Below are 113,736 nucleotides of genomic sequence, written 5' to 3'. Positions count from 1 at the left end.
GATCGCGTCGGCGCCGATATCGAATCCGTGCGGCACGGCATCGGCTCTGATCCGCGCATCGGCCACAGCTTCCTGTACGCCGGCTGCGGCTACGGCGGCTCCTGCTTCCCCAAGGATGTGCAGGCCCTGGAGCGTACTGCGCGTGAATATGACCAATCGCTGCTGATCCTGCGCGCGGTGGAGCAGGTCAACGACCTCCAGAAGCATGTTCTTGGCAAGAAGCTCGTCGCCCGCTTCGGTGAAGACCTCTCCGGCAAGCATTTCGCCATCTGGGGCCTGGCCTTCAAGCCCAATACCGACGACATGCGCGAAGCCTCCTCGCGCGTACTCATTGGTGAACTGGTACGCCGTGGCGCCAGCGTGGCGGTCTATGATCCGGTTGCCATGAAGGAAGCCGCACGCGTGCTGGAACTGGACTTTGCCGACGACACCGCCCGCTTGCAGCAGATCCGCTTTGCCGCCTCCCCCATGGATGCCCTGCAGGGTGCCGATGCGCTGGCCATCGTGACTGAATGGAAGGCCTTCCGCAGCCCCGATTTCGAACGCGTCAAGGCGGCCCTGAATCATCCGGTCATCTTCGATGGCCGCAACCTGTTCGATCCGCAGCTCATGGCCGACAGCGGCATCGAGTACTACGGCATCGGCCGTTCCCTGCAAGCCCGCGCGCAGTAAGCTGCCGCGTCCCTGAACATGAAGACGGACAAGATCGTGGACAAGAACATCGTGGCAGCCTGGGATGCGGCGCGCATCCTCATCGTCGGCGACGTCATGCTGGACCGCTACTGGTTTGGCGAAGTCAATCGCATCTCGCCGGAAGCCCCGGTGCCGGTGGTGCGTGTGGAGCGCAAGGAAGAGCGCCTGGGCGGCGCCGCCAACGTGGCGCGCAACACCGCCAGCCTGGGTGCGCAGACGGCGCTGCTGGGCGTGACCGGCGACGATGAACCGGCGCGCGTGATGGACAGCATGCTGGGCGAGATGGGCATCCGCAGCCATCTCAACCGTGATCCCAGCATCTCTACCATCGTCAAGCTGCGCGTGATCGGGCGCCAGCAGCAGCTGGTGCGCATCGATTTCGAGGAAGCCCCGACGGATACGGTCCTGCGCGACAAGCTCACGCAATTCAATTCACTGGTGGCCGATTACGATGTGATCATCTTTTCCGATTACGCCAAGGGCGGCCTGGTCAATGTGGCCGAGATGATCGCCACGGCCAGGAAGCTCGGCAAGCGCATCCTGGTCGATCCCAAGGGCGATGATTTCGCCCGCTATGCAGGGGCTTCCGTGCTCACGCCCAACAAGTCCGAACTGGTGCGCATCGTCGGCCAGTGGAAGAACGAGGAAGACCTCACCGCCCGCGCCCAGAAGCTGCGTGCCGAGCTCAACCTGGAAGCCCTGCTGCTGACCCGCTCGGAAGAGGGCATGAGCCTCTACCGCGACGGCGAGGTCACGCACTTCCCCACCATGGCGCGTGAAGTCTTTGACGTCTCCGGCGCCGGGGACACCGTCATCGGCACGCTGGCCGTGATGCTGGGTGCAGGTGCGTCGCTGGTCGATGCGGTGACCATGGCCAATCGTGCCGGTGGCATCGTGGTCGGCAAGCTGGGCACCGCCACCGTCACCCGGGAGGAGTTGCTGGCAGCCTGATTTGACGGCCATTTCTAGCAGGATTTCGGTCAACAGTCTGGTTCGGCCGTCGTTGAGCAAGGGCAGTCCACTTTCGGGTGGACTGCCCTTTGTTTTTCCTCCAACCGCACGTTGAAAGTCGAAAGGAAGCATCATGTTGAAGAAAACCCTGCTGTTCATCCTCAGCTTCTTCGCCGCTACCGCCCTGGCCTGGGCCGAGGTGGATGTCAACAAGGCCGACCAGGCCGCGCTGGATGGGGTGCGCGGCATCGGACCCGCGATGTCCAAACGCATCCTGGAAGAGCGCCAGAAGGGCGGCGCCTTCAAGGACTGGGACGATCTGGAAAAGCGCGTCAAGGGCATCAAGGACAAGGCTGCCGTGAAGCTTTCCGGCAACGGCCTGACCGTCAACGGCCAGGCCAAGGCGGGCGCGGCAGCGCCGGCGGCCAAGGAAGGCAAGGCAGCCAAAGCCCCGCGCGCTGAGAACAAGGCCAAGGAAGCTGAGCCCAAGCCCGCCAAGTCGGAGGACAAGATGGCAGACAAGCCGGCGGCAGGCAAGTGAGTTGAAGGCAGGCCAGGGAGCAGGGGAGCCTGCCTTTTGCAAGGCCGGAAAGACCGGGAAAGGCTTGGATTGCGCTTCACATTCCAATGCGAAATTGCGAACAACTAATTCTTGTTTCTCCAAAACTTTGGGGTTAAAGTCATCTGCAGCCTGTCGTTAACGTCGGCAACAACGTCCATTCTGCGCTGATGATCATGAGAATCGCCGAGCTACCCGCCAATGAAGCCGCCCGTATCGACGCCCTGCATTCGCTGCGCATCCTCGATACCCCCCGCGAAGAGCGATTCGACCGCCTGACACGCCTGGCGCGACGCCTGTTTGACGTTCCCATGGCGGTGGTGACGATGATCGACGTACATCGCCAGTGGTTCAAGTCCTGCGTGGGCCTGGGCGACGCCACGGAAACGACGCGCGATATTTCCTTCTGCTCGCATGCCATTTTGCATGAAGGCCTGACCATCGTGCCCGATGCCCGGCTGGATCCGCGCTTCTCCGGCAATCCGCAGGTCACCGGCGACCCTTACATCCGCTTCTATGCCGGGTGCCCCATCAAGAGCGAAAGCGGGTTCACCCTGGGCACCCTGTGCCTGGTCGATATCGTCCCGCGCGGTTTTGATGCCGACGAGCAGGCCTTGCTCAAGGACCTGGCGGCCATGGTCGAACAGGAGCTGGCGGCGGTGAAGCTGGCCACCATCGATGACCTGACCGGGATTTCCAACCGGCGCGGCTTCGAGTCCCTGGCGCGGCATGCCATGGCCACCAGCAAGCGTACCGGCCGGCCGGCCTGCATGCTGGGATTCGACCTCAATCATTTCAAGCGCATCAATGACGACTTCGGGCATGCCGCCGGTGACCTGGCGCTTGCCGATTTCGCGGGGCTGCTGCTGACCAATTTGCGCGAGTCCGATGTCGTCGGCCGCCTGGGCGGCGATGAATTCGCGGTATTCCTGACCAATACCGCCGAGCCGGATGTTCCCGTGGTGCTGGCGCATCTGCAGGAGGCCGTGCAAGCCTTCAACCAGAGCGCTGGCCGCCAGTACCAGCTCGACTATTGCGTGGGCGTGGCCCAGTATGATGCGGGCAGCCATCCTGATCTGGCGGCGCTCATGCGCAGTGCCGACGAGGCCATGTATGCGCGCAAGAAGGCGCGCAGCACCACGGCCTGAACGCGGCGCAGGACAGCGGCATGCAGGCAAAGGCGTTGGCGGCGGCGAAATAGCTTAAAATGCCCCCCTGAGCCAAAAAGCCCACAGCAGCCACTCCATGTCCTATCAAGTTCTCGCCCGTAAATACCGTCCCCGCAGCTTCGACACCCTGGTCGGCCAGGAACACGTCGTGCGCGCGCTGACGCACGCGCTCGAACAGCAGCGGCTGCATCACGCTTATCTCTTCACCGGAACGCGCGGCGTGGGCAAGACCACGCTCTCGCGCATCCTCGCCAAGTCGCTCAATTGCGTCGGCCCGGATGGCAACGGCGGCATCACCGCCGCGCCCTGCGGCGTATGCGAAGCCTGCGTGGCCATTGATGCCGGCCGCTTCGTCGACTACATCGAGATGGATGCGGCCTCCAACCGTGGCGTGGACGAGATGGCGCAATTGCTGGAGCAGGCCATTTATGCGCCGTCGAACGCGCGCTTCAAGGTCTACATGATCGACGAAGTGCACATGCTCACCAACCACGCCTTCAACGCCATGCTGAAGACGCTGGAAGAGCCGCCGGAGCACATCAAGTTCATCCTGGCGACCACCGATCCGCAAAAGATTCCCGTGACCGTGCTCTCGCGCTGCCTGCAGTTCAACCTCAAGCAGATGCCGCCCGGACACATCATCGGCCACCTCGACAACATCCTGAACCAGGAAGGCATCGAATTCGATCCGCCCGCGCTGCGCCTGCTGGCGCAGGGCGCATCCGGTTCCATGCGCGACGCGCTCTCGCTGACCGACCAGGCCATCGCCTATGCCGCCGGCAAGGTCACCCTGGAGGCCGTGCAGGGCATGCTGGGGGCGCTGGACCAGTCCTACCTGATCCGCATCCTCGATGCGCTGGCGGTGCAGGATGGCGCCGCCCTGCTGGGCGTGGCCGACGACATGGCCACCCGCAGCCTGTCGTACAACGCCGCCTTGCAGGACCTGGGCACGCTGTTGCACCAGATCGCCCTGGCCCAGGCAGTGCCGACGGCGCTGGCCGATGACCTGCCCAACCGCGAAGATATCCTGCGCCTGGCCGGCCAGTTCAGTGCGGAACATGTGCAGTTGTTCTACCAGATCGCCGTCCACGGCCGCAATGAACTGGGCCTGGCTCCCGATGAATATGCGGGTTTCAGCATGACGCTCTTGCGCATGCTGGCCTTCCGCCCGGTCAGTGCCAGTGCCAGCGGCCCGGTACCTGCGGCACCCGCACCGGTTGGCGCTCGTCCGGCTTCGCCGCGCCAGGCGGCGCCCCTGCTGGCACCGCAAGCCGCCGTGACCAGTGCACCGGTGAGCCGTGTGCAACCGGCCGCTGCAGCCGCTCCAGCGGCGGTCGCACCGGCCAAGCCAGCCGCAAGCCCGATGGCAGCGGCAGCACCCGCAACGCCAGTACCGCCGCCTGCTGCCGAATCCGCAGTGGCCGCCGCACCTGCAGCACCCGCAGCCCCGACCTCGGCCCGCGAAGCCGCGCTGATGGCCTTGCGCGGGGGCAAGGGTGGCAAGGGCGCGGCCCGGCCCGCAGCGGCTGCTCCTGCCCCGACACCCGCAGCCGCGCCAGCACCGCTGGCCAGCGCGCCAGCCGTAGCGCCCGTTGCGGCAGCAGCCCCGGCGCCCAAGGCTGGCCGCGTCGCCGCCGCGATGCCGCCGGACATGCCCGAGCCGCCGCCCTTCGATTCCATCCCGCCCTGGGAAGAGGACACCGGTGCCTCCGCCATGCCGCCGTCCGCTCCCATGCCCGGGCTTGCGGAGCAAGGCATGGAGGCGGCTCCCGCCGCGGCCCCGGCTGCCTCGTTCCCGGCAGAACCGCCCGCGCCGCAGCGCCCGGCCGCCACCCCCGCGCAGCAGCAGGAAACCGCGCGCATCGCCGCCGAACTGGGTTGGGATGGCCACTGGCCGACGCTGGCCGCCAGCCTCACCAGCCTGCGCGGTGTGGCTCACCAGATGGCCTTCCAAAGTGAACTGGTGCGCTGTGAAGCACTCAATGGCGGCAACGTCTGCTTCCACCTGCGTATTCCGCTGGAAACCCTGCTGTCCTCCGGCAGCATCGAAAAACTGGTCGCGGCCTTGGCCGAACGTTTTGGCAAGGAAATCCGCGTCGAGACCGAGATCGGTGCCGTCTCCGATACCGCCAATGCAGTGGCCGAGGCCCAGCGCGCCGAGCGCCAGCGCAAGGCCGAGCAGAAGATGAAGAGCGACCCCTTCGTGGTCAGCATGATGCGCGAGTTTGGCGCCACCATCGTCCCCGGGTCGATCCAGGCGTTGTGAGGCGTGCACGGCGCTGCCGGCGAGATTGCCGGCCACCGGAGCAAACGCGATAGAATCCCGAACATTGAAACAAGGAGCAATGAGCATGATGAAAGGTCAACTGGCAGGTCTGATGAAGCAAGCACAGGCCATGCAGGACAACATGAAGAAGGCCCAGGAACAGCTGGCCAGCATCGAAGTCGAGGGCCAGTCCGGCGCCGGCCTGGTGAAGGTGGTGATGACCTGCAAGAACGACGTCAAGCGCGTCTCCATCGACCCGTCGCTGCTGGCTGACGACAAGGACATGTTGGAAGACCTGGTCGCTGCCGCCTTCAATGACGCCGTGCGCAAGGCCGAAGCCACCGCCCAGGAAAAGATGTCGGGCGTGACCGCCGGCATGCCGCTGCCCCCGGGCTTCAAGATGCCCTTCTGATGCTGCGCCGGCCCGGTGGCTGCAATCCGCCGGGCGCAGGCAGCATCGCGCAGGATAGTCTGATTCTGATGGAATGCAGGATTGCTTAGTGGAGGCACCATGTTCATCGTCTCGATCACGTACACCAAGCCGGCAGGCGAAATCGACTCCTTGCTGACCGCGCACAAGAAATTCCTCAACCAGCAATATGCCGAGGGCGTATTCCTGATGTCCGGCCGCAAGGTGCCGCGCACCGGAGGCATCATCATTGCCGACTGTGCCGACCGCGCCGAGATCGAAGCCATCATGGAATCCGATCCCTTCTTCATCGGGGGCGTGGCCGAATACGAGATCATCGAATTCGTCCCCTCCATGACGGCCGAGGCGCTCGAAGCCTTCCGCTATTCCGTAGACCGCAATTGAAAACGCCCTCCAGTCTCACCATCCTGACCGAATCGCTGCGCCGGCTGCCCGGCATCGGCCCCAAGACCGCGCAGCGCATGGCTTTCCACCTGCTGCAGCATGACCGCGACGCGGCCGCCGACCTGAGCCAGTCGCTGGCCAAGGCACTGGACACCATTCGCCATTGCGCCCTGTGCAATACCTTCACCGAGCAGGTCGTCTGCGAGACCTGCCAGGACAGCCAGCGCGACCATACCCAGCTGTGCGTGGTGGAGTCGCCTTCGGACCAGGTCATGATCGAGCAGACCCTGACCTTCAAGGGACTGTATTTCGTGCTCATGGGCCGGCTCTCGCCGCTGGACGGCATCGGCCCGCGCGACATCCATCTCGAAAAGCTCATCACCCGCGCCACCGATGGCGTGGTCAGCGAAGTGGTGCTGGCCACCAATTTCACCAACGAAGGCGAAGCTACCGCCCACTACATCAGCGAGACCCTCAAGGCCCGGGGCCTGAAGGTCAGCCGCCTGGCGCGCGGCGTGCCGGTGGGTGGCGAACTGGAATACGTGGACGCCGGCACCATCGCCCGCGCCATGCTGGATCGCCGCGCAACCTGATTCTGCATCCCTGATCCCGCACCGGGATTATTTTCAGATGAAAAACATGCAGCCATGGCGTCGACAATGACGGTCAAAATGCGCGACATCGCACGCATGCTGCAATAGAATGTCGGCTGCCGGCTTGCACGTACGACGTCAGGCGAGGGATTGCAAGGTGTCTACCGACCCGCGCAACGTTCATCCCACCGCCCGCCGCGCAGCATCACCCGAATTCATCGCATTCAAGGACACTGGCCGCTACCCCACAAGAGCCAGGTCCGGCACCATCGACCAAGAGGAGAACACCGGAGCGCCCGCAGGCTGCGCCTGCAGGTATCCGGTGCAAGCACGATGAGCACAGCCACATCCAAGCCCGGCCCGCTGGCCGGCATCAAGGTTCTTGAACTGGGCACGCTGATTGCGGGGCCCTTCTGCTCGCGCATGCTGGCCGAGTTCGGGGCCGAGGTCATCAAGATCGAAGCCCCCGGCAATGGCGACCCGCTGCGCCAGTGGCGCGTGCTCAAGGACGGCACCTCGCTGTGGTGGTCGGTCCAGGCGCGCAACAAGAAGAGCATCACCCTGAACATGAAGGACGAGCGCGCCCAGGAGATCGCACGCCAGCTCGCCCTGGACGCCGACGTCATCATCGAGAACTACCGTCCCGGCGTGCTGGAGAAATGGAAGCTCGGCTATGAAGACCTCAAGCAACTGAACCCCGCGACCATCATGGTGCGCCTGTCCGGCTACGGCCAGACCGGCCCGCTGCGCGACCTGCCGGGTTTTGGCGCCATCGGCGAATCGATGGGCGGCATCCGCTACGTCTCCGGCCATCCGGACCGTCCGCCGGTGCGTATCGGCATTTCCATCGGGGACTCCATCGCCGCGCTGCATGGCGTGATCGGGGCCATGATGGCGCTGCGCCATCGCGATGTCACCGGTGGCCGCTGGAACGGGAAACAGGGCCCGGACTGCGTGGCAGGGCAGGGCCAGATGGTCGATGTGGCATTGTACGAAGCGGTCTTCAACATGATGGAATCGATGGTGCCCGAGTTCGATTTCGCCGGCGTGGTGCGCGAACGTACCGGCGGCGCTTTGCCCGGCATCGTTCCTTCCAACACCTACACCACCGGTGAAGGCATGAACATCGTCATCGCCGGCAATGGCGACGCCATCTTCAAGCGCCTCATGAGCGCCATCGGCCGCGACGACATGGCCAATGATCCCGGCCTGGCGCGCAACGATGGCCGCGTACCCCGTACCGAAGAAATCGATGCCGCCATCCAGCAATGGTGCAGCACGCAGACCATCGAGTCGGCACTGGCCACGCTGCAGGCGGCCGATGTTCCGGTCGGCAAGATCTATTCGGTCAAGGACATGATGAGCGATGCGCAATTCCTGGCGCGCGACATGTTCGAGCAGCATCAGTTCGCCGATGGCACGCCGGTCAAGCTGCCGGGCATCACGCCAAAGATGTCCGAGACGCCTGGCCAGACCAGGTGGCTGGGCCCTGAGCTGGGCGCCCACAGCGATGAAATCCTGCAATCGCTGGGGTATGATGGGGCCCACATCAAGAAGCTGCGGGACGACGGCGTGGTCTGAAGCCATACCGGGCAGCGCGGATTCTGCACGGAATCGTGCAGCGCATGCCGTACCGAATGCTGTACATGAAACAGCATACAAAGCAGTACATAAAGCAGCACATAAATCAGTACATAAAGCAGTACATAAAGCAGTACAGAGCAGCACCCCCATCCACACACGGAGGAGACATAATGAAATTGAGCTGGAAGCAATTGCTGATCGCCGCTGGCCTGTTCCTGGCCGGCTATTTTTCATTCAACGGCAGTGCCGGCGCGCAGGCGCTGGAAAAACCCAAGGTCTCCATCGCCGTGGGTGGCAAGAACCTGTTCTACTACCTGCCGCTGACCATTGCCGAGCAGCTCGGCTATTTCAAGGATGAAGGCCTGCAGGTCGAGATCTCCGACTTTGCCGGTGGTGCCAAGGCGCTGCAGGCCATGGTGGGCGGCAGCGCCGACGTGGTCTCGGGCGCTTATGAACACACCATCAACATGCAGGCCAAGAACCAGCCCATCGTCGCCTTCGTGCTGCAGGGCCGGGCGCCGCAGATCGTGCTGGCGGTCAACAACAAGACCATGCCCAACTACAAGACCGTGGCGGACCTCAAGGGCAAGAAGATCGGCGTGACCGCACCGGGCTCCTCCACCAGCATCATGGCCAGCTACGTGCTGGCCAAGGCGGGCCTGAAGCCCACCGATGTTTCCTTCATCGGCGTGGGTGCGGCAGCCGGTGCCATCTCGGCGATCCGCTCGGGCCAGATCGACGCGATCGCCAACCTCGATCCGGTCATCTCCATGCTGGAGCAGAACAACGAGATCAAGACCATCGCCGACACCCGGACCCTGAAGGACACCAATGATGTCTTCGGTGGCCCGATGCCGGCGGCAACCCTGTATGCACCGGCAGCCTTCGTGCAGAAGTATCCCAACACCACGCAAGCGCTGACCAATGCCATGGTGCGCGCGCTGAAGTGGATCCAGAAGGCCGGTCCCTCCGACATCATCAAGGCCGTGCCGGAAAGCTACCTGCTGGGAGACCGTTCGCTCTACATCGATGCCTTCATGAAGGTGCGCCAGGCCATCTCGCCGGACGGCTACTTCCCGCCGGGCGGTCCCGATACCGCGTTGCGCACGCTCAAGGCATTCGAGCCCTCGCTGGCGGACAAGCAGATCGACCTGTCGAAGACCTTCACCAATTCCTTCGTGCAGAAGGCCAACGCCAAGTACAAGTAAGCGCAGGCACGGCGTTCCCGGCCCGTGCGAAGCGACCGCAAATGCCCGGCAACGGGCATTTGCGCATCTTGGGCCGGGGCACGCCCCTTTCTTCAGTTTCCTCCACCGGGCTTCAGCAGCCCGCACCACCATGACGCCAGCACTCCAGTTCGACAACATCACCTGCACCTTCGTCTCCAAGGACGACCGCTCCCAGCGCTACACCGCCGTGGCCAATACCGATCTCTCGATTGCGCCGGGCGAATTCGTTTCCGTGGTCGGCCCCACCGGCTGCGGCAAGTCCACCTTGCTCAATGTCGGGGCCGGACTGCTGCAACCGTCCTCGGGCAGCGTCAAGGTATTCGGCGAGGAACTCAAAGGCATCAACCGCCGCGCCGGCTACATGTTCCAGGCCGAGGCACTGATGCCCTGGCGCAGCGCGCTGCAGAACGTGATCGCCGGCCTGCAATATCGCGGCCATGATGAAAAGGCGGCAGCAGAACTGGGCGAACAATGGCTGGCGCGCGTGGGCCTGCAAGGCTTCGGCGACCGCTATCCGCACCAGCTCTCGGGCGGCATGCGCAAGCGCGTGGCGCTGGCGCAGACGCTGATCCTGGACCCGGACATCATCCTCATGGACGAACCCTTTTCCGCGCTCGATATCCAGACCCGCCAGCTGATGGAAAACGAAGTGCTGGACCTGTGGAATGCCAAGAAAAAAGCCGTGCTCTTCATCACCCATGATCTGGACGAAGCCATCGCCATGTCCGATCGCGTGATCGTGCTGGCGGCCGGCCCCGGCACGCATCCCATCGGAGAATTCAGGATCGACCTGCCGCGCCCGCGCGATGTCGCCGAGATCCGCATGCATCCGCGTTTCGTCGAACTGCACCAGCAGATCTGGGACGTGCTGCGCGATGAAGTGCTCAAGGGCTATCAACAACAAAAGCGCGCAGCGTAAGCCGTACCGAACAGATCAGGGAAGAGAATCAGCATCATGTGGAAATTATTTAAACCGAATCACAAGAACATCCGTTTCTGGCAATTGATGGTGTTGGCCGTCGTGCTGCTGGTCTGGCATGTGGCCACGCGCAATCCGCAGACCGCCTTCTTCTTCGGCGAACCGTTGAAGGTGGCGCAGCGCATCTGGGAGTGGTTCACCGTCGGCAGCGGCTCGCTGGAGGTGGGCGTGGGCGATACCACCTTCTTCACGCTCAGCTTCCCGGCAGAAATCTATTCACACCTGCTGGTTACGCTGACCGAAACCGTGCTGGCCTTCATCATCGGCACCGTCTTCGGCCTGGCCATCGGCCTGTGGCTGGCACTCTCGCCCACCGCCTCGGCCATCCTCGATCCCTATGTGAAGGCGGCCAACTCCATGCCGCGCGTGATCCTGGCGCCCATCTTCGCGATGTGGTTCGGCCTGGGCATCTGGTCCAAGGTGGCGCTGGCGGTGACGCTGGTGTTCTTCATCGTCTTCTTCAACGTCTACCAGGGCGTCAAGGAAGTCAGCCCGGTGGTGCTGGCCAATGCCCGCATGCTGGGCGCCAATGCACGCCAGCTGCTGCGTACGGTCTACCTGCCCTCGGCCACTTCGTGGGTGTTTTCCAGCCTGCACACGTCCATCGGCCTGGCTTTCGTCGGTGCGGTGGTCGGTGAATACCTGGGCTCGGCGCGCGGCGTGGGCTACCTCATCCTGCAGGCCGAAGGCAGCTTCGACATCAACACCGTCTTTGCCGGCATCGTCGTGCTGACCGTCTTTGCCCTGGTGCTGGACCTGGCCGTGGGCGTGATCGAGAAACGGCTCATGAAGTGGCAGCCCAAGAGCGGGGAGACCGAGAAGCTCTGAGGCAATGGCGATGAGGCACGGGTTTGGGGCGAGATGAAGCTTCAGGCGCGAGACCTGGCGCAAAAGGGCAACGGGTTTGAACCCGTTGCCCTCTTTATTTTCAAATAGTGACGTTTTGTCTCAAAAAGCGGTAGAAATCCCGGCCATTGTCAGCATTGGGGAGTAGCATGACGGCCTATTGCAGGTTTCACACACATAAAGGTCAGCGAAGTGGACGAACAACAGTCGGAATTCAGCTGGCTCTCCGGCGGTGGCGAGATGGGCAAACTGATCCGCGCGATGGACTGGTCGTCCACCCCGCTGGGTCCGCTCGATACCTGGCCACAAAGCCTGCGCACGGCGGTCAGCCTGTGCCTGTCTTCCACCTTCCCCATCCTGATCGCCTGGGGCCCGCACGACATCCAGATCTACAACGACGCCTACCGCCCCATCTGCGGCGCCAAGCATCCCGAATCGATGGGCCAGGATTTCCGCATCTGCTGGGCCACCGCCTTGCCGGTGGTGGGCGATGCTTTCGACCGCGCACACCAGGGGGAGGGCACCTACATCCGTGACCAGCGCATGTTCCTGGATCGTTACGGCTACCTGGAAGAGGCCTTCATGACCTTCTCCTTCTCGCCGATCCGGGTCGAGTCGGGCGAGGTTGGCGGCGTGTTCCACCCGATCTCCGAATCCACCGACAAGGTGCTGGGCGCGCGCCGTACCGCCGCCTTGCGTGAGCTGGCGACCGCACTCGGCAAGTGCCTGTCCATTGACGACCTGTGCCAGGGGCTGGAACAGCGCCATGCCGCCATGGAACTGGACCTGCCTTTCATGCTCTTCTACCAGCTCGAAGGCGATGTCCTGCAGCGCCGTGGCGTGGCCGGCATCGCTGCCGACAGTGCGCTGGCCCCGGCCAGCGTGCGCCTGGACGATGCGCAAGCCTGGCCCTTCGCCCAGGCTCTGGCCGAACAGCGCATGGTGCAGGTCGATGACCTGGCCGTGCGCTTCGGCCCCTTCGTCGCCGGGCCGTATGAAGAAGCGCCGGTTCAGGCCGTGATCCTGCCGGTCACCGTGGCCGGGATGGAACAGCCCTTCGGCTTCGTGGTGGCGGGCGTGAGTGCGCGCCGTGCGCTGGACGCCGAGTACCAGGATTTCTATGCCCTGCTGGGCGGAGCACTCAGCACCGCTGTCTCCAACGTGCTGGTCTACCTGCATGAACAGCGCAAGGCTGAGGAGCTGGCCCAGATCGACCGCGCCAAGACCGCCTTCTTCTCCAACATCTCGCACGAATTCCGTACGCCCCTCACGCTCATGGTCGGCCCGCTGGATGATGCCCTGGCCGACCAGGCCGAGCCGCTGGGACCGGCGCAGCGCAAGCGGCTGGAAGTCACGCACCGCAATTCGCTGCGCCTGCTCAAGCTGGTCAATGCGCTGCTGGATTTCTCGCGCATCGAGGCCGGACGTGCCAAGGCCAGCTTCGTCGCCACCGACCTGGCCGGTCTCACCGAAGACCTGGCCAGCGTATTTCGCTCCACCATCGAGAAGGCCGGACTGCGCTACGAGGTCCAGGCCCTCCCGCTGCCCGAAGCGGTCCATGTGGACCGGGACATGTGGGAGAAGATCATCTTCAACCTGCTCTCCAACGCCTTCAAATTCACCTTCGAGGGCAGCATCACGGTGCGGCTGGAACCGCTCGAAGGGCGCGTACGCCTGTCGGTGACCGACACCGGTTCCGGCATCGCGCTGGACCAGCAGGCACGCGTCTTCGAGCGCTTCCATCGCATCGACAATGCGCATGGCCGCACCTATGAGGGTACCGGCATCGGCCTGGCGCTGATCCAGGAACTGGTCAAGCTGCATCACGGCCAGATCGGCGTGCACAGCGTGCCGGGTGCGGGGTCGACTTTCTTCGTCGAGATTCCCTTTGGCACCGCCCACTTGCAGGCCGATGACGTCATCCGTGCCGATGCGGTAGCGATCAGCCAGGACCGCCAGCCCGGCCAGGCCTTCGTCGAGGAGGCGCAGGCCTGGCTGCCCGCTGCCACCACCGCGCTGCTCTCCGGGACGGTCGCCGATGCGCCCACCGGCGCGGCCCCCAGCGCGCCGCTGCCTGATGAAGGGACGCAGGCCGTGCGCATCGTCATCGCCGATGACAACCGCGACATGCGTGAATACCTGCAGCGCCTGCTCGGCGGCTACGCCGAAGTGCAGGTCTGCGCCGACGGTGAAGCTGCATGGAAGGCGGTGCATGCGTCACCGCCCGACCTGGTGTTGAGCGACGTGATGATGCCGGTACTCGACGGCTTCGGCTTGCTGGCGCGGATCAAGAATGATGCGCACACGCGCGAGGTGCCGGTGATCCTGCTCTCTGCGCGTGCCGGTGAAGAAGCTCGCATTGAGGGCATCGCTGCCGGTGCCGATGATTACCTGGTCAAGCCCTTTGCGGCCACCGAGCTGATGATTCGCGTCAAGAGCCAGGTCGATGCCGCGCGCCGCCGGAAAGCAGCGCGCCAGGCGCTGCTCGCCAGCGAGCGCTATTTCCGTTCGCTGGTCGATGCGTCCACGGCCATCATCTGGACTACCGGCCCGGACGGCCGCACCAATTATTTCAGCCGCCACTGGCACGACTTTACGGGCCTGCCGGCCAGTGCCATTGCCGAGGGTGGCCACATCGCTTGCATCCATCCTGAGGACCGCGAGGCCGCCGTGGCCGAGTTCGTCCGCTGCCAGCAGACGCGCAGCGCGTTTCACGTCGTCTATCGACTGCGCCATGCCGATGGCGGCTATCGCTGGGTGATCGATTCGGGCACGCCCTTGCCGACCGGGGACGACCTGCCGGGCGGCTTCGTCGGTGCCATCGTGGACGTGCATGAGGAACGCGAAGCCAAGCGCAACCTGGAGTTGCTGGCACAGGACCTGACCACCATCAACCGCCGCCAACGCGAGTTCCTGGTGACCCTGGCGCACGAGCTGCGCAATCCGCTGGCCCCGATCCGCAACGGGCTGGAAGTCATGAAGCTCATCGGCGCCGGCAGCGAACGCCAGCACAACATCCACCAGATGATGGATCGCCAGATCCGCCACCTGGCGCACCTGATCGAAGACCTGCTCGACATCTCCCGCATCACCGAGGGCAAGATCAAGTTGAGGAAGCAGCACATGTCGGTCAAGTCGGCGCTGGCCAGCGCTGTCGAAATCAGCATGCCGTTGATCGAGAAGAACCGTCACAAGCTGGAGCTGGAGGCCCCCGAAAGCGACCTCTACCTGCAAGCCGATACCCATCGCGTGGTGCAGGTGGTGAGCAACATCCTCAACAATGCGGCCAAGTACACGCCAGCTGGCGGGCTCATCCGCGTCACTGCACGCATGGATGGCGAGGATGTCCTCATCAGCGTCAGCGACAATGGCGTGGGGCTGGCCGCCGAGGATATCGGTACGGTATTCGACATGTTCACCCAGATCCAGTCGGAAGTGGACCGTGCCCAGGGTGGGCTGGGCATCGGCCTGCATCTGGTCAAGCGCCTGGTGGACCTGCATGAAGGCAGCGTCTCGGTGACCAGCCCTGGCCCGGGCCAGGGCGCCACGTTCATGGTGCGCCTGCCGCAGACGACGGCGGCGCAGCGCACCGAGTCGATGGATGAACCGTCCCAGGCCGAGGGGGGCCGGGGACTGGAGATCCTCATCGTGGACGACAACGCCGACAATGCCGACATGCTGGCCATGCTGCTCAACTATCGCGGGCACGCCACGCATGTGGCCGCCAACGGCGCCGAGGCCTTGCGGCTGATGCAGGAGGTCAAGCCCGATGCCGGCTTCATCGACATCGGCCTGCCCGACATGTCCGGGTACGCACTGGCGCGGCAACTGCGCGACCATGAACAGGGCGCGGCCATGCAGCTCATTGCCCTCACCGGACGCGGTTCGGAAGCCGACCGCCAGGAGGCCGCTGCGGCCGGTTTCGATCATCACCTCACCAAACCGGCACCGCTGGAACGGCTGGTGGAAATCCTCGCAGGCGCAGGGCAGGGACGCTGAACGGCGCGTGCGTACCGCGTATCGCCAGGCAAAAAAAATGCTCCTCATCGAGGAGCATTTTTTCATGCGCGGGCGTTGCAACTTTCGGGTTAACGCCAGCGCATCGCTGAGGCGAGGTGATGCGCAGATGCATCGCACGTTCAAACCGCGATGCATCCTTGCATCACTGCATCAGCGCTTCAATGCAGGCTGCGAACCTTTGCCCAGCAGCAGGTTGGCCACGACGGCGACCACCACGTTCAGGGCCAGCGCGATGAGGCCGGTATAGAGCGTGTAGGTCTCGCCGCCGATCAGGAAGCTGTGCACCGGCTTGATGCCATCCGTGAAGGCCAGCCAGCTGCCGCCGACGATGCCCACGGCCCAGCCGCACAGCAGCGCACGGGCACCGAACCAGCCCACGAAGAGGCCGAACACCAGCGCCGGGAAGGTCTGCAGGATCCACACGCCGCCCAGCAATTGCAGGTCCAGCGCAAACTTGGTCGGCAGGAACAGGATGAACACCAGCGCGCCGAACTTGACCACCAGCGACACCACCTTGGCCACCTTGGCTTCGCCCTCATGGCTGATGCCAGGATTGACGTAAGGCTTCCAGAAGTTGCGGGTGAAGAGGTTGGAGGCGCCGATGGACATCACCGCCGCCGGCACCAGTGCACCGATGGCAATGGCGGCAAAGGCAAAGCCCGCGAACCAGCCCGGGAACAGGCCATTGAACAGCGCCGGCACGACGTCGTTGTTGGCCTGCACCTTGATGCCCGCCGCGTAGGCCATGTAGCCCAGCAGCGCGATCAGGCCCAGCAGTACGGTGTAGGCCGGCAGGAACACCGCGTTCTTGCGGATGGTATTGGCATCCTTGGCCGCAAAGATCCCGGTCAGGGTGTGCGGATACATGAAGGCCGCCAGTGCCGAACCCAATGCCAGCGAAGCGAAGGGCAGGAACTGCGTGGGCTTCAAGGTCAGGCCGGTGGCACCGCCCTTGAGCGCGAAGGCCTCGCGCGCCGAGCTGAACACCGCACCGTAGCCGCCCAGCTTGGCCGGCACCACCACCACCGCCACCAGCACCACGATGTAGATCATGATGTCCTTGACGAAGGCGATCAGGGCCGGTGCCCGCAGGCCGGCCGAGTAGGTGTACAGGGCCAGGATCACGAAGGCGGCCAGCAGCGGCAATTCACCGGTCAGGCCCAGGGCCTTGATGACCACTTCCATGCCGATGAGCTGCAGGGCGATGTAGGGCATGGTGGCCACCACGCCGGTCAGGGCAATGGCGAATTCCAGCGGACGCGACTGATAGCGCCCCCACACCACATCGGCCGCCGTGACGTGGCCGGCCTTGTGGGCCGCATGCCACAGCTTGGGCATGATCACGAACACGATCGGGTAGACCAGGATGGTATAGGGCAGGGCGAAGAAGCCGTAGGCGCCGACCGCATAGACCAGCGCGGGCACGGCGATGACGGTATAGGCGGTATAGAAGTCGCCGCCGACCAGGAACCAGGTGATCCAGGTGCCGAAGTTGCGGCCGCCCAGGCCCCACTCATCGAGGTGGGCGCCCTTGTTGCTGGGGCCGGCCATCCATTTGGAGGCCAGGAAGCCCATCACGGTGACCAGGGCGAAGAAGAACAGGAAGACCCACAGCGCGGTCCAGTGGATGTTGGCGGTCTCCATTATTCGACTCCCTTTTTCAGGCCATCACGATAGACCAGCCAGATGATGAGCGAGGTCAGCGGGACCCAGGCGAACTGGTACCAGTAGAAGAAGGGGAAACCGAACAGGCTGGGCAATTCGGCGTTGTAGAAGGGGACCCAGAGCAGGCCGATGAAAGGCAGCAGAAGTAATAGCCGCATGATTGATGCTCCTCGAACTTTTGGCGGAAGAATTTTTATATCGACGCTGGCTCAGCCTTGCGGGCCGAGGGCGCCGTGAAAGTTGCAGGCGAATTATAGGGAGAATCGGCCAACCGCGTTCGGCGCTGCCCGCCGCTCAGGCAAATCCCGAAAGATGGCCCGATCCGCCCGGCGTACAATGGCAGCTTCAACAGCATGGCCGGGTCCACTGGACGGAACACTGCTTGCGGTGGCCCCAGCACCGCAAGTCCGGCAAGCGCCCTTGGGAGAGGCCGACATGATCCAGCAAGATGACCTGACCGAATACAGTTCCGCGAACGCTTACCGCCTGCTGGTACAGCGCATCAAGGATTACGCCATCTACCTGCTGCGTCCGGATGGCGTGGTGGCCAGCTGGAACGCCGGTGCCCGGCGCTTCAAGGGTTATGCCGACGAGGAAATCATCGGCCAGCATTACTCGCTCTTCTATGAGGTCGCCGATCGCCTGGCCGGCCTGCCCGAGACCAACCTGGCCATCGCCCTGCGCGAGGGCAAGTTCGAGGACGAGGGCTGGCGCGTACGCAAGGATGGTTCGCGCTTCTGGGCCCACGTGGTGATCGATCCCATCTATCGCGAAGATGGCCGCCTGCTGGGCTTCGCCAAGATCACCCGCGACCGTACCGAACAGCTGGAAACCAGCGAGAAGATCCTCTTCATGGCGCGCCACGATGCCATGACCGGCCTGCCCAACCGCGTCCATTTCCTGGAGCGGCTCGATGAGGTCATGTCCGCCCTGCATCCGGGCCAGCAGCAGGTGGCCGTGGTCAGCATCGACCTCGACGGGTTCAAGGAAGTCAACGATGCCTTCGGCCACGGGGTCGGCGACCAGCTGCTGTCCGAACTGGGCCGCCGCCTCAAGGCCAGTGTCGGCGAGAACGAAATGGTGGCGCGCTTCGGCGGCGATGAATTCGTGGCCTTCAAGCTGATCCGCCACCAGCGCCAGTTGAGTGACTTCATCACCCGCCTGCAACGCGCGCTGACTGGCATGCTGCGTCTGGCGCAGACCGACATCGTGCCCGGTGCCAGTCTCGGCGTGGCCCTGTTTCCGGGCGACGCCATCGACCGCGCGCAGCTGCTCAACAATGCCGACCTCGCCATGTATCGCGCCAAGAAGAGCCTGGACGAGAAGATCTGCTACTACGAAGCCAACATGGACGAGGCCTCGCGCGCGCGCCGGGCCATGGCGCGCGACCTGTGGGTGGCGCTGGAGCAGGGGCAGTTCTTCCTCAACTTCCAGATCCAGCGGGCCGTCAGCAGCGACGAGATCACCGGCTACGAAGTGCTGCTGCGCTGGCAGCATCCGACCCAAGGCCTGATCCCGCCGGCAACCTTCATCCCGGTGGCCGAAGAATGCGGTGCCATCAGCGCCATCGGCGACTGGGTGCTGGAGCACGCCTGCCGCGAAGCCGTGCTGTGGAACCTGCAGCCGCGCATTGCCGTCAATCTGTCGGCCTTGCAATTGTCCAACGCCGGCCTGGTGGAAAAGGTGCGCGCCGTGCTGGCCGCCACCGGCTTGCCTGCGCACCGGCTGGAACTGGAAGTGACCGAGACCGCCCTCATTGCCGACCGCGACCGGGCGCTGCACTTGCTGCAGCAACTCAAGGCCATGGGCGTGACCATTGCCATGGATGATTTCGGCAGTGGCTATTCCTCGCTGGAAACCTTGCGCAGCTTTCCCTTCGACAAGATCAAGCTGGACCGCAGCTTCATCAATGAACTGGAAACCAGCCAGCAGGCCAAGGCCTTCGTGCGCGCCATCCTGGCGCTGGGCCACAGCCTGAACGTGGCGGTGCTGGCCGAGGGCGTGGAGACCGAAGCCCAGCGTGCCATCCTTGAAGAAGAAGGCTGCCAGGAGGGCCAAGGCTACCTGTTCGGCTATCCGGCGCTGTTGAGCCGCCTGGGCGAGCTGGACCAGGCCGTGCCGCCCCACGAGGTCCAGCGCCGCGCCTGAGCGCTGCAGGCGCGTGCGATTTCGCGTAGGCTGGCGGCTGTCGTGATTCTCCAGCGAGTTCGTCCATGAGCCAGAGCCTGTCCGCTGCTGCGGATGCCGCCCCCCTTGCCCCTGCAGAAGAAGCGGCCGAGACCGGCCTGCTGGCCGCGCTGGCGCAGTTGCTCCAGTCGCGCCGCCAGGTGCTGGTCCTGACCGGGGCCGGCATCAGTACCGCTTCCGGCATTCCCGATTACCGCGACGACAGCGGCGTGCGGCGTGGCCGCCTGCCGATCCAGGGCAGCGAGTTCCGCCAGTCCGAAGCGGCGCGCAAACGCTATTGGGCGCGCAGCATGCTGGGCTGGCCACGCCTGGCGCAGGCCGTACCCAATGCGGCGCACCGCGCGCTGGCGCAACTGCAGCAGGCCGGCCACCTGGGCGGCATCCTGACCCAGAATGTCGATGGCCTGCACCAGCAGGCGGGCAGCCGCAACGTGATCGAACTGCATGGCAGCATCCATGCGGTGCGCTGCCTGGCTTGCGATACCGTCTACCCGCGCGCGCAGATCCAGCAGGAGCTGGCGCGCTGCAATCCCTCCTTCGTCCACCTGCAGGCCGAGGCCTTGCCCGATGGCGATGCCCGCCTGGAGCCGGAAGCCGATGCCGCATTTCACGTGCCGGCCTGTGTGGCCTGTGGCGGCATGCTGCAACCGGATGTGGTGTTCTTCGGCGACGGCGTGCCGCCTGCGCGCACGGCCCAGGCTGAAGCGGCGGCCCGGGCCTGTGATGCCATGCTGGTGATCGGCTCTTCGCTGATGGTGTTGTCGGGCTTTCGCTTCCCGCGCACGGTGGCCGCAGCCGGCAAGCCGGTGGTGGCGATCAATCGCGGCGTGACCCGCGCCGATGACTTGCTGGCCTTCAAGCTGCGCGAGGATGCCGAAGCGGTGTTGCCGCGCCTGGCGGCGCTGCTGGGGGCAGACGGGCACTGAGCCAAGTTCTGCGCTTGCCTCGGCTAGCAACTGTCGGGCCCTGCCGGGTCTCCGATTGTGGAACCTGGGCGCCCCGGCGGCCACGAATGCTTTCGCATGAACTTATGCGTTCCGGGCCACAGCCTGCCGGCTCGCCACGCGCCGCATCGACCACAGCACCAGCAGCGTGGTGGCCGCCGCCAGCAGGGCCGCCACTGCGAAGGCATGCGCAAAGCCCTGGGCATAGGCCTGCCGCGCCAGCAGCATGGCCTGCGGTCCATGCTGCGGCAGCAGGGCCGCAGCCTGAGCCAGGTCGCCTGCCAGCACGCGGTCGATGAAGGCCGGTGCCGCAGCACTGGTATCGAGGGTGGCCAGTGCTGCCGTCATGGCATGGCGTGCGGTCTCTGCCAGCACCGCGCCCAGCCCCGCGAAACCAGCCAGCACGCCCGTGAAGCGAGCCGTCGTGCTGATGCCCGAGGCCATGCCGGCACGCTCGCGCGGCACATTGCCCATGATGGCCTTCTGCGTCTGTCCGTTGAGCAGCCCGCCGCCGCTGCCCAGCACAGCCATGCCGAGCACGGTCCAGCCGTGCGCCTCGGCGTGTGCCGCCAGCATCATCAAGAGGTTGCCCAGGGCGGTCACGCCCAGCCCCAGTGCCAGCATCTGTGGCGAAGACAGCCAGCGTCCCAGGACCCGTCCGACCTGCGGCAGCAGCAGCATGGCCAGCGCAAACGGCAGCATCGCCAGGCCCGCCTGGCCCGCGCCCAGGCCGCGCGCATTCTGCAGGAACAGCGGCAGCAGCGACGCCATCACCTGGGCCGAGGCCGCATAGGCGAACATGGCGGCGACGGCCGCGACGAAGCCGGTATGACGAAACAGGGAGAGCTCCAGCATCGGATGGGCGCAGCGGCGCTCCCAGGCGATGAAGAGCGTGAATAAAAGAGCGCCACCCACAGCGCGGGTGACGCAAGCAACGCTGGTCCACCCGTGTTCCGGCCCGGTGATCAGGGTCCAGGTCAACAGGAAGACCGCGCTGGAGGAACTGAGGATGCCCAAGGGGTCCAGCGGTCGTGGCAGCGGATTGCGCGACTCCGGAACATGGCGCCAGACCGCTGCAGCCAGCAGCAGGCAGGCCGGCAGGTTCACCGCAAACGCCCAGCGCCAGCCCAGCAGGGTGTTGACTGCGCCGCCGATGAGCGGGGCCAGCACCATGGTCAGTCCCATGATGCCGCCCCACAGGGCCCAGGCGCGTTCGCGCTGGCTTTCGTCATGGAAGGCGTGGCCGATCACCGCCAGTGCCGGTGCCAGCAGGAAGGCGGCGCCCACGCCCTGCAAGGCACGCGCCGCATACAGGGCTGGCGCCGTGGGTGCCAGGGCGCAGGCCAGCGAGGTCAGCGCGAACAGGGCGATGCCCACCAGCAGCACGCGCTTGCGGCCGTAGCGGTCGGCGATGGCGCCCGCCGGCAGCAGCAGGGCGGCAAAGCAGAGCACGTAGCTGCTGACCACCCATTCGATCTGGCTGAAGGTGGCGCCAAGCTCGCGCGCCACCGTGGGCAGGATGATGCCCACCACGTTGGTATCGAGCACCGTCATGGCACAGCCGAAGGATCCGGTCAGCAGGATGCGGCCGGCGGGAGAGGACAGGCGCAGGGACATGGTGGGCAGGCAAGGGAAATCGGACCCCTATTGAAGCAAGATCGATGATTCGCTTCAATCATGGATTTCCAGCTTTTAATTAGGTATAAGCTAATTATCTTCAACCGATTCCACCAGCGCCCAGGAGCCCGTTACGATGGATCTGCGACACCTGCGATACTTCCTCACCGTGGCCGACGAACTGCATTTCGCCCGTGCCGCCGAGTTGCTGGGCATTGCGCCGCCCACGCTGAGCGTACAGATCCAGCAACTGGAACGGCAACTGCAGTGCCAGCTGTTCGTGCGCAGCAAGCGCTCGGTGGCGCTGACCTCGGCGGGGCAGGATTTCGTGATCCAGGCGCGTGCCGCACTGGCCCGCTTCGACCAGGCCATCGATGCCGGCCGCCGCGCAGGACGCGGCGAACTGGGGCGGGTGGAAGTGGGCTATGTCGGCTCGGCCGTCTTCGGCGGCATCCTGCAGCAGCAGCTCAGTGCCTTTCGCCAGCGCTGGCCGCAGGTGCTGGTGCATGCGTGCGAGTGGCCGATGCTGCAGATGGGTGCCGCCCTGGAGGAGGGCAAGCTCGATATTGCCTTCGTGCGCCTGCCGGTGCCGCTGGGGCAGACGCTGCAGTCACACGTGCTGCTGCGCGATCGCTTTTGCCTGGCGCTGCCCTCGGATCATCCGCTGGCTGCCGGTGGAGGCGCGATCCGCTCGCGCGCCCTGGCCGGTGACGCCTTCATCCTGCCCGAGCAGGAACTGGGCAGCCGCGAGGTGTGGAGGCGCGGCGGCCTGGTCCCGCGCAGCGTGAGCCGGCCCGGCGGCCTGCTGGCAGTGCTGGCCGAAGTGGCCGTGGGTGCGGGCGTGGCCGTGGTGCCGGGCGTGCTGGCCTCGGTGGTGAATTTGCCCAATGTCAGCTACCGCACGCTGGCCGGCGCCCCCATCGTCTCCGAAGTAGCTGCCGTCTATCGCCGCTTTGAACGGGCGCCGGCGGTGCGCAACATGATCGCCGCATTGCGTGCCAGCAAGCCGGTGCAGGTCCACGCCGCTACAATGGCCTGAGCCGGCCGCTTCGCTTTCCCCTTCATCCGACCAGAAAATGTACCGATGTTCTTTCTCCAAGTAGCGCTGTTGATCGTGTTGGGTTTCTTGACGCTGGGCCTGGCGGTGTGGGGCGGGTTTGCGCTGTGGTTCCAGCTGCCGGTGGCGGCCTGGCTGCGCATCGCCGCCATCGTGCTGTGGAGCCTGCCGCCGGCCGCAACGCTGGCGCTGGTGGCGGGTGTGCCGAGCCTGCCAGGCCTGCCGGGTCTCTCCTGGCGCTGGGGCCCGCTGGCCTTCGTGCTGGCCGGCATGGCCATGGCGCTGTGGTGGAGCAGCATCCGCCCCAGCCACGAGCGCGACTGGGCTGATGACGTGGCGCGCCTGCTGGTGCCGCAGGTGCAAGGCGACATCGTGCAACTGGACAACGTGCGCAACTTCACCTGGCGCAGCGAAACCGACTACGACATCCGCTGGGAATCGCGCCGCTACGATCTCTCGCAGCTGGTCTCGGCGGATCTGGTGCTGTCCTACTGGATGGGGCCGGCCATTGCCCATACGCTGGTGTCCTTCGGCTTTGCCGATGGTCGGCGCCTGGTGTTCTCGCTGGAAATCCGGCGCGAGCGCGATGAAGCCTTTTCCGCCCTGGGCGGCTTCTTCCGCCAGTTCGAGACGGTCATCGTCGCCGCCGACGAAACCGACATCATCCGTACCCGCACCAATGCCCGTGGGGAGGATGTGTATCTCTATCGCCTGCAATTGCGCCCCGATCAGTTGCGCCGCGTCTTCCTCGGCTACCTGGAACGTGCGGCGCAATTGCGGGACAGCCCGCGCTTCTACAACACCCTCACCAGCAACTGCACCACCATCGTCTTTGAGCTGGCGCGCCGTCTCTCGCCTTCGCTGCCGCTGGATTATCGGCTGCTGCTCTCCGGCTACTTCGCCAACTACGTCTTCGACCAGGGCGTGTTGACGCCGGGCTACAGCTTTGCCCAGCTGCACGCGGCCGGGCGTATCACCGGGCGCGCCTTGCAGGACGGCCCCCAGCAAGACTACAGCAAGCGCATCCGGCAAGGTGTGCCGGGAGTGTCCGCTGCCGAGCTGCGCTGAGCCCTAATCCGTTTACCGGATATCCAAAGACAAAATCATTCGTATTCCCTCGCCGCGAAGCTGATTACGATTTCCTTCTCTGCACGACCCGGCGTTTGGCCGGGTGCGTCCTCGCCATCACCGAGAAGGAAACGCCATGCCCGAAGCGGTCAATCATTTTCCCTTGCCAGCGGCGGGAGCTGACCCCGCCTCCGCTGCGAGTCACACTGGCCCACGCCCCCCGCGCGTGCTGACTGCACGCAGTCTCTTCTTCATTTCATGGACCGCACCGCTGGTGCTGCTGCTGGCCTGGGAAGCGCTGGCCCGTGCCGGCGTGCTCTCGCCGCAGGTGTTGCCCGCGCCCAGCAAGGTGCTGCAGACGGCATTGAACCTGATTGCCCAAGGCCGCTTGCTGTCGGACCTCGGGGCCAGCCTCCTGCGGGCCGCCGCCGGGTTTGCCATCGGCGGCAGCATCGGCTTCGTGCTCGGTACGCTGGTGGGCTTCTCGCGCCTGGCCGAGGCGCTGGTGGACCGCAGCGTGCAGATGGTGCGCGCCGTGCCTTTCCTGGCGGCGCTGCCACTGGTGATCGTGTGGTTCGGCGTGGGCGAGGGCGGCAAGGTGTTCCTGGTCTCGCTGGGCGTGCTGTTCCCCATTTACATCAACACCGTGCTGGGCATCCGCCAGGTCGATCCCAAACTGCTGGAGCTGGGCCGTGTGACCGGCTTGTCCAACTGGACCCTGATCCGCCGCATCGTCCTGCCGGGCGCCTTGCCCTCGATCCTGGCCGGGGTGCGCTATGCACTGGCCGTCGCCTGGCTGGCGCTGGTGATCGCCGAGACCATCGCGGCCAATACCGGCATCGGCTCGCTGGCGATGGATGCGCGCGAATTCCTGCAGACCGACGTGATCGTGCTGACCATCGTCATCTATGCCGGCATCGGCGTGGTGTCCGACGGCATCGCACGCCTGCTGGAGCGCCGCCTGCTGGCCTGGCATCCCAACTACGCCGCCAAGGGGAAATGATGAGCGACAGCTTGTACGACCGCCATACCGCGCACCCCGCCACGGCCGATGAACTCGCGGTGAGCGTGGCCGGATTGAAGCGACGTTACGGATCGCGCACCGTGATCCAGGGCCTGAACCTGCGCATTGCACGCGGCGAATTCGTGGCCCTGCTGGGCGAGAGCGGTTGCGGCAAGACCACCTTGCTGCGCGCGCTGGCCGGGCTGGACCCCATCGACGGCGGCCGCATCGACGGACCGGCGCAGCCCGCCGTGGTGTTCCAGGAACCGCGCCTGATCCCGTGGGATCGGCTGTGGCGCAATGTCTCACTGGGCCTCGATGACCGCCACGGCAAGCCGCTGGCGCAAGCCGCCCTGGAAGAGGTGGGCCTGGGTGACCGGCTCGACGACTGGCCGCGCAATCTCTCCGGTGGCCAGGCCCAGCGCGTGGCGCTGGCACGCGCCCTGGTGCGTGAGCCGCGGCTGTTGCTGCTGGATGAACCCTTTGCTGCGCTCGATGCGCTCACCCGCATCCGCATGCATGTCCTGGTGCGCCAACTGCTGGCGCGGCATCGCCCCGGGGTGCTGCTGGTGACGCACGATGTGGATGAAGCCATCGTCCTGGCCGATCGCATCCTGGTCATGCGCGACGGGGCCATTGCCAACGATGTTCGCGTCGCCCCCGAAGCGGCCCATGACCGCAGCCATCCTGCCGCCCAGGCCCTGCGTGCGCAGTTGCTGGCCGAGCTGGGTGTAGTGGCTGCCCAGGCGGCGTAGCGGTGGCATTAAGTTTTCCTGAATGCTGTTTTTCTTCTCATTAATTCCTGCTTAATGCTCATGTCCCACGATTCCAAGCCTGCCAATCTCCATCGTCGTCAACTCTTGCAAGCCGCGCTGGGTAGCGCGGCCCTCGGCGCCAGCGGCCTGCCGCTGCTGGCGCGCGCCGCCGGCAAGTCGCGCAATACCGATACGGTGCGCCTGGCCTGGGGCAAGGGTGGTTTGCCCGGCATCGCCCGCACGCGCGGCGAGTTCGAGAAGACGCTGGCCCGCGATGGCATCAAGGTACAGTGGATCGGTCCTTTCCCCAACCATGCGCCCTCCTTGCAGGCCGTCACCGGTGGCAGCGCCGACTTCGGTTTCGGTGGCAGCACCACTCCCGCGCTGGCCGCGATGATCGCCGGTTCGCCGCTGGTCTTCACTCAGTTCGCCGTGGTCGAACCGCGCAGCACGGCCATCATCGCCAAGGATGGCTCGGGCATCAACAAGGTCGCTGACTTGGTGGGCAAGACGGTGGCGGTCAATCGTTCCGGGCTCGGGGAATTCCTGCTGGTGGCCGCGCTGGAAAAGCACGGCATCGCGCGCGACAAGGTCAATTTCGTCTACCTCAATCCACCGGATGCCGGCCCCGCCTTTTCGCAGGGCAAGGTCGATGCATGGTCCATGTGGAGTCCCGGCGTGGACATCGCGCGGGTGGAATACAAGGCGCATGACGTGTTCTTTGAGGGACGCGACCTGGATTTCCTGATCGACTTCAACTCCTACGTCACGCACCGCAAGTTTGCCGAAGAAAACGCCGACATCGTGCGCGCCGTCAACGCCGCCTATCGTGCCGAGGGCGAGTGGATCAGCAAGAATCCGCGCGAGGCTGAAGGGCTGGTGCAGAAGGATGCCGGCTATTCCGATGCGGTGCGCGATTCGCTCATCAAGCTGGCGCGCCGCTGGGAATTCCACGGTACTGACGACGCCAAGTTCATCGCCACCTTCCAGGGTGCAGCGGACTGGCTGGCCGCGCGCAAGATCCTGCCGCAGAAGGTGCAGGTTTCCGATTACATCGTCAAGGTCTGACTCATTTACCGCCTGCCTTGCAGGCCCTCAGGAGAGCAAGCATGAGCATCAATTTCATCGGCATGGTCACCACCCACAAGAACTCCGAGATCCACCCCTCGGTCGGGCCGGCCATCGATACCGACTACCTGCTGCGCTTTGCACGCGCGCACGAAGAGGCCGGCTTCGACCGGATACTGGTGCCGTACCACTCCAACGGCCCGGATGCCATCCTCACCATCGCGCAAGTGGCTGCCGCCACCCGGCGCATCCAGCTGATGCTGGCGCATCGCCCCGGCTTCGTGGCGCCCACGCTGGCGGCCCGCCAGCTGGCGACGCTGGATCATTTCAGCGGTGGCCGGCTGGGCGTGCACATCATCTCGGGCGGCTCCGACATCGAACAGCGCCGTGATGGCGACTATCTCGATCACGACCAGCGCTATGCCCGTACCGATGAATACCTGCAGATCCTGCGCCAGGTGTGGACTGCCGACAAGCCCTTCGATCACCAGGGCGCGCACTACCGTTTCGAGCAGGCGTACTCTGAAGTCAAGCCGCTGCAGCAGCCGCAACTCCCGATCTTCTTCGGTGGAGCCTCCGAGGCTGCCATTCCGGTGGCCGGCCGTCATGCCGATGTCTACGCACTCTGGGGTGAATCGCTTGAGCAGGTGCGCGAGCTGACCGGACGCGTGCGCGCCGAGGCAGCACGGCATGGACGTGAAATCAGCTTCTCAGTGTCCTTCCGCCCCATCCTGGCAGCTACTGAAGAGCAGGCCTGGGCGCGTGCCGAACGCATCCTCGATGAAACGCGCCGCCTGCGCTCGGGCAATGGCACGCGCCATCCGGCCTACACCGGACCGCAGGAGAGCGAAGGTGCGCGCCGCTTGCTGGCTGCGGCCGAGAAGGGCGACCGTGTCGACAAGCGCCTGTGGACGGCCATTGCCAAGGAGACCGGTGCGCGCTACAACTCCACCGCGCTGGTCGGTACGCCCGAACAGGTGGCCGAGGCACTGCTGGATTACTACGATCTGGGCGTGACTACTTTCCTCATCCGTGGCTTCGATCCGCTGGAAGATGCCATCGACTATGGCCGCGAACTGATCCCGCGCACACGTGAACTGGTGGCGCAACGCTTGCAGCAACGGACAGCACAAAAGCAGGCCGCCTGATTTATCCACTGCCTGATACGAAAATGGCTCCGCATGCGGAGCCATTTTTTTGGGGAGGCGATCAGGTCACGCCGACTGCAATGCCTGTTCCAGGTCGGCCAGCAGGTCATCGATATGCTCGATGCCGATGGACAGGCGCACGGTATCTTCCGTCACGCCCGCCTTCTCCAGTTCGGCCGGCGACAACTGGCGATGCGTGGTGGAAGCGGGATGCGTGGCCAGCGACTTGGCGTCACCGATGTTGACCAGCCGCGTGAACAGTTGCAGCGCATCCTGGAAGCGCGCACCGCCGTCGCGGCCATTGGCCACGCCGAAAGTCAGCACGCCCGAGGCGCGGCCCTTGAAATACTTTTGCGCCAGCGCATGGTCGGGATGATCTTCCAGCCCCGCATAGTTGACCCAGCGCACTTTCGGATGGCGCTTCAGGTATTGCGCCACGGCCAGCGCATTGGCGGTGATGCGGTCCAGTCGCAGGGACAGGGTTTCGATGCCCTGCAGGATCTGGAAGGCATTGAACGGGGAGAGCGCCGCGCCGGTGTTGCGCAGCGGGACCACGCGCGCGCGTCCGATATAGGCAGCCTCGCCCAGCGCTTCGGTATAGACCACGCCGTGATAGCTGACATCCGGTTCGTTGAGGCGCTTGAAGCGTTCCTTGTGCTTGGCCCAGGGGAACTTGCCCGAATCGACGATGGCCCCGCCCAGGGTCGTGCCATGGCCGCCGAGATACTTGGTCAGCGAATGCACGACGATGTCGGCGCCGTGTTCGAAGGGACGCAGCAGGTAAGGCGTGGCCACGGTGTTGTCGACGATCAGCGGGACGCCATGGCGATGGGCGATTTCGGCTACGGCGGCGATGTCGGTGACGTTGCCCAGCGGGTTGCCGATGGACTCGATGAAGATGGCCTTGGTGCGCTCATCGATCAGCGGTGCAAAGGACTCCGGCTGGCGCGGATCGGCGAAGCGGGTCTGGATGCCGAACTGCGGCAGCGTATGGGCGAAGAGGTTGTAGGTGCCGCCATACAGGGTAGAGGCCGAGACGATGTTGTCGCCCGCTTCGGCAATGGTCTGGATCGCGTAGGTCACGGCGGCTTGCCCCGAGGCCAGGGCGAGCGCGGCGATACCGCCTTCGAGCGCGGCCAGGCGCTTTTCCAGCACGTCCTGGGTCGGGTTCATGATGCGCGAATAGATGTTGCCCTGGACCTTCAGGTCGAACAGGTCGGCTCCGTGCTGGGTATCGTCGAAGGCGAAGGCCACGGTCTGGTAGATCGGCACGGCCACAGCGCGCGTGGTCGGGTCGGGATCATAGCCGCCGTGGACGGAGATGGTTTCGAATTTCCATTGCGGATTGTCTGGCATGTCGTCTCTCTTCTTCTCGTGGATGGGATGCGGGAACACTGTCGCATCCGAGACGCTAGCGCGAGTGGGCAGGGTGCGCCAAGAAATGATTTCTCATAAGCATATGCACCCCATGCCGGTGAGGTCGTATTGATGCCAAGCCAATCTGCTTCCGTGTTCGCACCGGCCGCGCACCTCACTGCACCTTGACGATCACATAGGCGGTCGCGAACACCCGTCCCGGTGCCACCGTCTTTCCCGGCAGCTTCTGCAGCGTGGCGGTCAATCGCTTTTCCACCGTGAACTGATACGCGGGCGCAGCCGGTGCTGGCGGCAGGCAGCGTGATGCATTGCTGGTGTCGAGCCGATACCAGCCGGCGTTGCGACCCGCAGGCAGCGGTCTGGACATCCCTTGGCCGGCCAGCGGCGAGCTGAGGAATTGCATCGGCTGCTGGCTGTCGCTGTCGCTCAGGCTGATGCCCACGCCCTTGGCCAGCGAAGGATCAAGGCCGTAATTGTCCGAGAGCAGGTACCGTACGCCCTGGTCCTGGTTCACATACCCCAGCTGCCGCGCCGCCGCCAGTGCGCCTGCTGATACCTGGATGCCAAAGGCGGTCTGGTTGTCGTCAGTGCCGGCGGTGGACGGCGGGCGGGTATTGACGCCCTCGTCACAGCGAAAGGCCAGCGTGAACTCCACCTGCCGTGTTTCGCCCTGTTTGAGTTCTTCTTCCGAGATCGTCGGAAAAACCACTTCCGGTGTCACGTTCTGTACCACGCATGATGGCAGCACGCTCAGGCTGGCCGCCTGGCGCATGCCGAAGGCGATACCGTTGGCGGCACCGAAGAAGAGGAAGCGCGTCGCGTGGTCTTCACCATCATCATCCATGTCGCCGCTGGCGCGGTTGTAGCCTGGCCCCCGCAGCATCAGGTAGCCATTGGGCTGCAGGCAGCGGTAGGGAACGGCAGCCTGCAGCCGGTTGTCCGGGCGGTCGCCGCACCAGTTGCTGGTGCCTGTCCCGGGACTGAGATCGGAGACACGGGCGATCTCGGCCTTGACCGGACTGAGATGCTTGGCGCGGATCAGGATCTTCTTGCGGGCTTCATCGACGTCATAGTTCTCCAGGCGGGCGGACTGGTAATAGCGCGAAAACACCTTCCCTGAGCGCAAATGCGTGAGCCGGATCGCCACACCGGGAAACCAGGTGCGGTAGAAACCCGGCAATCCGTCCTGGGTGCCGATCTCGGCAAAGCCGCCGACGCGGTCATCGCCATTGGTGGAAAACACTTCGGAGACCTGCCCGGCATCGGCCAGGTCACACGTCCACAGCAGCGTATCGCCGCTGATGCCGGAGGCCTCGGCGGCCGTGGCCACCGTACTGCCCAGGAGCGTGCCGGCCGGCTGCAACGCGGTGCTGGCGAGATTGATGCGGCCGAACCAGAACTGGGCCGAACCGCCATCGCTCAAGGGCGTGAAGGGATAGTCGATGCGATTGTTGCGCTTGCAGATGGCCGCCGCAGGAAGCGACAGCAGGCACAACGCCAGCATCGCAAAGAGCAGGCGCAAAGGGCGTGGCAGGGCCCAGGGGACAGGCACGCCTGGCCTGGCGTGATCGGGCGGGCGAGCAGACAAGGAACAACTCCGGCAGGAAGGGAAAGCCCTGCATGTTCGCGCAGCACGCCTGTGCGCAACATGGGCCGCTGCCGCAATGCGCATGGGCCAAATCCCATTGGGCTGCGGTGCCCGTGTTTGGGATTTGGCCCATGTGCGAATCAGGGATTGCCAACCGCTGCTTTGGGGGGTGGCCGATTCTGCTGGATGGCCGGTCTGCCTATGATTCACCTGGTGCCGGACGTATCGGTTGGCGTCGGCATTCTTCGTGGATCGACCGAATTCTCCTTGGGGGTAAAAATGAAAAAGCATCTTGCAATCCTGTTGCTGGTCTCGCCGTCGCTGGTGCTGGCGGCGGGCAGCACCATCAATTTCCGCGGCCAGGTCAACAGCCAGACCTGCCAGGTGATGGTCGATGGCGCGGCCAATCCGGTCGTGCTGCTGCCCACGGTGGCGACGGGCGACCTGGCGGCGGCAGGCACTTCGGCGGGCGAAACGCCCTTCGTGGTCAGCGTCAGTGGCTGCACGGCGTCGGCCGTCGACAAACCGAAGGACAAGCTGAAGATCAAGACCCAATTCCTGGCCAGCGCGGCGACCAGCGGCAACAACATTCCCAACCTGGGCACAGCCAAGAACGTGGCGCTGCAATTGCGCAAGAGCGTGGGCGGCGATCCGATCAGTCTGGTGGGAGGGAGCGCCGTGTCGGTCGAGGGGCTGGAGGTTGCCGCCGGCAGCACCAGTGCTTCGCATATCTTTGCCGTGCGCTACGTCGCCGAAGGCGGCGCGGCCGAAGCCGGCTCCGTGATTGGTTCGGTGCAGTACGCTCTCGACTACTTCTGATGCGCCTGTCCGGGCGCGGACTTCCGTTTCCCCGCTGGTCCCACCCCTGTCGCTGCCGGGATATCTCCCGGCGGCGCATCCCCGTTTTTGCCATGAACAGAACAAGCTTGCGCGCAGGTCTCCTCATGCTGCTGGTCTTCCTGCTGGGTGCGCACGCCAGCGCCAGCGTGACCATGCTCGGTACGCGCGTCATCTATCCGGCCGATGCCGGTGAGCAGGCACTGCGTTTCAGCAATCCTGACGATCATCCCAACCTGGTCCAGCTGTGGCTGGATGATGGACACGCCGGCCGGCCCGATGGGCAGGCCTCGCCCTTCCTGGTCATTCCGCCGGTGTTCCGCATCGAGCCGCGTGGCGGTCAGGTGGTGCGGCTCTCCTACGCAGGCGCGCCGCTGCCGCAGGACCGCGAGTCGCTGTTCTTCCTGAATTTCCTGCAGGTGCCGGCCCTCAAGGCCGATTCGGTCAACGACAACCAGCTGGTGCTGACTGTGCGCAGCCGAATGAAAGTCTTCTATCGTCCCCCCGCCCTTGCCGGCGAGACAGATGCCGCACGCGCTCCCGAGGCGCTCTCTTTCGCCATCGACAGCAGTGATGGCACGCCCGGCATGGTGGTGCGCAACGGCAGTGGCTATCACCTGATGGTGCAACAGGCCGACCTGGTGCTGGGCGGCCAGGCGCAGACGCTGGCCAGGACGACCGTGATCCAGCCTTTCCAGGAACTGCGCTGGCCGCTGGAACACCTGCCGGCCGACCGCGCCGGCATGCGCATGCGGCTGCGTCTGCTCAACGATGTGGGTGTGGAAGTGCCGCGCGACTATCCTGTGCAGTGAGGGGCTACGGTGAGCGTGCATCCCCCGCCCCTGCGGCGCGTAGCCCGGTCCGTCCTGTCGCTGGGGGCCGGGCTGCTGGCCTGGCCGGTCGCCGTGGCCGGCCCGCCGGAGACCAGCTATCGGTTCCTGGAGTCGCTGGAGATGGCCTCGCCCATCAACAAGGGCAGCCTGTCGCGCTTCAATCGCGTGGGCAATGTCGAGCCCGGTATCTACAGCGTTGATGTGGTTGTCAATGGCAGCTTCAGCCATCGCCGTGCATTGCGCTTCGACCTGGTCGAAGGGATGGGGGCGGTGCCCTGCTTCAAGGCCGAGGATGCCGTTTTGCTCGACCTGCGGCAGGACCTGGTCGCGCAGCTCGGCCAGCGCGATTGCGCTCGCATCGATGAACTGGCACCCGGCGCACAGGCCGTGTTCGATCTCTCGCGCCTGCGGCTGGACGTCAGCCTGCCCCAGGCGCAACGCAACCATGTCGCGCGTGGCTACATCGATCCCGCACTCTACGATGCCGGCGACAGCATGGGTTTCCTCAACTACAGCATCAGCCAGTATTACGCCCATACCGCCCAGGGCAGCAGCAGTTCGGTCTACGGTTTTACCAACAGCGGAATCAACCTCGGCCTGTGGCGTTTGCGCCAGCAAGGCAGCCTGGGCTACGACAGCCGTAGCGGACTTCGCTGGAATCCGGTGCGTACCTATGCCCGCCGCGCCTTGCCCGGCTGGACCAGCGAACTGACGGTGGGCCAGAGCTACACCTCCGGCAAGCTGCTGTCGGGACTGGCCTACCAGGGACTGGAACTGAGTTCGGACGAGCGCATGCTGCCCGATTCGCAGCGCGGCTATGCCCCCGTCATTCGCGGCAGTGCGCGCAGCAACGCGCAGGTCATCGTCAGCCAGAAAGGACGCGACATCTACCGCACCACGGTCGCTGCGGGCAGTTTCGTGATCGACGATCTGTATCCGACCAGCTACAACGGCGATCTCGATGTCACCGTCATCGAGGCCGATGGCACGCGCTCGCGCTTCAGCGTGCCCTACTCGGCGCTGCCGGAGTCGATGCGGCCCGGCAGCACGCGTTACAGCGTCACGCTGGGGCGCACCCGCGATACCGATAGCAGTTTGCCGTTCGTGGATGCCCTGGTCCAACGCGGACTGAGCAACAGCATGACCGGCAGCCTCGGGCTGCGCGTGGCTCCGGCGTACCAGTCGGCGGTGCTGGGCACTACCTTGGCCGGCACGCTGGGTTCGCTCGGCCTGTCGCTCAACTATTCGCATGCCGATACCGGTGGCAGCGCGCGCGGAGGGTGGATGGTGGGCCTGTCGTATTCCCGGGCCTTCGATGTCACCGGTACGCAGTTCTCCCTCGCCAGCTATCGCTATTCCACTTCCGGCTACCGCGAACTGGCCGACGTGATCAGCGAGCGCCAGGTGCAGCGCAGCCGGTGGTCTTCGCTGGCCAGTTCCACCAGCTATCAGCAGCACTCGCGCATCGATTTCTCGCTCAGCCAGCAACTGGGGAGCCTGGGCTCGCTGTATCTCTCCGGCCTGACCCAGACCTTCCACCATGACCGCAGCCGCATTACGCAATTGCAGTTCGGGTATTCGACCCTGTGGCGCAATGGCGTGAGTCTGAACCTCGCTTTCCAGCGACAGCAGGTCAGCAGTGTGGCGCGGCGCCCCGATGAGCTGGACGGGCGGCTGCCGGCGGTGGCGCAAACGGGCTCCTCGCTGATGCTGTCGCTGTCCATCCCGCTGGGGCGCGCAGGCGGCGAGCGGCCCATCGCGAGTGCGTCGGTGGTCCGGGCGGCGGACCAGGACCTTTATCAGACGCAAGTGTCCGGCATGCTGGCCGGCGAGCGCCATCTCAGCTACAGCGTGGGGGCCAGCCATGCGCCCGGTGGCCAGCAGGACAGCATCAACGGCAACCTCGGCGCGCGCCTGCCCAAAGCCAACCTCAATCTCAATCTCACCCACGGGCGCCAATACTGGCAGGTGGCCGGCAATGTGCGCGGTGCGCTCGCGGTGCATGCCGGTGGCATCACGCTGGGTCCCTACCTGGGCGATACCTTTGCATTGATCGAAGCCAAGGGGGCCGAAGGTGCGCGTCTCTTCAACGGCCAGGGGGCGGTGATCGACAGTCACGGTTATGCCTTGTTGCCTTCGCTTTCGCCCTATCATCGCAACGTGGTCGAATTGGCGGCCAGCGGCAAGAGCCACAAGACCGAACTGCTGGAGAGCCAGCGCACCGTGATTCCCTATGCCGGTGCGACGCTCAAGCTCAGTTTCAGGACCCGCACCGGACATGCCCTGCTGATCCGCCTGCAGCGGGACGGGGCCTCGCCCTTGCCGATGGGAGCCGACGTGCTCGATGCACAAGGCAGCGTGATCGGCATGGTCGGGCAGGGCAGCCAGGCTTATCTGCGCACGGACCAGGTGCAGGGTGAGCTGCTGGTGCGCTGGGGCGACGGCCAGCAGGAACGCTGCGCCGCGCGCTACGACCTGCACGGGCAGGATCTGGCGCAGGAGCTGATCCGGCTGGAGGCGGCCTGTGCGGCCGCTCCCCGCCGTGCCGAGTTCCTGCCGGCAGAGGCCGCGCAACCGCATGCGCCGGGAGCGTCGCAATGAGCCGCTACCGGATCGGTCGGCTGGCACGTTGGCTGCTGCTGTCCGTGATGCTCTGCTGCAGCCGTGCCGAGGCCGGGCTCATGCCCGAGCGCACGCGGCTGGTCTTCAGCCAGGGCGAGCGCGAACTCAGCCTGCGCCTGGCCAATACCAACCCGCATGCCGTGGTGGTGCAGAGCTGGGTAGACCAGGGCGAGGGTAGCCAGGCACCGGACACGGTCCAGTCTGCCTTGTTCGTCCTGCCTGCCGTACAGCGGCTGTCGCCGCAGGCCATCAGCCAGGTCAGGGTGCTGTACACCGGCGAGCCGCTGCCGGTCGACCGCGAATCGGTGTTCTGGCTCAATCTCTACGAGATCCCCCTGCTGCCGGACGCGCCGGGAAGCGCACCGCGCCTGCTGCTCGGGCTCAATACCCAGATCAAGGTATTCCATCGTCCCGCCGGCCTTGCCGGTCCTGGACCGCAGTGGAGCGATGCGCTGCACTTCCGGCTGCAATGGCAGGCCGGGCAATGGATCCTGGTCTGCCGCAACGACAGCCCTTACTTTGCTTCCCTTGCCAACCTGCGCGTCAGCGACGGTCGCCGCGAACTGGTGCCGCGCGCGGCCCCCGACCAGATGGCACCGCCCTATGGCGAACAGGTTTTCGTGCTGCCCGTGGACGATGCCACCCTGCCGTGGCAGCAGCCGCGGCTGAGCTTCCAGCTCATCGATGACGACGGGCGATTTAGCGATCACGCAAGGTCCCTGATGCCGCCCAACCTGCCATGAAGGAAATTCCCATGCATGCCGCCGCTCTTTGCGCCCACTCTGCCGCCGTCCCGCCCATGGATCGCAGGCACTTGCTGCTGGCCTTGCGGCGACGCCAGTTCCAGCCCTTCCTGCAACCCATCGTCGGTGCCGACGGCGACTGGCAGGGCGCCGAAATCCTGATGCGCTGGCAGCATCCGCACGCCGGGGTGCTGGCACCGGCGGTCTTCCTGGAGCGCTTGTCCGAGGAGGGACTGCTGGCCGCCACCACGCGCCAGATGCTGCAGCAGGTGCGCACGGCGTGGCGCAGCGCACCTGCCTGCCTGCGGCAGCCCTTCGTGCTGTCCTTCAATGCCTGTGGTGAACAATTGGCCGGGGAGAAGCTGGTGGCGCAATGCCAGGCCCTGCTGCGCCGCCTGCCATGGCCGCAGTTGCAGCTGATGATCGAGATGCCCGAGCGTGGTGCCGACCTCGGGCCGGAGCGTTGCCGCCGCCTGTTCGCCCAGTGCGAGCGGGCCGATATCGCCATCGCCCTGGATGATTTCGGCATCGGCGACGCACGCCTGCATCAGCTGGCCTGTGGACGCATCAGCAGCCTCAAGCTTGATCGGTCATTTGTTGCTGCCATGCAGGACAATTCCCTGTACAGTCGCCTCATCGAAACCATCGTCGGCCTGGCTGCCGAGTTCGATGCTACCGTCACCGCCGAAGGTATCGAGACCCGGGGACAGTGGCAGCGCTTGCGCCGGATGGGGGTGCGGCGCTTCCAGGGATATTATTTCGCCAGGCCACTGGCGATGCCGGAGTTCTTCCGGCAGATGCAGCGCCACCGGGACCAGGCGGCGACCACCGAAACAGCGCAGGAAAGGGAATGCCAATATGGCGACTAAGGGGACAATGATACGGGTCGGGATCGCCGATGATTATCCGGTCGTCTTGCGGGGCATCGAAGCCATCCTGGCCACGTGTCCCGACCTGGTGCTGGCCTTCTCGGCCGAGAGCATCACGCAACTGATGAGCTGCCTGGAGCGTGATCCGGTGGACGTGCTGCTGTGCGACTATGCCTTTGATGACGACCCCCAGGCTGACGGCCTGGACCTGCTCAAGCGTCTGCGCCGCCAGCATCCGGCGATGAAGGTGATCTTCCTCAGTGCCCATGCCCAGCCGCAGATCATTTCCAGTGCACTGGAGCTGGGAGCGGCCGGCTTCATCGGCAAGAACCGCAGTGATTTCGTGAACCTGCCGCAGGCCGTCTGCAGCGTCCACCACGGCCACGTCTATCTGCCGCAGTCGCTATCCTCGGCCTTGCTGGGCAGCCTGTTCAATGTCAACGCACGCCAGACCGGGTTGGCCCAGTTGTCCGAGCGCGAGCTGGTGGTGGCGCGCATGATCTGCCAGGGCATGTCCATCAGCGCCATCGCCGAGCGCCTCAACCGCAGTCCCAAGACCATCAGCAACCAGAAGGTGGCGGCCATGAAGAAGCTCGGGGTGAGCAATGACGTCGAACTGAGCCGGATCTTCCAGAACCTGGGCCACTGAGAGCAGCGATGCCGCGCCAGATCCTTGCCCTGTCGGAGCGCTACTATCGCCGGCTCCTGTATGGCTGTGCCACGCTGTTGTCGGTGGCCATCGTCTGCGCCGTGATGTTTCTGGGCTACAGCGCCTTCACGCAATTCCGCGAACGACAGATCGGCAGCTTCACCAGCAAGCGCGAGCAGATCAAGTCCGAGGTCGATCGCCTCACCGCGCGGGTGGTGCAGTTCGCCGAGATGTATGCCCGCCTGCAGCATCTCTACAAGAAGGAACTGATGGTGCTCGATACCTACAGCGAGCGCGTCGATCCTGGCGAGATCACCCGCAGTCCCGAAAGTCTGACGGTGGTTCCCTTTTCCCTGGTGATACGGGGTGACACTGCCGCCGACCGCCTGCGCCTGGCCACGCTGCTGCTCCTGCTGCGTCAGGCCTCGGCCTTGCCGATGTTCAATCCGGCCGAACCCGGTGTCACGCTGGACGGCTTCATCTATACCGCCGACGCCGGCTTCCTGGCGGTCTCGCCGCCGCTGTCCGGCGCCGAAGAGCAGGAGGTACGCCGGCTCGGCATCTCGCCCTACATCAGCGCCATCAGTGCGCCGGTCGATGCTGCCTTCGCCGGCGAGCGCGAACGGGCGGCCCGCGCCCAGGGCAGCACCGGGCAGCGCGTGCTGTGGATGAGTCCGGCCTTGAGCGCGCCGCTGCAGCGCTCGGCCGTGACCCGGCTGGCCGTGCGCATTGCGCTGGACAAGGGGGATCAGGCAACGGCCGTGTTTTCGGTGCCGGCCAGCCAGTTCCGCCAGTTTTTCATGAAAGACGAAGAGATGCCCGGCCTGATGGTGTTTGAAGGGCAGGGCAGCACACGTTTGCTGAGCGCTCCCGACCCGCACGTCAATGCGCTGCTGATGCGCCACATCCAGGAGCATGTGCGGCATGCCACCGATCCGCACGACCACGTCGGCCATTTCCACGATGACGGCAGCTTCTTCATTGCCCAGACCATCGAGGGACCGGAGTGGGTGGTGGTGCTCACCTTCACCTGGCGCGACGTGCTGGCCGGCTTGCAGGGCGACTTCACCACGGGTGCCGTCTGGGGAATGTTTGCGCTGATTTTCGTGTGGGTTGCGACCCTCTATTTCGACCGCTGCGTGATCGGGCCGCTGCAGAAAAAGGCGCTGGCCATGGTGGAGAGTCGCCAGTTCAGCCAGACCATCATCGATACCCTGCCGGTCGGCATTGCCGTCTATGCGCCCGGTTCGGGCGAGGTGGTGCTGCGCAATGCGGTGGCCGCGCGCATGCTGGAGCACTCGGCACTGCCCAGCGCGGCATTCTATGCACAGATCCTCACCGCAGTGCGGGTCGGCGACAATCTGCGCCAGGCCATGATCGAAGCCGAACTGCCGCTGCGTGATGGCGGCATCAGCCATCTGGGCGCGGTGTGGTCGCGCACGCGCTTTTCGGGGCAGGATGTGCTGCTGCTGGGCATGATCGATCTCAACATGCAGAAGGCCCACGAAGCCCTCATGCGCGAAGCCAAAAGCATGGCCGACCGCGCCAGCCAGGCCAAGTCCATGTTCCTGGCCCAGGTCAGCCACGAGATCCGCACGCCCCTGCACGGGGCCATCGGGCATATGGAGCTGCTGGCGCGGGAAGAGCTGTCGTTGCCGCAGCGGCAGCGCATCGAGCTGATCCGCCGTGCCTTCGACATGCTCATGGGGCTGGTCAACGACATCCTCGACATCACCAAGATCGAATCGCAATCCATCACGCTGGCCTCGGAAACATTGCAGCTCAACGACTTGCTGGAAGCGTGCGCACAGCTGTTCGCACCGCTGGCGCTGGACAAGGGACTGGACTTCTCCTGCCTCCCCGCCGTGGCGCTGGAAGCGCCGGTGCTGGGCGATCCGCAGCGGCTGATGCAGATCCTGCACAACCTGGTCGGCAATGCCGTCAAGTTCACGGCGCAGGGGCGCATCCGGCTGGCGGTGCGGCTCGTGCGTCGCGAGCCGGCACGCGTGGTGGTGCGCTTCGAAGTCAGTGATACCGGCATCGGCGTCTCGCCCAGTGCCCGCCAACGGATCTTCAAGTCGCTGCAGCAGGCCGATGACAGCATCAGCCAGCGCTTCGGTGGCACGGGTCTTGGTTTGGCGCTGTGCCGTCGCCTGGCCGAGCTGATGGGAGGCGATATCACCCTCGACAGTGAGCCGGGCCAGGGCAGCGTCTTCGGTGCGCAGATCACGCTGGCGTTGCTTGAGGGAGATGCCGCGCTGCCGGTCTCGCGCCCCTTGGCGGGCAAGACCGTGGTGGTGCATTGCCAGGATGCGGAGATGACAGCGACGCTCTGCGATTATCTCGCCGCGTGGGGCGCGGCGCAGAGCGACGGCGCCAGCGCCAGCGCCTCCGAGGCCGCGATCCATCTGGTCGCACCGGATTGCGTGGATGATTTCATCGCCTGCGCGCAACACCAGTCCTTGCAGGCCGTGCTGATCTGTCCTGACGTGGTCCGTCGCGGCAGCCTAGCGTCTGGCTGGCAGCAGGTCAGCGCTTTCGACCGGCAGGGCTGGCTGTGCGCGCTAAGCAACCAGCCTGCTGCGGTAGAGTTGCAGCCCGCCGTGGAACTCCTGCGTGTGGCCAGCGGGCTCGATGTGCTGGTGGTGGAGGATGACCATGTGAATCTGACCTTGATGCAGCAACAATTGCAGGCGCTGGGTTGCGCTCGCCCGCGGCTGGCCCGCGACGGTCTGGACGCGCTGGCGCAGTGGCAGGCGCACCCGGCCGATGTGCTCATCACCGATCTCGGCATACCCGGCCTGGATGGCGTGGCGTTGGCCACGCGCGTGCGCGCGCTGCAGCCGCACGCCCGCATCATCGCCACGACGGCGGCAGGTCCGGGCAGCCTGGCGCAACTGCCGCAAGCGCTGTTTGATGCCTTGCTGACCAAGCCAGCCTCGCTGCTGCAGATGCAGGAGATCCTCACGCGCCTGGTCCGCACGGCGCCTGCGCCAGCGGTGCCGGCAGTGCAGGCGGCGCCGGTCGATCCGTTTGAACGGGTAGTGCGGGAGGCTTTCCGGCAGAGCTGGCCGGTGGAAAAAGACAAGCTGCAGCAGGCCATCGATAACGGCGAGCATGACCGCGTGCTGCGCATCCTGCATCGCCTGCAGGGCGGGCTGCAGGCGATGGGACTGGATGAGCTGGCAGCGCGCAGCGTCGAACTCCAGCACGCCATCGCGGCGGCTGAGGGCACGGCGCTGGCGGCCTGCAGGGAATGGATGCAGGCCGTGGAGTCGGCCAGCTGAGTCAAGGCAGGGTTTCGCGGTCCCGCCCTCGTGCAGCGGGACCGCGCCACCTCCGGCCGACTCAGAAGGTGTGCCGCACTCCCGTCATCACCCCCAGCTGATTCATGCCGGCACCGACGGTGCCACCCACATCCAGCGGGATGGCGGCCCGGCCCGCGTTCTTCATGTAGCCCAGCGACGTATGCAGCGCCGTGCGTTTGGAGAGGTTGTAGGTCAGGCGTGCGACCGACAAGGTGGAGGTGTTGGCCGAGCCCTTGATGTTCAGGCGTGCCATCTGCGCGTCCAATACCAGCGCGGCCGACAGGGGCGTGGAGAAGCCGAGATAGTAGAGGTCGGAATCGGTATTGCCGGTGGCCGCGCGCGTCTTGCGGTCGATCACGCCACCACCGATCTTGCTGTTGCCCAGCACGACGTAGCCGTTGAGGGTGACGCGCTGGTCGTGGTTGTCACTGCTGGTGAGGCCATTGGCCGCGCCGGTATTGCCGTACAGGATGTCGTAGGAACCGGAGACGCCATAGCGGCTGCTGTCATAGGCCAGCATGGCGGTCACCTGGCGGCAGGCCTTGGCATTGCCGGCCACTTCGCCCGGGCAGCCGGTGGCACTGGCGCCGCCGGCCGTGGAGGTGTCGCGCCCGAAGCTGTAGGTGGCACCCAGCGTGAAACCGCTGAAGCTGCCAAGGTAGCCGATGGCGTTGTCGCTGCGCGCATTGGGAATGTAGGCGTCGATGCTGCTGATGGAGAAGAGGTTGGGTCCCATCACATCCGACTTGGCCGTGACTAGGGCCTGTTCACATTCAATCTGTGAGTGCGAGAGGTCGCCAAGCGTTGACTGCCTAGGCGCAGCGACGCGCCGTGGTGGTGCCACGGCAAGGAGCTGCAACAACGGCAGGCGACGCTTGGCGGCCTCTCCCGGAGGGTTGCCCCCAGAAGGCGCGCTGGCCGCGTTGCACGTCAGGGCTGGTGGCACCACCACCAGCCCTGACGCGCGCCTTGCCAGCACGCCTTCTGGGGGCAACGCATCTCACAGATTGAATGTGAACAGGCCCTAGGTAAGTCATGTTGACCTGGCGTCCCAGCATCAGGCTGCCCCAGCTATCTTTCAGTCCGACATAGGATTGGCGGCCGAAGAGACGATTGCCCTGTCCCATGGCGCCGGTATCGACCGAAAAGCCCGACTCCAGCACGAACATCGCCTGCAGTCCGCCGCCCAGGTCTTCGGTCCCCTTGAAGCCCAGCCGGGAGGGGAACGACGAGGTCAGGCTCGGCATTTTCAGGACCGAATTGCCGGCTGCGTTGGCGTGGTTGGTGTAGACCACACCGGTATCGATGATGCCGTAGATGCTGACCTGGCTCTGCGCCAGGGCCTGCTGCGTACCAGCCATTGCCGTGAGCGCCATGGCGCTTGCGACCCATTTCTTCATGTTCTTCCCCATTTGCTGATGATTGAGTCTTCAGGGCTGCGCACACCGGGTTGACCGGGACACCGATCCTGAAGTGCGGTGGTAACAAGCACGGATGAATTTCCCGACAGGCAGCGTGCGTGGACACGCGCATGCCAGTGCTTGCTGCGGCGATCTTAGTGAAGGAAGGGACCGAAAAATATCCGCCGCTTGCATCATGCAGCCGCAGGCTTATCCGTTTTTTTCACAGCGCAGCCGCGTGGCGTGAGCCTTGCTGCGCGCTGGTGCAGGGGAGAACGAAGATGCCGCCGCGTGGTGCAGGGACGAAAAAAATGGCACCGTGCCGATGCCATGGTCGAGACTGCCGGTGGAGACTCCGGCGCTCCGGAAAGTCAGCGTGTGACGCTGCGCGTCTGCTTGGGCAATTCGCCAAAGCGCTCGCGATAGTAAGCCGAGAAACGTCCCAGATGCCCGAACCCGAATTCGAAAGCGGTATCGGTGATGTTGGCGCCGGGATGCGTGAGCAGGCGCTCGCGCACGGCATCGAGCCGGATGTTGCGCAGCAGGTCCATGGGCGCCACGCCATATTGCTGGTGGCACAGCGCATTGAGCGCGCGCACGCTCACGCCGGCCGCACCGGCCAGGTCGGCCAGCGCCAGCGGCGCGCACAGACGGCTGCGGATGTAGCGCTCCAGCATGTCCAGGCGCTGCAGCTTGCCGGCACCGACCAGGCTGTCGGCCGATTCGCTGGCAGCACGTTGCCCGCTACTGGAGGCATGCACGGGATCGACCGTGGTCGTCAGTTGCGAGAGCAGGAATTGCGCAGCGCTGCGTTCGAAATGCTGCACCCATTCCCCCTGGCCTTGACCTTGGCCGGGCAGGGCCAGTACGCGCTGCAGCGACTGGATCAGCAGGTCCCAATAGGGTGCCGCCTGCTGCGGCAGCAGGAACACCGAGGGCACATCGAGCGGGCCGCGCTGGCCAACCGCGCGCAATTCGTCGAACAGGGCCAGCGGCACCTTCAGGATCAGTTGCTCGGAACCTGCCTGCCACCACAGGCGCAGATTCCGTTTTGGTGCGATCAGCGCGGTGTGGCCTTGCGGGATGCACACCTTGCGGCCATCGGATTCGATCTCGGCGCTGCCCGAGAGCGTCATGTGGACCAGCGCGAAACCGTTGAACAGGCGCGGACGCACGACGACCTCGGCGCCATACTTGAGCATGAAAATCTGCAACTGCTGGATCGCCGCCTTGAAGAGCACGGTATCGACATCGTCGCCTTTCCAGAACAGGTCATGTTCCGAGAGTTCGTTGGCGACCTGGGCGTGGCAGTCGACCTTGCGGGTGGACTGGAAAACGCGACGGCGATACAAGGGCTCCAGACTGAGCGCATGGACAGTGTTGAGCATGTTAACCTCTTAACGCTGTCCCTCCGCACGGGGCCGGTGGCGGAAGGACGGTGAGACCGGGTAGGGGTGCTGCTGCATGCAGACGGCGGCGCTGCCGGTCTGCCTTGCACCTTCATGGACGATGCGAACGGGCTGTGCGCTGGCTGCTTTCCCTCAGCCAGTGCATGCGGCGTTTGCTAATGCGAAGTTGCAAGTTTCATGCCCGCCAGCGGGCATCGTCGAAGGTGGGCGGGACAGGGCAGGCCTGCGCGGGCGGGTGGGTACATGTCGGTCTCCTCTACGGTCTTCTGGACGGGCCCTGCTGCCGTGGACGCGGGCCTCGTTGCTCCGGGGCACGGCTCTGCGGCCGGCTGAGGGTCGATTCTATGCGGTCGGCGGATGAACGTACAATATCAAATCAGCATCATGGTATGCCTCGGAGGTATAGTGGAACTGCGTCATCTCAAGTATTTCAATGCCGTCGCCAGCACGCTCAGTTTCAGCCGTGCCGCCGAACTGCTGCACATCGCCCAGCCGCCCCTGAGCCGGCAGATCCGCCAGCTCGAGGACATGCTCGGGGCCGAGCTGATCGACCGCGCCTCGCGTCCGATTGCGCTCACCATGGCAGGCAAGTTTTTCTATGAACAGACCTTGCAGGTATTGTCCCGGCTGGAACAGATCGAGGAAGGCACGCGCGTCATCGCCCGTGGACAGCAGCACTGGTTCAATATCGGTTTCGTCCCCTCGGCGCTGTATGGTTTGCTGCCCGAGATGATCAAGCGTTTTCGCACCGACATGCCGGAAATCGAAATCGGATTTTCCGAAATCGTGACCATGGAACAGATCGAGGCGCTCAAGTCGGGACGCATCGATGTCGGCTTCGGACGCCTGCCCATCAGCGACCCCGACATCCTCTGCGAGACCATCGTGGAAGAGCCGCTGGTGGCGGTGTTCCCGCTGGGCCATGCGCTGCTGGCGCGCAGCAAGGTGACGCTGGCGCAGCTGGCCGAGGAGCGCTTCATTCTCTATCCCGCCAAGCCGCGTCCCAGCTATGCGGACCAGGTGCTGGACATTTTTTCCAGCCGCGCCCTGCGGCCGGCCATCGTCAAGGAAGCCAACGAGATGCAGACTGCCATCGGCCTGGTCGCCGCCGGCGTGGGCGTGACCCTGGTACCGCGTTCGGTGCAGGGGCTGCACCGTTCGGATGTGGTGTACCGGCCGCTGTCGAACAAGGGCGTGCATTCGCCGGTGATCATGAATTTCCGCGCCAATGACCGTTCGCTGCTGCTGCAAACATTGCGGGCGACAGCGGCCTCGATTGCACGCATGCATGCCGAGGAGTACGCCTGATCGCAGGTGTTCAATGGACGAGATCCAATGCACACGGGCCATGCAATCGCATGGCCCGTCGTCGTTCAGGTCAGCGCAGGATCAGGCGGCCAGGCGCGGACGATTGATGTCGGCCTTGGGCAGGTCGTTCTGTTCCGGCAGCAGGTTGAAGTTGAACTCGATGGCATAGAAGGGCGCATCGACTTCATGCTTGCGGATCTCGGCCGGATCGGTGACGTGCTTCAGTTCCGGCACCAGGCCTTCGCGGGTGGCGAAGGCGAAGTCATCCCACAGGTATGGATCGCCGGCGATGTTGATCTGCGTGGTCAGCTTGCGATAGCCCGGTACCGTGACGAAGAAGTGGATGTGCGCAGGACGGCTGCCGTGACGGCCCAGCTTGTTGAGCAGGCGGTCGGTGGCGCCACCCGGCGGCACGCTGTAGCCGACCGGTACGCGGCTGCGGAAGCGATAGCGGCCTTGGTCATCGGTGCGGATGGAGCAGCGCAGGTTGAACGGGCTCTGCTCCGGATCGAAGAAGGAATAACGGCCCAGGTGGTTGGCGTGCCAGACTTCCACCAGCGCATTGGCCAGCGGCTTGCCGTGTTCATCGAAGACCTGGCCTTGCATGAAGAGGGTATCGCCCGGCTGGGGATCCTTGTCCATGCGCGCAAAGCCCTTCTGCTCGGGCGCGCCCGACACGTACAGCGGTCCTTCGATGGTGCGCGGGGTGCCGCCCTGCACGCCGCGGCGGGCTTCGGCTTCATCCATGCGCAGGTCGAGGAAGTGCTCGAAGCCCAGGCCGGCGGCGATCAGGCCGAACTCGCCCGACTTGCCGGCCGAGGTCAGATAATCTACGGCAGCCCAAAATTCTTCCGGCTGCACATCCAGGTCTTCAATCGTATAAAACATGTCGCGCACGAGGCGGTTGACGATGGTCTTGACACGCTGGTTGCCCTCCGCGAGTTCGGTGCTTTCGATTTTTTGCAGTACGGCGTCGATGGCTTTCTTGTCCACGTTGTCTCTCCTGTCTCTGGTTGGATATGTGTGGGGGTGGGTGCAGTCGGTCCGGGCCGATGGATCAGGCGACGGAGACCAGCGGGGTCTTGCGGTCACGCCGCAGCGCGTTGACGCGATCTTCATCCAGGCTGATGCCCAGGCCGGGACCGCTCGGCAGTTCCAGGGCGAAGTCGCGGTAACGCAGCGGCGTGGCCAGGATTTCTTCGGTCAGCAGCAGCGGGCCGAACAGTTCGGTACCCCAGGCCAGCGTGCCGAAGGTGGCAAACAACTGGGCCGAGGCCATGGTGCCGATGGCGCCTTCCAGCATGGTGCCGCCATACAGCTCGACCTGGGCGGCAGCGGCGATGGCGGCCACCTGCTGCGCACCGGCCAGTCCACCGGACTGGTTGATCTTCACGGCGAACACATCGGCTGCGCCTACGCGGGCCAGTTGATAGGCATCCTGCGGGCCATGCAGGCTTTCATCGGCCATGATGGCGATACGGTTCTTCTGGCGCAGGCGATACAGGCCGTCGTGATTGGTGGCGGCGATGGGCTGCTCCACCAGGTCCACGCCGGCATCGGCCAGCAGCTGCATGCCCAGCATGGCCTCGGTCTCGGTCCAGGCCTGGTTCACATCGACCCGCACGCTGCCGCGATCACCGAGTGCGCGCTTGATGGCGGCCACGTGGGCGCAATCCTGCTGCACGGTGCGCGCGCCGATCTTGAGCTTGAAGATGTTGTGGCGGCGCTGGGCCAGCATCTTCTCGGCCTCCTCGATGTCGCGCGCGGTGTCGCCGCTGGCCAGGGTCCAGGCGATGGGCAGGCTCTCGCGCACGCGGCCACCGAAGAGCGTGGACAGCGGCACGCCCAGGCGGCGCGCCAGGGCATCCGATAGCGCCGTCTCGATGGCGCATTTGGCGAAGCGGTTGCCTTGTACGTGCTCGGCAATGTGGTGCATGCGCGCGGCGACCTGGTTGGCATCGGCACCCAGCAGCAGCGGTGTGATGTAGGTGTCGATGTTGACCTTGATGCTTTCCGGGCTTTCTTCGCCATAGGCCAGGCCGCCGATGGTGGTGGCCTCGCCCCAGCCGGTCACGCCGTCATTGCCGGTGATGCGCACCAGCACCAGGGTCTGGCGGTGCATGGTGGTCATGGACAGGCGGTGCGGGCGGATGGTGGGAACGTCCAGCAGCAGGACCTCGACGGTTTCGATGGAGGTGGCGGGCAGGGTGGAATTCAAGATGCAGTCCGTAGAAAAGAAGAAGACGAAAGCTGACGATGTCTGACTTGGGAGGGATGATAGAAACAAAGCTGCCCGGGTGTCCAAGACCGATTCAGGCATGCTGCATACCTTTTGGGTATAACGTCGCGGACTGCAAAAAACGGACAATACTGCCCTTCAACTATGCAAATGGCGGATATTCGTCCTTGTGCAGCCTGCCTAAGATGGCTCATCGTCCAGGTCCCGCCTGGCATCCAACGATGAGGACTTCGCATGAGCACATCCACCCAACTCGAACAGCAAGGCTATGCACCGCTGGTGCAATTCCCCCGCACCGATGGTGCGCGCACGCCCTACAAGGTATTCAGCTCCAAGGAAGTCTATGACCTGGAGCAGGAACGCATCTACCGTGGCGAGACCTGGAGCTTCCTGGCACTGGAAGCCGAGATCCCCAACAACGGCGATTACAAAAGCACCTTCGTCGGCGATACCCCGGTGGTAGTCACCCGCACCGAAGATGGCACCCTGGCCGCCTGGGTCAACAAGTGCTCGCACCGTGGCGCCATCGTCTGCCGTACCCCGCGCGGCAATGCCAGTTCGCACAGCTGTGCTTATCACCAGTGGAGTTTCGATTCGCGCGGCAACCTGCTGGGCGTCCCCTTCCGCCGTGGCCAGAAGGGCGCCACCGGCATGGCCAAGGACTTCGATCCCAAGTGCCATGGCCTGCGCCAGTTGCGCGTGGACAGCTACAAGGGCCTGGTCTTCGCCACCTTCAGCGAAACCGTGGAATCGTTGCCGGACTACATCGGCGCCGAGATGCGTCCGTGGATCGACCGCATCTTCCACAAGCCCATCGTCTACCTCGGTTGCACGCGCCAGTATTCCAAGTCGAACTGGAAGCTCTACCTGGAAAACGTCAAGGATCCGTATCACGCCAGCCTGCTGCACCTGTTCCACACCACCTTCAACATCTTCCGCGTGGGCATGAAGGCGCGCTCGCTGGCCGACAAGCATCACGGCCTGCACAGCATCATCACCGCCACCAAGAATGAAGTGGAGACGGCGGACGCCTACAAGCAGCAGGAGATCCGCTCCTTCGACGAGGGCTTCTCGCTGCAGGATCCGTCGGTGCTGGGCCAGATCAAGGAATTCGAGGAACTGACCACCAACCACATCCAGCCCATCTTCCCGCAGCTGGTGGTGCAGCAGATCCATAACACCCTGGTGGCGCGCCAGTTGCTGCCCAAGGGCCCGAGCAACTTCGAGCTGGTCTTCCACTTCTTCGGCTACGAGGACGACACCCCCGAGCTGCGCGCCCTGCGCATCAAGCAGGCCAACCTGGTGGGGCCGGCCGGCTACATCTCGATGGAAGACACCGAGGCGACCGAACTGGTACAGCGTGGTACCGCCCGCGATCCTGACCATTGCTCGGTGATCGACATGGCGCGCGACAACCCCGACCAGGAAGACACATTGATTACCGAAAGCCTGATCCGCAAGTTCTGGATGGGCTACCAGAAACTGATGGGCTTCCCGTCCATCGAGAAGGCATGAGCGAGGCAAAGCAGATGCAAAACATGGAACAGATGAGCTTGTGGTTCGAGCTGCACCAACTGCAGGAGCGCTATGTGCATGCGCTCGACAATGACCGCCTGGAACAGTGGCCGGATTTCTTCACCGACGATTGCCTGTATGAAATCGTGCCGCGCGAGAACGCCGATGCCGGCCTGCCCATCGGCATCATCTATTGCGACAGCAAGAAGATGCTGCAGGATCGCGTGCTCTCGCTGCGCCACGCCAACATCTACGAGGCGCACACCTATCGCCACATGACCTCGGGGCTGGTGTTCACGCAGAACGCCGACGGATCGGTGGATGCGCAATCGAGCTACGTCGTGGTGCAGACCTTGCAGAACGGCGAGTCCTTCGTCTACCAGGCCGGCCGTTATGAGGACCGCGTGGTCAAGACCGAGGCAGGCTGGCGCTATGCCCGCCGCCGCGTGGTCTACGACACGCTGCGCGTGGCGACCCTCCTGGCTACCCCGATCTGAGGCGGCCATGAGCGAGTGGTTCGATGTCGGCCATGCCGATGATTTCGCCGAGGGCGAAGTGGCCGCAGCCCGCGCGGGCAGCCAGGCGGTGGCGGTGTTCCGCCTGGGCGAGGAAATCTTCGCGCTCAAGGACTTGTGCACCCATGGCAATGCCAAGCTCTCCGATGGCTATGTGGAGGATGGTTGCGTCGAGTGCCCGCTGCACCAGGGCTTGTTTGACATTCGCAGCGGTGCACCGCGCTGTGCACCGGTGACCGAGGCGGTGCGCAGTTTCCCGGTGCGCGTGGTGGCAGGCCGGGTCGAGATCGGCGTGGGTGCCGAGGGTGATGACGCCCCTGTAGCGAGTGCCGCACCGGCATTGCAGCAAGTGCAGGCCACGCTGGAAGGCATCACGCGCGCTGCCCCGGATGTGGCGATCCTGCGCCTGCGCTGTGCGGCGCCCTTGTCCTATCGCGCCGGCCAATACATCGACCTGCTGCTGGAAGACGGCCAGCGCCGCAGCTATTCCATGGCGACCTATGCCAGGGACGGCAGCGACCTGCTGGAGCTGCACGTACGCCACTTGCCCGGCGGACTGTTCACGGACCGCCTCTTCAACGGCATGCAGCCGGGGCAGCCGTTCTCGCTCGAAGGACCTGCCGGCAGCTTCTTCATGCGCGAGGGCAGGCAGCCGGTGATCCTCTTGGCCAGTGGCACAGGATTTGCTCCGGTCAAGGCACTGGTGGAAGAGGCCATCGCTACCGGCAGCACGCGTGCGATGCGTCTTTACTGGGGTGGCCGCCGTGCCGCCGACCTGTATCTGGATGCACTGTGTCGCGACTGGGCGGCGAGCCTGCCGTGGTTTGACTACGTGCCGGTACTCTCGGAGGCCGATGCCGCCAGCGGCTGGAACGGACGCACCGGCTTGGTCCACCAGGCCGTGATGCAGGATGTGCCGGCGATGCAGTCATATCAGGTCTATGCCTGTGGCGCGCCGGTCGTGGTAGAGTCAGCGCGGCGCGATTTCACGGCCAGCTGCGGCCTGCCCGGGACGGCTTTCTTTGCGGATGCCTTCGTCTCGAAAGCAGACCTGCGGAAATAGTTATTCCAGCCGGGGCGCGCAGTGAAATCCCGGTTTCACGCGCCGCTGCGTTTTCAGCTTCACACCGAATTCAAACCAAAGAATCTAGAGGGGAATCCAGGCATGAATCGACTCACTAAAGTGGCAGGTGCGGTAATGATGGCGATGGCGGCGGGTGCAAGCCTGTCCGCGCAGGCAGCCGACGTGGTGAAGGTGGGCTTCCTGACCACCCTGAGCGGCCCGGCCAGCGCGCCCGGCGTGGATGAACGCGAAGGCTTCATGCTGGCCATGAAGATGCTGGGCAACAAGCTCGGCGGCGTGCCCGCCGAAGTCATCGTGGTCGATGACCAGTTCAGCCCCGACGCCGCCAAGCAGGGCGCAGACCGCCTCATCAAGCGCGAGAAGGTCGATATCCTGAGCGGCTTCGTCTATTCCAACATCCTGCTGGCCGTGGCACCCGCCGCCTTCGCCAGCAAGACCGTGGTGGTCAGCGCCAATGCCGGTCCGGCGCAACTGGCCGGTGCGGGCTGTAATCCCTATTTCTTCAGCGCCAGCTATCAGAACGATGCGACCCACGAGGCAGCGGGCAAGCTGATGGCCGACAAGGGCTACCAGCGCGTGGCCATCATCGCCCCCAACTATCCGGCGGGCAAGGATGCCTCGGCCGGCTTCAAGCGCTTCCTGAAGAAGGACCCGGCACTCGAACTTTTCCCCAAGCTGGGCCAGCTCGATTTCGCCACTGAAATCGCGCAGTTGCGCGCTGCCAATATCGATGCCCTGTATTTCTTCCTGCCGGGCGGCATGGGCGTGAACTTCGTCAAGCAATATGCGGCCGCCGGCATGGACCCCAAGATCGTGCGCGTGATGCCCGCCTATGATGCGGACCAGCAGATGCTCTCCAACGGCGACCTGATCGCGGGCGTGGCCAACACCGGCCAGTGGTCGGCCGACCTGCCCAACGAACAGAACCGCGCCTTCGTGGCGGCCTACGTCAAGGAATACGGCCATCAGCCGTCGATGTTCGCCTCCCAGGCGTATGACGCCGCCATGCTGATCGACAGCGCCGTCAAGGCCATCGGCGGCAAGGTCGAGAATCGCGAGGCGCTCATTGCGGCGATCAAGGCGGCCAACTTCAAGTCGGTGCGCGGTGGCTTCAAGTTCGCGGCCAATCATTTCCCGATCCAGAACCAGTACGCGCGGGTGGTGACCAAGGGCGCCGACGGCAAGTACGTCAACAACATGACCCAGACGCTGCTGCCCGATCACGTCGACGCCTACGTCGGTCAATGCAAGATGCCTTGAGGATGGTGCACCTTGGGTAATCTGATCTTCGAGCAGGTGCTCAACAGCCTGCAGTTCGGCGTCATGCTGTTCCTGATCGCTTCGGGGTTGACGCTGATCTTTGGCGTGATGAACTTCGTGAACCTGGCGCACGGCAGCTTCTTCATGATCGGCGCCTACGTGGCGGCGGTGGTGGCGGGGGCCAGCGGCTCCTTCTGGCTGGGCCTGCTGGTGGCCCTGCCGGCCACGGCGGCGCTGGGCTTCCTGCTGGAGTGGCTGGTGTTCCGGCGGCTCTACAAGAAGGACCACATGGTGCACGTGCTGGCCACCTTCGCCTTCATCCTGATCTTCAACGATGGCGTGCGCATGATCTGGGGCCCGCAGCCGCTGCCGCTGAACATGCCGGCGGCCTTTGCCGGACCGGTCAACCTGTTCGGGCTACCGTATTCCAGCTATCGCCTGCTGGTCATGGCGGTGGGGGTAGTGGTGGCCGTGGCGCTGTACTTCCTCATCAACCGCACGCGCATCGGCATGTGGGTGCGCGCCGGCGCCAACAACCTGGAGATGGTCACGGCCATGGGCATCAACATCCGCCTGCTGTTCCGGCTGGTGTTCAGCTTCGGCCTGCTGCTGGCAGCGCTGGCGGGCATCATGCTGGGGCCGCTGGTGGCGGTGCAGGCCGGCATGGGCGATGACGTGCTGATCCTGGCCTTCGTGGTGGTGGTCATCGGCGGCATTGGTTCGGTGCCGGGCGCGGCCATCGGCGCGCTCATCGTGGGCGTGGTCGATACGCTGGGGCGCGGCCTGCTGCCGCAGCTCTTCGCGCTCTTCCTCAGTGCCGATGCGGCCGCCTCGGTCGGTCCGGCGCTGGGCTCGATGATGATCTACCTGGTGATGATCGCGGTGCTGTTCTGGCGCCCCAGCGGTCTGTTCCCTGCCCGTACCTGAGGAGTCCCATGCAACGTCTGTTCGTTCCCCTGCTGCTCGTCCTGGCGGTGCTGCTGCCGTTGCTGGCGCAGGCCAGCGGGATGGAGTACTACATCGGCGTGGTCACCCGCATCCTGATCTTCGCGATGGTGGCGGCCAGCCTCAATTTCATTCTTGGCTACGGCGGCATGGTCAGTTTTGGTCATGCGGTGTTCTTCGGGCTGGGCGCGTATGTCACGGCCATCGCCAGTTTCCATGGCATCACCAGCGCCTGGCTGATCTGGCTGCTGGCCGCACTGGTGACGGCCCTGGTCGGCCTGGTGATCGGCGTGATCGCACTGCGCACGCGGGCGGTGTATTTCATCATGATCACCATGGCGCTGGCGCAATTGTTCTACTACTTTTTCGTCGGCTTCCGGTATTACGGCGGTGACGATGGCCTGCAGGTGACGGCGCGTCCGCTGCTGGGCTTCGGTCTCGACATGAGCGGCGACAACGCGTTCTACTGGGTCGTACTGGCCTGGCTGGTGGCCAGCTTCGTGCTGCTGCAGCAGCTGCTGGCCTCGCGCTTCGGGCTGGCCCTGAATGCGATCCGGCAGAACGAGCGGCGCGCCCAGGCCATCGGCTATCCGGCGCTGCGCTACAAGCTGGCAGCCTTCGTGATCGCGGCCGTCATCGCGGGCCTGGCCGGCAGCCTCATCGGCATGAGCAATCTCTTTGCCAGCCCCAAGCTGCTGCACTGGTCGCAGTCGGGCATCCTGCTGGTGATGGTGGCGCTGGGCGGGGTCGGGTACTTCTACGGTGGCCTGCTGGGCGCGGCGGCCTTCCTGTTGCTGGAAGAAGTGCTGTCCACCCATTTCGAATACTGGCAGATCTATGTCGGCCTGATCCTCTTGCTGGTGGTCATGGTGGCCCCGCGCGGCGTGAGCTCGCTGGCCACCATCGGCAAGACACTCAAGCAGGGAGAGCAGCATGGGGCGTGAACAGGCAGCGGTAGCCCTCTCGGTCAAGGGCCTGAAGAAAAACTACGGCGGCCTGGCGGCCACCCGCGATGTCGACCTGGAGATCGCGGCGGGCCACGTGCACGCCATCATCGGTCCCAATGGCGCGGGCAAGACCACCTTGCTCTCATTGCTCTCCGGTGCGCTGGCAGCGGATGCGGGCGAGGTCTACCTGTTCGGCCAGCCCATGCATGGCCATGCCGAACAGGCGCGCGTGGCAGCGGGGCTGGTGCGCTCATTCCAGATCACCAGCGTCTTCGATGAATTGAGCGTGCTGGAAAACCTGCAGGTGGCCGTGCAGCGCCAGCAGCATCGCAGCTATGGCTTCTTCCATGCCAGCGCGAGTGATCGCGCCGCGCGTGACGCGGCCATGACGGTGGCGCGCCGCGTCGGCTTGGAGAAGCTCGTGCATCAGCGCTCGTCGCAGCTCTCGCATGGGGCGCGGCGCCGGCTGGATGTGGGCCTGGCTATCGCCTGCGGTCCGCGCGTGCTGTTGATGGATGAGCCGATGGCGGGCATGGGCCATGAGGAATCCGGCGACATGATCGCGCTGATCCAGTCGCTCAAGGAGGAGTTGACGGTGGTGCTGGTGGAACATGACATGGAGGCCGTCTTCGCCCTGGCCGACCGCATGACGGTGCTGGTGCAGGGGGCGGTGCTGGCTACCGGCAGCGTGGAGGAGATCCGCGCCAATGCCGAGGTCAAGCTGGCCTACCTGGGCGAGGAGGAAACGCAATGAGTGCATTGCTGGAAGTGGAAGGCCTGACTGGTGGCTATGGCGCGAGCCAGGTCCTGTTCGGGATCGACATGCAGGTCAGGGAAGGCGAAGTAGTGACCCTGCTGGGCCGCAATGGCATGGGCAAGACCACCACGCTGCGCACCATCCTGGGATTGAATCGCCCGACCGGCGGCGTGGTGCGCTTTCGTGGCGAAGCCATCCACAGCGCCAGTGCCGATGCGATTGCAAGGCGCGGCATCGCCATCGTGCCGGAGGGGCGGCAGATCTTCAAGAACCTGAGCGTGGAAGAAAATCTGTCTGCCTTCGCGGCGCGCCGCAATGGCCGCGACAATCCGTGGACGCTGGAAAAGATTTATCAACAGTTCCCGCGCCTCAAGGAGCGTCGCCACAATGGCGGCGGCCAGCTCTCGGGCGGCGAACAGCAGATGCTGGCCATCGGCCGTGCGCTGATAACCAATCCGCATCTGCTGATCCTGGATGAAGCCACCGAAGGCCTGGCGCCGCTGGTGCGGGAAGAAATCTGGTCTTGCCTGAAGGCCTTGCGCGAATACGGGCTGACCATCATCGTCATCGACAAGTACATCAAGCGCCTGATCGGCTTTGCCGACCAGCACACCATCCTCGAGAAAGGCAAGGTGGTCTGGCAGGGCGATTCGGCGCAGCTGTCGGTGCAGACGGAATTGTGGGATCAGTACCTGAGCGTGTAAGGCGCTTGTTGCACCGATACTGATCCATTAACGCAGGTTTAATGCTGTTGCAAACAGCGTTAAGGAAAACTGAATGCTCCCCAATCAAGTCCAGAGCGACGCTCGCCGCGTTCTTTGTCCCGACGCCGAGTGCGAAGCGGGCTACAACCTCAAGGCCGCCTTTCCGGATTTTCCGCAGGTGCTGCAGCAGTGGCAGCAGGCCACGGCCGCCATTGCCGATACCTTGCTGAGCGGGTCCGACATCGCCTATGGGGATGGGTCGCTGCAGCGTTTTGATTTCTATCGTGCCGCAGGGACGCAGCGGCCTTTGCTGGTGTTCATCCACGGTGGTTACTGGCAGGGCGGGGACAAGCGCGACATCGGCTTCATCGCCGCGCCCTACGTCAAGGCGGGCATCAGCGTGGCGGTGATCAATTATTCGCTGGCACCCCAGGCGCGCATCGAGGACATGGTGGAAGAGGTCCAGGCCTTTCTCGCCACCCTTGCGCAGCAGGCGGATCAACTGGGCATCGACGTCAAGCGCATCTCGCTGATGGGACATTCGGCCGGCGGTCACCTGGCGGCCTTCGTTGCCGCGCAAGGGGGCGCGGTGCCGGTGCAGGCCGTCTTTGCCATCAGTGGCGTGTTTGATCTGGTGCCGCTGGTTCCGACTTCGCTCAACAAGGCGCTCACGCTCGACGAGCCGCGCGCCAATGCGCTCTCGCCGGTGCTGCAGGCCGGGCCCGCGGGCACGCGCGTGCACACCATCATCGGGGAACTGGAGACCGCACAGTTCCACCTGCAGGCCGCCGTGATGGCCAACTGCTGGCCGCAGGTGGTGGCGCATCACGTGGTACCGCAGACGCATCACTACACGGTGCTGTTCCCGCTGGCCGATGGTGGCAGTGCGGTGTGCCGCGCGGTGATTCAGGAAATGCTCGGTTGAGTCCGTCCACCCGCATCAGTTCTTCGCTGTCGCCATCACAAGGAATTGCATGAATCGTCGCCATTTCTCGCTGGCACTGGCCAGCGCCTTGCTTGCGCCGCTCAAGGCCGTTGCTGCTGCGGATACCGTCTTCCTGGATTACAGCCAGGATGACCTGGACAAAGCCTACGATCAGCGCAACTGGGCCGCCAATGCGGGCGAAGTCATCAAGCGCTACAGCACGGACAGCATCGCCGCACGTGCGAAGTATCCGCCGCGCACCGAGCGTTATGGCCAGAGCGAGGCCGAGACCCTGGATATCTTTGCGCCCGCTGGTGCGCGTGGCTTGCCGGTGATGGTGTTTGTCCATGGCGGCGCGTGGCGCGCTTTGAGCAAGGATGATTCGGCGGCACCCGTGTCCAGCTTCGTCGAGCATGGCTGTCTTTACGTTGCGCTCAATTTCGCCAACATTCCTGCGGTGCGGCTGCCGGACATGGCATCCCAGTGCCGGCTGGCGATGCTGTGGATATGCGCCAACATTGCGCGCTTCGGCGGCGACCCCCAACGGATTTTCGTCTCCGGCCATTCATCGGGGGGGCATCTGGCGGCGACCTTGCTTGCTACCGACTGGAAGAGCCTGGGCGCGCCAGCGGATCTGATCAAGGGCGGCGTGGTGATGAGCGGCATGATGGAGCTCTACCCGGTGCTGCTGTCCTCGCGCAGCGGCTACGTCAAGGTCTCCGCGGCGGAGGTCGAGGCGTTGAGTCCGATGCGCCATCTTGATCGCATTGCGTGTCCGGTGATCGTGGTCCATGGCGACCAGGAGAGTCCGGAATTCAAGCGCCAGGCCAACGTGTTTGCCGAGGCGCTGTCTGGCATGGGGCGGTTGCGTGCGCAGTTCGTCCTGCGCGGGAAAAACCACTTCGAAGTGCCGGAAGCATTCAACGATGCTTCTCATCCATTGACCATGAACGTGCTGGCGATGATGAAGGGATGAGGAGCCGGCGGCAGCCAGCCCGCTGAGTGGATGGGCCAGGCGCGGGGAGGGGATCCGCGCCCATCCACCGTGAACTGCTGCCGCAGCATCCCCCAAGCTGGCGGGCAGGCGATAGAAGCGCCCGCCGACGCAGCGCCTCCCTGCCTTCATTCCCGCCGTCCGGTTCACAACGCTATTCCCCGTCTTCCGGTTCCACTCCCCCTGCATCTCATCCCAATCTGCCCAATCCGCTGTGCCAGGGCTGGCCCGGTGTTCCTGTCGCATTGTCGATCAGCCAGGCTTGGTAACTTGCATAACGATAGTTTGTTGCGTATAGTCACTTGCAAAATAAAAGTAACTGGTTCCGAAGCACGTCGGCGTGGCGCATTGATGGGCCGCGCCGCCGTTGCTTTTCTTATCCATCGATCTTTGCAAGGAGTTCTGCCATGGCGACCCCCACCTCACCCGATCCCGCGCCCAAGGCGGTCCGCAAGCCCATGGCGGGGCGCCTGCATGCGGGGTTGGCATTGGGGGCGGCGGCGGCCATCGCGCTGGGCTTCTATGGATGGCATTGGTGGCAGCACGGGCGCTTCATGGAAGACACCGATGACGCCTATGTGGGCGGCGACATCACCGTCATCAGTGCCAAGGTGCCGGGCTACATCGCGGCCGTACAGGTGACCGACAACCAGTTCGTGCATGCCGGCGAGTTGTTGGCCAAGCTCGATGACAGCGACTACCGCGCCGCCCTGGCGCGTGCCGAAGGCGGGGTGGCGGCACGGCAGGCCGAGATCGCCAACCTGGACGCCACCCGCGCCGTGCAGACCGCCCTGATCGCCCAGGCCCGTGCCGGCGTCGACGCCAGCCAGGCCGAGCTGGTGCGGGCGCAGGACGATGACCGCCGCTTCGAGCGCCTGGTCGACCGTGCTGCGGTGTCGGTACAGAGCGCCCAGAAGGCCGCGGCCGATTACCGCCAGGCCGCCGCCAACAGCCAGAAGGCGCAGGCCGGCCTGGCCGTGGCAACCCGCGAGCTGGAGGTGATCCAGACCCGGCGCCAGCAGGCCGAGGCCGGGCTGGCCCAGGCCCGGGCCGAGCGCGAAGCGGCGCAGCTGAACCTGCGCTATACCGAATTGCGCGCGCCCATCGATGGCGTGGTCGGCAATCGACGCGCCCGCCCCGGGGCCTATGCCGCCACGGCCAGCCAGCTGATGGTGATCGTGCCGGCACGCGGGCTGTGGATCGATGCCAATTTCAAGGAAAGCCAGCTGGCCGGGATCCGTCCCGGCAATGCCGCCACGGTCGAGGCCGATGCGGTTCCCGGCCGGGTCTTCCATGGCCATGTGGCCAGCGTGGCGCCGGCGACTGGTGCCCAGTTCAGCGTCCTGCCCCCGGAGAACGCCACCGGCAACTTCACCAAGATCGTCCAGCGGGTGCCGGTACGCATCCTGCTCGATAGCGCCGATGGCGTGCTCGACGCCTTGCGGCCGGGGTTGTCGGTGGTGGCCAGGGTGGACCGCCGGGGCCAGGGCTCATGAACGCCGCCAGTGCAGCGGCGGGGCAGTTGATCCAGCCGTCGCAGATGAGCACCTCTTCCAAGGTATTCGCCTTTGGCGTGATGTGCATCGGCATGTTCGTGGCCTTGCTGGATATCCAGATCGTGTCGGCCTCGCTGCGCGATATCGGCGGCGGGCTCTCGGCCGGCAATGATGAGACGACCTGGGTGCAGACCAGTTACCTGATCGCCGAGATCATCGTCATCCCGCTCTCGGGATGGTTGACGCGCACCATGTCCACGCGCTGGCTGTTTGCTTTCTCGGCGGCCGGGTTCACCCTCACCAGCCTGTTGTGCGGCCTGGCGTGGAATATCCAGAGCATGATCGTGTTCCGGGCCCTGCAGGGTTTCCTGGGTGGCTCGATAATTCCTACCGTGTTCACCACGGCCTTTGCTTTCTTCGACAACAAGCAGCGCGTGATTGCCGCCTCCACCATCGGTGCCATCGCCTCGCTGGCACCGACGCTGGGCCCCACCGTGGGCGGCTGGATCACCGACCACTACAGCTGGCACTGGCTGTTCTTCATCAACCTGCTGCCGGGCATCTTCATCACGCTCACCGTGCCGCGCCTGGTGCGCATCGACCTGCCGGACTGGTCGCTGTTCCGGCGGGCGGACTATCCGGGCATCCTGCTCATGTCGCTCTTCCTCGGTTGCCTGGAATACACGCTGGAAGAAGGTCCGCGCTGGGACTGGATGAGCGATCCGGTAATCGCGACCACCGCCTGGGTGGCGGCAGTCTCGGGCGTGCTCTTCGTCTGGCGCAGCCTCGCTGCGGCCGAGCCGGTGGTGGACCTGCGGGCGCTGAAGGAACGCAATTTCGCGCTGGGATGCTTCTTTTCCTTCGTCACCGGCATCGGCATCTTCGCCACCATCTACCTCACGCCCCTTTTCCTGGGCCGGGTGCGCGGCTTCAGTGCACTGCAGATCGGGCTGGCGGTGTTTTCCACCGGGCTGTTCCAGATCATGTCCATCCCGCTCTATGCCTGGCTGACACGCATTCTCGAGCTGCGCTGGATCATGATGATCGGCCTGGCGCTGTTTGCGCTGTCGATGTGGCAGTTCGTTCCCATCACGCATGACTGGGGCTGGGCCCAGCTGCTGCTGCCGCAGGCCCTGCGCGGCGTTGCCCAGCAGCTGGCGGTGCCGCCGACGGTGACGCTGACCCTGGGCAGCCTGGCGCCGGCGCGGCTGAAGTTCGCCTCGGGGCTGTTCAACCTGATGCGCAACCTGGGGGGCGCCATCGGTATCGCCCTGTGCGCCACCATCCTCAATGACCGGACCAACCTGCACTTCATGCGGCTGGCCGAGCATCTCAACGGCGTCAATGAAGCCATGCTGCAATGGCAGGGGACTCTGGGCGGCGATTTCGCGGCGCAGCTTGGCGACGCGTTGGCAGGCCAGGCAGCAGCTTTGCGCCAGCTGTGGCAGCTCACCTATCGCGAGGCCTTGACGATGACTTTTGCGGATGCCTTCCTCGCCGTGGGCTGCTGCTTCGTGATCGCTACGCTGATGGTGCCGCTCATGCGCAAGGTGGCGCCGCCCAAGGCAGCCTCGGCGGATGCGCATTGAGCCGCGCGCAGGCGCCGGGGCATGGCACAATGCGGGTCGCGCTGCAGGGCGGGCCAGACGGCCAGGCAGCCGCTGATGGTAGAGCCATGGAATGGAGAGCAAGACATGCAACGCAAGCGATTTGATGACATGCAGTGCCCGATTGCCCGCTCGCTGGATCGCGTGGGCGAGTGGTGGAGCATTCTGATCTTGCGTGACGCTTTCTACGGACTCACGCGCTTTGATGAATTCCAGAAGCACCTGGAGATCGCCCCCAACATCCTCACGCGCCGCCTGGCGGGGCTGGTGGAAGAGGGCTTGCTGGAGAAGGTGCAGTATTCTGAGCGGCCGCCCCGTTACGAATACCACCTCACTGCGCGCGGTCGGGATTTCCGGCCGGTGCTGCTGGCCCTGCTGCAGTGGGGCAACAGCCATTTCGCGCCGGAAGGGCAGAGCGTGATCCTGACCGATATCGAGACCGGCAAGCAGGCCATCCCGCTGATGGTCGATGCCGAGACCGGCAAGCCCATCACGGCGGCCACGCACATCATCGCTGAAGGTCCGGCCGCCGGCGAGAAGATCCGGCGCCATATTGCCGAGCTGGTGGCCCGGCGTACCGGCAAGCCGGCCTGAGCGGGCCTCAGGCCGAGGTAGTGGCGGGAGAGGCCTGGGCCGAAGACAGCATGCGCTCCACATAGCGCGCAATGAGGTCGATCTCCAGGTTGACCTTGCTGCCCGCCTTCAGGTGCTTGAGCGTGGTCACTTCCACGGTATGGGGGATCAGGTTGATGGAGAAGCGGCAGGCGTCGGCCAGGTCTTCCACGCGGTTGACCGTCAGCGACACGCCATTGACCACGATCGACCCCTTGTAGGCCAGGTACTTGCCCAGGGCCTTGGGGGCATCGACGATCAGCTCGCGCGATTCACCCACGGGCTCGAAGGAATGCACCTGTCCCAGGCCATCGACGTGGCCAGAGACCAGGTGGCCGCCCAGGCGCTCGGCCAGGGTGAGGGCTTTTTCCAGGTTGACTTCGCCGGGGGCGTCCAGGCCGGCCGTCAGGCGCAGGCTTTCACGGGAGACATCGACGGTGAAGCCGCGCTCGCTCTTCTCGACCACGGTCATGCAGGCGCCATTGAGGGCGATCGAATCGCCCAGGCCGACATCGGCCATGGGCAGGCTGCCCGCATCGATACTCAGGCGCACGCCGGCGTCAGGGCCGGCTGCCAGGGGGGTGACGGAGGTGATGGTGCCGACGGCGGCAACGATTCCTGTAAACATGATTCAGTCCTGATACGAAAATCTGAAAGAAAAAACCAAAAAACGCTTAGTCGAAGCGGGCAAGGATACGCAAATCCGGCCCGACCTGCTTGACCTCGTGGAAGTGGATGCCGATCTTGCCCGACAGGTCTTCCAGCGGCGGCAACTCGAACATGTTGCGGCCATCGCCGATCAGCGCCGGGGCCAGGTAGACCAGCAGTTCATCCACGCAGCCTGCACGGATCAGCGCGCCATTGAGCTTGGCGCCGGCTTCGACGTGCAATTCATTGATCTGGCGCTGGCCCAGTTCGCGCACCAGGCCCGGCAGGTCGACCTTGCCCTCGGCGTTGTCCAGCAGGATCACTTCGGCCCCCTCGGCTTCCAGCGCGGCGCGTTTTTCGCGGTCGTCGGTGGCGGTGAAGACCCAGGTATTGCCACCCTGGATCACGCGCGCCTCGGGCGAGACGATCAGCTTGCTGTCGACCACGATGCGGCGCGGCTGGCGCGGGGTCTCGATGGCGCGCACGGTGAGCTGGGCGTCATCCTTCTGGATGGTGCCGATACCGGCCATGATGGCGCAGGCGCGCGCGCGCCAGATGTGGCCGTCATCGCGCGCGGCCTGGCTGGTGATCCACTGGCTCACGCCATTGTGCAGGGCGGTCTTGCCGTCGAGGCTGGCGGCGCTTTTCATGCGCACCCAGGGGCGGCCGGTGCGCATGCGATGCAGGAAGCCGATGTTGATCTCGCGCGCCTCTTCTTCCAGCAGTCCGCAGGCGACCTCGATGCCGGCCGCCTGCAGCCGGGACAGACCCTGCCCGGCCACCAGCGGGTTGGGGTCGGCGATGGCCGCCACCACCCGCGCCACGCCAGCGCGGATGAGCGCATCGGCACAGGGCGGGGTGCGGCCGAAATGGCTGCAGGGTTCCAGCGTGACGTAGACGGTGGCGCCACGTACGTCGTGTCCGCGCGCAGCCGCGTCGGCCATGGCCTGGATCTCGGCATGGTTGCCTCCGGGTGGCTGGGTGAAACCGGCGCCGATGATGCGCCGCTCCTTGACGATGACGCAGCCCACGCGCGGGTTGGGTGTGGTGTCGAGCATGCCGAAACCGGCCTGCAGCAAGGCCAGCGCCATGGCTTGCTGGTCATTCTCGATATCGAACTGGTAGAGCGGATCTGCGGTGGAAGTCATGGTGTACAAAGACGGTAAAGGCAGCGAGGCCCGCCAGGGGCGGGGCCGGATGCCCGTCAATATACACGGCTTTGCACGAACGCCCGTATGGCTGCCCCTGGTACTTCACTCGATGACGGCCCGGCTGCACTGGTCATCGATGATCGGGTTGCAGATCCTTACCCGCCCCAGGAAATTGATCACCACCGCCCGCGCATTGGTGCCGCTGCTGAAATACCAGGTGCCGCGCGTGACCGGTTGCCCGTCGGGCTGATAGGCGACGATGTCGGCACCGTTGGTATAGGCCACCGCGATGCCCATCTCCAGCGAGGGATGGCGGGAAACGACCTGCTGGCCGACGCGGATCTCCCACCCGCTTTGCCAGTCGCGCCCATCGCTGGGGCGCATCTCGGCCCGGCGGCCGGCGCGCAGGGCTTCGGAGCGTGTCAGTTGCACGCTGTGGAAGAAGTCACTGCCGGCCGCGGCCAACTGGTGTTCACTGGAGAGGTTCTGCAGGGCGGGGATGCCTGCGCCCAGCACCAGGGCGGCAATGAGCAAGACCACCATCAGCTCGATCAGCGTAAATCCTTTGCTCTGCATGGGGTCACCAGCAGTCAGGGCCGCCGGCGCGGCGGTTGCCACGGCTGTCGGCCTGCAGCACGCCGCATCGGTCATCCTCGTAGGCGGTGTTGACGCCGCTCCCGCCGGGCGTGGCCATGACCAGTACGCAGCTGGAGAGGTCCTCGTCCTCGCAGGCCCGGGCGGACAGGGCATAGGCACTGGCTTGCGGGGTCGCCCCGGAATACCACTTGAAACCATGCCCCGTACTGCCCGGCTGGAAGGACTTGTAGCGATGCTGGTAGGCGTGCTGCCGCTCCTGCTGCAGCAGCACCTGCAGCACGGCCGCGCGTCCTTCGGCGCGACGGGCCTTTTGCACGACATGGCGATAGCCGTTCCAGCCGAGACCGGCCAGCAGGATCACGATGGCCAGGCTGACCAGGATTTCCAGCAGCGTGAAGCCGCTTGACGGGGAGCGAAGGGAGAGTGAGTTCATGTTCATTCCGGGTTGGGTAGATAAAGAGGACGCCAGGCCAGCAGCGGACAGCTCGCCATGGCGCCGGAGCGTGAGGCCGGCCATTGCACCAGCGCCTGCAGCGCGGCGACGGCACCATGCCGGCCGTAGCCGACGGCGCTGATGCGATAGAGGGCGGAAGAGGGTTTGTCGGGTGAGGGCTTGGCGGATTCTTTCCCGGCGGCGGGCGGAAGGCGTTCGATCAGATAGCGGGGCGCGGCCATGCCGGGCGCGGCACGGAAGCGGCGTCCCGTAAACTGGCCGTAGGTTGCGGAGATGGCTTGTGGCCCGTGCAACTGCGCGGGCTCCCAGCCGCTGCGCTCATGCTTGCCCAGGCACAGGCCGGCACCGGCGGCATCGCTGCGGCATCCGGGGGCCGTGCTGAACTGCCCGGCATCGATGTGGCGCCGCTCGCCGATGTCATCACAGGCGTCTTCCAGCGCGGCCTGGGCGGCCAGGCGGGCTTGGGCATGTTCGCGATGGTTGCGCGCCGCGCGTTCTTCCAGCAGGAGCAGCGAAGTCGTGGCCGCGCCCAGCAGCAGGATCAGGGCCAGCAGCATGAGCGCGATCATGAGGGTGGCGCCGTGCTGATGGCGGCTGGAGTGCAGGATCTTCATCGGCTCTCCCTTGCTGCTGCAAGATTGCGCAACATCACCGTGCCCTGGAACACCGCCCGGCGGCGCTGTTCCTGCTCCTGTTCGGTGAAACGCCAGGTGGCCTCGCTACGCCGGCCCTGCAGGAACAGGTCATGGCTGCGCGGCGCGGCGTCATGGCTGGCGGGACGTCGCTGCAAGCCCCTTACCAGCAGCGCCACGCGCACCAGCACCACGTCGCGCCAGGCCGCAGCCGGCATGGCCGAGGCGTCCAGCCAGCGGTCCGGACGGCCATCGCCGTCGCTGTCGATGGCGTAGCGCAGCTGCATGGCCTCCACGCCGCGCGCGATGGCATCCGAGGTCCAGTTGCCGTTCTTGCCCTGGTAGCGGCAGCGCAGTTCGGGCTCGTCGCCAGTACCGGGGGCGACGAAATAGATCACCCAGTTGCGCGCGGCTTCCTCCTGTGGTCCCGTTGCGGCATCGGCGCCGCTGCAATTGCCGACCTGGGCGCGGCTGCCCCGTGGTGCGCCGAAAAAGCCCAGCATCAGCAGGTCACTGTGATTGACGCCATCACCGGTGCTGCTGCCGAAGACGCCGCGGGCGGGATCGAGCGATTCGGCCTGGCGGCTGTCGTCGAGCCCGCGCAAGCCGGGCACGAGCAACGGGGCAGGGTGCCCGGTGAGCATTTCCACTGGCAGGTGGCTGGCCTGGCGCAGCGCCAGTTGCAGGTGGTCGAGCACCAGCCGGCCGGTTTCCTCGACGCGGGCGGCGTCGTCCATTTCCTGGTAGGCGCTGCGTGCCTGCTGCAACAGCGTGCCGGCCACCAGCACCACCAGCAGCCCCACGGCCAGCGCGATCATCAGTTCGACCAGGGTCAGCCCGCCTTGGCCAGGCAGGCGCAAGCGACGGGAGAGCGAGTACCGGCGGCACATGGTCAATGGCCCAGGACCAGGGTCAGCAGCGGTGCGGCGGCGACTGCGGACGCGCTGGCCGCACCGGGGCGGCGCCAGGCCAGCTTGAGCACGACCGGGCTGATGGCCAGCCCATCGCAGTTCCAGTCCGGATGTGGTGTTTGCTGTGCATCCCGGCAGACGGTGGCGCGTGCCTGGGGGAAATCGCGGACCAGCCGGCCGCTCCAGTCGGCCAGTACGGCCTGGGTGAAATCATGCGGGCCGCAGGCGGCCTGTTCGCAATCGACCGGGGACTGTGGCGGGCGGCCGGGAGTGAGGGAAAAGAGCGTCGGATCGGTGGCGCCGGACGGCGGTGGCAGGGCCGCGCGCAATTCCGCCAGTTCCTGGGCCATCAGGGTGGCGCGCGCTTGCAGGCTGCTGTCCTGGCCGCTGCGCAGGGCATGCAGCTGCAGCATGGCAATGGCCAGGGCACCGGTGCCGATGACCAGCATGGCCACCAGCACCTCCATCATCGAAAAACCACGGGAGCGAGCACGCATGGCAAATCCTGGAAAGGAAAGCCCGCGAGTCTAGGGAAAAAGAAAATGACGCTCCAGCAAAACGCCGAATCAGTTTGCCACTATCGAAAACTTCAGAAGGAGGAACCCGGCTGCTTGAGGAATTCGGTTTCTTCCGGAGTGTTCTCCCGCCCCAGGATGCGGTTGCGATGGGGGAAGCGCCCGAAGCGTTCGATCACGGCATGGTGCCGCCGCGCATAGTCGGCATAATCATCGAAGGCCGGCTTGTCCTCGCCGCTGGCCGACTTGGCCAGGCTGCGCATGAGTTGCACCACGTACTCCTGGTCGTCCAGGTCTTCGGCGTGTTCCAGCGGCAGGTAGACGAATACCCGGGCCAGCGGCGGCAATGCCGCATCCAGTCCCATGGCCAGCGCCAGGTGGCTGCACTGGCGCGCCAGTTCATCGAAGGCGAAGGCTTGCGGGGTATCGCGGTAGATGTTGCGCGGCATCTGGTCCAGCAGCAGGATCAGCGCCAGCATGCTGCGCGGGGACTCGGTCCAGTCGTCGAGCTGGTTGGCGGCCGCCTGTTGCACCATGGGTTCGAAGCGGGTGCGGCATTGGGCGTCAATGTCCGGGTTCTTGCTCCACCACAGCTTTTTCTGGCGTTCGGCGACCTGGTGCGCGGGCAACTGGTCCCATCCGGTACCGAACCAGAAATCCAGTACCTCTTCGGCGCTGGCGTGCGGACTCATTCGGCCAGCACCGTGATCTGCACGTCGCCCAGCGTCACTTTCTGGCCGACGGTGATCTTGCAGGTCTTGCGGGTCTCCAGCTTGCCGTCGACCTTGACCTGGCCATCGGCCACCAGCTGCTTGCCGGCGCCGCCGCTGTCGCACAGGCCGCAGAGTTTGAGCAGTTGGTTCAGCTCGACATAGGGATGGCCTTGCAGCGGGAAGGTGATCTTTTGCATGTGCTTTCTTTCGGAAACCCCGGCCGCAACAGGCGGGTCGGGGGAGCGGTACGGTACGCCCGGCGCGCACTTTTGTCCAGCCGTCCCGGTGTTCAGGCGGCGGACTCCAGCGTCTGCTGCGCCTTGTCCAGCCAGGTGGAGAGGCTGTCGGTGAGGTCCTTCTGGCTGAAGGAGCAGCTTTCTTCGGTAAAGAGACTGCCTGCCTCGAGTCGGCCCAGCAGGTCTTCGGCTACCTGGCGATAGCGCGGCGGCAGGGCAGTGAAGACATCTTCCCGGGCGCGCCAGGTACGGCACAGGGAGGCGATGTCCCCCTGGCCTGAGCGCAGGGCTTCCAGGGCAGTGCGCATGGCGGGCAGTTGGTTGGCGGCGGGATGGGGCATGGCCGGCTCCTCGCTCAGGCGCGCGCAGCGATGACGAACAGCGCAATCACGCTCAGGTAGCCGACCAGCCACACCGCTGAACGGGGCGAGGGCTTGTCGGTCAGGTAGAGCACCGTATAGAGGATGCGGGCGACGATGAACACCAGCGCGGCGCCATCGATCTGTCCCTGCGGAGCGCCCACTTGCTGCGCTACCAGCACGGCGGCGGCAAAGAAGGGGAAGGCCTCGAAATGGTTGCGGTGCGCATAATCGGCACGGCGGCGCACGCCGGTCTGCTTGTCCAGCCAGGCGCGCGGTTCGGCATTGTCGAAGTCGCGCCGGCCGTACTTGGCCACGGCGATGGTGAAGACCGGCATCAGGCCGGCAATCAGGATGCACCAGTAGGATAGGGTCATGCGGGAGGTCTCCTCGTTGTGATGTCAGTGGTCAGTGAATCAAAGTTCCTTGGCGGCGAAGGTGTTGCAGGCGCTGACCTTGCCTTCGGAAATGCCGCGCTTGAACCAGGTCACGCGTTGCGCCGAGCTGCCATGGGTGAATGAATCCGGTACGACCACGCCGCGCGCCTGGCGTTGCAGGGCATCGTCGCCGATGGCCGAGGCGGCATTCAAGGCATCTTCGATGTCGCCTTCTTCGAGGATGTGGCGCGCCTGGTTGGCGTGATAGGCCCAGACCCCGGCAAAGCAGTCCGCCTGCAGCTCCAGCCGCACCGACATGGCGTTGGCCTGCTTTTCGGTGGCGTTGCGGCGGGCGGCGTCGACCTTGTCGGAGATGCCCATGAGGTGCTGCACGTGGTGCCCGACTTCATGCGCGATCACGTAAGCCTGCGCAAAATTGCCGGACACCTTGAAGCGCTGCTTCATCAGTTCATAAAACGACAGGTCGATATACACCTTCTGGTCGCCGGGGCAGTAGAAGGGGCCGGTAGCGGTCTGGCCGGTACCGCAGGCCGTCGGCGTGCTGCCGGAAAACAGCACCAGCTTGGGCCGCACGTACTGCTTGCCATTGCTGGCGAAGATCTGGCCCCAGGTATCTTCGGTGTCGGCCAGGACGGTGGAGACGAAGCGCGCCATCTGGTCGTTGGGCGAAGGCTTGTGGGAGGGCGCCTGCTGCTGCACCGGCGCTGGCGAGCCACCGCCCGAGAGCAGGTTGAGCATGGTCAGCGGATTGATGCCCAGGAAATAGGAGGCCACCAGGGCCACTGCAACCGTGCCCAGCCCGATGGAGCGCCCGCCGAAGCCAAAGCCGCCGCCCCCGCCGCCATCCTCGCCACGGCGGTCTTCCACGTTGTCGCTTTCGCGATTGCCTTCCCATTTCATGATCTGTTCTCCGGTGCTGCTGTCTGCAATGGCGCGATTGTAATGGATGCCATCGGCGGGGGCATGTCGGGCGTTGTCTGACCGGGCCAGGTTGCACTGTCCGATTCCGCTGGATGAGCTGGCGGTGTAGGGTGGGCCAGCAGGAGGGTGATAAGGCGGAGAGTGGCTTGGCGCTGTCGGCAATCAATGCCACACTGTTCCCGACAGCCTGCATTCCTCATCCTCACAATGACAACAGTACAGGAGGCGACATGATCATCTGGCTCATTCTTCTCATCGCCGGCGCGCTGGCCCTCATGATGATGCGCGCCAGCGCGTGGGTCTGGCTGGTAGCTGAAGCAGTGCTGATCTGGCTGGGTGCGCGCCTGGCTGATATCGAGTTGCCGGTGCTGGTGCTGCTGGCCATCCTGTTCTTCACGCCCACGCTGCTGGTGGCCATCAAGTCCGTGCGGCAGTCCTTGATGACGCGTCCGGCACTGGATCTGTTCCGCAAGATCGCCCCGCGCATGTCCGCCACCGAACGCGATGCCATCGAGGCCGGTACCGTCTGGTGGGACGCCGAACTGTTCTCCGGCAAGCCGGACTGGAAGCGCCTCTTCGAGCTGCCCGCGCCGCGCCTGACACCGGAGGAACAAGCTTTCCTCGACAACGAAGTCGAGCAGCTGTGCGCCATGGTCAGCGACTGGGACACCAGCGTGAAGACCCAGGACCTGCCGCCCGAAGCCTGGCAGTTCATCAAGGACAAGGGTTTCCTGGGCATGATCATTCCGCGCCAATATGGCGGCAAGCAGTTCTCGGCCTACATGCATTCGCAGGTGGTGATGAAGCTGGGCTCACGCAGTTCGGCCGCCGCCATCGCGGTGATGGTGCCCAACTCGCTGGGTCCGGCTGAATTGCTGCTGCATTACGGTACCGAGTCCCAGAAAAATCATTACCTGCCGCGCCTGGCGCAGGGGCTGGAGATTCCGTGTTTCGCGCTGACCAGTCCCTACGCGGGTTCGGATGCGGCCGCCATTCCCGATGTGGGCATCGTCTGCAAGGGCGAGCATGAGGGCCGCGAGACGCTGGGTTTCCGCGTCACCTGGAGCAAGCGCTACATCACCCTGGCACCGATTGCCACCGTGCTGGGCCTGGCCTTCCGCGTACGCGATCCGGAGGGGCTGCTGGGCAGCAACGCCGAACCCGGCATCACCTGCGCCCTGATCCCGACCGATCATCCGGGCGTGATCACCGGACGCCGTCACTGGCCGCTCAATGCGGTCTTCCAGAACGGTCCGACCGAGGGGCGCGATGTCTTCATTCCGATGGAGTGGGTGATCGGCGGTGCCGAGCAGGTCGGACGCGGCTGGCGCATGCTCATGGAATGCCTGGCGGCCGGGCGGGCGATTTCGCTGCCGTCGTCCAGCGTCGGTTTTTCCAAGCTGGCCGTGCGCGGTACCAGTGCCTATACCGCCATGCGGCGCCAGTTCAAGATCGAGATCGGCAAGTTCGAAGGCGTGCAGGAAGCCCTGGCGCGCATGGGCGGGCATCTCTACATGATGGATGCCACGCGCCGCTTGTCGGCGCTGGCAGTGGATGCGGGCGAGAAGCCCTCGGTCATCTCGGCCATCTCCAAGTATCACGTCACCGAGCGCGGGCGCATGGTAGTCAATGACGGCATGGACGTGATCGGCGGCAAGGGCATCTGCATGGGACCGGGCAACTTCCTGGCGCGGGCTTACCAGCAGGTGCCCATCGCCATTACGGTGGAAGGGGCCAACATCCTGACCCGCTGCCTCATCATCTTCGGGCAGGGGGCGATCCGCTGCCATCCCTACGTCCTGCAGGAACTGGCCACCGCCGCCGATGAAGACCGCGAGCGCGCCGTGCAGGAGTTCGACCGCCTGCTTTTCGGGCATCTCTCCTTCGTGGCTGCCAATGCGGCACGCAGCTTCGTGGGCGGCATCAGCCGGGGCTGGCTGCTGCCTTCATCCAGCCATGCCGCACGCGCCACGCGCGGTTATTTCCGTGCGGTGGCGCATCTGTCGTCGGCCTTTGCGCTGCTCACCGATGTGAGCATGGGTGTGCTGGGCGGCACGCTCAAATTCCGCGAGCGGATTTCGGCGCGGCTGGGTGATGTGGTTTCGCAGCTCTATCTGGTTTCGGCGGTACTGAAGCGTTTCGAGGATGAGGGTCGGCAGGAAGAGGACCTGCCCTATGTGGACTGGTCGGTGCAGGATGCCTTGCATCGCGCCCAGGAAGCCATTCTCGATGTCTTGCACAACTTCCCCAATCCGATCATCGCGGTGCTGCTGCGGGTGCTGATCTTCCCGCTGGGCCTGCCCTACCGCAAGCCTTCCGATGTGCTCGGCACGCGCCTGGCCCAGGCCATGCAGACCCCGGGGGAGAGCCGCAACCGCCTGGTGGCCGATGCTTACCTGCCGCGCGAGGGCGATCCGCTGGCCTGCGGCGAGAAAGCCTTCGTGCTCGCGCCGGTGGTGCAGCAACTGGAACATCGCCTCAAGTCCGACATCAAGGAAGGCAAGCTGCCGCCGATGCCGCAGAGCCTGCTGGAAGTGCCGGCCTGGAGCGCGCTGGCGCTGGAACGCCAACTGATCTCGCAGCAGGAGAAGGACGCGCTCGATGCCTTCGCCCACTATGGCGACCAGAGCGTGCAGGTGGATGATTTCGCTGCAGATTTCGACCGTGCGGAGATCGTGGCGCAGCTGCGTTCTTAGCGATATGAAGGTTTGCGTTATGCTGCCGGTTCCCGCGTATTCCACAGGATGAACCATGACCCCGCAGCCCCGCATCTACCTGGCCGGCCCCGATGTCTTCCAGCGCGACTATGCGCAGCACAAACAGCAGATCAAGCAGTGGTGCGCCGAACTCGGGCTGGTCGCCCTGTGTCCCGGTGATGACGAGGTCAGCGGCGACAGCAAGGCCGAGGTCGCACGCCGCATCTACGAGATCAACGTGGCGCTGATCGACTCGGCCGATTATGTGGTGGCCAATGTGTGCGATTTCCGTGGCCATGAGCCGGACTCGGGCACGGTCTTCGAGATCGGCTATGCCGTCGGACGCGGCAAGAAGGTATGGTGCTACAACACGCCTGCGCAGGATTTGCTGCAACAGGTGCCCCAGGCCGAGCCGGGTGTCTGCCATGCCGGCATGTTCATCGAGGACTTCGGCCTGCCGCGCAACCTCATGCTGGCGCATGCTGCCGAGCTGGTGCAGGGCGGCCTGCACGACTGCCTGCAACGGGTGGCGCGCTGGCACGCGGGCCAGCGCTGATCTCCGTTGCTTTTCCGCCTCACTGCTAGGGCCTGTTCACATTAAATCTGCGAGATGCGTTGCCCCCAGAAGGCGTGGTGGCAAGGCGCGCGTCGGGGCTGGTGGTGGTGCCACCAGCCCCGACGTGCAACGCGGCCAGCGCGCCTTCTGGGGGCAACCCTCCGGGAGAGGCCGCCAAGCGTCGCCTGCCGTTGTTGCAGCTCCTTGCCGTGGCACCACCACGGCGCGTCGCTGCGCCTAGGCAGTCAACGCTTGGCGACCTCTCGCACTCGCAGATTTAATGTGAACAGGCCCTAGGGCAGGCGTCCCAGCAGGTAGAACTCCTCATTGGGCCGCATGCTGGTCACATTGGCCAGTCGGTTCGACATCCCGAAGAAGGCCGCGATGGCGGCCATGTCCCAGACATCTTCCTCTGCCCAGCCATGCGTCTTGAGCGTGGCGAAATCTTCTTCATTCACAGCCCAGGCGCTGGCCGACACCTTCATGGCGAAGTCCAGCATGGCCTTCTGCCGCGCGCTGATGTCGGCCTTGCGGTAATTGATCGCGACCTGGTCAGCCAGCAGCGGATCCTTGGCGCGGATGCGCAGGATGGCACCATGCGCCACCACACAGTACTGGCACTGGTTGGCATTGCTGGTGGCCACCACGATCATTTCGCGCTCGGCCTTGGTGAGGCCGCCGGGTTTGTCCATCAGCGCATCGTGATAGGCGAAGAAGGCGCGGAATTCATCCGGGCGATGCGCCAGCACCAGGAATACGTTGGGGATGAATCCGGACTTTTCCTGCACGGCCAGGATGCGGCTGCGGATGTCCTCCGGCAGCCCATGAAGATCGGGGATCGGGAAGCGGCCAATGGGCGCATTGGACGCGGTAGCTTGGGTCATGCGTGTCTCCTTGTTCATTTGTTGTCGATGCAGCGTCAAAACCATAGCACTTCCGGCCCGTCGCCAATGTCGCCGGACTGACGGTGAAGCTTTTTGCTTCAGATTTCTTTTTTGGAAACTCTTCTGAAATATTATTAAGATATATCTTTAAATACCGCGAATTAAGATATATCTTGGCTATATCGATCGACACGCAGCGTGCGTCAGTCGCTGCCTCAGCCACCTGACAAGAAGGAAACACCATGTTCAAGCATTTATTCAATCACCCCGGCCAGCCCGGCCACGGCCCCAAGCACCAGCGCCACGACCGTGGGCATCATGGCGGCGGCCTGTTCGACGACGAAGACGCCCGCGGTCCGCGCGGCCATCATGGCCCCGGCGGCCGTGAAGGCGGCGGCGGACGCGGCGCGCGCATGTTCGAGCAGGGCGCATTGCGCATTGTGATGCTGCATCTGCTGCAGGAAAAGCCGCGCCACGGCTACGACATGATCAAGGCCATCGAGCAGCTCGTCGGCGGCGGCTACAGCCCCAGCCCCGGCGTGATCTACCCGACCCTGACACTGCTGGAAGAAATGGGCCATGCCTCGGTGCAGGGCGAGGACGGCGGCAAGAAGCTCTACACCCTCAGTGCCGAGGGCCAAGCCTATCTGGGAGAAAAGGAAAACGCCGAATTGCTGCAGCAGGTGCTGCGCAAGTTCGAACTGCGCCGCCAGGAACGTCCCGACGCCGATTCGCCCGAACTGCGCCGCGCCGTACAGAATTTCCGCATGGCCCTGCATACGCGCCTGGCCAAGGGCAAGCTGGCCAAGGAAGAACTGCATGCCATCATCGACATCATCGACCGCGCCGCCGTGGCGGTAGAACGCACCTGATCCGCGGATCAGGGATTCTGGAAAGGAACTTCACATGAAAGAACATCGCTACCGCATCACCCTGGAGCACCTGGCCACGGCCTCGGAGGGCCAGCCTTTGCATGCGCCCCTGAGTTTCGAGGCGGGCAACCATGACGATATCTTCAGTATCGTCGCCCGCCTGCGTGGCAACGGGCAGTTCGACAGCGACACCAGCGCGCAGCTGGCGCTGGGCCTGAAACTGTTTTCGGAGGTGATGCTCAAGAATCGCAAGCATCCGCTGTTCGAGGATATCCAGCCGGCCTTGCGCGACTTCATCATGAAGCTGAAATCGCAGGGCAAGGCAGCTGCCGCAGCGCAGGGCGAAGCCGCCCCCGAATAGGACAGGCGCGCGCCGGACCTTACTGGTTGGCCGGTGCAATCATCTCCGCATAGTCATACAACGCACCGAGGATGTCCTGGGTGCGTTCGTCGTCAGCCTCTTCCTGCAACTGGTCGATCTGCTCGAACAGCTGCGCGACGGTACGCGCACCGCCAGCGCCTTCAAACAGGCGCGCGGCGCGGTGTTCTTCCCAGTGCTGCGCTTCCTCGGGGCTCAAGGTCCCGGGGAAATTGCGTGCCCGGTAGCGGAACAGGATTTCATTCAGGCGCATATCGTCGAAGGCCACGCTGGCACCGGCCAGCGCCTGCGGTGGCAGAGCACGCAGCTGGGTCAGCTGGCGGCGGTCGCCGTTGCCGATGAAGCCGCCGTACAGATCTTCATCCACGTCCGGCGACGCCTCGTGCTCGCGCTGGTAGACCTCGCGCCACAGCGGGCCCAGGTCGGGCAGGGCGGCGGCCTTTTCCGCATGGCGCAGGGCCAGGTCGACATCGATGTTCAGTTGCGCGGCGCGCTCGGCAGACAGTGTCTTGAGGCTGCCGACCACCATCGGCGACTTGTTCAGGTGAATGCTCTTGACCGGCAGGCGGACCATGCCTTCAGGCATCTCCTCGCGCTTGGTGAACATGCGTTCACGCACGCTGGCGGCATCCATGCCTGCCAGTTCACTCGGGTCGTAGGCCAGATCCCAGGCGATCACTTCATTCTTGTTGGTCGGATGCATGCCCAGCGGCCACATCAGCGCCAGGCAGCCGTTGGCCACCGGGAACATGCCGGAGACGTGCAGGAAGGGCTTGGCCGCCGGCAAGCCGATTTCGGCCGCGGCCTTGTCCTTCTTGTGCAAGGCCAGCGCGAAATCGAACAGGCGCGGATTGTTCTGGCGGATCAGGCGTGCCAGGGCGATGGTGGCGCGCACATCGGAGAGTGCATCGTGCGCCGCTTCATGCACCAGGCCATTGGCCTTGGACAGATGCTCCAGCTTGAAACTGACGCTGCCGTCTTCCTTGGTCGGCCACTGGATGCCTTCCGGACGCAGCGCATAGGTCAGGCGGACCACGTCGAGCAGGTCCCAGCGGCCGCAGCCGTTGGCCCATTCGCGGGCATACGGATCGATCAGGTTGCGCCAGAACATGAAGCGCGTGACTTCATCGTCAAAGCGGATGGTGTTGTAACCCACGCCGATGGTGCCGGGCTCGCCCAGCGCCTGCTCGATGCGGGCGGCGAACTCATGTTCGGGGACGCCGTGCTCCAGGCAGTGCTGCGGGGTGATGCCGGTGATCAGGCAGGATACCGGGTCGGGCAGGTAGTCCGGAGCCGGCTTGCAGTACAGCATGATGGGCTCGCCGATCTCGTTGAGCTCGGCATCGGTGCGCACGGCAGCGAACTGCGAGGGACGGTCGCGGCGCGGCACGGCGCCAAAGGTTTCGTAGTCGTGCCAGAGGAAGGTGTGATTGGGCATCGCGGACGGCTTCTAAGGGAATCGCGCGATTATAGAGCCTTGTGCCGTCCTTGCCGCCACGCCAAGGGGCAGGCCGGGTGATGAAGCCGGATTATTTCGACCTGCTGCGCCGCGCCTGACAGGGCCGTTGCCGGCCTGTCCTCATTTGGCTGGCGCAGCGGGAGCGGCCGGTGCCAGCGGCACCATGGGGGCCGCGTCGCGTTTCAAGAGCGTGCGCATGGCGTCCTGCAGCGTGCCGCTGCGCATGGGGGCGTTGCCGCCGGCGTACTGGATGTTGTCGATGATCCAGCCGCGCGCATCGCGGGTCATCAGGATCTTGTCGGTCCACTTGGCCGGCGACTGCAGCTTGGCGTCGCTATAGATCAGTTCCACGGAACAACTGGCCTCGCGTTCCTGCGCTTCGCACTGGAGCACGCGGAAGGTGGAAGCGCCATTGGGATTGCCCGTGAAGAGGTCACCTTGCACCAGCGGCGACAAGGGATCGGCATCGGGATCGGCCGCCAGTTCGGCCGCGGACTGCGCGGCGCGGGCTTCCTGCGCCACCGAGACATCCTTCAACAGGTCGAACAGCGGCACCGACAGGAAGCGGCGGAAGGTAATCAGTTCCTTCAACGTCAGGGCGCCGGAGGGACGGTTCGAGGCATGGGTCTGGTAGAACTCCGTCACCAGCTCCTTGGCCTTGCCCTCTTCATTGGCCGAGCATGCTGCAAGCAGCAGGCTGGCGGCGACGATGAGTGTCTTACCGATCCGCTTCAATCCGATTCTCCCTGGACCAGCCGCTCGTGCGCGCTGGCGTGTTGTTCCATGATGCCGTTGTCATTTTGATATGTTCTGCCGACCGGTGCACAGCGGGCCCCGAGGCGCGCAATGCGACCAGTCTGACAGAGCCGCATCTTACGCGTTACGGCAGAGCAGGTAGAGCGGGAACACACCGCCAAAAAGCCGCCAATTCCGCAGCGCGCCGTCGCCGGCGAGCCGCGCCGGCTCATTGGGCCTGGGCAATGGCGTCGGTGAGGTTGTCGCTCAGGTATTCGCGCTGCGAGGACTGGTCGTTGCCGATGAACTCGATATCGTCGATGCGCCACTGGCGCTCTTCGCGCACCAGCAGGATCTTGTCATTCCAGGATTCGTCGGCGCCTTCCTTCTGGTAGCGGAAGGCGACCTGGCAGGAGGCCCGGTCGGCTTCGCTGTCGCAGGATTGCACGGCAAAGGAGGTCGCCCCTTCATACAGGGAGGTGAACACGTCGCCCTCGATGATGGGAGCGGCCTGCGGACCGGCCACGCTGTGGTAGCGCACGTCGGCGGCTTCGGCGCGGGTCAGCAGGGAATACAGGGCACGGCTGACCAGCGGTTCGAACTGCTTGAGTTCCTCAGCCGAGGGCAGGCCCGGGGCGTGGTTCTTGAGGTGGATGCGATAGAAATTGCCGATGACCTCGGCCTGCTGCTGTTCGTCGCCGCTGAAGTTGTTGCAGCCGGACAGCGCCAGCAGCAGACCCAGCGCACAGGCGCCGGCGCGCAGGGGGCGAGCGGAGGGGGAGGCTAAACGGGGCAGTGTGGTCATTCTGGTGTTCCTGCGCGCGGTGCGGACCGGCGCTGTTGTCATGGCGGCGCTTCATCGGGTTGCTGCCTGTGGGGGCGGCTGGTTCAGCCTGCCCCCAGGGCCTGCCCTTTAGTCAGGGGCGGGCGGCAAACGTTCCGCAGCGCCGGGCCGGGTGGCGCTGCCGGTGCGCGGTGTGGCGTCGGCGCCGATGGCGCGCTTGCGGTCTCAGGCCGATTCGGTCAGCAGTGCGAAGTGTTCCACCACCGGTGCACCGGCGAAGAAGGGGCCGACGATGCCGCGCCATTCGGTGAAGGCGGGCGATTCACGGAAATCCACGGTATGGTTTTGCAGGGTGGCCCAGTAGACCATGAGCAGGTAGCGCTCGGGCGATTCGATGCCTTTCTGGACCTTGTGGCCGAGATAACCGCGGGCCTTGCTGATGGTCTGCGCCAGGCCGCGCTGGATGGCTTCGTCGAATTCTGCTTGCTTGCCGGGTTGGATGCGGATGTCCGCCAGTTCCAGGATCATGTAGGTCTCCAGTGCATAGTCGAGGGGTGCCCGGCGCAAGCCGGGCGGCTCGATTATCACATGTTCGCCCGAACCGGGCTTTCAACCGGATCGGCGCCTGCCTGAAAAACTTTCATTCGACCAGGATGCCGCGCTTTTCCAGCTTCTGCGCCATGTCTTCCAGCGTGATTTCGATGGCGCGCGTGCTGATCATGATTTCCCACAGCGATACCAGCAGCGAGGCCACCAGCAACATCAGGCTGATGCCGAAGAACACCTCGGCCCAGCGATTGAGGTCCACGAAGATCAGGTACATCGAGACGGCGCACATGATGAAGCTGGAGACCCCCAGCGCCTGCATGTAGCGGGTCAGCACGATGCGCTTCCTGAGATTGAGGATCTGCCGGATCACCAGCCCGCGTTCATCGTTCTGGCCCTGGTTCTGCAGGTTGCGGATCAGCTGCGCCAGCACCAGGAAGCGGTTGGTATAGGCCAGCAGCAACAGCGAGGTCGCGGGAAACAGCAGGGCAGGGGTGGTGAGGTTGATCATCGACATGGCAGGGAACAATCGGGGACGTGATTCTAACCGCTCCCGAGGCGCAAGAAACATGCCCGGGAAAGCACGCCCGCGTTTGCGCAAACGGGCGATCTGTTTTGGGGCAAGGGGCGGGCATGGCCGCCGTTTTTGCACCGCCGGGCAGCAGCATGCGGGCCGGCCGAAATCTTTTACGGATTTTTTTGGCGGTGCAGCGCCGCAGCAATTGTTATTTGTGCGAGCGCTCAATACACTAGCCCCCGTTCCACATCCACGTACAAATCAAAACAAATCCACAACGAAAGGGATCTCCATGTCGGGTTCGTATTTCCCCCAATGGCGGCTGCGCCAAAGCACCAACGACGGCCAGGGGGCCGTGATCGCCGCCGATGAGCGGCTGCCTGCGCCGCAGACGCTGGCCATGGGCGTGCAGCACGTGGTGGCCATGTTCGGCTCGACCGTGCTGGCCCCGCTGCTCATGGGCTTCGATCCCAACCTGGCGATCCTGATGTCGGGCGTCGGTACCCTGCTGTTCTTCCTGCTGGTGGGCGGCCGCGTGCCGAGCTACCTGGGGTCGAGCTTTTCCTTCATCGGCCTGGTCATCGCCGTGACCGGTTATGCCGGCTCCGGCCCCAACGCCAACCTGGGCGTGGCACTGGGCGGCATCATCGCCTGCGGCGCCGTGTATGCGGTGATCGGCCTGATCGTCTCCGGCGTGGGCACCCGCTGGATCGAGTCCCTGATGCCGCCGGTGGTGACCGGCGCGGTGGTGGCGGTCATCGGCCTGAACCTGGCACCGATCGCGGTCAAGGGCGTCTCCGGCAGCAGCTTCGACAGCTGGATGGCGTTGGCGACCATCTTGTGCGTGGGCTTCGTGGCGGTATTCACGCGCGGCATGCTGCAGCGCCTGCTGATCCTGATCGGCCTGCTGCTGGCCTATGTGCTCTACGCCGTGCTGACCAACGGCATGGGCCTGGGCAAGCCGATCGACTTTTCCACCGTGGCCAACGCCGCCTGGTTCGGCCTGCCGCACTTCGCAGCGCCCGTATTCCAGGGCAGCGCCATGGCACTGCTGGCACCGGTGGCCATCATCCTGGTGGCCGAGAACCTGGGCCACATCAAGGCCGTCTCGGCCATGACCGGCCAGAACCTGGATCGCTACATCGGCCGTGCTTTCATCGGCGACGGCCTGGCCACCATGCTCTCGGGCAGTGTCGGCGGCACCGGCGTGACCACCTATGCCGAGAACATCGGCGTGATGGCCGTCACCAAGATCTACTCCACCCTGGTCTTCGTGGTGGCAGCCGTCATTGCCATCCTGCTGGGCTTCTCGCCCAAGTTCGGCGCCGTCATCCTGACCATTCCCGGCGCGGTGCTGGGCGGCGTGTCGATCGTGGTGTTCGGTCTCATCACCGTGTCGGGTGCCCGCATCTGGGTCGAGAACAAGGTCGATTTCTCCAACAATACCAACCTGATCGTGGCTGCCGTCACGCTGGTGCTGGGCGCCGGCGACTTCACGCTGAAGATGGGCGGCTTTGCGCTGGGCGGCATCGGGACCGCCACCTTCGGTGCCATCATCCTGCACGCCCTGCTCAAGCGTCGCGGATGATTTCATCCTGACAAGACGCCGATGCAACAGCGGCAAGGCCGGTCCTGGTGACCGGCCTTTTTTGTTCTACCATGATGTGAGGAGAGTGAAGATTTCCGTTGAGCAATCCTCAGTGGCTGTCTATACTCTGTCGCGTTGCAGCGCAGCGCCGCCGCCATGGCCCCGGGGAAGGGCCGGCCGGAAGCGCATTCCAGCCGCTGCCTGTCGCGGGCCTGGCCCGCCTTTCAGGGGAATCACCGCATGAACTCCGCCCTCCGCCTGCCAGCGCTGCTGTGCATCGCCCTGCCTTTGCTTTCGGCTTGTGACGCCGTGGCCGGCAAGAAGGATTACGCCTATTTCCGCAAGAATATCGAGGAGGCCAAATCGGTCTCCGACCAGTGCCAGTTGAACGGCACGTCCGGCATGAATGAGGCGCAGATCCGGGTCTGCGGTGCCGCCCGCGAAGCCTGGGGCAACCGCAACTTCAATTACTGAGCCGGCGAGTCTGCGGGAAGCGGCCGGCGCCTGGCGCCCGTCATGGCGCTGTCACAAATTTGTCAAAACCGGTCGTTAGAATGCGGGGTCGTTCATTGCCCCTGGCCCATTCCCGACCCGCCCGCCCATGCACAATCCGCCGGACACCCCGCAAGCCCTGCACCTGCTCTATGAGCCGGCCGGATTCATCTGCGCCTTCCGCTTCGAAGAGGGCCATGCGCGCCAGATGAACTGGAATGAAGTCATCGACTATCATCCGAGTGCGCCGGATTTCACCTGGCTGCACGTCAAGACGGCCGATGTGAAGATCCAGCAATGGCTGGCCCATCACAGCGACATTCCCGAGTACATCACTGAATTTTTGTTGAGCAGCGACACCCATCCGGGCCTGCATGCCACCCCCGAGGGGGTCTACGGCACGCTGACCGATATGAAGATGGAGATCGGCGACACCGGCACCGAGAAGGGCGCGCTGCACTTCTACCTGGACCGCACGCGCCTGTTGACCCTGCGCACCCAGCCGCTGATCTCGACCAACATGCTGCGCCAGAAGGTGCTCGACGGCGGTGGCTTCGACAATCCCATGGATCTCTTCGCCGAGCTACTGCGCTGCCTGGCCGATGGCTTCAATGCGCGCCTGGACAAGCTCAACGACAAGGTCGACGACATCGAATTCTCGGTGCTCTCGGATCGCCGTGCCGAAGACCGTGCGGAGCTCTCCGGCATTCGCCGCCAACTGGCCGAACTGCGCCGCTTCATCGCGCCGGAACGCCGCATCCTGGCGCAGTTCCAGCGCCTGCGCCCGGCCTGGGTACCGCGCGAGGCGCTGGAAGACCTGACCCATGCGCTCGATGAACTCAACGAGCTGCATTCCACCGTGGAAGCCGTCTATGAACGCGCCAAGCTGCTGCAGGAAGAGATCGCCTCACAGATGTCGGAGCAGATGAACCGCAACCTGATGGCGCTCTCCATCCTGACCGCGCTGTTGATGCCGGCCACGCTGGTATCGGGGATTTTCGGGATGAACGTGGCAGGTCTGCCGGGCCTGCATGACGAGACCTCGTTCTGGATCGTGATGGGATTGATGGGCGGCCTGGGCGTTGCGACCGTGGCCTTCCTGAAGTGGATGAAGATCTTCTGATGCCCTGACCTTTCGAACCGCAGCCGGGCGGCTGCGGTGGCGGCCCTGCGCGTCGCTGCTCAGTCGCGCGTGGCCATCGCTTCTTCGCTCTCGCGAATGAGCTTGTCGATGTCCAGGTTGTCCACCGGCTCCACCTTCAGCGACAGCGGACGCCACAGCGAATACAGCCACAAGCCGATACAGCACATGGTGCCCAGGAAGAGGGTGATGAAGGCCGACAGGAACAGGCCGATGAAGGGCGAGGCAATCAGGCCGTCATAGCCGATCAGGTGCTTGCCGTCCCAGGTGATGGTCTGTGCGCCGAACAGCGAGAGCACGCCCATCAGCGTCGAAAACGGCACCAGCGAAAACGTGGTCCCCACGGCCAGCAGCTTGTAGATGGATGACATCGACAGGCGCTGGATCTTGATCTGCTCGAACATGCGTTCCCCTTGCTGCGCTTGTGGCCTTGGCCATCAAGCTGCGCCATCCCGTTGGCACGGGCGGCTGGCGCACTGCCGCCCGCGTGGCCATGCGGCCGTATTCCCCTGGCCGGACCTTCCCGGGTCCGACTTGAGCTGTTCGGGCTTACTTGCCCCAGCTGTCCTTGAGTGTCACGGCCCGGTTGAAGATCGGCTGGCCCTCGGTCGAATCGACGCGGTCGGCCACGAAGTAGCCGTGGCGTTCGAACTGGTAGATCTCGCCGGGCTTGGCGGCCTTCAGGGTCGGCTCCAGGTAGGCCGTGATGACTTCCTTGGAGTTCGGATTCAGGGCGGCGAGGAAGTCCTTGCCGCCGGCATCCGGATGCGGGTCCGAGAACAGGCGGTCGTACAGGCGCACTTCGGTGGCCAGGGCGTGTTCGGCGCTGACCCAGTGCAGGTTGCCCTTGACCTTGTAGTTGGAGCTGCCTTCGGTGCCGCTCTTGCTGTCTTCGAAGTAGTTGCAGTGTACGGCGATGACGTTGCCGTGTTCATCCTTGTCGCAGCCGGTGCATTCGACCACGTAGCCGTAGCGCAGGCGCACCTTGTTGCCGGGGAAGAGACGGAAGTAGCCCTTGGTCGGTTCTTCCATGAAGTCTTCGCGCTCGATCCACAGTTCCTTGGTAATCGGGAAGTGGCGGTGCGCGGTGTCGTGCTCCGGATGCGCCGGCGGATAGACCGGGGCGCTGCAATCGATGGACACGCCTTCCGGGAAGTTGTCGATGATCAGCTTCAAGGGGCGCAGCACGGCCACTGCACGCGGCGCCTTGGGATCCAGGTCTTCGCGCAGCGCGCCTTCGAGCACGCTGAAGTCGATCCAGCTGTTGTTCTTGGAGGCGCCGGTGCGGTCGCACATCAGGCGGATCGCCTCGGGCGTGTAGCCACGGCGGCGCAGGCCGACGATGGTCGGCATGCGCGGGTCATCCCAGCCGGAGACGATCTTTTCATCCACCAGCTGGCGCAGCTTGCGTTTGCTGGTGATGATGTAGGTCAGGTTCAGGCGGGCGAATTCATATTGATGCGGCAGCGGCTTCTTGAAGAAACCTTCCCCGGCCAGTTGCTCCAGCAGCCAGTCGTAGAACGGGCGCTGGTCTTCGAATTCCAGGGTGCAGATGGAGTGCGAGATGTTTTCCAGCGCATCTTCGATCGGATGCGCGAAGGTGTACATCGGGTACACGCGCCACTTGTCGCCGGTGTTGTGGTGGGTGGCGTGGCGGATGCGGTAGATGGCCGGATCGCGCAGGTTCATGTTGGGGCTGGCCATGTCGATCTTGGCGCGCAGGATCATGGAGCCATCCGGATGCTTGCCGTCGCGCATTTCCTCGAACAGGCGCAGCGATTCTTCCACCGGGCGGTCGCGCCACGGCGAGTTCTTGCCGGGTTCGGTCAGGGTGCCGCGGTTTTCGCGCATCTGTTCGGCGTTCTGCTCGTCCACATAGGCCAGGTCCTTGCGGATCAGGGCCTGGGCACAGGCGTACATGACGTCGAAATAGTTGCTGGCGTAGTACAGGTGCGACTTGCCTTCATGCTCCCAGGAGAAGCCCAGCCACTTGACCGAGTCCAGGATGGTGTCGACGTATTCCTGTTCTTCCTTCTCGGGATTGGTATCGTCGAAACGCATGTGGCAGCGGCCGGCGTAGTCAGCGGCCAGGCCGAAGTTCAGGCAGATCGACTTGGCGTGGCCGATGTGCAGGTAGCCGTTCGGCTCGGGCGGAAAACGGGTGACCACCTGGGGCAGGGCCTCGCCATCCTGGCTGCTGCGCTCGGCATAAGTACCCGAGACCAGGTCGGATTCGATGATGCCGCGCAGGAAATTGGTGGAGGGGGCAGGGGTGTGACCGTTTTTCAGTTCGTTGCTCATGGGATGAATCGGGAGGAATGCCTGTTTATTCAGATGGCAAGCATTTTACCGCAGCTGCCCGCTTCCACGGGCGTTGCGGCCGTTCCTGCGGGAATTTTTGCCCGCTGACAACGCGGCTGGAGCCGATATGAAGTTTTTTTACCGGTTCTTGTTACAGAAGATACGTCCATGCATTACCTGTCAGGCACTGCGGCTGGCACTCTGCGAGCGTGGCCTGGCATCCCGCCGGGCGCAGTGAACAAAAGCGCCAAGACACAAGGAGTGCATCATGAGCCGTTGGATCAAGCTGATCGTTGCCGCCGCCGTGGCCGCTGCCACGCTGTCGGCCTGCGTGGTGGTGCCGGTGGGCCCGCCGCAGCCGCATTACTACCGTCCTTATTACGGTCCCGGTTATTACTATGGCCGTTGATGGCTGGGCAGCGCCCCGCTACATCTGCCTGAACAGATGGGCGAACAGGCGGCTCACCGCCAGTTTCTCCGGGCGGTCGCGCAGGGTCACGAAGAGCTTGCCGCTCTCCTCCCGCATGGCCGCCTGGATCTGCCGCACCTGGACCACGGTGCCGCGATGGATCTGCCAGAACTGGCGGCCATCGAGCTGGGGGATCAATTCCCGCAGGCTGGTACGGATCAGCGCGCTGCCTTCGGCGCTGACCACATTCACATACTTGTCGGTGGCCTCGAAATAGATCACCTCGTCCACCGGGATCATCTTCACCTTGTTGCCGACCGCCGCGCGGATGTAGTCCAGCCGGGGTGGCGCGTCATCCACGGTGGGCGCCGACAGCGCACGCAGTTGCGCCAATGCGCGTTCCAGGTGGCAGTCCTGGCCGCTGCCGGCGCGCTGGGCCAGCAGTCCTTGCAGGCGCGCCACCGTCACGGCCAGCCGGTCCTGGCTGACGGGTTTGAGCAGGTAATCGATGGCTGCCCGCTCGAAGGCTTGCAGGGCGTAATCGTCGTAGGCCGTGACGAAGACGATGAGCGGGAAGGGGCGCCCCGCCGGCCACTCCTCGGCCAAGTCGCCGGCCACCTCCAGCCCGCTGCGGCCGGGCATCTTGATATCCAGGAACAGCACATCCGGCAGCAGGGCCAGCGCCTGCGCCAGCGCTTCATCGCCATTGGCCGCCAGGTGCGGCGTGGGCAATTCCGGCCAGCAGCGCGCCAGGGCCTGGCGCAGCGCGTTGGCCAGCAGCGGTTCGTCTTCGGCAATCAGGGCAGTGGGCGCGGCCATGGTGGACTCCGGAGAAGGCGGCAGGGGCTCAGTGATGATCCATCAGGCGGCTGGTTTTGCTGGTGCGGTGCGCCGCCTTCAAGGCCTTGAGCGGGATGGTGATCTGCGCCATCGCGCCGGCCGGTACGTTGTGGGTGATGATGAGTTCGGCCAGCGGCCCGTAGAGCGTCACCAGGCGCTCGCGGATGTTGTCCAGCCCGAAGTGCATGCCGATCACCGGTTCCTTCTGCGCGGGCGGCTGGTTCAGGCTCACGCTGGTGGGCAGGCCCACGCCGGTATCGAGCACGCTCAAGACCAGCATGTCATTGTGGACGGCGGCCCGCACGGTGCAGTTGCCGCCGGCCACCTTGGGCTCCAGGCCGTGCTTGATGGCGTTCTCCACCAGCGGCTGCAGCAGCATCGGGGCCAGGCGCAGCTTGCCCAGGTGTTCCGGCAGCTGCAGGGTGTACGACAGGCGCAGTCCCATGCGCAGCGACATCAATCCCAGGTAGGCCTTGATGAGGTCGAATTCCTTTTGCAGCGAGGTGCTGTCAGCCCGCGAGGCCGACAAGGTCGTGCGCAGGTATTGCACCAGCTGGTTGAGCATCAGCTCGGCCTGCAGCGGGTCGGTGCTGATCAGCGACTGCAGTGTGGCCAGCGTGTTGAAGAGCATGTGCGGTTCGATCTGGGCCTGCAGCATCTGCAGCTGCGCCTGCACGGCCTGCTTTTCGACCTGGCTGGCGTGGGCTTGCAGGGCGGCCATCTTCTGGCGGTTCCAGAAGAAGACGGTCGCGCCGAAGCACACCAGGAAGGTCAGCACGATCACCGCAATGATGTTGTCGCTCTGCTCCGGGACCAGGTTGAGGATGGGCTGGTCCATCAGCAGGCTGGCCAGGATGCGTCCCAGCAGCACGGCCAGCGGCGCCATCACGGCGATGATCACCAGGAAACCCAGCTTGTTGGGCTCGCCATCGCCCCAGATCGCCAGCCGCGTGCCGTTGATCAACAGCATGGCCAGGAGGCCGATGCACATCGAGACCTGCAGGTTTTCGTAGAACGTGCCGCCGATGCGCATCAGGTAAGTCACGACCAGCGCGCACAGCAGGTTGATGGCCAACGTGGGCAGCAAGGCCAGCGCCAGCTGGCGCAGCAGGACGATCAGGCGGGGCGGAAGGGCGGTATCGTGTTGGGTCATGCGTTTCCAGGGATGAAGCAAGCAAGCGGCCCGGCGTACCGGGCCCTCTTTGGCGGCTAGCGGCGCCGCAGTTCACGGGCGATCAGCGCCTGCTTCCAGCCGGCGGGAAAACGCCCGAATACGCTCAAGGCGTGGAATAGTACCCCGATTCCCCAGCCAAGGAGAGGCCCCAGGCTCCACCAGTGGCGGTGCTGGCCCATCAGGTTCAACAGGATCAGGCCGGTGTTGACGGCCAGGTAAATGCCGACATGATGGAAAAAGCCGACCTGGCGCGCGACCCGCCGCTCGGCGCGGGCAAGCTCCTCGGGCGAGGCGGCGCTGATATGAAGATTCTGGTCAGAAAGGGAGGAGTGGGCAGTGTCGCGCATGATGGCCTCGCAGTGGTCGGTTGAATGATGGCGCAAGCATGCGCCGTCATGCCGCCGCCGGCGAGCCGCTTGCGACCGGCGGGGGTTTGGCGGGTGCCAACGGCTTGTGGTGCGGCGTGATCTGCACTACCTTATGCGCCGACCGCCTTGACCCTTCTGCAAGGCCTACCCTCGGAGAGAACATCATGTGGCCCTATCCCCGCATCCTCGCCCATCGCGGCGGCGGCACCCTGGCACCGGAAAACACCCTGGCCGGCTTTCGTTGCGGCCTGGAACACGGCTATCACGCCGCCGAATTCGACGTCATGCTCACTCGCGACGAGGTCCCCATCCTGATGCACGACCCGCAGCGCGGCCGCACCCTGCCAGGGACCGGCAAGATCGCCGAGACCGACTGGGCCGGGCTGCGCGAGCTGGAAGCCGGTGCCTGGCTGGATGCTCGCTTCGCCGGGGAACGCCTCTGCACGCTGGAGCAGGGGCTGGATTTCTGCCTGGCCGAGGGGATCTGGATGAATGTCGAGATCAAGCCCGCCGCCGCCGAATTCGCCCGCCGCACCGGGGAGCTGACCGCCCAGGCCGTGGCGCGCCGCTTCACCGGCAAGAGCGGGGCAGTGCTGCCGGTGCTGTCCTCGTTCTCCTACGAAGCATTGCTGGCGGCCAAGGACGCGGCGCCCGCCCTGCCGCGCGGCTACCTGGTGGATGTGATTCCCGAAGACTGGCAGGCGCGCCTGGAACAGTTGCAGGCCGTCGCGCTGCACACCAACCACAAGCACCTCACCCCGGCCCTGGCGGCTGCCGTGAAAGGCGCCGGCTATGGCCTCTTCTGCTACACCGTCAACGACATGGCGCGCGCAGAGGAAATCCGCCAGTGGGGCGTGGACGCCTTCTGTACCGATCGCATCGATCTCATCGCGGCCGACGCCTGGTAAGACATCCTCCCCCACGCTGCCCGCATTGTTCACGTCGCGCAGCGTGGAAATGAACGGCAAATTACGCTCTTACCGGCGGACTGAATCCTCACACGATAGCTATGATTTGCATGCGGACAACAATAACTGGAGGGCAGTCGACAGTTGTTGTCAACGCGTCGCGAAAATCTTGCGTTAAGGAAGCACAAGGCCGGCGCCCGTGAGCACGCCGGTGGACTTGTGGAAGCACACAACACTGAGAGATAGAGGAAAACGATGAAGATCAACAAACTGCTGGCTGCCGTACTCGTCGCCGCCTTCGCCATGCCGGTCCTGGCCCAGCCCGCACCGGCTCCGGCTGGCGCACCCGCCGCTGAAGCCCCGGCTGCCAAGCCTGCTCACAAGAAGCACAAGAAGCATGCGAAGAAGGCCAAGAAGCACAAGCACAAGAAGGGCAAGAAGACCAACCCGGTGCCGGTCAACAAGGGCGCCTGATTCTCCGGTCTTCTGGTGGCGGCCCGCACAGCGCGGCCCGCACTTGGTTTTACCGGAAGGTTCGGCTGGCACAGTTAAGGTCCGGCGGCGCAGGATAGCGCGCCATGCCGGGTCAGCCGAACCTGTAACCCGCGCGGGATTTTCCCGGCGGGTTTTTTTTCGCCTGCAGCGCACTGCCGCCGCACGGGCAGGCAGGGCCGCAGGGCATTGGAGCGCGGTGGGCAAGCCTGCGTATCCGGGCCGGGATCACGTATAATCATTGGTTCGCAATCGTTTTTTGCACCGACTCCCATCCGGGCCGGATCTGCGCGCAAGCGGCGGCATCAGGCCCATTTATCCGTCTTCGAACATGAACTCAGCCGAAATTCGCGACAAGTTTCTGAAATTCTTTGAATCCAAAGAACACACCATCGTCCGCTCCTCCAGCCTGGTGCCGGGCAATGACCCGACCCTGCTGTTCACCAATTCCGGCATGGTTCAGTTCAAGGACGTGTTCCTGGGTACCGACAAGCGCAACTACGTGCGCGCGGCCTCCGTGCAGCGCTGCCTGCGCGCCGGCGGCAAGCACAACGACCTGGAAAACGTCGGTTACACCGCGCGCCACCACACCTTCTTCGAAATGCTGGGCAACTGGTCCTTCGGCGACTACTTCAAGCGCGAATCGCTGAAGTGGGCCTGGGAACTGCTGACCCAGGTCTATGGCCTGCCGGCCGACAAGCTCTGGGCCACCGTCTACCAGACCGACGATGAAGCCTACGACATCTGGACCAAGGAAATCGGCCTGCCGCCCGAGCGCGTGGTGCGCATCGGCGACAACAAGGGCGCGCCCTACGCCTCCGACAACTTCTGGCAGATGGCCGAAACCGGCCCCTGCGGTCCCTGTTCCGAAATCTTCTACGACCACGGCCCGGACGTCTGGGGCGGCCCCCCGGGCAGCCCCGACGCCGACGGCGACCGCTACATCGAGATCTGGAACAACGTGTTCATGCAGTTCGACCGCCAGCTCGACCCGGCCACCGGTGAATACACCCTGACCCCGCTGCCGGCGCCTTGCGTGGATACCGGCATGGGCCTGGAGCGCCTGGCCGCGATCCTGCAGCACGTGCACAGCAACTACGAGATCGACCTGTTCCAGGCGCTGATCAAGGCCGCTGCCCGCGAAACCGGCATCAGCGACCTGTCCAACGCCTCGCTGCGCGTGATCGCCGACCACATCCGTGCGACCTCCTTCCTGATCGTCGACGGCGTCATCCCCGGCAATGAAGGCCGTGGCTACGTCCTGCGCCGCATCATCCGCCGCGCGCTGCGTCACGGCCACAAGCTGGGCCAGACCAAGCCGTTCTTCCACAAGCTGGTCAAGGACCTGGTGGTGCAGATGGGCGCGGCCTATCCGGAACTGCCGGAAGCCGCCGAGCGCGTCGAGATGGTCCTGAAGCAGGAAGAAGAACGTTTCGGCGAAACGCTGGAACACGGCATGAAGATCCTGGAAGCCGCGCTGGCCGCCAACAGCAGCAAGCTCGATGGCGAAACCGCCTTCACCCTGTACGACACCTACGGTTTCCCGCTGGACCTGACCGCCGACATCTGCCGCGAACGCAATGTCGAGCTGGATGAAGCCGGCTTTACTGCCGCGATGGAACGCCAGAAGAGCGCCGCCCGCGCCGCCGGCAAGTTCAAGATGGCCGCTGCCATCGAATACACCGGTGACAAGACCCGCTTCGTCGGCTACGAATCCCTGGCGCAGTCGGCCAAGGTGGTGGCCCTGTACGTGGCCGGCAGCCCGGTGCAGAAGATCGAGGCCGGCCAGGATGCCATCGTGGTGCTGGACACCACCCCGTTCTACGCCGAATCCGGCGGCCAGTCGGGTGACGCCGGTGCCCTGGAAGCAGCCAATGGCCTGTTTGCCGTGGCCGACACGCAAAAGATCCAGGCCGAGGTGTTCGGTCATCACGGTCAACTGATCAAGGGCAGCCTGGCCATCGGCGACGCCGTCGAGGCCAAGGTCGATGCCGACCAGCGCGCCCGCACCATGCGCAACCACTCGGCCACGCACCTGATGCACAAGGCCCTGCGCGAAGTGCTGGGTTCGCACGTGTCGCAGAAGGGTTCGCTGGTCGATGCCGACAAGACCCGTTTCGACTTCAGCCACAACGCCCCGATGACCGCCGACGAAATCCGCCGCGTGGAAGACATCGTCAACCGCGAAGTGCTGGCCAACGTCGCCACCGGCGCCCAGCTGATGGGTTACGACGATGCGATCGCCGCGGGCGCCATGGCGCTGTTCGGCGAAAAGTACGGCGACCAGGTGCGCGTGCTGTCCATCGGCACCTCCACCGAACTGTGCGGCGGGACCCACGTGACCCGTACCGGTGACATCGGCCTGTTCAAGATCGTCTCCGAAGGCGGTGTCGCGGCCGGCATCCGCCGTGTCGAAGCCGTCACCGGCGAAGGCGCACTGGCGCTGGTGCAGTCGCTGTCGACCCGCGTGGCCGAAGCCGCTGCGGCCCTGAAGACCCAGCCGGAAGAACTGCTGCCGCGCATCGGCCAGGTGCAGGACCAGGTCAAGGCGCTGGAAAAGGAACTGGCTTCGCTGAAGTCCAAGCTGGCTTCCAGCCAGGGCGACGAACTGGTCAACCAGGCGGTCGACATCAACGGCATCAAGGTCCTGGCGGCCACGCTGGAAGGCGCCGACGTCGCCACCCTGCGCGAGACCATGGACAAATTGAAGGACAAGCTCAAGACCGCCGCCATCGTGCTGGGCAGCGTCAAGGATGGCAAGGTCAGCCTGATCGCGGGCGTCACTGCCGATGCTACCTCCAAGGTCAAGGCCGGTGAGCTGGTCAACTTCGTTGCCCAGCAGGTGGGCGGCAAGGGTGGCGGCCGCCCGGACATGGCACAGGCCGGCGGCACCGAACCGGCAGCCCTGCCGGGCGCGCTGCAAGGCGTGGCGGGCTGGGTCCAGGCCAAGCTGTAATCCCCACAGGCCCTGGCCCGGAGCGCACATGAGCGAATTCAAGTTTTGCCCGGTCTGCGCAGCATCCCTGGTGCTGCGCGCCGATGAAGGCGAGGCCGGCAAGGTGCGGCTGGCCTGTCCCGATGGTCACTGGACGCATTGGGACAACCCCCTGCCGGTGCTGGCTGCGCTGGTGGAGATAGACGGCAAGATGCTCACCGCGCGCAACGCCGCCTGGGCCGAAGGGCGCTTCGCGCTCATCACCGGTTTCATGGAACGCGACGAGACCCCTGAACAAGGGATCGCCCGCGAACTGAAGGAAGAGACCGACCTGGACGCCCAGGAGATCGAATTGATCGGCGTCTATGAATTCATGCGCAAGAACGAGCTGATCATCGCCTATTACGTCAAGGCGAGCGGCACCATCAAGCTCTCCCCGGAACTGGTGGAATACCGCCTGAGCGCACCGGCCGACTTGCGTCCCTGGCCGGCCGGGACCGGCCATGCGGTAGCCGACTGGATGCGCCAGCGTGGACTGGCCGTGCAGTACGTCGAATTCGCCGGTTCCACCACTCCCATCGAGGCGCCCCAGGTCCTCAAGTAAGACGTGCGCAGGCAAGACGCTGCGTTCCATCTTGGACCGTGGTTTTCTTGCTTTTGCACAAGCCTAGTGCGGCGAAAACAACAGAACTTGTGCAACGCATCAAGTCGGCGCATTTTGCAGTAAAATCGTTTTCGTCGTGATCCATTTTGAGTCGAAGTAATGGCCATACAATTTCACCGGGAACTTGATGCGCGCGGGCTGAACTGTCCGCTGCCCATCCTCAAGACCAAGAAAGCCCTGGCCGATATGGCCAGCGGGCAGGTGCTCAGGGTGACCGCCACCGATACCGGTTCGGTGCGCGATTTCCAGGCCTTTGCCAAGCAGACAGGCAATGATCTGCTGGAGCAATCGCAGAATGATGAACACGAGTTCATCTTCTTCATGAAGCGCAAATAAGCAGCACCCCTGTCCATCCCGGAAAGATCAGGCTGGCAGCATTGAAAAAACCAAAAACCCGCAGCTCGGATGAACTGCGGGTTTTTTGTCGTCTGGCGCGCGCTATGTGAAGATCGCTTCAGAACTCCGGATGGAAGCTCTCTGCCCGGGCAATGGGCCAGAACTTTTCATAGACCCGATAGCGATAATTGCCTTCCAGCAAATCGTTGGGTTGCAGGTATTTCAGCACGTTGGACATCAGCTGGATCTCGTGATCATTGATGCGGCGCACGATGTGATGCGGGCGCAGCGCCGAGGTATGCGGCAAGCCGGCCGCCTGCACCAGCTCCTGCAAGGCGTGCAGGGTGCTCTGGTGGAAGCGGTAGACGCGTTCGGCCTTGTCCGGCACCACCAGGGCACGGGCGCGCTGGGCGTTCTGGGTGGCCACCCCGGTGGGGCAGCGGTCGGTGTGGCAGCTTTGCGACTGGATGCAGCCCAGCGCGAACATGAAGCCGCGCGCCGAATTGCACCAGTCCGCCCCCAGCGCCAGCGTGCGCGCCACATCGAAGGCGGTGACGATCTTGCCGCTGGCGCCGATCTTGACCTTGTCGCGCAGGCCAATACCGGTCAGCGTGTTGTGGACCATCACCAGCCCCTCCTGCAGGGGCATGCCCACATGGTCGACGAATTCCAGCGGGGCTGCGCCGGTGCCGCCTTCGGAGCCATCCACGGTAATGAAGTCGGGCACGATACCGGTCTTGAGCATGGCCTTGGCGATGCCGAAGAATTCCCAGGGGTGTCCGACGCAGAGCTTGATGCCAACCGGCTTGCCGCCGGAGAGGCCGCGCAGTTTCTCGATGAATTCCAGCAGCCCGACCGGCGTCGAGAAGGACGAGTGCACCGCTGGCGAGATGCAATCCACCCCCATCGGGATGCCGCGCGTGGCGGCGATTTCCGGCGTGATCTTGGCCGCCGGCAGCACGCCGCCGTGGCCGGGCTTGGCGCCTTGCGAAAGCTTCACCTCGATCATCTTGATCTGCGGCGACTGCGCCTGGGCCGTGAATTTTTCTTCATTGAAGCTGCCATCTGCATTGCGGCAGCCGAAGTAGCCCGAGGCGATCTGCCACACCAGGTCGCCACCGAATTCGCGATGGTATTCCGAGACCGAACCCTCGCCGGTATCGTGGGCGAAGTTGCCTTTCTTTGCCCCCTGGTTGAGCGCGCGGATGGCGTTGGCCGAGAGCGAGCCGAAGCTCATCGCCGAGACGTTGAAGACCGACATCGAATACGGCTGCGCCCGGTCGGCGCCGACAATGACGCGGAAATCGTGGCTGGCGATCTTGGTCGGGGAAAGCGAGTGGCCTATCCATTCATGGCCGGCCTGCTGCATATCCAGCTCGGTACCGAAGGGGCGGCTGTCGACCTCGGCCTTGGCGCGCTGGTAGACGATGCTGCGCTTCTTGCGGGAGAAGGGGCGGCCATCCATCTCATCTTCAAAGAAATACTGGCGCAGTTCCGGACGGATGGATTCGAAGATGAAGCGGAAGTGGCCGATCAGGGGATAGTTGCGCAGGACCGCGTGGCGCCGCTGCACCATGTCATGGATGCCGATCACGGTCAGCACCAGGGGGATGAGCGCCCAGCCCCAGCTCAGGCCATGGGTGGCCGCCAGCACCAGCAAGCCGACGGTCAGCACCGTCACCGCCCAGAACACGAAATACCGATTTGCCCACATAGAAGAGTCCGCTAGTTGTCAGGATGGAACCGGCACCGGCCGGTGGGCCAGTGGGCGGGAATGCTGGGATTCTACCGTCCGGGCTCAACAGTCGTGCGCGACGAAGTGAAGGGTTTTTCCTGCCGATTTGGGTGGACTGGCCTCGGTACGGGCCTGCAGGCCCGTTGCTTGCACAGTGGCATCCTTATTGCTTTGAAGACTCCTCCAGCCAGGCGCCGTGGGGAACCGTCGCCTGAGCGAACTCCACAACCACAGCGCGCCTGCACACAAAGGCGAGAGACCGATGTCGTTATGAAAACAGTTGCTTCACGAGGCGCAGCGGCTGCCTCTTCCTCCTCCTCATTGCGGCCTGCCGCGCGGGCCTTGTGCCGTCACGAGGGTGCACAGAGTGAGGCGGTAGTGGCCATGGCGCGTCCGCCACGGCTGCTGGAAACCCTGCTGGCCAACCTGGACGGCATGGTCTACCGCTGCCGTGATGACGCCCACTGGACCCTCGAATTCGTCAGCGAAGGCTGCCACGCCTTGACCGGCTATGCGCCCGAGGACCTGCTGCTCAACAGCCGCATCTCCTTCCTGCAGCTGACGCATCCTGAAGACCGGGCGATGGTGCGCAGCCATATCGACACCTGCATGCGCGAGCGGCGCCGCATCGACATCGAATATCGCATTCTGCACGCCGACGGCGGCGTGCGCTGGGTGTGGGAGCGCGGCGTGGGCTTGTACAACGCGGCCGGCAAGGTCGAGGCCATGGAAGGCTTCCTGCAGGACGTGACCGAGCGCAAGGAGGCGGCCCAGGCCCTGCAGGAGGCGGAGCGCCGTTACCGCAGCATCTTCGAGAACGCCATCGAGGGCGTGTTCCAGACCACGCCCGATGGCACCTACATCGCCGTCAACCCTGCGCTGGCGCGCATCTACGGTTACCACTCGCCGGAAGACCTGATCGTCGGTTTGCGCGACATCAGCCATCAACTGTATGTGGAGGCGGAACGGCGCACGGAATTCATGCGCCTGATGGAACAGCACGGGTCGGTTTCCAATTTCGAGTCGCGGGTGTACCGGCGCGATGGCGACATCATCTGGATTTCCGAGAACGCCCGCGCCGTCTATGACGACAGTGGCAAGCTGGTCTGCTACGAAGGCACGGTTGAAGCCATCACCGAGCGCAAGCTCTATGAAGCCGAGATGCGCCACCACGCCACCCATGATGCGCTCACCGGATTGCCCAACCGCAACATGCTCCACGAGCACCTGCAGCGGGCTATCCAGGTGGCGCGGCAGAAGGGCGGATTGACGGCAGTGGCCTTCTTGGACCTGGACCAGTTCAAGTTCATCAATGACAGCCTGGGCCACCAGGTGGGCGATGAATTGCTCAAGACCGTGGCGCAGCGCCTGCAGGCCTGCCTGCGCGACACCGACATGGTGGCGCGCCAGGGTGGCGACGAATTCGTGCTGGTGCTGCAGAACCAGACCGGGGGCGAGCTGGGCATCGCCGAGGTGATGCAGCGCATCCTGGCCACCGTGGCGCGGCCCTGGCAGGCCGGCGACCGCGAATTCCAGGTCACCGCCAGTATCGGGGTGAGCCGCTATCCGGTCGACGGCAAGGACGTCGAGACCCTGCTGAAACAGGCCGATTCCGCCATGTACCGGGCCAAGGAGCAGGGGCGCAACAACTTCCAGTTCTTTGCGCCATGGATGGATACCCAGGTCAGCAATCGCCTGGAAATGCTCATCAATTTGCGCCGCGCGCTGGATCAGGAAGAATTCAAGCTCTATTACCAGCCCAAGCTGAGCTTGAAGGATGGCAGCGTGATCGGCGCCGAGGCGCTGATTCGCTGGCAGTCGCCGGAGCAGGGCATGGTGCCGCCGGACCGCTTCATCCCGTTCGCCGAAGAGACCGGCCTGATCCTGCCCATCGGGGAGTGGGTGTTGCGCACCGCCTGCCACCAGAACAAGCGCTGGCAGCAGGCCGGCTTGCCCACAATTCCCGTGGCGGTCAACCTGTCGCCGCGCCAGCTCAACCAGAGCCTGCCGGAGTTCGTCTCCGATGTGCTCAGGCAGAGCGGGCTGGACGCCTCCTGCCTGGAGCTGGAGATTACCGAGAACGTGGTCATGAAGGATGCCGAAAAGAGCGTAGCAACCCTGCATGCCCTCAAGCGCCTGGGCCTGCAGATCTCGGTCGACGATTTCGGCACCGGCTATTCCAGCCTCTCGTACCTGCGCCGCTTCCCGGTGGATGCGCTGAAGATCGACAAGTCCTTCGTGCGGGACATTGTCCGAGATGCCGACAGTGCGGCCATCGTCAAGGCCATCATCTCGCTGGCCCACATCCTGAACCTGCGCGTCATTGCCGAAGGGGTGGAGGATGAAGAGCAGCATGCTTTCCTCAAGGAAAATGCCTGTGATGAAGTGCAGGGTTACTTTTTCGGCAAGCCCATGACGGTGGAGGATTTCACGGCCTGGCTGACCCGGCAGGCGGGAACGGGTCGGTAATGGTCATGCAAATAATTGTCCGCAGGCTGCAACAGGCTGCATCGGCGCAAATCTTTGTGCTACACTCCGCGCAGTACTTTTGATGCCTTGCGCCCCGACCGCCGCAGCCTGTGCGGCCAACAAAGGCTCCATGACGCAAGGCCGGTAGTTGAAAAGGTGCAGGTCGGCCGTCCGCAACCCCGCGACATGACGGCTTTGCGAAAGCGCGAGTCCTCCGCGACGCCGATTTGCCCGGGTCTTAGATTCCAGCTCATTCAATCTCCAAACACCGGAAGGCAGCGCCGCCGCATACAGCACTGCGCAAGACTTGCCGTACCTGGCCCGTTTCAGCTTTCGCTGCAGGCCGGACTGGCTGCAGCCGTAGCGCCGGAGACCAGCTGCCAGCTGAACTTTGTTAACAACAAGACGCACAAGAGTGGTACATGAATATTGCTGAGGCCAAGAAAGTCCTCGAAACTGCATTGCTTTGCACGCATGAGCCCCTGTCGATCAATGATCTGAAGAAGCTGTACGTCGATCCCGAGAGCGAAGAGAGCAGCGACATCAATGCCGAGATGATCCGGCAGATGCTCGATGAACTGCGCACCGAATGGGCCGACAAGGGGGTGGAAGTGGTCAGCCTGTCGACCGGCTGGCGCTTCCAAAGCCGCAAGGAGATGAAGGTCTACCTGGAGCGCCTGAATCCGGAAAAGCCGCCGAAATACACCCGCGCCGCCCTGGAAACGCTGGCCATCATCGCTTACCGCCAGCCGGTCACGCGCGGTGACATCGAAGAGATTCGCGGCGTGGCGGTCAATACCCAGACCATTCGCATGCTGGAAGACCGGGGCTGGATCGAATCGATCGGCCACCGCGACGTACCGGGCCGGCCGGCGCTGTTTGCCACGACCCGCAAGTTCCTGGATGACCTGGGCTTGAGTTCGCTGGAAGAATTGCCGCCGCTGCAGCAGGTCAGTGGCGAAGCGGCCGCCCAGGGCGCGCTGCTGGAATTGCAGGCGTTGGAGGGCGGTGTGGCTGCCCTGGCAGAAGCCGAGCAGGAAGAGGGCGAGGATGCAGGCGCGAACGAAGCGTCTGAGTCCGCCGCCACTGCAGAATCAACGGAAGTTGCTGAAGCCATTGATGCCGCCGAGGCAGAGGTGCCGGCGCAGGATGAAACAGCCGCCGATCCTGAAGTGCCCGAGGCCGGCGAGGTCGCCGCAGGGGATCTCCAGCAAACCGATATCGAAGCAGCCGCCGCCGGGGAAGAGCGCGCTGCAGGCAGTGAAGACGCTTCCCCAGAAGCGCAAGAACCTTTTGAGCAAGACGTTGCCGTAACTGGCACGGACGCCACCGAAGCCGCCGGCGAAGCGGCAGGCGAGCACAACGACACCACCGAGCGGGCCGATCAGCGGGAAGATGACGCGCGTCCGCCACATCCAGATTCGAAGAATGAAGCCAACTAGTTCCAAAGACGAGACCCAGGTCGACCTGGCCGCGGCCGATGCCGCCGCATCCGACAAGCCGGTGAAAAAGCGCACCCGCAAGCCTGCGGCCAGCGCCGCACCGGCCGAGGCAGTCGCTGCCGCGCCGCAAGCGGCCGCTGACGAGGATGCGCCGAAGAAGCGCGCACCGCGTGCCAAGAAGGCTGTTGCCGATGAAGCTGCACCGGCCCCGGCTGCGGCCGTCGTCGAGTCCGCGCCGGTTGCCGAAAAGAAGCCGCGCGCTGCCAAGCCCCGCGCCAAGAAGGCTGACGTGGCGGTAGACGCCCCGGCTGCCGAGGCGCCGGCCCAGATGAGCCTGGCCATGGAGCCCGCGCCGGTCGCTGCGGCCAAGCCCAAGCGTGCGGCCAAGCCCAAGGCTGCCGCACCCGAAGCGGCAGCGCCTGCACCTGCAGCGGCTGCGCCCGAACTGCCGAAAGTCATCGTCACCGTTGGTGAAGAGGTGGTGGCGCCGCCGGTGCTGCTGGATGCACCGGTTGATCCGAACCGCGCCAAGCCTGCCCGCCGTGGCGTGCGTGGTCCGCGTGCCCTGCGCAACAATCGCGCCGCCCAGCGTGCCGCTGCCGTTGGTGGAGGCGATGCGGCATCGGTGCATGGCAAGAACGAGGGCGACGCCGCTCCCGTTGCTGCTACCGAGCGCCAGCCGCGTGGCCAGTTCGGCAAGAACAATGGCCAGCCCGGCCAGCAAGGCAAAAAGAATTTCGAGAAGAACGGCAAGAAGCCCAAGGCCCCGCAACTGGGCCTGCGCTCAGCCGAACCGGTCGATGACATCTTCTCCTACGTGACCTCCGAAGCGTATGACCGCGACGAAGGTGCCAAGGCCGGTGGCCGCCAGCCGCACCAGATGCGCGGCAAGAACGGCCGCCGCGACCTGACCGCCGAGGACGACGCGCCCAAGCTGCACAAGGTGCTGGCGGACGCCGGCCTGGGTTCGCGCCGCGATATGGAAGAGCTGATCGTGGCCGGTCGCGTCTCCGTCAATGGCGAGCCGGCCCACATCGGCCAGCGCATCCTGCCCACTGACGCCGTGCGCATCAACGGCAAGCTGATCCAGCGCAAGGTGAGCAAGCGCCCGCCGCGCGTGCTGGTCTATCACAAGCCTTCGGGCGAGATCGTCAGCCACGCCGACCCGGAAGGCCGCAGCTCGGTGTTCGACCGGCTGCCGACCATGAAGGCCGGCAAGTGGCTGGCCGTGGGCCGCCTGGACTTCAATACCGAAGGCTTGCTGCTGTTCACCACCTCCGGTGACCTGGCCAACCGCCTGATGCACCCGCGTTACAACATCGAGCGTGAATACGCCGTGCGAACCCTGGGCGAGCTGGAGGAAGGCATGCGCCAGAAGCTGCTGTCGGGCGTGGAGCTCGATGACGGCCCGGCCCAGTTCTCGCGCATCGCCGATGGCGGCGGTGAAGGGGTGAACAAGTGGTATCGCGTGACCATCGGCGAAGGCCGCAACCGTGAAGTGCGCCGCATGTTCGAAGCGGTCGGCCTGACCGTGTCGCGCCTGATCCGTACCCGCTACGGTGCCATGACCCTCCCGCAGACCCTGAAGCGTGGTCGTTGGGAAGAGCTGGAAGAAAACGCCGTGCGCAACCTGATGGCCGCCTGTGGTCTGGAAAAGCAGGCCGGGGAAGCCAAGTCCGGCAATGGCGGCAACGCCGGCCAGGCCGGCCGTGGCCAGGGCAATGGCCCGCGCGGCAACGGCATGCAGAACAAGGGTCCGCAAAAGGGTCGCCAGGGCGGCAGCTTTGGCCAGGGTGGTAACGGTGGTGGCAACTACGGCAACGGTGGCAACTACGGTGGCGGCAACAAAGGCGGTCAGCCCAAGAGCCGCCAGCCCGATCCGCTGCAGACCGCACTGGGCTTCCCTGACGCCGGCAACCAGCGTCGCGGCAATCGTCCGCAGCGCGGAGGCAATACTGCAGCGAACTTCATGCTGGGCGGTCTGCCGGGCATGAATCGCCGTCGCGGCGGTCGCTGATGTTCTTCCTTGCTCGCCGGCAATGTTGCGGCGGGCAAGGTCTTCCCAGCCTGGTCGGTGGCGCGTGAAATGCACCGATGACGTTTTTTATGAACGTTTTTGGCGCTTCGATCACAATTGACATCATTCCGGATTTGCTGTGAATAGCTGAATCGGTTATAATGTGTTAGTTAAACGCAACCTGCCGCGAATCGCATATGTGATAAATCATTGATAGATCCGCCTGCGCCATGATGGATGGAAGTGCGGTGGTTCGCGTGATGTGTGATCTCGCGTTGCGTGGGATAACAAAAGATGGGCAGATGCCCATTTTTTTTTTGCTGATCAATTTTAGATGTCCGCCTGCCCTTGCTGGCCAGGCGGCATCCTGATGGAGAAATAGTCTTGCAATTGCTGGAACTGATCGAATCCACCCTCGCGGGCCTGGGCTACGAACTGGTTGAGTTCGAGAAGGCACCGCGCGGTCTGGTGCGCGTCTTCATCGATTTCCCGTTCGACCCTGAAGCAGAAGAAGCGCGTTCGATCACTGTCGAGGATTGCGAGAAGGCGACGCATCAGCTGCTGCACGTCTTCACCGTGGAAAACGTGCTGTATGAACGCCTGGAAGTCTCCTCGCCCGGGCTGGACCGCCCCCTGAAGAAGTTCATTGACTTCGTGCGCTTCGTGGATTGCGAAGCCGTCGTCAAGTTGCGCGTGCCGCTGCCCGGTACGTCCAACCGCAAGACCTATGAAGGCGTGTTGCGCGAACCGGAAGGCGAGGAACTGGTATTGGAATTTGAAGCAAACGATGGGTCGGCTGCCGTGTTGAATTTCACGCTGGCCGATGTGGATAAGGCACACCTGGTGCCGCAGGTCGATTTTAGGAGTCGCAAAGGATGAGTCGCGAAATTTTGTTGTTGGTCGATGCGCTGGCGCGCGAAAAGAACGTCGATAAGGAAGTCGTCTTCGGCGCATTGGAGCATGCGCTTGCGCAGGCTACCAAGAAGCGCTATGAAGGCGAGGTCGACATTCGCGTCTCGATCGATCGCGAAAGCGGCGAATTCGAATCCTTCCGCCGTTGGCACGTGGTGCCCGACGAAGCCGGTCTGCAATTGCCCGACCAGGAAGTGCTGCTGTTCGAAGCCAAGGATCAGTTCCCCGATATCGAAGTCGACGAATACATCGAAGATCCGATCGAATCCGTCGAATTCGGCCGCCGTTTCGCGCAAGACACCAAGCAGGTCGTCCTGCAGCGTATCCGCGACGCCGAGCGCGAACAGATCCTGGCCGACTTCCTGGCCCGTGGCGATGCCCTGGTGACCGGCACCATCAAGCGCATGGAGCGCGGTGACGCCATCATCGAGTCCGGCAAGATCGAAGCCCGCCTGCCGCGCGACCAGATGATCCCCAAGGAAAACCTGCGTATCGGCGACCGCGTGCGTGCCTACATCCTGCGCGTGGACCGTGGTGCCCGTGGCCCGCAGGTGATCCTGTCGCGTACTGCGCCGGAATTCATCATGAAGCTGTTCGAGCTGGAAGTGCCGGAAATCGAACAAGGTTCGCTGGAAATCAAGTCGGCTGCCCGTGACCCGGGTGTGCGCGCCAAGATCGCGGTCTACACCGCCGACAAGCGCATCGACCCCATCGGTACCTGCGTGGGCATGCGCGGTTCGCGCGTCCAGGCCGTCACCGGAGAGCTGGGCGGCGAGCGCGTGGATATCGTGCTGTGGTCGGAAGACCCGGCCCAGTTCGTCATCGGCGCGCTGGCCCCGGCCAACGTGACCTCCATCGTCGTCGATGAAGAAAAACACGCCATGGATGTGGTGGTGGATGAAGAAAACCTCGCCATCGCCATCGGCCGCGGCGGCCAGAACGTGCGTCTGGCAGCCGAGCTGACCCGCTGGCAGATCAATATCATGACGGCCGAGGAATCGGCCGACAAGTCGGCGGCCGAGACCGCGCTGATCCGTACGCTGTTCATGGAAAAGCTCGATGTTGACCAGGAAGTGGCCGACATCCTGGTCGAGGAAGGTTTCTCGACCCTGGAAGAAATCGCCTACGTGCCGATCACCGAGATGCTGGAGATCGAATCGTTCGACGAAGAGACCGTCAATGAGCTGCGCAACCGCGCCCGCGACGCCCTGGTGACCGAAGCGATCGCCTCCGAAGAAGGCCTGGAAGGCATGGAAGAGGAGCTGATCAACTTCGAAGGCCTGGACCGTGTGCTGGCCGGCAAGCTGGGCCTGGCAGGCGTGAAGACGCTGCCGGCCTTCGCCGGCCTGGCTTATGACGAATTCGGCGCGATCCTGGCCCTGCCTTCCGAGCGCGCGCGCCAACTGATTGAAAATGCATTTGAAGATGTGACCGACGATGAAATGAAGCTCATCGATTCCAAATACGATGAGCGCGCCAAGGCCCTGCAGGCCAAGGCATGGAGCGCAGTCGAAGGCCGCTGAGAAGCGGAGCGTCTCCACATCATCTGCCGAGCCACATAGAAAAGAGGACTGAATGGCGAGTAACAACGTTGCCCAATTTGCCACCGAGCTTAAGATGCCCGCTGACCTGCTGCTGACCCAGCTGCGTTCGGCCGGTGTCGAGAAGAGCTCTGCATCCGACTCCCTGTCGAAGGAAGACAAGGACCGCCTGCTTGAACACCTGCGCCGTTCGCGCGGAGCCGCGCCGGAAGGCGAGAAGAAGAAGATCACGCTGACCCGCAAGGAAACCACCGAGATCAAGCAGGCCGATGCAACCGGCAAATCGCGCACGATCCAGGTGGAAGTGCGCAAGAAGCGCACCTTCATCAAGCGTGACGAGCCCGGTGCCGACGAGTCCGCAGCGCGTGCTGCGGCGCCTCAGCGCGACCCGGCCATCGAAGCGCAGGAACGTGAGCAGGAAGAGGCTCGCCGTCAGGCTGAACTGAAGGCCCAGCAAGAACGCCTGGCGCAACTGGAGGCCGAACGCGCCGCCCAGGCCAAGGCCGCCGAGCTGGAACAGCAACGTGCCCGTGAAGAAGCCGAAGCCGAAGCCAAGCGCCAGGCAGCTGAAGCCGCCGCTGCGGCAGCTGAAGCCGAGAAGGCCAAGGCCGCTGCTGCGGCCAGCGCGAAGGCGCCTGCTGCGGCTGCCGCACCGGCCCCCGCCGTGGATCCGGCTGCGGAAGAAAAGAAGCGCGCTGCTGCTGAAGAAGCGAAGAAAAAGGCAGAAGCTGCCGCCAAGGAAGCCGCTGACCGTGCTGCCGCCGCTGACCGTGCGCGCAAGGCCGTGGAAGACGAAGTGGCCCAGATCAAGGCCATGATGAATGCGCCGCGTCGCGTCATCAAGGCACCGGAACCCGCACCGGCACCGGCCAAGACCTCGGAAGGCACGCTGCACAAGCCTGCCACCGCTGCCAAGCCGGGCGAAAAGAAGGATGACAAGAAGCCCGCCGTGGCCGCAGACAAGAAGTCGATCAAGTCGGCCAATGTCTCCTCCACCTGGCAGGACGATGCCAAGAAGCGTGGTGCCGGCGGCATGAAGTCGCGTGGCGCCACCGGTGGTGGCGGCCGTGACGGCTGGCGTGCCGGCCCCAAGGGCCGTCGTCACTCGCATGGCGATGACCAGCGTGAAAGCAACTTCCAGGTCCCGACCGAAGCCGTCGTGCATGACGTCTACGTGCCCGAAACCATCACCGTGGCCGAAGTGGCCCACAAGATGGCGGTCAAGGCCTCCGAGGTCATCAAGCACCTGATGAAGCTGGGCCAGATGGTCACCATCAACCAGGTGCTGGACCAGGAAACCGCGATGATCGTGGTGGAAGAAATGGGCCACCGCGCCCACGCCGCCAAGCTGGACGATCCGGAAGCCCTGCTGGTCGAAGGCGAAGAACACGCCGACGCCGAAGCGACCCCGCGCGCACCGGTGGTCACCGTCATGGGTCACGTCGACCACGGCAAGACCTCGCTGCTGGACTACATCCGCCGCACCAAGGTGGCTTCCGGTGAAGCCGGCGGCATTACCCAGCACATCGGTGCCTACCACGTGGAAACCCCGCGCGGCATGATCACCTTCCTGGATACCCCGGGCCACGAGGCGTTCACCGCCATGCGTGCCCGTGGTGCCAAGGCAACCGACATCGTGATCCTGGTGGTGGCCGCCGACGACGGCGTCATGCCCCAGACCAAGGAAGCGATTGCCCACGCCAAGGCCGGCGGTGTACCGCTGGTGGTGGCCATCAACAAGATCGACAAGCCGGGTGCCAACCCCGACCGCGTCAAGCAGGAACTGATCGCCGAAGAAGTGGTGCCGGAAGAATACGGTGGCGATGCCCCGTTCATCCCCGTCTCCGCCAAGACCGGCGAAGGCATCGACTCGCTGCTGGAAAACGTCCTGCTGCAAGCCGAAGTGCTGGAACTGAAGGCACCGGTCGATGTGCCGGCCCGTGGCCTGGTGATCGAAGCCAAGCTGGACAAGGGCCGCGGCCCGGTGGCAACGATCCTGGTGCAGTCCGGTACCTTGAAGCGCGGCGACGTCGTGCTGGCCGGTTCGGCCTACGGCCGTGTGCGTGCGATGCTGGACGAAAACGGCAAGAACATCGCCGAGGCAGGCCCGTCCCTGCCGGTGGAAATCCAGGGCCTGACCGAAGTGCCCTCCGCCGGTGAAGAAGTGGTGGTCATGACCGACGAGCGCAAGGCGCGCGAAATCGGCCTGTTCCGCCAGGGCAAGTTCCGCGACGTGAAGCTGGCCAAGCAGCAGGCCGCCAAGCTGGAAAACATGTTCGACCAGATGACCGAAGGCGAGGTCAAGAACCTGCCGATGATCATCAAGACCGACGTGCAAGGTTCCCAGGAAGCCCTGGTGCAGTCCTTGCAGAAGCTGTCGACGGCCGAAGTGCGCGTCCAGGTGGTGCACGCCGCCGTGGGCGGCATCAGCGAAAACGACGTCAACCTGGCTGTGGCTTCGAAGGCCGTCATCATCGGCTTCAACACCCGTGCCGACGCGTCGGCGCGCAAGCTGGCAGAAGCCGCTGGCGTGGACATCCGTTACTACAACATCATCTATGATGCGGTGGACGAGGTGAAGGCCGCGATGTCGGGCATGCTGTCCCCGGAAAAGCGCGAACAGGCGCTGGGCCTGGTGGAAATCCGCCAGGTGTTCGTGGTCAGCAAGGTCGGTTCGATCGCCGGCTGCTACGTGCTCGAAGGCCTGGTCAAGCGTGGCTCGCAAGTGCGCCTGCTGCGCAACAACGTGGTGGTGTGGACTGGCGAACTGGACTCGCTCAAGCGCTTCAAGGACGACGTCAAGGAAGTCAAGTCGGGCTTCGAGTGCGGTCTTTCGCTCAAGGGCTACAACGACATCGAAGTGGGCGATCAGCTCGAAATCTTCGAAGTCCAGGAAGTCGCCCGTACCCTGTAATGCAATACGCCGGCGTATCGTTCGCGATGCGCCGGCTTCACTGGCAAGATCCGTCGCAGCAACGCGGGAATCCTCCCGCCACGCCATCGGCGGATTGTTTTTTTAAAGCATGGCAAAACACAGCAAATCCATTCCCGGACGCGGCTTGCGCGTCGCCGACCAGATCCAGCGCGACCTGTCGGAGTTGATCGCCTTCGAGCTGAAGGATCCGCGGGTGGGCATGATCACCATTACCGAAGTGCAGGTCACCCCGGACTACGCGCACGCCAAGGTCTTCTTCACCACGCTGGTGGACAACCCGGACGCGATCAAGAACACCCTGGCCGGCCTGCGCAAGGCGGGCGGTTACCTGCGTACCCAGCTGGGCCGCCGGTTGACCATCCACACCCTGCCGGAACTGCATTTCGTGCATGACAACTCGACCGCACGCGGCATTGAAATGTCGCGCCTGATCGACGAAGCCAACGCTACCCGCGCCAAGGATTCGGACGACGAGGCTTGAAGACGGGCGTTTCTTTTCCCGTTGCATTGCAGTTTTCTTCATACTTTTCATACCGGTCTGCGTTTCCCTTCAGCGGGGCGTGGGCCGGTCTTGCATTTCATGGCCGACGATACGACGGCGGACACTGTCTCCGCTTCCCCTGAACCGCAGCAGCCGCGTGCCAAGCGCAGCCAGCAGGCACGCCCGGCGCGTCCCCCGCGCGTGCCGGTGCACGGCGTGCTGTTGCTGGACAAGCCGGTTGGCTTGTCCAGCAACGACGCCCTGATCCGCGCCAAGCGCATGCTCAACGCGCCCAAGGCCGGGCACACCGGCACCCTGGATCCGTTTGCCACGGGGCTTTTGCCGCTGTGTTTCGGCGAGGCCACCAAGTTCTCGCAGGACTTGCTGGAAGCCGACAAGACCTACGAAGCCCTGGTCCACCTGGGCGTGCGCACTGACACCGGCGACACCGAAGGCCAGGTCATCAGCGAGCGCGCCGTCGAGGTCAGCGTGGCGCAGATCGAAGCCGCGCTGGCGCAGTTCCGTGGCCCCATCAGCCAGGTCCCGCCGATGCACTCGGCCTTGAAGCGCGACGGCAAGCCCTTGTACGAATACGCCCGCGCCGGCATTACGCTGGAGCGCGAAGCCCGCAACGTCATCATCCACACCCTGGAACTGCTGGACTACCAGGCCCCCCTGTTGCGCATCCGTGTCACTTGCAGCAAAGGGACATATATCCGCGTGCTGGGTGAAGATATTGGCGAAGTACTGGGCTGCGGGGCCCACCTCAATGCCCTCAGGCGCACTGGGGTCGGCGCTCTCACGCTCGATGGTTCGGTCACGCTTGAGGCGTTCGATGCCGCCGGCGAGCTGGAGGCCCGCAAGGCCCTGTTGCTGCCGGTGGACGGCCTCTTGCGCAGCTTCCCCGCGGTGCAGCTCAGCGACGAGCTGGCACGCCGCTTCCTGCACGGCCAGCGCTTGCCGCTGGGCAAGGAAGGGGTGGCCGTGCCGGAGCAGGCCGGCCGCGTACGTGTTTATCGCAGTTCGGACGGCGCCTTGCTGGGCACCGGACTGTTGCAGGAATACGCCATCCTGGCCCCCGAAAGGCTGGTGTCCACCGCCTGAGGACAGATAGCGTCAAAACGGCTTGCAGCCTGGCCTTCCGGGATAGCCCGCAGGGCTCGGCAAGCCGTTGATAACACAGGTTTTTCCAAAGTTCATGCGTCGCAACATGCTATAATGCGCGCCTCCCGAGATTCGGCATTCCCAACCACATTCACCATGTCAAACAATATCCGCGCAATTCGCAACATCGCCATCATCGCCCACGTTGACCACGGCAAGACCACCCTGGTGGACCAGCTGCTGCGCCAGTCCGGCACCTTCCGCGACAACCAGCAAGTGGACAACCGCGTGATGGACTCCAACGACATCGAAAAGGAACGCGGCATCACCATCCTGTCGAAGAACTGCGCGGTGGAATACAAGGGCACCCACATCAACATCGTCGACACCCCGGGCCACGCCGACTTCGGCGGTGAGGTCGAGCGCGTGCTGTCGATGGTGGACTCGGTGCTGCTGCTGGTGGATGCGCAGGAAGGCCCGATGCCGCAGACCCGCTTCGTGACCCGCAAGGCACTGGCCCTGGGCCTGAAGCCCATCGTCGTCCTGAACAAGATCGACCGTCCGGGCGCACGCGCCGAGTGGGCCATCAACGCCACCTTCGAACTGTTCGACAAGCTGGGTGCCACCGAAGAGCAGCTGGACTTCCCCGTGATCTACGCGTCGGGCCTGAACGGCTACGCCAGCCTGGATCCGGAAGCGCGCGACGGCAACATGGAACCGCTGTTCGACGCCATCCTGAAGTACGTCCCGGCCCGCAAGGATGATCCGGACGCACCGCTGCAACTGCAGATCACCTCGCTGGAATACTCCTCCTACGTCGGCAAGATCGGCGTGGGCCGCATCCTGGCCGGCCGCGTCAAGGGCGGTCAGGACGTGGTGTGGATGAATGGTCCGGAAGACAAGCCGACCAAGGCCCGCATCAACCAGGTGCTGACCTTCAAGGGCCTGGAGCGCGTGCTGGTCGATGAAGCCCTGGCTGGCGACATCGTCCTGATCAACGGTATCGAGGAAATCGGCATCGGCTCCACCATCTGCTCCCCGGACGCGCCCAACGGCCTGCCGATGCTGAAGGTGGACGAGCCGACCCTGACCATGAACTTCATGGTCAACACCTCGCCGCTGGCTGGCCGCGAAGGCAAGTTCGTCACCACCCGCCAGATCCGCGACCGCCTGGAAAAGGAGCTGAAGTCCAACATGGCCCTGCGCGTGGTGCAGGCCGAGAACGACGACTCGACCTACGAAGTGTCGGGCCGTGGTGAATTGCACCTGACCATCCTGATTGAAAACATGCGCCGTGAAGGCTTCGAGCTGGCCGTCTCGCGTCCGCGCGTGGTGTTCCGCATGGTCGACGGCGTGCGTGAAGAACCGTACGAAAACCTGACCGTCGACGTCGAAGAAACCCACCAGGGTGGCGTGATGGAAGAACTGGGCCGCCGCCGTGGCGACCTGCAGAACATGGAACCGGACGGCAAGGGCCGTGTGCGCCTGGAATACCACATCCCGGCACGTGGCCTGATCGGCTTCCAGGGTGAATTCATGACCCTGACCCGCGGCACCGGCCTGATGAGCCACGTCTTCGACGACTACAAGCCGGTCGATACCAGCAAGGGCGAACTGGCCGGCCGTCGCAACGGCGTGCTGATCTCCCAGGACGACGGCGCTGCCGTGGCCTACGCACTGTGGAAGCTGCAGGATCGCGGCCGCATGTTCGTCAGCCACAACGACCCGGTGTACGAAGGCATGATCATCGGTATCCACTCGCGTGACAACGACCTGGTCGTCAACCCGATCAAGGGCAAGCAGCTGACCAACGTGCGTGCTTCCGGTACCGACGAAGCAGTGCGCCTGGTGCCGCCGATCGAACTGTCGCTGGAATACGCGGTGGAATTCATCGAAGACGACGAACTGGTCGAAGTGACCCCGAAGAGCATCCGCCTGCGCAAGCGTCACCTGAAGGAACACGAGCGCAAGAAGGCGTCGCGCGAAGAATCCATTTGATTCAATAGCAGGGAAGGGCGGTCCTTGATGGGACTGCCTGCAGTGGGGAGCGGTAAAAGGCAGGCTGGGCTGGTGGTGATATCAGGTTTGTGAATAGCTGATATCAGCACAAAAAAGCAGACAGCCATGATGCACTGCCATATAGTTACTCCTGTCTCCTCCAATTTCCTCCTAAAGAATTGGATTCAAGCCCGCAACTTCGGTTGTGGGCTTTTTTTTTGCCTTTTGGCGTGAAGTCCCGATGATGGCGGTGTTGAGCCTGCCGGGCGAAGTGAATTCAGTCCCTTTGTTTCCGTTGAACGTTGTGTGAGATGAACGTTTGTCCCAAAACAGTGTGGGTTGCGCTGTTTTTGTGCAATGCGAAATGACGGCTGCCGGATTGTGGTGCAGAATCGTGTCCGCTGTACGAAAAATCCTATCTCGAAGAGGATAGAGGGGACACCAGCCCGCAACGCGCAAGCCTTGCGGGCTTTCTATTTGCGGCGACGGCCGATCTTCGGTGCTGAAACGGGACAATGAAAGCTTGTTCACCTCGACTGCCAAGCAGGCGCTTGTTGCCTGGTTTTCCGGTATACAGCCCGGAACTTTAATGAAGTATTTCGTCAGTTTATGAAGACATCCCTGCCTCCCCGTACCTTGTCGGTTGCGCCCATGATGGATTGGATAGAAAAAGCCTAAAAATAAGGGATTTCAGGCTCGTCGTGTGCAGAATGTGTGCACCAAAAATATCCCTGTGGCTTACTCGATCCTCAACACCGTACTCCCGGTTAAAAATTATCAAAAACTCTTAATTTTGAAATATCTTGCGCGGGGTGTACGGAGTGAAGGAGCTATTGGTTTTCTAGGCATTCTTGCTAGCCAGAGCTTTATAAAGAGTGGCTCTCGATACCTTGAACTCTTTGGCTAAGTCGCTCTTGTTGGCCCCTGATGCAACCCGTTCCCTGATAACTGCAACGTCCGTCTCGGAAAGGCTCCTAGCACGTCCTAGATGCCTTCCTACGCGTTTGGCAGAGGCGATGCCTTCTCTCTGCCTTTCTTTAATCAACTCCCGCTCAAACTCGGCAAATGCTCCCATCATGGAAAGCATGAGAGTGTTCATAGGGTTTGCTTCGCCCGAGAAGGTCAAGCCTTCTTTAACAAAGGTGACGCTAATCCCTTTGCCTGTGAGCTGATTGATAAGCGTCCTCAAATCGATAAGGTTACGGGCTAGGCGATCAATCGAGTGCGCATATACCTGATCGCCTTCCCTTACAAACCCAAGCATTTCCTGCAAAGCCGGTCGAGTAGTATTTTTTGCTGATGCCTTGTCGGTAAATGTCTTATCCAGCATCAGGCCTTCCAACTGGCGGTCGGTGTTCTGATCGACCGTTGATACTCGAATGTATCCAACCTTCATTTGCAGCCCTCGATGTGATGGTGTCTACAAATGATAAACCACCTTTTGAGAAAAGTGTAAATAAATTGAATTTATAACCTTTTAAGACGGCTGAAAGGTGCAATTTGACACGGCTGACAGGGTGTATAAAAAGCTACACCTTTGTAGACACGGGGGTGTGGAGCTAATGGCGAGGAGTTCGCAGCTAAGACCAGGGAGATAGGCACACTGGTTTGTTGAGCATTACGGGCTGTGTGTAGCCTCAAACTCTATATTTGCGAGTATTTGCTCTTATTGTGCGGGGTGAGTTATTACATACGCGGCTACTTACTCAAATCTTGAATCAGAGCCATGAGGATTTTGCGACGGGCAACGGGAAGTGATCGCCAATTCAACAATAGTTGAGCTTCTTCCGATGTAAGATCAGATTTTTCCGTTATCTTATTGACATCGCCATACCTAAGCCAGTGGATAGGTACATTGAGCCATAACGCCAATGCTTCCATCTTTTCATCGGTTGGCATTGTCAGGCCATCCCACCACTTGCGCACAGCGACGGGAGAGGGGGAGACGCCTTTGTAGCGCAGTGAAAATTGACGAGCGAACTCCGCTGCTGTGAGGATAGGTGGATTAAGCGTTGCAAGAACTTCCCGGAGACGCTTGGAGAACTGTTTTTGGGCTGTTGGTTTAACTGGCATTAGCCAATTCTGTAGATCGGCGTAGTACCAGTGGCAAACCTTGGGTTTTAAATATTAAACTTTTAGTATAATAATTAGTGACAATAAAAGGGGTGGCTGACAATGATTGACTGTTACGAGTGCGGGAAGCAAATCAGTGAAAATGCAAGCGCCTGCCCAAACTGCGGGGCCAAGCCAAAGAACTTCAAATGGTGGCTCTGGTATCCGTTAGGCGGAGTTGCGGCAATGCTCTTGCTTGGCATCCTCCAGAGTAACTCGCCAGAAAATGACGAGAAATATAAAGCGCGAGGGGCTATTTCAGTTTGCTGGCAAGAGTATGAAAAGAAATCCCTCGATCCTGCTGCAAAGCGATTCATAGCGGGCGTGTGCGAACAGATGGAACAGAAATTTAGAGACCAGTATCGTACGTCGCCTTAACTGATCTACCACCACAACCACAGCTCATGGGGGAATAAATGTTTCTAATTCGCCTGATACTCTTGTCATTCACCTGTTTGTTGACTTGGAAGCTTAGTTACAATCCTGCGAATAACGGCAACGCGCTCTTAATTATTTTTGCAGTTTCGAGCTTTTCGCTTTACTTCTTGCCGTCTTATGAAGCTTGGGCAAATCACCATCCCAAAATCAATGCAATTTTCGTTTTGAATCTATTTCTAGGATGGACATTTCTAGGCTGGATTGCTTCGGCCGTTTGGGCTTTAACGCATAAGGGTGCAGAGAGCGAAAGAGGTATATTTGATCTCTTGCGAAGTCTAATTTTGACCGTTGAGTCACCCTCGAACTTGGGCGGAGCTGCAAACGTCAGAGAGGTATCGGTTGATACTGCAAAGCGAATAAAGAAGTGTCCATACTGCGCTGAAGAAGTGAAGTTTGAGGCAATCAAATGCAGACACTGCCACAGCGAACTAAGGGCTTAGGCGCTAGTGATAACTATATTAGCGAAAGTTTATACGTAGGCCTGATGCTCCCTGTTGTAGGTCAGCGGGGAGTCGCCTATAAGCTTGAAGCCGACCGCCAGACCCTTTCTCGACAACTGTTGGTAAGCAAGCCAAGTTGGCAAGGATTTTAAGGTGATTGCGACGATACCCCGTTTCAAGTAGCGATCCATATCTGGCCCGGCAATGGCGTCCTTGAATATAATGATAAAGTTATCCGGGCCTAGTTCCTCTTGCACCAGTCCTTGCTTGTATGCCGAGTGAGACCAGCTATATTTGAGTTCATCAATCTTAGCGAGCGTCCCTCCTCGATATCTGCGTTGGCTTTCTAGCTTATTAGCGGCAGTTCTCTTTGTGGTGGTGCTGTTTAATACTGCACTTTTATACTCGATGTAGATTCCTGTGGCTGGATGGTAAAAGTCTGCCTTTGCGCGGAATTCGGCACCTTCCTTATCGAGAAATGTGGCAGGTAAGAAGCTGTCGCAGCGGATACAGCCATAGCGCTCGAATAGTGGCGCTGCCTCTGCTTCTGCTTTGGAGTCATATTGCTTTGTCATTCGTGTCCTCCTAGGAAAATCGCCTTCGCCAACTTCAGTACAAGTTCTTGTACTTCGTATTTGAAAATAACTTCAAAGTATGGTTGTCATGGGTGTCACAATGACGGAAAGGCTTATGTTTATTGAGTTTTAAGCTGACAGGCATCCCTGTAACAGGCCTGTCGCATGGGTGTCATGGTTGTCACAGTCTGCTGGCGGTTGTATCAAATTTGGCCAGTGCTTGATCTTTAGCTAGTGATTTCGGATGCCACAGCGTCAGTGAATTACGTTTAAATCTCCCGTTCGTATAGCCTGCTTCATTCAACAGCCTCTTTAAGTAGCTATCTTTTTGTTTGTTGTACCCTTCAGCAGCCAGCGCATCCTGAATGCCGTTGTACGTAAAAACAGGCTCGTCATCTAAGTACGCAGATAGAAATCCCTCAATAGGACTCTCGCTCATACCAATCATCTCCTTAAGAGTCTCGGTCTGATTGACGTATTTCCTATTGAAACCTTCTAGCGAATAGGTCTTAAAGTAGTTGTAAACTTTGCCGAGGCTCTCCGGCTCTTCCAGCCATGCCGCAATTTGAGAAATGAAATTGGCAGTCTCTTCTAAAGACACGCGGTGCTCAATCCGCTGGGGTACATACCACCTTCGCTCATCTTTATCTAAGCGTAACGGACGAAGCTCATTGCTCGCCAAGATCACACGGGCATATGTATCGACCATACGGGGCATTTCATGCTTGGGTTCAATCGCGACCCTTGGCTCCGACAACGCTGACTTAAGTTTCGTCTCCATGCTATCGCTGCTGGTCTTGGCATCGTCCAGCAAGATCAATAGATTGTGAGCAAGGGCAACTGAGTGCTTCCCCATTAACCCGTCATAGTCCTTTACGAGGTGAGTATGCTGGAGGATGGGGGTAAGGATGTTGTGGAAGAGAAATCCCTTGCCAGTCCCAGGCGCTGATGACAGCATTAGATGCCAAGATGGCCTATGCTCCGGATTCTGCACAATATCGGCCATCCACTGCACACAGACATGCCTTTCCTCTTCTACGGGAAATAGGCGTTCAAACAACTCCAGGAAGAGAGGCGAGACTTCGCACGATCCGCTGCTTGTTTGGAATGGATTGTGGATATTCACCCATGTACTGCCGTGAGACGTTATATACCTACCAGCATTAGGTACGAATACCTCGCCTGATACCAACTCAAGAGAACACTTGATATAGTCAGTAATTCCCGTGGCATCCGATTTTGCGGCATCCCATCTTTTAAACCTAATAGGCAAAACCGATAGTGGCTCAGTCGCCTTGCTGACCCAGTTGTATAAAACTATTTCTTTGAATTTTGTATTCACAAGTAGGCAGAATCCCTCTTGCTCCAAGTATTTTCTAAACTTTAGAAATTGCGGGTTTGGTATTGCTCCGGTCAATATGGTCTCCTGCCGTAGTGGCGATAGTTAATAGGTAATCGAATAGATCAGACTGCGTCATATCGTACTGATCCATTAGGTCATGAAAAACGCCCCAACTTGGGGCGTTCATATATAGGTACTTTCTAATTAATTCTCTTTGCATAAGATTTATTAATTGGGCATGGAACGAATCAGCCTGACTGCAAAACACCCCGGCACAAAATGAAGAACGCGATTAAGGTCAATTTCGTAGCCGCGTTGAATCCATTCTTGGAGTGTTTTCAAAAACATCATTGCGTTAGCTTCTACAAGCTCAACAGAGGGAGGGGAGGACTCCATAAAATCAATTTTCTCTTGCTCCTTCGCAGCGGCCAACAACTCCTCTTCTTTCTGCTTTAGTTGTTTCTGAGCCTCCCTATCTAGAGCAAGTTGATAGTATTCCTCACTAGACATAGGTCGATTACTCTCGTACGCTCGTCGGGTATGCTCCTCGATCTCGGCTTGCTGCCGACGCCGCGCCTCCTGGAAGACACTATCGTTATGTCTTTCGATAGCCTGACGTTCTGATGGGGAGTAGAGCTTACCAATATCATATTGGTAGGTTACGCCGGGGGTAAGTGTGATTGCGTTCATGTTGTCTCTTTCAAATGTTTTTATAAATTTTCTCCGCCCTCAGAAGGGTGGATCGGTACAGTTCTTCGCCGCGTTCTGTGATGATGATCGGCGATGCGGTAGCTGATAACTTAGATAGCTCTTCCGCTACGGTGGT

Annotated in this window: 102 protein-coding genes and 2 pseudogenes (1 of these 104 only partly in view); 65 read left to right on the top strand and 39 right to left on the bottom strand. The window is 63.7% G+C overall.

The annotated features are described in order from the left end of the window. The 13 genes from CEJ45_RS17805 to CEJ45_RS17745 all read left to right on the top strand — a co-directional run. On the top strand, positions 1-672 hold the end of the coding sequence (locus tag CEJ45_RS17805; RefSeq protein ID WP_088756369.1) for a UDP-glucose dehydrogenase family protein. The gene continues 708 nt to the left of window position 1, outside the view; the window shows 672 of its 1,380 coding nt (coding positions 709-1,380); its start codon lies beyond the left edge, outside the window; it ends in the stop codon at positions 670-672. Positions 673-690: 18 nt separating this feature from the next. Further along, positions 691-1,644, top strand: a complete 954-nt coding sequence (rfaE1, locus tag CEJ45_RS17800; RefSeq protein WP_158214925.1) for a D-glycero-beta-D-manno-heptose-7-phosphate kinase — start codon at positions 691-693, stop codon at positions 1,642-1,644. Positions 1,645-1,777: 133 nt separating this feature from the next. Then, positions 1,778-2,185, top strand: coding sequence for a ComEA family DNA-binding protein (locus tag CEJ45_RS17795; protein WP_088756368.1), 408 nt, complete (start codon positions 1,778-1,780; stop codon positions 2,183-2,185). Positions 2,186-2,379: 194 nt separating this feature from the next. Further along, a complete protein-coding gene (locus tag CEJ45_RS17790; protein WP_088756394.1) occupies positions 2,380-3,351 on the top strand; it encodes a GGDEF domain-containing protein in 972 nt (323 codons plus the stop codon). A 97-nt stretch (positions 3,352-3,448) separates the two neighbouring features. Continuing rightward, complete coding sequence (locus CEJ45_RS17785; RefSeq protein ID WP_088756367.1) at positions 3,449-5,638, top strand: DNA polymerase III subunit gamma/tau; 2,190 nt, start codon at positions 3,449-3,451, stop codon at positions 5,636-5,638. 85 nt (positions 5,639-5,723) lie between these two features. Next, positions 5,724-6,050, top strand: a complete 327-nt coding sequence (locus CEJ45_RS17780; protein WP_008331542.1) for a YbaB/EbfC family nucleoid-associated protein — start codon at positions 5,724-5,726, stop codon at positions 6,048-6,050. A gap of 99 nt (positions 6,051-6,149) precedes the next feature. After that, the gene (locus tag CEJ45_RS17775; RefSeq protein WP_088756366.1) at positions 6,150-6,452 is read left to right on the top strand and encodes a YciI family protein; all 303 of its coding nucleotides are present in this window, start codon (positions 6,150-6,152) and stop codon (positions 6,450-6,452) included. Beyond that, complete coding sequence (gene recR, locus CEJ45_RS17770; protein WP_088756365.1) at positions 6,449-7,045, top strand: recombination mediator RecR; 597 nt, start codon at positions 6,449-6,451, stop codon at positions 7,043-7,045. The genes CEJ45_RS17775 and recR overlap by 4 nt, the downstream gene beginning before the upstream one ends. A gap of 333 nt (positions 7,046-7,378) precedes the next feature. Next, the gene (locus tag CEJ45_RS17765) at positions 7,379-8,626 is read left to right on the top strand and encodes a CaiB/BaiF CoA transferase family protein (RefSeq protein ID WP_088756364.1); all 1,248 of its coding nucleotides are present in this window, start codon (positions 7,379-7,381) and stop codon (positions 8,624-8,626) included. 173 nt (positions 8,627-8,799) lie between these two features. Next, a complete protein-coding gene (locus tag CEJ45_RS17760) occupies positions 8,800-9,837 on the top strand; it encodes an ABC transporter substrate-binding protein (protein WP_088756363.1) in 1,038 nt (345 codons plus the stop codon). Positions 9,838-9,967: 130 nt separating this feature from the next. After that, complete coding sequence (locus tag CEJ45_RS17755) at positions 9,968-10,777, top strand: ABC transporter ATP-binding protein (protein WP_088756362.1); 810 nt, start codon at positions 9,968-9,970, stop codon at positions 10,775-10,777. Positions 10,778-10,813: 36 nt separating this feature from the next. Continuing rightward, the gene (locus CEJ45_RS17750) at positions 10,814-11,665 is read left to right on the top strand and encodes an ABC transporter permease (RefSeq protein ID WP_088756361.1); all 852 of its coding nucleotides are present in this window, start codon (positions 10,814-10,816) and stop codon (positions 11,663-11,665) included. A gap of 210 nt (positions 11,666-11,875) precedes the next feature. Beyond that, positions 11,876-15,682 (top strand): ATP-binding protein, encoded by a 3,807-nt coding sequence (locus CEJ45_RS17745; RefSeq protein WP_088756360.1) that lies wholly within the window; start codon positions 11,876-11,878, stop codon positions 15,680-15,682. Between the two features lie 171 nt (positions 15,683-15,853). Here the strand turns inward: CEJ45_RS17745 and mctP are convergent, their stop codons facing one another. Both mctP and CEJ45_RS17735 read right to left on the bottom strand, forming a co-directional pair. Next, positions 15,854-17,347 carry a monocarboxylate uptake permease MctP gene (mctP, locus tag CEJ45_RS17740; RefSeq protein WP_088756359.1) on the bottom strand — a complete coding sequence of 498 codons (1,494 nt, stop codon included), beginning with the start codon at positions 17,345-17,347 and terminating at the stop codon, positions 15,854-15,856. Next, positions 17,347-17,526 carry a DUF3311 domain-containing protein gene (locus CEJ45_RS17735; protein ID WP_034332747.1) on the bottom strand — a complete coding sequence of 60 codons (180 nt, stop codon included), beginning with the start codon at positions 17,524-17,526 and terminating at the stop codon, positions 17,347-17,349. The genes mctP and CEJ45_RS17735 overlap by 1 nt, the downstream gene beginning before the upstream one ends. Before the next feature lie 277 nt (positions 17,527-17,803). Here CEJ45_RS17735 and CEJ45_RS17730 point away from each other — a divergent pair, with 277 nt between their 5' ends. Both CEJ45_RS17730 and CEJ45_RS17725 read left to right on the top strand, forming a co-directional pair. Continuing rightward, complete coding sequence (locus CEJ45_RS17730) at positions 17,804-19,516, top strand: putative bifunctional diguanylate cyclase/phosphodiesterase (RefSeq protein ID WP_088756358.1); 1,713 nt, start codon at positions 17,804-17,806, stop codon at positions 19,514-19,516. A 65-nt stretch (positions 19,517-19,581) separates the two neighbouring features. Continuing rightward, complete coding sequence (locus tag CEJ45_RS17725; RefSeq protein ID WP_088756357.1) at positions 19,582-20,481, top strand: NAD-dependent protein deacetylase; 900 nt, start codon at positions 19,582-19,584, stop codon at positions 20,479-20,481. 102 nt (positions 20,482-20,583) lie between these two features. Here the strand turns inward: CEJ45_RS17725 and CEJ45_RS17720 are convergent, their stop codons facing one another. Then, complete coding sequence (locus CEJ45_RS17720) at positions 20,584-22,116, bottom strand: MFS transporter (protein WP_088756356.1); 1,533 nt, start codon at positions 22,114-22,116, stop codon at positions 20,584-20,586. Between the two features lie 136 nt (positions 22,117-22,252). Here CEJ45_RS17720 and CEJ45_RS17715 point away from each other — a divergent pair, with 136 nt between their 5' ends. The 6 genes from CEJ45_RS17715 (at position 22,253) to CEJ45_RS17690 (ending at position 28,215) form a co-directional block, all read left to right on the top strand. Then, complete coding sequence (locus CEJ45_RS17715) at positions 22,253-23,155, top strand: LysR family transcriptional regulator (protein ID WP_088756355.1); 903 nt, start codon at positions 22,253-22,255, stop codon at positions 23,153-23,155. 45 nt (positions 23,156-23,200) lie between these two features. Beyond that, positions 23,201-24,241 carry a DUF4105 domain-containing protein gene (locus tag CEJ45_RS17710; protein WP_088756354.1) on the top strand — a complete coding sequence of 347 codons (1,041 nt, stop codon included), beginning with the start codon at positions 23,201-23,203 and terminating at the stop codon, positions 24,239-24,241. A 136-nt stretch (positions 24,242-24,377) separates the two neighbouring features. Then, entirely contained in the window at positions 24,378-25,244 is an 867-nt protein-coding gene (locus CEJ45_RS17705; RefSeq protein ID WP_088756353.1) for an ABC transporter permease subunit, read from the top strand. Continuing rightward, positions 25,241-25,999: an ABC transporter ATP-binding protein gene (locus CEJ45_RS17700; RefSeq protein ID WP_420913308.1), complete on the top strand. Its 759-nt coding sequence runs from the start codon at positions 25,241-25,243 to the stop codon at positions 25,997-25,999. Before CEJ45_RS17705 ends, CEJ45_RS17700 begins: the two co-directional genes overlap by 4 nt. 60 nt (positions 26,000-26,059) lie before the next feature. Continuing rightward, complete coding sequence (locus CEJ45_RS17695) at positions 26,060-27,067, top strand: NrtA/SsuA/CpmA family ABC transporter substrate-binding protein (RefSeq protein WP_088756393.1); 1,008 nt, start codon at positions 26,060-26,062, stop codon at positions 27,065-27,067. A 41-nt stretch (positions 27,068-27,108) separates the two neighbouring features. Next, positions 27,109-28,215, top strand: a complete 1,107-nt coding sequence (locus tag CEJ45_RS17690) for an LLM class flavin-dependent oxidoreductase (RefSeq protein ID WP_088756351.1) — start codon at positions 27,109-27,111, stop codon at positions 28,213-28,215. A 66-nt stretch (positions 28,216-28,281) separates the two neighbouring features. Here the strand turns inward: CEJ45_RS17690 and CEJ45_RS17685 are convergent, their stop codons facing one another. Next, entirely contained in the window at positions 28,282-29,571 is a 1,290-nt protein-coding gene (locus CEJ45_RS17685) for an O-acetylhomoserine aminocarboxypropyltransferase/cysteine synthase family protein (protein ID WP_088756350.1), read from the bottom strand. Positions 29,572-29,746: 175 nt separating this feature from the next. Then, the gene (locus tag CEJ45_RS17680; RefSeq protein WP_229296886.1) at positions 29,747-31,180 is read right to left on the bottom strand and encodes a fimbrial protein; all 1,434 of its coding nucleotides are present in this window, start codon (positions 31,178-31,180) and stop codon (positions 29,747-29,749) included. Positions 31,181-31,459: 279 nt separating this feature from the next. Between CEJ45_RS17680 and CEJ45_RS17675 the strand changes: the two genes are divergently transcribed. The 7 genes from CEJ45_RS17675 to CEJ45_RS17645 all read left to right on the top strand — a co-directional run bounded on the left by CEJ45_RS17675 (position 31,460) and on the right by CEJ45_RS17645 (position 41,020). Next, positions 31,460-31,999 carry a fimbrial protein gene (locus CEJ45_RS17675; protein WP_187697705.1) on the top strand — a complete coding sequence of 180 codons (540 nt, stop codon included), beginning with the start codon at positions 31,460-31,462 and terminating at the stop codon, positions 31,997-31,999. Positions 32,000-32,106: 107 nt separating this feature from the next. After that, positions 32,107-32,829, top strand: coding sequence for a fimbrial biogenesis chaperone (locus tag CEJ45_RS17670; RefSeq protein ID WP_241517369.1), 723 nt, complete (start codon positions 32,107-32,109; stop codon positions 32,827-32,829). 9 nt (positions 32,830-32,838) lie between these two features. Further along, a complete protein-coding gene (locus CEJ45_RS17665) occupies positions 32,839-35,451 on the top strand; it encodes a fimbria/pilus outer membrane usher protein (RefSeq protein ID WP_088756347.1) in 2,613 nt (870 codons plus the stop codon). Beyond that, positions 35,448-36,215, top strand: coding sequence for a fimbrial biogenesis chaperone (locus CEJ45_RS17660; protein WP_088756346.1), 768 nt, complete (start codon positions 35,448-35,450; stop codon positions 36,213-36,215). The genes CEJ45_RS17665 and CEJ45_RS17660 overlap by 4 nt, the downstream gene beginning before the upstream one ends. 11 nt (positions 36,216-36,226) lie before the next feature. Next, positions 36,227-37,084, top strand: a complete 858-nt coding sequence (locus CEJ45_RS17655) for an EAL domain-containing protein (RefSeq protein ID WP_241517368.1) — start codon at positions 36,227-36,229, stop codon at positions 37,082-37,084. A gap of 7 nt (positions 37,085-37,091) precedes the next feature. Then, on the top strand, positions 37,092-37,733 hold the full coding sequence (locus CEJ45_RS17650) for a response regulator (RefSeq protein WP_088756344.1): 642 nt from the start codon (positions 37,092-37,094) through the stop codon (positions 37,731-37,733). Positions 37,734-37,741: 8 nt separating this feature from the next. Further along, positions 37,742-41,020 carry a hybrid sensor histidine kinase/response regulator gene (locus CEJ45_RS17645; RefSeq protein WP_088756343.1) on the top strand — a complete coding sequence of 1,093 codons (3,279 nt, stop codon included), beginning with the start codon at positions 37,742-37,744 and terminating at the stop codon, positions 41,018-41,020. A gap of 61 nt (positions 41,021-41,081) precedes the next feature. On the opposite strand, the pseudogene CEJ45_RS17640 reads toward CEJ45_RS17645, so the two are convergent. The 3 genes and pseudogenes from CEJ45_RS17640 to CEJ45_RS17630 all read right to left on the bottom strand — a co-directional run. Continuing rightward, positions 41,082-41,801 (bottom strand): annotated as a pseudogene (locus CEJ45_RS17640) (porin); the annotation flags it as partial. A gap of 265 nt (positions 41,802-42,066) precedes the next feature. Then, a pseudogene (locus CEJ45_RS17635) lies at positions 42,067-42,441 on the bottom strand (porin); the annotation flags it as partial. A 371-nt stretch (positions 42,442-42,812) separates the two neighbouring features. Continuing rightward, positions 42,813-43,829, bottom strand: coding sequence for an AraC family transcriptional regulator (locus tag CEJ45_RS17630; protein WP_088756342.1), 1,017 nt, complete (start codon positions 43,827-43,829; stop codon positions 42,813-42,815). Positions 43,830-44,255: 426 nt separating this feature from the next. Between CEJ45_RS17630 and CEJ45_RS17625 the strand changes: the two genes are divergently transcribed. Continuing rightward, positions 44,256-45,158 carry a LysR family transcriptional regulator gene (locus CEJ45_RS17625; protein WP_088756341.1) on the top strand — a complete coding sequence of 301 codons (903 nt, stop codon included), beginning with the start codon at positions 44,256-44,258 and terminating at the stop codon, positions 45,156-45,158. An 81-nt stretch (positions 45,159-45,239) separates the two neighbouring features. On the opposite strand, the gene catA is transcribed toward CEJ45_RS17625, so the two are convergent. Together catA and CEJ45_RS17615 are read right to left on the bottom strand one after the other, a co-directional pair. After that, positions 45,240-46,151 carry a catechol 1,2-dioxygenase gene (catA, locus tag CEJ45_RS17620; RefSeq protein WP_088756340.1) on the bottom strand — a complete coding sequence of 304 codons (912 nt, stop codon included), beginning with the start codon at positions 46,149-46,151 and terminating at the stop codon, positions 45,240-45,242. A gap of 64 nt (positions 46,152-46,215) precedes the next feature. After that, entirely contained in the window at positions 46,216-47,376 is a 1,161-nt protein-coding gene (locus CEJ45_RS17615) for a muconate/chloromuconate family cycloisomerase (protein ID WP_088756339.1), read from the bottom strand. A gap of 255 nt (positions 47,377-47,631) precedes the next feature. Here CEJ45_RS17615 and andAc point away from each other — a divergent pair, with 255 nt between their 5' ends. The 13 genes from andAc (at position 47,632) to CEJ45_RS17550 (ending at position 60,740) form a co-directional block, all read left to right on the top strand. Next, positions 47,632-48,912, top strand: coding sequence for an anthranilate 1,2-dioxygenase large subunit AndAc (gene andAc, locus CEJ45_RS17610; RefSeq protein ID WP_088756338.1), 1,281 nt, complete (start codon positions 47,632-47,634; stop codon positions 48,910-48,912). Then, entirely contained in the window at positions 48,909-49,409 is a 501-nt protein-coding gene (gene andAd / locus CEJ45_RS17605) for an anthranilate 1,2-dioxygenase small subunit AndAd (RefSeq protein ID WP_088756337.1), read from the top strand. Before andAc ends, andAd begins: the two co-directional genes overlap by 4 nt. A gap of 7 nt (positions 49,410-49,416) precedes the next feature. Beyond that, positions 49,417-50,490, top strand: coding sequence for an anthranilate 1,2-dioxygenase ferredoxin subunit AndAb (gene andAb, locus CEJ45_RS17600; protein ID WP_088756336.1), 1,074 nt, complete (start codon positions 49,417-49,419; stop codon positions 50,488-50,490). A gap of 102 nt (positions 50,491-50,592) precedes the next feature. Continuing rightward, positions 50,593-51,771: an ABC transporter substrate-binding protein gene (locus CEJ45_RS17595; protein ID WP_088756335.1), complete on the top strand. Its 1,179-nt coding sequence runs from the start codon at positions 50,593-50,595 to the stop codon at positions 51,769-51,771. A 12-nt stretch (positions 51,772-51,783) separates the two neighbouring features. Further along, positions 51,784-52,698 carry a branched-chain amino acid ABC transporter permease gene (locus tag CEJ45_RS17590; protein ID WP_088756334.1) on the top strand — a complete coding sequence of 305 codons (915 nt, stop codon included), beginning with the start codon at positions 51,784-51,786 and terminating at the stop codon, positions 52,696-52,698. An 8-nt stretch (positions 52,699-52,706) separates the two neighbouring features. Beyond that, positions 52,707-53,660 (top strand): branched-chain amino acid ABC transporter permease, encoded by a 954-nt coding sequence (locus CEJ45_RS17585; protein ID WP_088756333.1) that lies wholly within the window; start codon positions 52,707-52,709, stop codon positions 53,658-53,660. Beyond that, a complete protein-coding gene (locus CEJ45_RS17580; RefSeq protein ID WP_088756332.1) occupies positions 53,650-54,417 on the top strand; it encodes an ABC transporter ATP-binding protein in 768 nt (255 codons plus the stop codon). The genes CEJ45_RS17585 and CEJ45_RS17580 overlap by 11 nt, the downstream gene beginning before the upstream one ends. Continuing rightward, a complete protein-coding gene (locus tag CEJ45_RS17575; protein WP_088756331.1) occupies positions 54,414-55,124 on the top strand; it encodes an ABC transporter ATP-binding protein in 711 nt (236 codons plus the stop codon). The genes CEJ45_RS17580 and CEJ45_RS17575 overlap by 4 nt, the downstream gene beginning before the upstream one ends. A 73-nt stretch (positions 55,125-55,197) precedes the next feature. After that, a complete protein-coding gene (locus CEJ45_RS17570) occupies positions 55,198-56,049 on the top strand; it encodes an alpha/beta hydrolase (protein ID WP_088756330.1) in 852 nt (283 codons plus the stop codon). 49 nt (positions 56,050-56,098) lie between these two features. After that, positions 56,099-57,025, top strand: coding sequence for an alpha/beta hydrolase (locus CEJ45_RS17565; RefSeq protein ID WP_088756329.1), 927 nt, complete (start codon positions 56,099-56,101; stop codon positions 57,023-57,025). A gap of 425 nt (positions 57,026-57,450) precedes the next feature. Beyond that, positions 57,451-58,539, top strand: coding sequence for an HlyD family secretion protein (locus CEJ45_RS17560; RefSeq protein WP_088756328.1), 1,089 nt, complete (start codon positions 57,451-57,453; stop codon positions 58,537-58,539). After that, positions 58,536-60,128 carry a DHA2 family efflux MFS transporter permease subunit gene (locus CEJ45_RS17555; protein ID WP_088756327.1) on the top strand — a complete coding sequence of 531 codons (1,593 nt, stop codon included), beginning with the start codon at positions 58,536-58,538 and terminating at the stop codon, positions 60,126-60,128. Before CEJ45_RS17560 ends, CEJ45_RS17555 begins: the two co-directional genes overlap by 4 nt. 105 nt (positions 60,129-60,233) lie before the next feature. After that, positions 60,234-60,740 (top strand): winged helix-turn-helix transcriptional regulator, encoded by a 507-nt coding sequence (locus CEJ45_RS17550; RefSeq protein WP_088756326.1) that lies wholly within the window; start codon positions 60,234-60,236, stop codon positions 60,738-60,740. 7 nt (positions 60,741-60,747) lie between these two features. Here the strand turns inward: CEJ45_RS17550 and CEJ45_RS17545 are convergent, their stop codons facing one another. From CEJ45_RS17545 to ypfJ, 12 genes are all read right to left on the bottom strand, one after another. After that, on the bottom strand, positions 60,748-61,386 hold the full coding sequence (locus CEJ45_RS17545) for a riboflavin synthase (RefSeq protein WP_088756325.1): 639 nt from the start codon (positions 61,384-61,386) through the stop codon (positions 60,748-60,750). Between the two features lie 46 nt (positions 61,387-61,432). Beyond that, the gene (gene ribD / locus CEJ45_RS17540; RefSeq protein WP_088756324.1) at positions 61,433-62,554 is read right to left on the bottom strand and encodes a bifunctional diaminohydroxyphosphoribosylaminopyrimidine deaminase/5-amino-6-(5-phosphoribosylamino)uracil reductase RibD; all 1,122 of its coding nucleotides are present in this window, start codon (positions 62,552-62,554) and stop codon (positions 61,433-61,435) included. A 105-nt stretch (positions 62,555-62,659) separates the two neighbouring features. Beyond that, positions 62,660-63,133 (bottom strand): GspH/FimT family pseudopilin, encoded by a 474-nt coding sequence (locus CEJ45_RS17535; RefSeq protein ID WP_088756323.1) that lies wholly within the window; start codon positions 63,131-63,133, stop codon positions 62,660-62,662. Between the two features lie 4 nt (positions 63,134-63,137). Further along, on the bottom strand, positions 63,138-63,587 hold the full coding sequence (locus tag CEJ45_RS17530) for a type IV pilin protein (RefSeq protein ID WP_088756322.1): 450 nt from the start codon (positions 63,585-63,587) through the stop codon (positions 63,138-63,140). A 2-nt stretch (positions 63,588-63,589) separates the two neighbouring features. Beyond that, complete coding sequence (locus CEJ45_RS17525; protein WP_088756321.1) at positions 63,590-64,222, bottom strand: PilX N-terminal domain-containing pilus assembly protein; 633 nt, start codon at positions 64,220-64,222, stop codon at positions 63,590-63,592. Beyond that, the gene (locus tag CEJ45_RS17520; protein WP_088756320.1) at positions 64,219-65,130 is read right to left on the bottom strand and encodes a PilW family protein; all 912 of its coding nucleotides are present in this window, start codon (positions 65,128-65,130) and stop codon (positions 64,219-64,221) included. Before CEJ45_RS17520 ends, CEJ45_RS17525 begins: the two co-directional genes overlap by 4 nt. 2 nt (positions 65,131-65,132) lie before the next feature. Beyond that, entirely contained in the window at positions 65,133-65,648 is a 516-nt protein-coding gene (gene pilV, locus CEJ45_RS17515) for a type IV pilus modification protein PilV (protein ID WP_088756319.1), read from the bottom strand. A 92-nt stretch (positions 65,649-65,740) separates the two neighbouring features. Continuing rightward, positions 65,741-66,358, bottom strand: coding sequence for a DUF924 family protein (locus CEJ45_RS17510; protein ID WP_088756318.1), 618 nt, complete (start codon positions 66,356-66,358; stop codon positions 65,741-65,743). After that, positions 66,355-66,576 carry an RNA-binding S4 domain-containing protein gene (locus tag CEJ45_RS17505; RefSeq protein WP_034335781.1) on the bottom strand — a complete coding sequence of 74 codons (222 nt, stop codon included), beginning with the start codon at positions 66,574-66,576 and terminating at the stop codon, positions 66,355-66,357. Before CEJ45_RS17505 ends, CEJ45_RS17510 begins: the two co-directional genes overlap by 4 nt. 92 nt (positions 66,577-66,668) lie before the next feature. Then, positions 66,669-66,956 carry a hypothetical protein gene (locus CEJ45_RS17500; RefSeq protein ID WP_088756317.1) on the bottom strand — a complete coding sequence of 96 codons (288 nt, stop codon included), beginning with the start codon at positions 66,954-66,956 and terminating at the stop codon, positions 66,669-66,671. A gap of 14 nt (positions 66,957-66,970) precedes the next feature. Continuing rightward, positions 66,971-67,351, bottom strand: coding sequence for an MAPEG family protein (locus tag CEJ45_RS17495; protein WP_088756316.1), 381 nt, complete (start codon positions 67,349-67,351; stop codon positions 66,971-66,973). Between the two features lie 39 nt (positions 67,352-67,390). Next, on the bottom strand, positions 67,391-68,272 hold the full coding sequence (gene ypfJ / locus CEJ45_RS17490; RefSeq protein ID WP_088756315.1) for a KPN_02809 family neutral zinc metallopeptidase: 882 nt from the start codon (positions 68,270-68,272) through the stop codon (positions 67,391-67,393). 251 nt (positions 68,273-68,523) lie between these two features. Between ypfJ and CEJ45_RS17485 the strand changes: the two genes are divergently transcribed. Both CEJ45_RS17485 and CEJ45_RS17480 read left to right on the top strand, forming a co-directional pair. Then, a complete protein-coding gene (locus CEJ45_RS17485; protein WP_088756314.1) occupies positions 68,524-70,989 on the top strand; it encodes an acyl-CoA dehydrogenase in 2,466 nt (821 codons plus the stop codon). 55 nt (positions 70,990-71,044) lie between these two features. Continuing rightward, positions 71,045-71,545 (top strand): nucleoside 2-deoxyribosyltransferase, encoded by a 501-nt coding sequence (locus CEJ45_RS17480; RefSeq protein ID WP_088756313.1) that lies wholly within the window; start codon positions 71,045-71,047, stop codon positions 71,543-71,545. 293 nt (positions 71,546-71,838) lie between these two features. Here the strand turns inward: CEJ45_RS17480 and CEJ45_RS17475 are convergent, their stop codons facing one another. Beyond that, complete coding sequence (locus tag CEJ45_RS17475; protein ID WP_088756312.1) at positions 71,839-72,429, bottom strand: peroxidase-related enzyme; 591 nt, start codon at positions 72,427-72,429, stop codon at positions 71,839-71,841. A gap of 242 nt (positions 72,430-72,671) precedes the next feature. Here CEJ45_RS17475 and CEJ45_RS17470 point away from each other — a divergent pair, with 242 nt between their 5' ends. Both CEJ45_RS17470 and CEJ45_RS17465 read left to right on the top strand, forming a co-directional pair. After that, on the top strand, positions 72,672-73,301 hold the full coding sequence (locus CEJ45_RS17470) for a PadR family transcriptional regulator (RefSeq protein WP_088756311.1): 630 nt from the start codon (positions 72,672-72,674) through the stop codon (positions 73,299-73,301). Between the two features lie 34 nt (positions 73,302-73,335). Next, positions 73,336-73,662: a DUF3861 domain-containing protein gene (locus tag CEJ45_RS17465; RefSeq protein ID WP_088756310.1), complete on the top strand. Its 327-nt coding sequence runs from the start codon at positions 73,336-73,338 to the stop codon at positions 73,660-73,662. 19 nt (positions 73,663-73,681) lie between these two features. Here CEJ45_RS17465 and sbcB read toward each other — a convergent pair whose 3' ends face one another. The 5 genes from sbcB to CEJ45_RS17440 all read right to left on the bottom strand — a co-directional run bounded on the left by sbcB (position 73,682) and on the right by CEJ45_RS17440 (position 77,715). Then, a complete protein-coding gene (gene sbcB, locus CEJ45_RS17460) occupies positions 73,682-75,118 on the bottom strand; it encodes an exodeoxyribonuclease I (protein WP_088756309.1) in 1,437 nt (478 codons plus the stop codon). A 141-nt stretch (positions 75,119-75,259) separates the two neighbouring features. Beyond that, positions 75,260-75,874 carry a YqhG/Tai3 family protein gene (locus tag CEJ45_RS17455; RefSeq protein ID WP_088756308.1) on the bottom strand — a complete coding sequence of 205 codons (615 nt, stop codon included), beginning with the start codon at positions 75,872-75,874 and terminating at the stop codon, positions 75,260-75,262. Between the two features lie 229 nt (positions 75,875-76,103). Next, entirely contained in the window at positions 76,104-76,679 is a 576-nt protein-coding gene (locus CEJ45_RS17450; protein WP_088756307.1) for a DUF3828 domain-containing protein, read from the bottom strand. A 204-nt stretch (positions 76,680-76,883) separates the two neighbouring features. Next, complete coding sequence (locus tag CEJ45_RS17445; RefSeq protein WP_088756306.1) at positions 76,884-77,186, bottom strand: antibiotic biosynthesis monooxygenase family protein; 303 nt, start codon at positions 77,184-77,186, stop codon at positions 76,884-76,886. Between the two features lie 112 nt (positions 77,187-77,298). Continuing rightward, positions 77,299-77,715: a DUF2721 domain-containing protein gene (locus CEJ45_RS17440; RefSeq protein ID WP_370516309.1), complete on the bottom strand. Its 417-nt coding sequence runs from the start codon at positions 77,713-77,715 to the stop codon at positions 77,299-77,301. Positions 77,716-78,013: 298 nt separating this feature from the next. Between CEJ45_RS17440 and CEJ45_RS17435 the strand changes: the two genes are divergently transcribed. The 3 genes from CEJ45_RS17435 (at position 78,014) to CEJ45_RS17425 (ending at position 80,924) form a co-directional block, all read left to right on the top strand. Further along, a complete protein-coding gene (locus CEJ45_RS17435; RefSeq protein ID WP_088756304.1) occupies positions 78,014-79,309 on the top strand; it encodes a solute carrier family 23 protein in 1,296 nt (431 codons plus the stop codon). 240 nt (positions 79,310-79,549) lie between these two features. Continuing rightward, the gene (locus CEJ45_RS17430) at positions 79,550-79,783 is read left to right on the top strand and encodes a hypothetical protein (RefSeq protein ID WP_088756391.1); all 234 of its coding nucleotides are present in this window, start codon (positions 79,550-79,552) and stop codon (positions 79,781-79,783) included. Positions 79,784-79,910: 127 nt separating this feature from the next. After that, complete coding sequence (locus tag CEJ45_RS17425; protein ID WP_088756303.1) at positions 79,911-80,924, top strand: transporter; 1,014 nt, start codon at positions 79,911-79,913, stop codon at positions 80,922-80,924. Between the two features lie 59 nt (positions 80,925-80,983). Here CEJ45_RS17425 and CEJ45_RS17420 read toward each other — a convergent pair whose 3' ends face one another. Together CEJ45_RS17420 and CEJ45_RS17415 are read right to left on the bottom strand one after the other, a co-directional pair. Continuing rightward, positions 80,984-81,346, bottom strand: coding sequence for a hypothetical protein (locus CEJ45_RS17420; protein WP_034334469.1), 363 nt, complete (start codon positions 81,344-81,346; stop codon positions 80,984-80,986). Positions 81,347-81,491: 145 nt separating this feature from the next. After that, a complete protein-coding gene (locus tag CEJ45_RS17415) occupies positions 81,492-83,243 on the bottom strand; it encodes a glutamine--tRNA ligase/YqeY domain fusion protein (protein ID WP_088756302.1) in 1,752 nt (583 codons plus the stop codon). A gap of 268 nt (positions 83,244-83,511) precedes the next feature. Between CEJ45_RS17415 and CEJ45_RS24945 the strand changes: the two genes are divergently transcribed. Next, complete coding sequence (locus CEJ45_RS24945) at positions 83,512-83,652, top strand: hypothetical protein (RefSeq protein WP_008331432.1); 141 nt, start codon at positions 83,512-83,514, stop codon at positions 83,650-83,652. Positions 83,653-83,670: 18 nt separating this feature from the next. Here CEJ45_RS24945 and CEJ45_RS17410 read toward each other — a convergent pair whose 3' ends face one another. From CEJ45_RS17410 to CEJ45_RS17400, 3 genes are read right to left on the bottom strand one after another with little or no spacing between them, the layout of a single operon-like run. After that, a complete protein-coding gene (locus tag CEJ45_RS17410; protein WP_088756301.1) occupies positions 83,671-84,471 on the bottom strand; it encodes a LytR/AlgR family response regulator transcription factor in 801 nt (266 codons plus the stop codon). Positions 84,472-84,499: 28 nt separating this feature from the next. Further along, entirely contained in the window at positions 84,500-85,645 is a 1,146-nt protein-coding gene (locus CEJ45_RS17405) for a sensor histidine kinase (protein ID WP_088756300.1), read from the bottom strand. Positions 85,646-85,701: 56 nt separating this feature from the next. Continuing rightward, positions 85,702-86,013 carry a 2TM domain-containing protein gene (locus CEJ45_RS17400; RefSeq protein ID WP_088756390.1) on the bottom strand — a complete coding sequence of 104 codons (312 nt, stop codon included), beginning with the start codon at positions 86,011-86,013 and terminating at the stop codon, positions 85,702-85,704. Positions 86,014-86,198: 185 nt separating this feature from the next. Between CEJ45_RS17400 and ugpQ the strand changes: the two genes are divergently transcribed. From ugpQ to CEJ45_RS17375, 5 genes are all read left to right on the top strand, one after another. Further along, positions 86,199-86,942 (top strand): glycerophosphodiester phosphodiesterase, encoded by a 744-nt coding sequence (gene ugpQ / locus CEJ45_RS17395; RefSeq protein WP_088756299.1) that lies wholly within the window; start codon positions 86,199-86,201, stop codon positions 86,940-86,942. A gap of 255 nt (positions 86,943-87,197) precedes the next feature. Beyond that, positions 87,198-87,416: a hypothetical protein gene (locus CEJ45_RS17390; RefSeq protein WP_088756298.1), complete on the top strand. Its 219-nt coding sequence runs from the start codon at positions 87,198-87,200 to the stop codon at positions 87,414-87,416. A 349-nt stretch (positions 87,417-87,765) separates the two neighbouring features. Next, complete coding sequence (gene alaS / locus CEJ45_RS17385) at positions 87,766-90,390, top strand: alanine--tRNA ligase (RefSeq protein ID WP_088756297.1); 2,625 nt, start codon at positions 87,766-87,768, stop codon at positions 90,388-90,390. A gap of 28 nt (positions 90,391-90,418) precedes the next feature. Continuing rightward, positions 90,419-90,973, top strand: a complete 555-nt coding sequence (locus CEJ45_RS17380; protein ID WP_088756296.1) for an NUDIX domain-containing protein — start codon at positions 90,419-90,421, stop codon at positions 90,971-90,973. Positions 90,974-91,132: 159 nt separating this feature from the next. Further along, a complete protein-coding gene (locus CEJ45_RS17375; RefSeq protein ID WP_013235553.1) occupies positions 91,133-91,369 on the top strand; it encodes a sulfurtransferase TusA family protein in 237 nt (78 codons plus the stop codon). Between the two features lie 118 nt (positions 91,370-91,487). Here the strand turns inward: CEJ45_RS17375 and CEJ45_RS17370 are convergent, their stop codons facing one another. Then, positions 91,488-93,083, bottom strand: coding sequence for an FMN-binding glutamate synthase family protein (locus tag CEJ45_RS17370; protein WP_088756295.1), 1,596 nt, complete (start codon positions 93,081-93,083; stop codon positions 91,488-91,490). Between the two features lie 405 nt (positions 93,084-93,488). On the opposite strand from CEJ45_RS17370, the gene CEJ45_RS17365 reads away from it, so the two are divergent. The 9 genes from CEJ45_RS17365 to typA all read left to right on the top strand — a co-directional run bounded on the left by CEJ45_RS17365 (position 93,489) and on the right by typA (position 108,003). Next, positions 93,489-95,573: a putative bifunctional diguanylate cyclase/phosphodiesterase gene (locus CEJ45_RS17365; protein ID WP_187697704.1), complete on the top strand. Its 2,085-nt coding sequence runs from the start codon at positions 93,489-93,491 to the stop codon at positions 95,571-95,573. Positions 95,574-95,995: 422 nt separating this feature from the next. Next, complete coding sequence (scpB, locus tag CEJ45_RS17360) at positions 95,996-97,015, top strand: SMC-Scp complex subunit ScpB (protein ID WP_088756293.1); 1,020 nt, start codon at positions 95,996-95,998, stop codon at positions 97,013-97,015. Then, on the top strand, positions 97,002-99,032 hold the full coding sequence (gene rluB, locus CEJ45_RS17355; RefSeq protein WP_088756292.1) for a 23S rRNA pseudouridine(2605) synthase RluB: 2,031 nt from the start codon (positions 97,002-97,004) through the stop codon (positions 99,030-99,032). The genes scpB and rluB overlap by 14 nt, the downstream gene beginning before the upstream one ends. A gap of 384 nt (positions 99,033-99,416) precedes the next feature. Then, the gene (gene rimP, locus CEJ45_RS17350) at positions 99,417-99,911 is read left to right on the top strand and encodes a ribosome maturation factor RimP (protein WP_075259416.1); all 495 of its coding nucleotides are present in this window, start codon (positions 99,417-99,419) and stop codon (positions 99,909-99,911) included. After that, positions 99,908-101,467 (top strand): transcription termination factor NusA, encoded by a 1,560-nt coding sequence (gene nusA / locus CEJ45_RS17345; RefSeq protein ID WP_088756291.1) that lies wholly within the window; start codon positions 99,908-99,910, stop codon positions 101,465-101,467. The genes rimP and nusA overlap by 4 nt, the downstream gene beginning before the upstream one ends. 52 nt (positions 101,468-101,519) lie before the next feature. Then, positions 101,520-104,399: a translation initiation factor IF-2 gene (infB, locus tag CEJ45_RS17340; RefSeq protein WP_088756290.1), complete on the top strand. Its 2,880-nt coding sequence runs from the start codon at positions 101,520-101,522 to the stop codon at positions 104,397-104,399. 109 nt (positions 104,400-104,508) lie between these two features. After that, positions 104,509-104,901, top strand: coding sequence for a 30S ribosome-binding factor RbfA (gene rbfA, locus CEJ45_RS17335; protein WP_006464329.1), 393 nt, complete (start codon positions 104,509-104,511; stop codon positions 104,899-104,901). 99 nt (positions 104,902-105,000) lie between these two features. Beyond that, the gene (truB, locus tag CEJ45_RS17330; RefSeq protein ID WP_088756289.1) at positions 105,001-106,005 is read left to right on the top strand and encodes a tRNA pseudouridine(55) synthase TruB; all 1,005 of its coding nucleotides are present in this window, start codon (positions 105,001-105,003) and stop codon (positions 106,003-106,005) included. A gap of 156 nt (positions 106,006-106,161) precedes the next feature. Then, positions 106,162-108,003: a translational GTPase TypA gene (gene typA / locus CEJ45_RS17325; protein ID WP_088756288.1), complete on the top strand. Its 1,842-nt coding sequence runs from the start codon at positions 106,162-106,164 to the stop codon at positions 108,001-108,003. 841 nt (positions 108,004-108,844) lie between these two features. On the opposite strand, the gene CEJ45_RS17320 is transcribed toward typA, so the two are convergent. After that, positions 108,845-109,399: a recombinase family protein gene (locus tag CEJ45_RS17320; protein WP_088756287.1), complete on the bottom strand. Its 555-nt coding sequence runs from the start codon at positions 109,397-109,399 to the stop codon at positions 108,845-108,847. A 302-nt stretch (positions 109,400-109,701) separates the two neighbouring features. Continuing rightward, positions 109,702-110,076: a hypothetical protein gene (locus CEJ45_RS24630; protein ID WP_141107020.1), complete on the bottom strand. Its 375-nt coding sequence runs from the start codon at positions 110,074-110,076 to the stop codon at positions 109,702-109,704. A 455-nt stretch (positions 110,077-110,531) separates the two neighbouring features. Here CEJ45_RS24630 and CEJ45_RS25380 point away from each other — a divergent pair, with 455 nt between their 5' ends. After that, positions 110,532-110,993, top strand: coding sequence for a superinfection immunity protein (locus tag CEJ45_RS25380; protein WP_088756286.1), 462 nt, complete (start codon positions 110,532-110,534; stop codon positions 110,991-110,993). Between the two features lie 29 nt (positions 110,994-111,022). Here CEJ45_RS25380 and CEJ45_RS17310 read toward each other — a convergent pair whose 3' ends face one another. From CEJ45_RS17310 to CEJ45_RS17300, 3 genes are all read right to left on the bottom strand, one after another. Next, positions 111,023-111,568, bottom strand: coding sequence for a hypothetical protein (locus CEJ45_RS17310; RefSeq protein WP_088756285.1), 546 nt, complete (start codon positions 111,566-111,568; stop codon positions 111,023-111,025). A 181-nt stretch (positions 111,569-111,749) separates the two neighbouring features. Further along, a complete protein-coding gene (locus CEJ45_RS24625) occupies positions 111,750-112,985 on the bottom strand; it encodes a primase-helicase family protein (protein ID WP_141107019.1) in 1,236 nt (411 codons plus the stop codon). Positions 112,986-113,138: 153 nt separating this feature from the next. Continuing rightward, on the bottom strand, positions 113,139-113,600 hold the full coding sequence (locus tag CEJ45_RS17300; protein WP_088756283.1) for a hypothetical protein: 462 nt from the start codon (positions 113,598-113,600) through the stop codon (positions 113,139-113,141). Positions 113,601-113,736 lie beyond the last annotated feature (136 nt).

Origin of the sequence: Herbaspirillum aquaticum (assembly GCF_002213425.1) — a bacterium.
In the GTDB taxonomy this organism is placed as follows: Bacteria; Pseudomonadota; Gammaproteobacteria; order Burkholderiales; family Burkholderiaceae_D; genus Herbaspirillum; species Herbaspirillum aquaticum.
This window is presented reverse-complemented; position numbering and strand designations above follow the sequence as displayed.

Coding starts and splice junctions, on each gene's coding strand:
- rfaE1 (WP_158214925.1), top strand. CDS start 691: ATGAAGACGGACAAGATCGTGGACAAGAACATCGTGGCAGCCTGGGAT.
- CEJ45_RS17795 (WP_088756368.1), top strand. CDS start 1,778: ATGTTGAAGAAAACCCTGCTGTTCATCCTCAGCTTCTTCGCCGCTACC.
- CEJ45_RS17790 (WP_088756394.1), top strand. CDS start 2,380: ATGAGAATCGCCGAGCTACCCGCCAATGAAGCCGCCCGTATCGACGCC.
- CEJ45_RS17785 (WP_088756367.1), top strand. CDS start 3,449: ATGTCCTATCAAGTTCTCGCCCGTAAATACCGTCCCCGCAGCTTCGAC.
- CEJ45_RS17780 (WP_008331542.1), top strand. CDS start 5,724: ATGATGAAAGGTCAACTGGCAGGTCTGATGAAGCAAGCACAGGCCATG.
- CEJ45_RS17775 (WP_088756366.1), top strand. CDS start 6,150: ATGTTCATCGTCTCGATCACGTACACCAAGCCGGCAGGCGAAATCGAC.
- CEJ45_RS17765 (WP_088756364.1), top strand. CDS start 7,379: ATGAGCACAGCCACATCCAAGCCCGGCCCGCTGGCCGGCATCAAGGTT.
- CEJ45_RS17760 (WP_088756363.1), top strand. CDS start 8,800: ATGAAATTGAGCTGGAAGCAATTGCTGATCGCCGCTGGCCTGTTCCTG.
- CEJ45_RS17755 (WP_088756362.1), top strand. CDS start 9,968: ATGACGCCAGCACTCCAGTTCGACAACATCACCTGCACCTTCGTCTCC.
- CEJ45_RS17750 (WP_088756361.1), top strand. CDS start 10,814: ATGTGGAAATTATTTAAACCGAATCACAAGAACATCCGTTTCTGGCAA.
- mctP (WP_088756359.1), bottom strand. CDS start 17,347: ATGGAGACCGCCAACATCCACTGGACCGCGCTGTGGGTCTTCCTGTTC.
- CEJ45_RS17735 (WP_034332747.1), bottom strand. CDS start 17,526: ATGCGGCTATTACTTCTGCTGCCTTTCATCGGCCTGCTCTGGGTCCCC.
- CEJ45_RS17730 (WP_088756358.1), top strand. CDS start 17,804: ATGATCCAGCAAGATGACCTGACCGAATACAGTTCCGCGAACGCTTAC.
- CEJ45_RS17725 (WP_088756357.1), top strand. CDS start 19,582: ATGAGCCAGAGCCTGTCCGCTGCTGCGGATGCCGCCCCCCTTGCCCCT.
- CEJ45_RS17720 (WP_088756356.1), bottom strand. CDS start 22,116: ATGTCCCTGCGCCTGTCCTCTCCCGCCGGCCGCATCCTGCTGACCGGA.
- CEJ45_RS17715 (WP_088756355.1), top strand. CDS start 22,253: ATGGATCTGCGACACCTGCGATACTTCCTCACCGTGGCCGACGAACTG.
- CEJ45_RS17710 (WP_088756354.1), top strand. CDS start 23,201: ATGTTCTTTCTCCAAGTAGCGCTGTTGATCGTGTTGGGTTTCTTGACG.
- CEJ45_RS17705 (WP_088756353.1), top strand. CDS start 24,378: ATGCCCGAAGCGGTCAATCATTTTCCCTTGCCAGCGGCGGGAGCTGAC.
- CEJ45_RS17700 (WP_420913308.1), top strand. CDS start 25,241: ATGATGAGCGACAGCTTGTACGACCGCCATACCGCGCACCCCGCCACG.
- CEJ45_RS17695 (WP_088756393.1), top strand. CDS start 26,060: ATGTCCCACGATTCCAAGCCTGCCAATCTCCATCGTCGTCAACTCTTG.
- CEJ45_RS17690 (WP_088756351.1), top strand. CDS start 27,109: ATGAGCATCAATTTCATCGGCATGGTCACCACCCACAAGAACTCCGAG.
- CEJ45_RS17685 (WP_088756350.1), bottom strand. CDS start 29,571: ATGCCAGACAATCCGCAATGGAAATTCGAAACCATCTCCGTCCACGGC.
- CEJ45_RS17675 (WP_187697705.1), top strand. CDS start 31,460: ATGAAAAAGCATCTTGCAATCCTGTTGCTGGTCTCGCCGTCGCTGGTG.
- CEJ45_RS17660 (WP_088756346.1), top strand. CDS start 35,448: ATGAGCCGCTACCGGATCGGTCGGCTGGCACGTTGGCTGCTGCTGTCC.
- CEJ45_RS17655 (WP_241517368.1), top strand. CDS start 36,227: ATGCATGCCGCCGCTCTTTGCGCCCACTCTGCCGCCGTCCCGCCCATG.
- CEJ45_RS17650 (WP_088756344.1), top strand. CDS start 37,092: ATGATACGGGTCGGGATCGCCGATGATTATCCGGTCGTCTTGCGGGGC.
- CEJ45_RS17645 (WP_088756343.1), top strand. CDS start 37,742: ATGCCGCGCCAGATCCTTGCCCTGTCGGAGCGCTACTATCGCCGGCTC.
- CEJ45_RS17630 (WP_088756342.1), bottom strand. CDS start 43,829: ATGCTCAACACTGTCCATGCGCTCAGTCTGGAGCCCTTGTATCGCCGT.
- andAc (WP_088756338.1), top strand. CDS start 47,632: ATGAGCACATCCACCCAACTCGAACAGCAAGGCTATGCACCGCTGGTG.
- andAd (WP_088756337.1), top strand. CDS start 48,909: ATGAGCGAGGCAAAGCAGATGCAAAACATGGAACAGATGAGCTTGTGG.
- andAb (WP_088756336.1), top strand. CDS start 49,417: ATGAGCGAGTGGTTCGATGTCGGCCATGCCGATGATTTCGCCGAGGGC.
- CEJ45_RS17595 (WP_088756335.1), top strand. CDS start 50,593: ATGAATCGACTCACTAAAGTGGCAGGTGCGGTAATGATGGCGATGGCG.
- CEJ45_RS17585 (WP_088756333.1), top strand. CDS start 52,707: ATGCAACGTCTGTTCGTTCCCCTGCTGCTCGTCCTGGCGGTGCTGCTG.
- CEJ45_RS17580 (WP_088756332.1), top strand. CDS start 53,650: ATGGGGCGTGAACAGGCAGCGGTAGCCCTCTCGGTCAAGGGCCTGAAG.
- CEJ45_RS17575 (WP_088756331.1), top strand. CDS start 54,414: ATGAGTGCATTGCTGGAAGTGGAAGGCCTGACTGGTGGCTATGGCGCG.
- CEJ45_RS17570 (WP_088756330.1), top strand. CDS start 55,198: ATGCTCCCCAATCAAGTCCAGAGCGACGCTCGCCGCGTTCTTTGTCCC.
- CEJ45_RS17565 (WP_088756329.1), top strand. CDS start 56,099: ATGAATCGTCGCCATTTCTCGCTGGCACTGGCCAGCGCCTTGCTTGCG.
- CEJ45_RS17560 (WP_088756328.1), top strand. CDS start 57,451: ATGGCGACCCCCACCTCACCCGATCCCGCGCCCAAGGCGGTCCGCAAG.
- CEJ45_RS17555 (WP_088756327.1), top strand. CDS start 58,536: ATGAACGCCGCCAGTGCAGCGGCGGGGCAGTTGATCCAGCCGTCGCAG.
- CEJ45_RS17550 (WP_088756326.1), top strand. CDS start 60,234: ATGCAACGCAAGCGATTTGATGACATGCAGTGCCCGATTGCCCGCTCG.
- CEJ45_RS17545 (WP_088756325.1), bottom strand. CDS start 61,386: ATGTTTACAGGAATCGTTGCCGCCGTCGGCACCATCACCTCCGTCACC.
- ribD (WP_088756324.1), bottom strand. CDS start 62,554: ATGACTTCCACCGCAGATCCGCTCTACCAGTTCGATATCGAGAATGAC.
- CEJ45_RS17535 (WP_088756323.1), bottom strand. CDS start 63,133: ATGCAGAGCAAAGGATTTACGCTGATCGAGCTGATGGTGGTCTTGCTC.
- CEJ45_RS17530 (WP_088756322.1), bottom strand. CDS start 63,587: ATGAACTCACTCTCCCTTCGCTCCCCGTCAAGCGGCTTCACGCTGCTG.
- CEJ45_RS17525 (WP_088756321.1), bottom strand. CDS start 64,222: ATGAAGATCCTGCACTCCAGCCGCCATCAGCACGGCGCCACCCTCATG.
- CEJ45_RS17520 (WP_088756320.1), bottom strand. CDS start 65,130: ATGTGCCGCCGGTACTCGCTCTCCCGTCGCTTGCGCCTGCCTGGCCAA.
- pilV (WP_088756319.1), bottom strand. CDS start 65,648: ATGCGTGCTCGCTCCCGTGGTTTTTCGATGATGGAGGTGCTGGTGGCC.
- CEJ45_RS17510 (WP_088756318.1), bottom strand. CDS start 66,358: ATGAGTCCGCACGCCAGCGCCGAAGAGGTACTGGATTTCTGGTTCGGT.
- CEJ45_RS17505 (WP_034335781.1), bottom strand. CDS start 66,576: ATGCAAAAGATCACCTTCCCGCTGCAAGGCCATCCCTATGTCGAGCTG.
- CEJ45_RS17500 (WP_088756317.1), bottom strand. CDS start 66,956: ATGCCCCATCCCGCCGCCAACCAACTGCCCGCCATGCGCACTGCCCTG.
- CEJ45_RS17495 (WP_088756316.1), bottom strand. CDS start 67,351: ATGACCCTATCCTACTGGTGCATCCTGATTGCCGGCCTGATGCCGGTC.
- ypfJ (WP_088756315.1), bottom strand. CDS start 68,272: ATGAAATGGGAAGGCAATCGCGAAAGCGACAACGTGGAAGACCGCCGT.
- CEJ45_RS17485 (WP_088756314.1), top strand. CDS start 68,524: ATGATCATCTGGCTCATTCTTCTCATCGCCGGCGCGCTGGCCCTCATG.
- CEJ45_RS17480 (WP_088756313.1), top strand. CDS start 71,045: ATGACCCCGCAGCCCCGCATCTACCTGGCCGGCCCCGATGTCTTCCAG.
- CEJ45_RS17475 (WP_088756312.1), bottom strand. CDS start 72,429: ATGACCCAAGCTACCGCGTCCAATGCGCCCATTGGCCGCTTCCCGATC.
- CEJ45_RS17470 (WP_088756311.1), top strand. CDS start 72,672: ATGTTCAAGCATTTATTCAATCACCCCGGCCAGCCCGGCCACGGCCCC.
- CEJ45_RS17465 (WP_088756310.1), top strand. CDS start 73,336: ATGAAAGAACATCGCTACCGCATCACCCTGGAGCACCTGGCCACGGCC.
- sbcB (WP_088756309.1), bottom strand. CDS start 75,118: ATGCCCAATCACACCTTCCTCTGGCACGACTACGAAACCTTTGGCGCC.
- CEJ45_RS17450 (WP_088756307.1), bottom strand. CDS start 76,679: ATGACCACACTGCCCCGTTTAGCCTCCCCCTCCGCTCGCCCCCTGCGC.
- CEJ45_RS17445 (WP_088756306.1), bottom strand. CDS start 77,186: ATGATCCTGGAACTGGCGGACATCCGCATCCAACCCGGCAAGCAAGCA.
- CEJ45_RS17440 (WP_370516309.1), bottom strand. CDS start 77,715: ATGATCAACCTCACCACCCCTGCCCTGCTGTTTCCCGCGACCTCGCTG.
- CEJ45_RS17435 (WP_088756304.1), top strand. CDS start 78,014: ATGTCGGGTTCGTATTTCCCCCAATGGCGGCTGCGCCAAAGCACCAAC.
- CEJ45_RS17430 (WP_088756391.1), top strand. CDS start 79,550: ATGAACTCCGCCCTCCGCCTGCCAGCGCTGCTGTGCATCGCCCTGCCT.
- CEJ45_RS17425 (WP_088756303.1), top strand. CDS start 79,911: ATGCACAATCCGCCGGACACCCCGCAAGCCCTGCACCTGCTCTATGAG.
- CEJ45_RS17420 (WP_034334469.1), bottom strand. CDS start 81,346: ATGTTCGAGCAGATCAAGATCCAGCGCCTGTCGATGTCATCCATCTAC.
- CEJ45_RS17415 (WP_088756302.1), bottom strand. CDS start 83,243: ATGAGCAACGAACTGAAAAACGGTCACACCCCTGCCCCCTCCACCAAT.
- CEJ45_RS24945 (WP_008331432.1), top strand. CDS start 83,512: ATGAGCCGTTGGATCAAGCTGATCGTTGCCGCCGCCGTGGCCGCTGCC.
- CEJ45_RS17410 (WP_088756301.1), bottom strand. CDS start 84,471: ATGGCCGCGCCCACTGCCCTGATTGCCGAAGACGAACCGCTGCTGGCC.
- CEJ45_RS17405 (WP_088756300.1), bottom strand. CDS start 85,645: ATGACCCAACACGATACCGCCCTTCCGCCCCGCCTGATCGTCCTGCTG.
- CEJ45_RS17400 (WP_088756390.1), bottom strand. CDS start 86,013: ATGCGCGACACTGCCCACTCCTCCCTTTCTGACCAGAATCTTCATATC.
- ugpQ (WP_088756299.1), top strand. CDS start 86,199: ATGTGGCCCTATCCCCGCATCCTCGCCCATCGCGGCGGCGGCACCCTG.
- CEJ45_RS17390 (WP_088756298.1), top strand. CDS start 87,198: ATGAAGATCAACAAACTGCTGGCTGCCGTACTCGTCGCCGCCTTCGCC.
- alaS (WP_088756297.1), top strand. CDS start 87,766: ATGAACTCAGCCGAAATTCGCGACAAGTTTCTGAAATTCTTTGAATCC.
- CEJ45_RS17380 (WP_088756296.1), top strand. CDS start 90,419: ATGAGCGAATTCAAGTTTTGCCCGGTCTGCGCAGCATCCCTGGTGCTG.
- CEJ45_RS17375 (WP_013235553.1), top strand. CDS start 91,133: ATGGCCATACAATTTCACCGGGAACTTGATGCGCGCGGGCTGAACTGT.
- CEJ45_RS17370 (WP_088756295.1), bottom strand. CDS start 93,083: ATGTGGGCAAATCGGTATTTCGTGTTCTGGGCGGTGACGGTGCTGACC.
- CEJ45_RS17365 (WP_187697704.1), top strand. CDS start 93,489: ATGGCGCGTCCGCCACGGCTGCTGGAAACCCTGCTGGCCAACCTGGAC.
- scpB (WP_088756293.1), top strand. CDS start 95,996: ATGAATATTGCTGAGGCCAAGAAAGTCCTCGAAACTGCATTGCTTTGC.
- rluB (WP_088756292.1), top strand. CDS start 97,002: ATGAAGCCAACTAGTTCCAAAGACGAGACCCAGGTCGACCTGGCCGCG.
- nusA (WP_088756291.1), top strand. CDS start 99,908: ATGAGTCGCGAAATTTTGTTGTTGGTCGATGCGCTGGCGCGCGAAAAG.
- infB (WP_088756290.1), top strand. CDS start 101,520: ATGGCGAGTAACAACGTTGCCCAATTTGCCACCGAGCTTAAGATGCCC.
- rbfA (WP_006464329.1), top strand. CDS start 104,509: ATGGCAAAACACAGCAAATCCATTCCCGGACGCGGCTTGCGCGTCGCC.
- truB (WP_088756289.1), top strand. CDS start 105,001: ATGGCCGACGATACGACGGCGGACACTGTCTCCGCTTCCCCTGAACCG.
- typA (WP_088756288.1), top strand. CDS start 106,162: ATGTCAAACAATATCCGCGCAATTCGCAACATCGCCATCATCGCCCAC.
- CEJ45_RS17320 (WP_088756287.1), bottom strand. CDS start 109,399: ATGAAGGTTGGATACATTCGAGTATCAACGGTCGATCAGAACACCGAC.
- CEJ45_RS24630 (WP_141107020.1), bottom strand. CDS start 110,076: ATGCCAGTTAAACCAACAGCCCAAAAACAGTTCTCCAAGCGTCTCCGG.
- CEJ45_RS25380 (WP_088756286.1), top strand. CDS start 110,532: ATGTTTCTAATTCGCCTGATACTCTTGTCATTCACCTGTTTGTTGACT.
- CEJ45_RS17310 (WP_088756285.1), bottom strand. CDS start 111,568: ATGACAAAGCAATATGACTCCAAAGCAGAAGCAGAGGCAGCGCCACTA.
- CEJ45_RS17300 (WP_088756283.1), bottom strand. CDS start 113,600: ATGAACGCAATCACACTTACCCCCGGCGTAACCTACCAATATGATATT.